The following is a 115,343-nucleotide window of genomic DNA, read 5'->3' on the forward strand; positions in this document are numbered from 1 at the left end:
GGGTATGGGAGGGGTCATATATCAATTTAGTAAAATAAGTTGAGAGCGAGGTTATTATTTATTCACATTATTCAAAGCCTATCCATAAATAACCATAACTATAATATGGTATTTATTTGATTTATAATCAAACTAAACCCATATATAATAAAAATTATTGCTTGTCATCTTCTTTTCGCTACTATAGAGTCATAATTTTGATAACTAATGGCTACTTTTACTGTATCTAGCCCATCTTTTATTGCTTTTTTATTACTTTAGCTGTATTTAGCGTCTGTTTTATAGTGACAAGCTATTTAATAAGTTCATAGTCCACCTTAGTCTAGGAAGACAAAATTTATAACATTATCAAGGAGCTGTATATGTCTTACCAAAATGTAACTGTCCCAACAAATGGTGAAAAAATAACCGTTAATGATGATTTATCTTTAAACGTCCCCAATCATCCCATCATTCCTTTTATCGAAGGTGATGGCATTGGCGTTGATATTACCCCTGTGATGATTAAAGTGATTGATGCAGCAGTCAATAAAGCCTATGACAATGAAAAATCCATTGTCTGGATGGAAGCCTACTGTGGCGAAAAAGCCTCAACTATTTATGATGGCGACTATCTGCCAGAAGAGACGCTAGAAATTTTAAAAGAATATGCCATTAGCATTAAAGGTCCATTAACCACGCCAGTGGGTGGCGGTATGCGTTCGCTGAATGTGGCACTGCGCCAACAGCTTGATTTGTATGTGTGTCAGCGTCCTGTACGTTGGTTTGAAGGCGTACCAAGCCCTGTCAAACAACCTGAACTCACCGACATGGTGATTTTCCGTGAAAACTCAGAAGACATCTATGCAGGCATTGAGTGGAAAGCAGGCTCAGAGGAAGCCAAAAAAGTCATCGACTTCTTGCAAAATGAGATGGGGGTGACCAAAATCCGCTTCTCTGATGACTGTGGTATTGGTATCAAGCCTGTGTCCAAAGAAGGCACCCAACGTCTGGTGCGCAAAGCCATTCAACATGCCATCGACAATGATTTGCCCAATGTGACCTTGGTTCACAAAGGCAATATCATGAAATTCACCGAAGGCGCATTTAAAGACTGGGGCTATGCGCTTGCTGCCGAGCATTTTGGTGCTAAGCTGCTAGATGGTGGCCCTTGGATGACACTAAAAAATCCAAAAACAGGCAATGAGATTGTAATTAAAGATGTGATTGCCGATGCATTTTTGCAACAAATATTAATGCGCCCTGCCGAATATTCAGTGATTGCTACCTTAAACCTTAATGGTGATTATATCTCTGATGCTTTAGCTGCCGAAGTGGGAGGTATTGGCATTGCACCCGGGGCAAACAAAGGCGATAAAGTAGCAGTATATGAGGCAACGCATGGTACTGCACCAAAATATGCAGGACAAGATAAAGTTAACCCCGGCTCATTGATTTTATCGGCTGAGATGATGCTGCGTGATATGGGCTGGAGTGAGGCAGCAGACCTTGTAATTAAAGGTATTCAAGGGGCAATTAAAAATAAAACCGTCACTTATGACTTTGAACGCTTGATGCCCGAGGCGACTTTATTAAGCTGTTCTGAATTTGGTGATGCGATTATTCAGCATATGAATGACTGATATCAACGCCAAACAAATAAGCTAAGCAATAAAAAACACCCCAAACCTATTAAGATTTGGGGTGTTTTATTGTCATACTTTAAATAAATACGTTGTAATATCTCACCTTCAACTTGAGTTACTAAGTTGGTGTGACCCCACCCAAACCCTCCCCTTGAAATAAGGGGAGGACTTAAAAGCCAGTTCCTCCCCCTTTTCTAAGGAGGAGGCTAGGAGGGGGAATAGTTCCCTCCATCTTTGGGGGAGGGTTAGGGAGGGGGCAGCATACTTTGTAAGATACTACCTTATAACGATGCCAACGCTTCGTTAAACAGTTTGCTTGGACGCATTACTTGTTCAGCAATGGACTCATCAGCAAGGTAGTAGCCTTTTAAGTCAACCGCTTTGCCTTGAGCTTCGTTGAGCTCTTTGACAATCGCCGCTTCGTTGTCTTTTAGCTGCTGTGCCAATGGTGCAAATTTGGCTTTTAACTCGCTGTCTTCATCTTGAGCGGCTAGCTCTTGTGCCCAGTACAACGCCAAGTAGAAATGACTACCACGGTTGTCTAGCTCACCCGTTTTGCGTGAGGGTGACTTGTCGTTGAGCAGTAGTTTTTCAGTAGCTCTATCCAGCGTGTCAGCAAGTACTTTTGCTTTAGGATTGTTGTCGTGCTCTGCTAAATGCTCTAACGACACAGTCAAGGCTAAAAACTCACCCAATGAATCCCAACGTAGATGGTTTTCTTCCACAAGCTGTTGCACGTGCTTAGGAGCAGAACCGCCTGCGCCTGTTTCAAACAAACCGCCCCCTTTCATCAATGGTACAACTGACAGCATTTTGGCACTGGTACCAAGCTCTAAGATTGGGAATAAGTCAGTGAGATAATCACGTAAGATATTACCTGTTGCCGAGATGGTATCCAAACCACGCGCCACACGCTCTAAGGTATAACGCATCGCACGTACTTGTGACATAATTTCAATGTGCAGACCTGTGGTATCATGGTCTTTTAGATATGTTTTGACCTTTTTAATCAGCTCATTTTCATGTGGGCGGTATGGGTCTAGCCAGAAGATAACAGGTGTATTAGACTCACGTGCACGACGTACGGCAAGTTTCACCCAGTCTTGGATTGGCTCATCTTTGACCTGACACATGCGCCAGATATCCCCTTTTTCAACACGCTGCTCAAGCAATACTTCACCCGTATCCACATCGACAATACGTGCCATACCATCATCACTAGATTCGAATGTTTTGTCGTGTGAGCCATACTCTTCAGCTTTTTGTGCCATCAAACCAACGTTCGGTACAGTTCCCATCGTGGTTGGGTCAAAGTTACCATGCCATTTACAGAAGTTAATCATTTCTTGGTAAATACGCGCAAACGTAGACTCAGGCATCACCGCTTTACAATCATAAAGCTTACCATCAGCACCCCACATTTTACCGCCATTGCGAATCATTGCAGGCATTGACGCATCAACAATAATGTCACTGGGTGAATGGAAGTTGGTAATACCTTTAGATGAATCCACCATCGCTAAGCGAGGACGATGCTCTTGACAGGCATGTAAGTCTTGCTCAATCTCTTCACGTTTTGAGGCAGGCAGCTCTGCAATTTTGTTATATAAATCCGCCATACCATTATTAACATTAATGCCTAACTCATCAAAGAACTCACCATGTTTTTCAAACGCATCTTTGTAGTAGATTCTGACCGCATGACCAAACACGATGGGGTGTGACACTTTCATCATCGTGGCTTTTACGTGCAATGAAAATAAGATGCCCGCTTCACGGCAATCTTCCATTTCTTGCTCATAAAACTCCAGCAAGGCTTTTTTGCTCATAAACATCAAATCAATGATTTCTTTATCAAGCAGCTTGATTTCTGGCTTTAATACGTGTGTTTTGCCATCATCAGTCAATAGTTCCATACGCACAGTACGGGCTTTGTCTAAAGTAAGTGATTGCTCACCACTATAAAAATCGCCTTCGTGCATGTGTGACACATGGGTGCTTGACCACTGTTTCCACTCACCCATAGAATGTGGGTGTTTGCGGGCATAGTTTTTTACCGCTTTGGGTGCACGGCGGTCTGAGTTACCTTCACGGATAACAGGGTTGACAGCACTACCTAGGCTTTTGCCATAGCGTTTGCGGATTTCTTTTTCTTCGTCGGTTTTTGGGTCTTCAGGAAAATCTGGAATGGCATAGCCTTTGCTTTGCAATTCTTTAATGGCAGCTTTAAGCTGTTGCACAGAAGCACTGATATTGGGTAGCTTAATAATATTGGCATTGGGGTCTTGGGTCAGCTTGCCAAGTTCTGCCAAATTATCAGGGACTTTCTGCTCTTCGGTTAAATAATCTGGAAATTCAGCGAGTATGCGTGCTGCAACAGAGATATCACTGGTTTCTACCTCAACGCCTGCGGTTTGAGTAAATGCTTTGACAATGGGCAACAATGATAAAGTTGCCAGCGCAGGGGCTTCGTCTGTTTTAGTATAAATAATTTTTGACATTATCGTATTATCTTCCTTTTGGTTGTGGTGAATTGATTGTTGTAAAGTGATTGTCGTGAGCAATAGTATTGCTCAAATATAATCATATAGTTTGATAATATGAGCCAACTTGATGATAATGAATCAACACTGTGCCATAGAATTAGATATAGAATTAGATTAAATACCTCACCTATCTTCCTTGAAACTATCTAAACTCTCTTTTGCTAAATATGCTCTTAGAGTAACAAATATCTTTGGCTAATGTGGCTTGGGGCATATTATAGCGAAAAATGAGACCACTATAAATCTGCCATAATGTCAATCAAATATCATGCACTCATTGACCTTTTGTTGTTCATGTCCTATATAATTAAATTATATTAAGCTAACAACAGCGTTATTCTACCAGTCATTGGCTGCAATATCATCTTTTGCTTATTTATCTTCTGTTTAGCACTTACGCAGTTTTCTAGATTATTAGCATCTGGTAATCATTATTTTTTATCAAGTGGGCTGGCTGTATGTCGCTCCAAAGTCCAAAGGCTCAATATAATTCCCAGCCGCTTTTTAAGTCACACATCATACTTTTGCATCAGTCCTACTTTTTTTTATTATCAATTCAGCAAAGAGTCTTCTGGCAAACAACTTAAGCTTGCGGTTTCTCTTTGCAAATTGTAACCATGATTTGTGCCATATTTGTTACCCTTATACGACATTTTATTGACTGTCATCATTGAGCCTTATGCCGACTTCAACTTTAACCTACTCGCTTACCCAAGATACGCACTGGCAGACACAAACCAACTGGCAGACACCTGATACGCCATTTATGCGCTTTGAATTTTGGCAAGCCTTACAGGATACAGGGGCGATTGGCGAACAAGCAGGTTGGCTGACTGTTTATATTGTTATCCATAAACAAAGCAGCTCTGAGCAAAATATGCCTGAGTCACCATTGGCAGTAATGCCGCTATTTATTAAAGACCATCATCAAGGTGAATTTGTGTTTGACCAAACATGGGCGGAAGCCTATGCCCGCTATGGGGTCGATTATTATCCAAGATTGGTCACCAGTGTGCCTTATACCCCTGTCACAGGGCAACGACTGTGGCTGGCTAATAATGTGACACTCAGCAGTGACATATTAGCGGCGGCATTGGCAGGAGTTGATGCGGTGGCAAAGCAGGTGAATGCCTCAAGTTGGCATGGGCTGTTTATGACGCAAGATATGGTCGATACCGCTGAACAAACATTGTCCATATCACAACCATCACAATCTTCTTCACCATCAGCATTATTACAAAGACAAGGTTGTCAGTTTATTTGGCACAATGGTGGCTGCAATCAGCCACAACCCATGTTTGCGGATTTTGAAGAATTTTTAGCCACTTTGACTGCCAAAAAACGCAAAAATATGCGCCAAGAGCGCAAAAAAATTGCCAAACAAGGCATTAGGTGTCGCCTAAAAACGGGCACAGAGATTAATCAGACAGATTGGGATATATTTTATCAATGCTACGCCATGACCTATGCGGTTCGAGGACGTGCGCCATATTTGACCCCTGAATTTTTTGTCCAGATTGCTCAAACCATGCCACAGCATTTAATGCTGGCACAAGCTATTACAGAATCAGATGAGGTAGTCGCCAGTAGTTTGTTTTTTTATGATGATCCAAACAGCCCAAATGCGACTTTATATGGGCGTTATTGGGGCGCATTGGCTGAATACGACAGCTTGCATTTTGAGCTGTGCTATTATCAAGGCATTGAATTTGCCATTGCTCAAGGTTTGCGTTATTTTGACCCCGGTACTCAAGGCGAGCACAAGCTGATACGGGGCTTTGTACCCAGCAAAACCTACTCTTTGCACCGCATTTATAATGATGGTTTTGCCGCTGCCATCAGCAACTTTTGTCAGCAAGAGCGTGATTATATGGCAGCCTATCGCCAGCAAGCACATGATGCACTGCCGTTTAATATTGATAATATGCCAGCGTTTCAGGGTTAAGTATTTACCATGACACAATCTTTATTACCACAATCCTTATTGCCACATTACCCCCTCATTGCAGCTCCATCGCACACGCCCCCCAGCCATTTGTATTTTTGGTTAACTGTTGATGGCTCATTAACAGCCCTCTTAGAAGCCAAAGCAGGACAGCCGCTACAAGTTGTACGCAGCTTTGAAGGCTATCGCCCATTGACGTTATCGCAAAAAAAACAACTGGGATATACTGGCAACAAACTAAATCGCCCGATGATGGCGTGGGTACGTGAGGTTAAGCTGTACGGCAATAGTGATAAACCTTGGGTACGGGCACAAAGCATCTTTCCTGTGCCAAGCCTACAAGGCAATGCCAAACGTCTGCAACAACTCAAAGGCACGCCCATCGGCTATGTATTATTTAAACGTCAAACGACACTACCCAACCGTCGTCGTATTTTTGCCACTAATATAGGTTGGCAACGCCAAACCCTCTATGACTGGCATGGCAGACGCTTTATAATTAGTGAGACGTTTTTACCAGAGTTTGAAAAAACGCTGATTTAAACAATCTATTTAGACAACTTATTTAGACAACTTATTTAGACAACCTATTTAAATAATCTAGTTGACAGCCATTGGACAATTAACACACTTTAAGATGAGCAACGCTTTGCTAAAAAATCTCCCTGATATCATGATAAAGACTCACTTTATCTTGAGTCTTTTTTAGCCAATTTCCGCCAATTTGGCACTGGTTTCATGCTATAGTATTTTTTATTATTATTTACCACTTCCCTAACCTATCATATAGGAATTTTTATGTTTAAAAATATCACCATTAAAGAATTTGACCCTGATTTATATGAAGCGATGACCAATGAGAGTCAACGTCAAGAAAACCACATTGAGCTTATCGCCTCTGAAAACTACTGCTCACAAGCCGTAATGGAAGCGCAAGGCTCAGACTTGACCAACAAATACGCAGAAGGTTACCCCGGTAAGCGTTATTATGGTGGCTGTGAATATGTTGATGTAGTTGAGCAACTTGCCATTGACCGTGCTAAAGAGTTATTTGGCGCAGAATATGCCAACGTGCAACCACACGCAGGTAGCCAAGCCAACTCAGCGGTATTTTTAGCATTGCTTGAGCCAAACGACACCATCTTAGGTATGAGCCTAGATGCAGGTGGACATTTGACGCATGGCGCAAGCGTGAGCTTCTCTGGCAAAAACTATAACTCAGTACAATACGGTTTAAACCCTGAGACAGGCGAAATTGACTACGAAGAAGTCGAACGCCTAGCCCGTGAGCATAAACCAAAAATGATTATTGCAGGTTTTTCAGCCTACTCTCAAGTGGTTGATTGGGCACGTTTCCGTGAAATTGCCGATAGCGTCGATGCTTACTTCTTTGTCGATATGGCGCACATTGCAGGCTTGGTTGCCGCAGGCGTTTATCCAAGCCCAGTACCCCATGCCGACGTGGTCACCACCACCACCCACAAAACCTTGCGTGGCCCTCGCTCAGGTCTAATCATCGCCCGTGATGAAAAACTGGCGAAAAAACTCAACTCAGCGGTATTCCCTGGCAACCAAGGTGGCCCACTGATGCACGCCATCGCTGCCAAAGCGGTGTGCTTTAAAGAAGCGTTGCAAGATGACTTTAAAACTTACCAACAGCAAGTGGTTAAAAATGCCAAAGCAATGGCAGAAGTTATTGGGGAGCGTGGCTATGACGTGGTATCAGGCGGTACAGAAAACCATCTAATGCTAATCAGCCTCATCAAACAAGAGCTAACTGGTAAAGAGGCGGATAAATGGTTAGGTGACGCTCATATCACCGTTAACAAAAACGCCGTACCTAATGACCCTAAATCACCTTTTGTCACCTCTGGTATCCGTCTTGGTACGCCTGCGATTACTACGCGTGGCTTTAAAGAGGAACAAGCTCGTGAATTGGCAGGCTGGATTTGTGATGTGCTAGATAGTCGTGGTGATGAAAAAGTCATCGACGAAGTACGTCAAAAAGTTGAAGCTATCTGTAAAGAATTTCCTGTCTATGAAAAAAATCAATAAAACTTGATTTTATTAAAACAGTTTGATTTTAGATAGTTAGAAAAACCGCCTAGCAAATGTTAGGCGGTTTTTTTGTGTTAAGCTCATAAGACTTATGAAACAAGAAATTGAGTATTAAAAATTGAGGGTGAAAAGTTGAGTATAAAAATGCCATATAAACCCAATATCAATGAGTTATTAGAAAAATTACAACAAAGCCCTAATGATGATAAATTATTAACTCAAATTGCTTTTTATTATATGCAACACCCTGATGGCAATAAAGACTTAGAGTATTTTAACAAAGCATACCAAGTCTCTCCTAGTATCGAGAACACCCATAATTTAGCGAGTTGGTCATACCATGAATATGGCGATAAAACGGCTTTAGAGTTACAACAGCAAGTCTTACAAAAACAACCAAAGTCGTATTATCCCTACGTTGCCTATGCGCAAATGCTAGCGACTGAATTAGAACACTTTTATAGTGATTGCCATTTTAATAAAACAATAAACGCATCAGACTCTATCAGCTACTATCAACAAATAATCCAAAATTACCAGTTAGCCATACAGAAGTTTTCTATTGCCCCTCTTGCCCATCAACAAAGACATTGCCACCTACCCAGTTTATTATACCACAACAGAGCATGGGCAATGGCAATGTTGAGCGACTATCATCAAGCCTTAAATCAACTTAATAAAAGCGAGCAATTATTAAATACTGCCGTACAACAACACTTTATAGATATGCCTAATCAGGATATGTTAGCCGATACTATGTATAAAATATTATTAAATAAAATACGGCTATATATTTTACTCAGTAGGGAAAAAGTTGATAGGAAAAAAGAGGCATTACAATTAATTGAGCAGACTAAAAAACACCCTAATTGTGATGATATAGATATTGCAGATTTATACGCCCAACTTGGTGAATACGAGCTATCTTATCAGACCATCATTGATAAGGTCGACAATATAGATGAGTCATGGCAGTGGATATGGTATGCCATTTATCAGTGTAATAAAGAGCAATGGCAACAGCTACTAAGAAAAAACATTGATAATCATCTAGCGTATATAGAGGATTTAGAGCAACAAAACGAACAACTACAAGCAGAAAATGATTTGGTTATGTTGGCAGATAATTTATCATCTATAAAAAGTGAACAACAACAACTAGAGCAAAAGAGATACCAATTAGAATATATGAGCCAGCCTAAACCCAGTGATAAGATAAAACACTCATTACAGCATTTACATCTGGGCTGTTTATTGTTTGGTTGTCCGTTGCATGGTAACAATATCAATGATGACAACCAATATATTTTTAACAGAAATTAGCCACCAAGTTGATTTAGCCCCAACGCCAACACCAAACCAATACCTGTACTAATACCTGCCCAGTGGTTGCCTTCTTTGTATGCTTGTGGGAATACTTCCGTCGCTAGTGAGGCAATCACTGCCCCTGCGGCAAAACAATCTATCAGGCTCAACGTCGATTTGGGTACACCGCTTAATAGCGTATTACCTGCAATCGCTGCCAATGATAACAATATAGCAGCGCCTACCCACAACATAAGGATTTTTTTGTGACTGCTACTGCCCTCTTTCATCTGCTTTGCGCCACCTGCCGCTTCAGGCAAGTTTGATAACAAAATAGAGCCTGCCAATGCTGCCACTTGCATGACGTTACCACCAATCAGTGCCACGCCCAACGCTAAGTTTTCTGGCACACCATCTAGGGTAATTGCCGCCAATAGCCCAACGCCACCTTCATTATCGAGCTTTTCATCAATGAGATAATCCACCCCTGCAAATACCACCGCACCAAACAAAGTAAACACCACCGTCAGCCATAAACCGCTATGACTCAGTGCAGGTTGTATCATCTCTAGCACCACTGAGAGCATCAATGCACCACCAGCAATGGCAAGTAAATTCCCTTTGAGCCAATTGGGCAGCTTGCCATAAACACCCCATAATGCGCCAACAATCAGCGCACCTGAGACTACTAAAATTACTAAAAAAATCATCATACTCAGGCTCACTGTGCGGGGTTATTTATTAGCCAATTATATTAATTTTTCAATATCATCACCCATTAAATTTTGTATATTGGCAATGGTTTTACCCCCTTAAAGGGTTGCCTCAAAATAATGACCAATCTTTAAAAAATTGAACGCAAGTATAATACCAGATACACCGCCCATCGCAATTGCAATTATAATTTGCCGTTGAGTAAGTTTATTGGTTTTTTTAAGTAAAAACAAAATCGTTAATGTCAGCGGTAGATTGATAAGTACGGCACTGACAACACCAGAAGCATATTTTTTAAATATTATTGTGGCTAATAAATGAGGAAAAAAGACATTTAATAATAAAATCCCACAAAAAGCTGCGATAACAAAGTAATAGGTTTTTTCATCTTTATAATAACGCTTTAAAAACACCACCAATAACCCTAATACCGAAAATAGAAAAACAGCTATCGAAAACTGTTTGGTGGTCACCATATGATAATTTGATAGAAAACTATTAGACTGCAACCATGCTTCCATCGTCATCGCTTCTTCTGTATTATGAATAATAAAAGCAAAGGGTAGGCAAAAAATTAATTTATTTAATATGAGATTATTATTGTTGAGTACCTTATCGTTTATTATATTCATAATTATAATTCTTAAAGTTTATAATATCTTTTTATTAAAATATACTAAAATTCAATTATTTAAGTATTTTCATTACCATCATCGTCATATTCATAGTATAGTCGCCAGTTAAGTTGCTTGGCAATATTTTTAAAGGTTTGAATATAGATACTTTCTGGTGCAATTTTTGAACCAATGATTGATATAAGATTAATATAGTTCAGTTCATTTTCTGCTGATAAACCAAAGTTATGATTAATGGCTTTAACCAAAGTAATATTTACCCACGCAAAGTTTTCGCTATTGCTAAAGCTTTGATGGTCTATTTGTTTAAATAAACCAGTTGCTAATAAGCAGTCAGTTATGGTAAGTATATCTAATGTTTGGCTATGATTGTCATCAGATTGAATAAAATAATAGTAATATTGCTCACTGTACATTATGTTCAAGCCTTAACATTGTTTAATAATGGCAAAATAAATAAGTATTTATGCATCTCAGGGTCAGAAATATTGATATCCTTGTGCTTTTTAATTTATTCTTGAATAAAAGTTATTAACTATAAGATAGCCAATACTATTTTAAATAATAATTTTTATCTAAAACCTATTATCTAAAACTTGTTATATAAGGTCACATATAAAGTACCAATAAACAATAGCAGATAAACTAATTTACCAGTCCATTTTTTATTATCGACACCATTAGGATTGATGATTAAAAAAATAAAAATAGGAACGATAATAATCGAAAAGACTATAAACAGTGCTTTCATATTATCGTTCCTAGTTTTTAAGTGAGCATGTGCCTAATTTAGATTTAAAATTAGGCATAGGATTAAGATTATTTCAGCATACAGAAACTTATCCTAACCCCGTACTTCGCCATGTCCATAGACAATCCATTTTTGTGAGGTTAAGCCCTCTAAGCCAACAGGACCTCGTGCATGGATTTTGTCAGTAGAAATGCCAATTTCTGCCCCCAATCCATACTCAAAACCATCAGCAAAACGGCTAGAAGCATTAATCATCACGCTTGAAGAGTCCACTTCTCGCAAAAAGCGTTGCGATTTTGTGTAGTTATTAGTGATGATAACGTCGGTATGGTGACTGCCATGAGTGTTGATATGCGCTATCGCCTCATCAAGTCCTGATACCACTTTGACTGCCAAAATTGGCGCAAGAAATTCGGTGTCCCAGTCCTCATCGGTGGCGTCACTTAGATGGTCAGTTAAAGCAGATTCATTTGCCAAGATGGATTTGGCTTGGGTATCAACACGTAGTTGCATGGCGTTGTCTGCTTCGACAATGGCAGTAGCGATTTTGGGTAAAAGGCTGTCAGCAATAGCGGTATCGACCAGTAAGGTTTCCATGGTGTTACAAGTGCCATAGCGTTGGGTTTTGGCATTGACGCTGACCTTGATAGCAATCTCAGGGTCAGCATCAGCATCAATATAAGTATGGCAGTTGCCGTCCAAATGCTTAATGACTGGCACACGCGCGTCACGGCTAATGCGTTCGATAAGCCCTTTACCGCCTCGTGGCACAATAACGTCCACATAGTCGGTCATGGTGATAAGCTCACCCACCGCCGCACGGTCAGTGGTGGATAATACTTGGACGCCATGCTCAGATAAGCCAGCTTTTTTCAATCCTTGCAAGATACAACAGGCGATGGCTTGGTTAGACTCGAACGCCTCTGAACCACCCCGTAAAATGATGGCATTGCCTGATTTTAATGCCAATGATGCCGCCTCTAAGGTGACATTAGGACGAGATTCATAAATCATACCGACCACGCCCAAAGGCACACGCATTTTGCCCAGTTGGATACCCGATGGGCGGAAAGTCATGTCAGTCACTTCACCGATGGGGTCAGGCAAGTTTGCTACATCTTTTAGCCCTTGTAACATACCGTCAAATCGGCTGTCAGTCAGCTCTAGGCGGTCTAATAGGGCAGATTCTAGGTTATTTTTACGCCCGTTTTCCATATCAATTTGGTTTGCCGCTAAGATATCGTCTTTGGCAGACAGCAGTTCATCATAAATGGCAAGCAAGGCGTTATTTTTATCACCGGTATTGGCAGCAGCCAGTTGGCGTGAGGCAGCTTTGGCTTGTTTACCAACTTGTTGCATATAGGCCTGAATGTTGTTAGGGATATTTTGATTTGTCATTGATTGCTTCCTTATATTAAGATAGATAGAAACCTTGAAGTTTGTTGCATTTTTTGAGAATGATGGTTTATTGTATCGCATAAAATGCTAATCTTAGTCATGCTAACAAAACCATGGTGTATTTACCAAAACTTATCTCCCATTTATTAGGAATATAATGATGACCTTACTTAACCTGAACAAAAACATCCTACTTATTACTACCTTAACATCAGCATTACTGCTTGGTGCTTGTGATAAACAGCCCACTGAGTCAGAGACACAAGCAGAACCCAATGCAACTACTGAACATGATGCAATGAATCATGAGCATGAAGAAAATACTACAATACAACAAGCAGAAGATGCAGCGGCTGCTAAAGATGTTGCTTTTGCTCAAGCAGAAGAAATTCCAACTGATAATGAATTAGATACGGATAATGCGCCTGTTATTGGCAACGAGCAAAACTAATAAAACAGGTCTTAAAAATAGATCAATTTACAATCATTTAATATTACTTACCAAAATTATATATTTTTTTAACATATCCTATATATTTAGTTTGTAAAAGTTACGTCTTTATCATATAAATTATTAAAAATGTACCCTATGATGAGATAAATTCTACAAGCGTCACTTAAGAATATTTTTTATATATAGAGTTATATAAAAAAGAGAAAGATAAGACATGAAAGTCATCTAAAAATTATTTTTTATTCATCAAACGATTAAGAGGAAAAGGAAAGTAAATTATGAATACTCTAAAAATACTACAAAGTAAAACAACTGTTGCAATTGCTACCGCTAGCGCGTGTTTAATGCTAGGTGCTTGCTCTAATACCAAGCCTCTGCCTCAGCCAACTCAAGGTAATATTGCTGTGGCTCATGCCAACGACCAAGCAATGGTGGGGGCAATCCAAGCTCAAGAAGCACAAAGAAGTAGAGCGGCAGTAGCTCACGCCAATGACCAAGCGATGATTGGGGCAATTAAAGCGCGTGAAGAACAAAAATTGCGCCAACAGCAACAACCTACCCAAGGCAATATTAACTACGCCAAAGAAAATGACCAAACCATGATTGGGGCAATTGAAGACCAAGAGATTAACGATGAGTAAGCTATAACAGCTATAACACTGCCGTAGAATTATAGTTATCGGGTGTTTTTTATACACGGTTAGATAATCAGTAACTCAAAGGTGCATAAAATACACCCCGTCGGCTGTAAGAAATAGATAAAACCATTACTGACAAACAGACAATACCTTTGCATAAGGCAATAAGCGTTCATTAATACGTCTTAATTGGGTACATAAAATCAGTTGTGTTTGGTATTGATTTTGCTCTGTTGATTTTTGCTCTATTGATAAGACTAAAGCTAATTTTTCAGCTTGCTGTTGTAGCTCAGTAATGGCATACCCAACATCATAAATGGCTTGCTCAAGCTGTACCAATGATAATTGTGGCATTTGTTGCATCAATGCCACCATATCATTACCAATAACAAAAAATTGCGCTAAAAATGATCCATGATGCGTCTGTTTATGTGGATTATTTGAACCATTGGTCTTATCAGCCATGTTTAAATTTTGTGGCTCTATATTAGTTTCGACCTGCTCACGCAATGCACCCAATGCCGAAATACTGCTGATAAGTGCATAATTAAGCTGTAATAAGCGAAAGCCATCAGGCAGTTTATCGGCATATTTTTTTGGCTCTATCGACATATCTGAAACACTGTTGCTTAAAGTAACGGCACGTTCATGTGCGCTGCGGCGGGCTACCCGATAAGCTAAATGCTCTGTATATCCTTGATGAAACTGCTGTAATACTTGCTGTAAATAACTGGCATCTGCTTGTATGGCTTCTCGTCCCGTTTTGGTCAAGGTCAAATAATGCCAATCTGCCCAAATATAAGTCACTGCAAACCACGCCATACTGCTGCCAATAACCGTATCTAATATGCGTGAATACATCGCCACATGGGTATCAATACCAATCAATGAAAACCCTAATAACACTTGAATGGTGATAAAAAAGGTAGAAAAGCTATAGCGAGCAGTACGAAACACAAAAAATAAGGTGGTGGAAATCACAATCAGCAACAACTGGCTGACAAACGATAACTGCAAATAACCCAGTGATGAGCCAACCACTACGCCCAAAACCGTCCCCAAAATACGTTGCTGTAATCGACTGGTGGTTGCTGAATAATTCGGCTGGCACACCAGTACAGCGGTGAGTAATATCCAATAACCAAAATGCAAATTCAGTGCTTCTACCAGCAGACAGCTTGTTGCTGTAATCAAAGCCATACGTATGGCATGACGAAATACTGAAGATTCTAAAGTGAGATTGCGGCGAATAATCTGCACCACCTCAGAAAAACTTTCCACATCTTGTCCAGCAAGACTGCGATTGGCTGTGTCTTGCAAATCACTAAATTTAATATTTTCAATACGTTGTAGTTGCTCATTAATTGCCAATATATTTGCCACCAACTGCTGCAAACTATGTTGGTGCAACACCTCAGCATTGTGAGTTACTGGCAAATTAGACATATCACCCGTTGGTGATGCTTTATTTGCTATCGATGGCGATGCTGCCGATATATTGGATACCCTGCCATGAGATACCGCCTCTTCTGGATTTTTTAGATAGCGATTCAGTGCCAATTGCAAGCCTTTACCTGCGCGCTGCAAACTTTTATCTAACACAAAATTCTGCTGTGTATACAGTGCATCTGCCATTTGATTACACGCATTTGCCTGTAACATCACCATGCGCCCAATGCGATATATCAAATCACTGTGTTGTAGTCTTTGAGCAAACTCTTGATAATCCACATGGCTGGAGCTGATGCGCTCATGGATATTTTGTGCAATCAGATAATACTGCATCATACGCACCGTGGTGGGGTGGCGGTGCTGATTACGCAGTCGATAAAACAAAGTGCTACGGCACTGATTAAAGGCATTTACCACCTTGGTATTTTGCATTGCCAACTGCACATTTTTATCGTCTAAAAAATCGACCTCATCAGGGTCAAAAAACTGTGCTTTGACCATCATATAGCTTGCCAAACTACGATAGGCTTGTATCATGCTTATCTGCACAGGACGATGCGGCAGCACAATATGAAACACTAACGTACACACACTATATAGCAGCGCACCACAGACAATCATCACAGGATTGATATACCATGCAAGCTGTGGTAGATGAGTCAATAAGGTATATATCATCACCAAAAGCGTACCAAAAGCAATGGTACGATAGCGGGAATCTAACGCCCCTGCCATGGTGACAATAAATGCCGTAGAAGTCAGTAATATACCCAATAAAAAGGCATGGTTGATAAAAATTTGGACAGACAACGAAGCAATAGAAAATAATAGTAAAGTTGCAAAAGTATTACGCAGCCTACCAGTAAAGCGATTATCCAAATCTACCAAACCACCTGCAATAATACCCAAAAACAACGCCATACTTTCATGAATGGCATGAAAGTACCATACCACTAATGCAGCCACCACCATACTAATGAATAAGGGGAGATTGGTTAAATAGCGTGCATTTAATGTATTAAAAGTCGATAGGACAGATGCGGAAAATGAATGTGCCATTGGGCAACCTTTATCTGATTTGGCTAAGTTTTGACTACAAGCTGGCTTTTTAGCTTATGATTATCGATTAAGACTCATTCACTTTGTTAACCATTTATAATTGATTATTTTAATGCAAATCCACTGCTATCAGTATAAAAAGCATGACACTATTATTACAAATAAATCTTATTATTATTAATAACCATAAATAGACATAAAAGTGCTTGGTAGAACAAAAACACCACAATAATCAATGTTATAGCAGGAGTAAAATGGCGGCCTGTGGCATCAATAATGCACTGTTAAAAAAAGGTGATGTGATGCTACAAATGTGTCGTCTACAAAACTTGATACCGTCATCATAGAATCCATTATAGAATCCATTATAGAATCTATTCATCATAAAATCATGACAACACACCACCCACAACACACTCATATTTATATTGTATTGATAATAGGAAAATTTATCATGACCGCAATGATTCACAGCAAAAAAACCGCTTTATTCGCTGTTATCACCACAGCTACTTTATTGTTAGGCGCTTGTTCTGACAAAGATGCTGCCCAAGTAGAACCAGCAGCAACTGAAACAACAACTGAGACCACTATTGTAGAACCAGTAGCAACTGAAACAACAACTGATGCTCAAACTCCCGTTGAGCAAGAAGCCACTGGCGTTGCTACTGCTACAGATACTACGGTAGATACCACAACAACTAATGATGATGTGGCAGTGGCTAGTACCAATGATGATGCTGTTGCTGCGCCTGCTACCAATGATGATGTGGCTGTTGGTACTACCAATGACACTACCGTTATCGATGGTACTGAAACACAAGAAAATATCTCTACCAACTAATACGCCACTCTCAACTTTCTTTGATTTTCTAAAGTCACACCCCTCCTAAGTCCTCCCCTTAAAGTAAGGGGAGGACTTAAAAACCAGTTCTTCTTCTGCTGAGTTAGAGGGAGGACTGAGGCTGTGGTAATTTATTAAAAGTGCGTTATTAAAAGAGATTTACTAAAAATAGTCACCACATACTTTTTGACACACTATCCACTACCAAAATCCTTGTTTTATTCTTGCAAATCCTAACTACTTCCATACCAAAGCCTATACATAAAACTGCCTTTCAAAGATTAAAAACTTTGCTACACTAAATCAATCGTAGCTGCCTTAACTTTTGCGGTTTAATATATTAATGATACTTTGATATGAAAGGATAAAAAATGGATACAACAATAACCACTCGTCTGAGCAAATCGACCTTATCTGTTAGCATTGCCTCACTATTACTACTGACTGCCTGTAGCCAAAAAGTAGAAAACATGCCACAAACTCCACCTAGTAATGAAATGGTTGCACCAGCATCTGCACCTGAACCTGTTGTTGTTGCAGATACTAGCGCAAAAGAAGTCGCTGCAACGGCATCTCCAGTTATTGTAGTAGAAAATGAAGCGAATATTAGCCCAGCTTATCTCACTCGAGCAGCGACGGTTGCACCTATAAGTCCACCAGACTCTGTTTCCTACCAACAAAACACTGAAAACTATCAAAAAATAACTGCCAATGCGGTGCACAAAACCAGTGAAGATGCCATTGCCACCTTAAGTATTGATACCGATACTGGCAGCTATGCCAATGTGCGCCGCTTTATCAATCAAGGTCGCCTACCTCCTAGCGATGCGGTGCGTGTCGAAGAGCTGATTAACTACTTTCATTATGACTTTGGTCACGCTACTAAAAAATCAGGCGTTCCGTTTTTGGTAGACACCCAAGTGGTACAATCACCATGGCAATCAACAAATCGCATTGTGAAAATTGGTATTCAAGCTAATGATACTGCCACCGAGCAAGCCATCAAAGGACAAGCCCTACCCCCTGCCAATCTGGTATTTTTGGTTGATGTGTCAGGCTCAATGTCATCACCTAACAAGCTAGAGCTAGCAAAGTCTAGCCTAAAAATGCTCACTAAGCAGTTACGCAAACAAGACACCATCACTCTCATTACCTATGCAGGCAATACTGAAGTGGTGCTGCCTGCTACCAGTGGTGATAAAACCCAAACCATCTTAAATGCCATCGATAAACTTGATGCAGGTGGCTCAACCAATGGTGAAGCTGCCATCAAACTTGCCTACGAGCAAGCACAAGCCAGCCTTAAACCAAACGGCATTAACCGTATCTTGATGCTGACCGATGGCGACTTTAATGTCGGTGTCTCAAGCGTGGACGAAATGCTTGATATTATCCGCAAAAACCGTGATAACGGCATTTCACTCTCAACGCTTGGCTTTGGTCAGGGCAACTATAATGACTATATGATGGAGCAAGTTGCTGATAACGGTAATGGTAACTACAGCTATATCGACTCATTATCTGAGGCCAAAAAAGTATTGATTGATGAGATGTCAGCAACCTTTAACACCGTTGCCAAAGACGTCAAAGTACAAGTGGAGTTCAACCCTGCGGTGGTATCCGAATGGCGACTTATCGGCTATGAAAACCGAGTATTAGCTACCGAAGATTTTAATAATGACAAAGTTGATGCCGCAGAATTGGGTGCAGGAAAATCGGTGGTTGCCTTATTTGAAGTTACCCCAGTTGGTGCACAAGGGCTACTTGATGACAGTCGCTACCAAAAAACACCCTCTGCCACTACTAAAACAAACAATGATAAAACCAATGAGCTGGCTTTTTTAAAGATTCGCTATAAAGCACCCAATGGCGATACCTCAAAACTGGTCACTTATCCGATTGCTAATCAGTTAAGCACAGCCAATAGCGATACCAAATTTGCTATGGCGGTGGCAGGCTATGGTCAGCTACTCAGCGACAGCAAATATATCAATAACTGGACGTATGCCGATAGCAAACGCTTAGCGCAACAAGGCATTGGCACGGACAGCACAGGTAGTCGTGGTGAGTTTATTCAGTTGGTTGAATTAGCCGATGCGTTGCAGTAGTTGATAAAACAGTCAAGGTAGCAAGACAGGTTATTGTACTATTTAAAATAACCACTCAATAAAAACTCAATCATAACAAACGAACAAAACAAACGAGGGTTTATTTAGCCCTCGTTTTTATCACATTTCGCTTAACTTATATCACTTAAGCCATACCGCTCAAAAATCCTGCCTTACTTTTTTGCATCTCTTGCTTAAGCCAATCTTTAAACACTATCTTTCTTTTATCCTGATAAAATGGTTTAGCAGACAATAAATGATAAGCCGAACCGTCTGCGACAGACGAATGTACACATTGTAAAAAGTGATTATCTAACTCTTTTTCCACCATATAAATCGACACCACTGCTGTACCCAAACCTGCCAAACAGCCCTCAATACACAAATAAAAATGCTCTAATACTAACTGCTCATACTCTTGTAGCTGTTGTTGCAATAACGGGAATTTTGTTAACTGCCGCCATAAATTGGGGCGTGATGAGGACAACAATACGGTTTTATTCTCTGCTATATGTGGATTACGCACCGCCACGATGTATTCATCGGCTATCTTTTCATGGTAAATATCTGCACCCCATTCAAAGTCATTTCTGCGTAGGGCAATATCTATCGCCTGCCCATCAAAGTCCACTGCCCCGCCTGCGGTGAGTAGCACTATCTCAAAGCCATAATTCAACTGATTAAACTGTGCCAATCTTGGTATCAGCCACTTCATCGAGATGGTCGGCTCACACGATAGCACCAACTGCTTTTGTTGGTTTTGCTGACTTTTCAGCTCATTCAGACAGTCATCAAGTCGGCTAAATACCTGCTGACAACAGGCAAATAACACCGCACCATCAGGCGTTAATACGAGGTTTTTACCAACTCTAGCAAACAACGCCATGTCCAGCGACTCTTCCAGATTTTTTATCTGCTTACTGACTGCACTTTGGGTAACAAACAACTTGGTGGCGGCTTGGGTAACACTGCCATGCGTCGCTACATAATAAAAAAACTTTAAGCCATTTAACGATATCTTTTCTATCATTCCAAAACCTCATGGATATTCATGCGGATAAATCCATTTTAGTTTAACGATGACTGTGTAAAGATACAACCAAGTTGATGCAGCTAGATTGTTACGACCCGATTGATAAAAATAAACTATGACGATAAGTCATCAATCAAGCCGTAGAAATAGAAATAAAAACAGAAACAGACCAAAAAGAGAAAAAGAGATGACTGAATTTTATGCCGTCATTGCCATCACTATTTTGGCGGTGATTAGCCCGGGTGCAGACTTTGCCATCGTCACCAAAAACAGCTATTTGTATGGTCGCTCAGTTGGGGTGCTAACCTCCATTGGCATTGCCTTAGGCGTGTTGGTACATGTGACTTATACGCTGGTGGCGATAGCAGTGGTAATGAAGATTGCTCCCAACTTTTTGGCATGGATAAAGTATTTGGGGGCATTTTATCTGATTTATATCGGCTATAAAACCTTTGTGCAAACCCCTGTATTAGAAAGTACAAGCTCTACGGCAATTGGTGCTTGGCAAGCCCTGCGTAATGGCTTTTTTACCAATGCGTTAAACCCTAAAACCACGCTGTTTGTGATTAGCACCTATACCCAAATCGTCAGTGCCACCACACCAAAATTTGTATTAATCGGCTATGGTCTATTTATGTCATTGGCACATTTGCTTTGGTTTGCATTGGTGGCGGTATTGTTTTCACAACAAACTTTGCGCGCCAAAATGCTTAGTCGTCAGGTGATGATTAATCGGGTGATTGGGGTGATTTTGGCGGGATTGGGTATGGTTTTGTTATTTGCTAATGTTGGTTAAAGGTACGTTAGTTAAAGAAATATTAGCTAAGTGAGTGTTAGTTAAGAAGGTGTGAGTTAAGGAAATATGAGTTAAAAGTATGTTAACTAAGGACATTTTAATATAGGGAAAAGCTACTATGAGCAAAATTGCATTTATTGATATGGAAGGGGTATTAATTCCTGAGATATGGACATTTTTAGCAAAGCAACTTGCGATTTCTGAGTTAAATCTAACGACGAGAGAAGTTGCAGATTATCAAAGTCTTATGCTGTATCGCATTAATATTTTAAAGAAACATAAAGTGACACTGGCACAAATCCAAGAGATTATTAAACAGCTTGAGCCAATGGCAGGTGCTTTTGACTTTTTAACAGCGTTAAGAGGCAAAGGCTATAACATTCAAATTATATCAGATTGCTTTGAAGAATTTTTGCAAAGCTTTGTTAGTAAGTTGCTTATTCCTATAAATGCTGTCTATTGCCATCAGTTACAGTTAGATGCTGAGGGGTATATCACAAGTGTGAATTATAGCCGAACACAAGGTAAGCAAGAAGCGGTCAAAAACTATCCCTTTTCACTTAGACATAGTATCGCCGTTGGTGATGCTTTTAATGATTTTTCGATGCTTAGTGCAGTCACAAAGGGCTTTTTATTTGCACCATCTGAGACCGTTTTGAATCAAGCCCCTGCTGAATTTAGTATTGTGTATAGTTATGAAGAAATCTTAAATAGCAATTTCTAAACCACCTATGCGGTGTTCATATTATTCAAAATCACTCGGAAATGTACCTTCTGGAAATCCTATTTAAAGGATTTCCCTTGCACAGCTAAAATTGACATGGCTTTCTTGTAAATCAGTTTTAACGCTGCTCATAAACCACCTATGCGGTGGACAACTCAACTCATATCCCACCGATGATGGGCTTATATTTCTAAACCACCTATGCGGTGGACAACAAAATAACAGGCATGTCACTGCGTTATTTTGTTTTCTAAACCACCTATGCGGTGGACAACCGGGGTCGTACCAGTCGATAAAAACTGGCTTATTTCTAAACCACCTATGCGGTGGACAACTTTTCGGGGAAAACTACGGTCAAATCTGTATCTTTCTAAACCACCTATGCGGTGGACAACATTTTTTAGCAGTTGACCAAAATAATGCGGCTTTTCTAAACCACCTATGCGGTGGACAACACGAGGTTTACAACGATAAGAGCGAGAGCAAATTTCTAAACCACCTATGCGGTGGACAACTCAAGTGTTTCATTGACGCTGGCTTTGGTGATGTTTCTAAACCACCTATGCGGTGGACAACTAGAATTATAGCGTTAAAAAGTCAGTAATAACAAGGCGTGCGGGGTAAAAAACCTTAATTTACCTTCTATTTTTTCTTTATTTTTAAGTTATTGATTTTAATTATTATTTTTATAGGCGTAAAAAAAAGGGTATTTTTCTAGGGTTGCTCACATGGATAAGGTAGGTTTGGTTAGCAGCGAAAACCATAAACAAAATACAGACGACGATAAATGGCTACTTAACAATAAAAAAACCAACGGATTATGAGTCCGTTGATTTTATGATTTCTATAAAAAACAGGTCAGCAAATACTAACTTTTAACTTTATGTACCACAAAGCCAAGCTCGCTCATGGTGCTTTCTTTATCATAAGGTGCAAGCACCGCTTTGCTATGTGGTTTATCTAGCAAATAAGTGGTCGCCACACGCTGTAAGTCAGCTAAGGTTACGGCTAAGATATTGGCACGCATTTGTTGTTGCCACGCTTCATCTCGTCCGTGTAGCTCGCTAAAGCAGGCTTTGACTGCCTCCCCTGCTGGTGAGCCGGGTTTGTCCATTGCAGAGATGATGCCAAGTATCGCTTCTTCTAGTTGGGCTTCATTTTGCGGTTCGTTAAGTAACCACTGTACGCTTTGCTCAAAATGGGCAAAGGTTTCACTGCAATGTGGGTCACGATAGCTAAAGAATTTAAAGGCACAGGCATTGGCATCATAGCCTGCTCCGCCACCATAAGCACCGCCTTTTTCACGGATAGCACCGTGTAGATAGCCATTGCGTAAGTAAGGTGCCAGTACCATCAGCGCAGCAGTATCAGGGTGGTCAGATGAGGTTGCAGGATAAACGGCGGCGTTATGATAGACATTGGTAGATACCAGCCATGCCATGTCTTCATCTGCATCTTTTTCTATCGCCATCGGTGCATCGGCAACACTGGATAATGCCAGTTCACAAAACTCTTCGGGGATTTGGTTGGTGGCATCACTGCTATTGCGATTATCAATATTGTTCGCATCTTGCCAGCTTTGCACGATAAGGTCGCTAAGACGCTCGGTTTGCTCAGCTTCACAAATAATCAAAGCGTGTTTCGGCAAGGCGATGATATGTTGATGCAATGCCATAAGGCTATTTGCCAAATCGTCCCATTTACTCTCATTTTCTTTGGCATCTGCCAAAAATGCCGTAAGCGCATTAAGTGCAGGTAAGCCACTACGCACATATTCTAGCTGGGCTTGACGGCTCATATTGCGACTGGCGGTTTGTAGCGCATAGGCATGTCCTGCATTGGCAAGGCGAGACTGCCAGCCTGCTTGTTTTTGTCGTAATAGCTCTTTGATGCGCTCATGCTCTGTAAATACAGTGTGCATCAATACTTCTTTAAGCACGTCTATCGCCTCTACTTTGCGGTTTAGCGCGCGGGTGGCAACGACAAAATAACTGGCAATCTCATTGCGGTCATGAATACTGGTACGCTGACTAATACGTGCAGTAACGCCCGATGAGTGTGCCGCTTGCAAGGCCTGCATTTCGCGTGCGCTCATCGAATCCGTACCCAAATCTGAAAGCAGACCAAGATACAGCGGCAACAATGGGTGATTAATCACTTCATCAGCCATCGTTTGCTCGGCGGCATCTACATTGCCCAATTTGTCAGATTCTAAAGGGATAATCACCTGATAATAATACAATCCATTGGTGCCAACTTCGTATTGAAATAACGTGCTGTCTTTGCCTTGTAATTTGACTGGTAGGCTTGTGCCTTGGCTCAGTTTCACCGCTTCTGGCACGTCTTCGATGCCAACTTTTGGTAATAGGCTCAAGTCATCTTCGGCATTTTGACGGGCGGCTAAGTCTAAGGCTTGCTGACGCAATTGTGCTTTATCATCTTCTGTCATTTCAGCAGCAAGGGTGTCTAGACGAGTTTGCTCAGCGGCGATGATTTTGGCAGATTTTTGTGCATCGGGGACAAGGGTAACCCGAACTCGGTGCGGATTATCAATTAAGTAGGTCTCAATTAAACTGGGTAACCAATTGGGGTCTTTGACTTGCTCACGTAGCCACGCCAGATGCTCATCAACTTCCCACACGTCTATGGGGTTGCCATCATGAATGGCGGTGCTAAAGCCTTCTAGCATCAGATTTAAGCCATAAGGCATACTATCACCACCAATATGACGTTGGTCAATTTCAATCTGGTGCAAAATAGTTTCGATGCTGTCATCATCAATGGGATTGGCGGCAATCTGACGCAATAAATCTAAAATGCCCTGCTCAACCGCCTCGGCATGCTCAGGCTCAGAGCCACGCAGACCTGTATAAAATACCATCTCATAATGACTGTCATCGAGCCCCAATAAGGGGCTTGGTGCGCTACCAAGCGTATGACTATCCAAATAGGCACGCAAAGGCGAGCCTGCATGTTCAATCAACACCCCTTCAAGCAAACGCAAAGCCAATCTGCGTTTGGGGTCGGTAATGGTGGGTAATAGCCATGCAATCACATGATGCGTTTTGCCCTCGCCTTCTTCTTCGGCAGTATAAGTCTCTGTGACGGCAATCGGCTTGGTAAAACGCTGCTCAGGGTGTGAGACGTGTTTTTTACCAGATTCAAACTGTGCCAGCGCATCTTCATGTAGGCGAGTTTGCGTCTCTAGTACGGGGATATTACCAAAGCTCATAATCACACTATTGGCAGGGTGATAATGGCTTTGATGAAAATCTACCAATTCATTATGGGTCAAATCAGGGATATCGGCAGGGTCACCGCCTGAGTTATAGTGATAGGTGGTGGTGGGGAAAAGATGGTGTGCTACGGTATGATAAAGCTGGTCAACCTCCCCACTCATCGCGCCTTTCATCTCGTTAAATACAATGCCCTTAAATTGTGGCTTGTCATTATCATCAAGCTCAACACGAATGCCTTCTTGCGCAAAGTCCAATGGGTGAATATTAGGAAAAAAGGTGGCATCTAAATAAACAGACAATAAATTAAAATAGTCGTTTTTGTTTTGGGTGGCAAACGGAAATGCCGTCCAATCAGCCGCAGTCATGGCATTCATAAAGGTGTTAAGTGAGCGTTTAATCATCGAAAAAAACGGGTCACGCACAGGGTATTTTTGTGAGCCACACAACGCCACATGCTCTAAAATATGCGCCTCTCCCTTTGAATCCATCGGCTGGGTACGAAAGCCCACCAAAAACGCATTTTCTGCGCTTGGGTGCGCAAGATGATAGTGCATCGCCCCAGTTTGGGCATGCTGACTAATCAGCACGTCAATAGACAAGGCATCAATATGACGATGCTCAATCAGCTTAAAAGCGGGGTGCAGGGTGAGTTGTGGCGAAAAAGCAGTATCAATCATACCTATCCTTATTAATGCCTTGTTATTAATTCAAAATTGATTCAAAAAGGTGACTTTACCGATGCCATTATCATCGGTATGTTCTATTCATCAGCTTATGTGGCTATCAGTCGTTAATAGTCATCATCTGTTACTGTTGCTATTACTATTGCTATGACTGGCTATCAACAGTCACAAATTACCGTAGTTGCAAAAGAGTATCATTGCACTAAAATTGGGCTCTACAATAAAAAAGACCCCTACTCTAGCGCACCAATAGACCATTGCCTAATTGAGTCACTAAATGTTGGGGTTTGGGTAATCTTAATGACGACAGTCTACTACTGATAAAATGAAGCACCTGATTTGTGTTCATTTCATGGTGTCGGTAAAGGTTTGCCTAGTATGTATTTTATGATGAATAATAATGGGGTTGTTTTGGCAATATACAATGTTCAATTTAACGCTAAATTGAGCCAAATAATGCCAAATTGAGCCTCTGCCATCATCACAGCCCAATATAATAACAAAAGCTTCGCCTGCATGAAACCTAAAAATACATTATATAAATGTGGTTTTCTACAAAATACCACCAAATATCGCCATTTATACGCATAAAAATATAAACCAAGCAGCAGGCAAACCCTTCCAAAATAATTAATAGCACAAATCTTTATCCATCAATTTAATATCCCTATTGGGTTAAAAAATGACTAAATAGTACACGATAGTACCCAACTTTTATCCAATCATAAACGCTGCTATGATGCGGTAACAAAGATTTAAAAAGTCTTAAAAAGTTTTAACAAGGATAATGACCATGTCTCAAGATAACATAAAACCAACCACCCAAAACAACATAAACAACACCAAAAACGACTTAAAAAACAACACCAAAAACAACGCTACTAGCCCTAAGCCTACACCACAACAAGTACAAACTGACCAAACCGCAAGCGTCGCTAAGTTTATGGATACAGCCACCTATCAGCAAATGCTCACCGACATGCCCACCACTTATGAGCTACTCAAAAAAGGACATGATATTAACCCCGATGCACCTGCTTTAAGCTACTTTTTGCAAGCCACTGATGATAATTATCAAACCCATGAAACACTCAGCTATGCCGAATTTTTGGCACAAGTGCATCAAGTGGGTAATTTTATTGACTCGCTCAACCTTGAAGACGATGCTGTCATTGCCATGCTACTGCCCAACCTACCCGAAGGCTTTATTGCCATCTTTGGGATACAGACCCGTCATATCGTCATGCCCATTAATCCTTTACTTGAGCCTGAGATTATCAGCGAGCTGCTGAGCAATGCCAAAGCACGAGCGTTAATTACCTTTGCGCCCTTTCCTAAAGTTGATATCTGGCAAAAGGCACAATATGCAGCCGAGCATGTACCAAGCTTAGCGCATGTGATAACCATTAATATGGCAACGCATGTACAAGGCAAAAAAGCCCTGCCCGCTAAGCTATTACAATTTAAACAAAATATACAAGAAAATGGCTGGCAAGCATTGCTATTTGCTGCCGCTGCTGGCTTGCCTGCGCATATTACCCATCATAACTGGACAGAGGCACTAAAACCTCAGCGCAAAGAGCAGCTTAACTTTGTCAATGATGCAAATAAGCGTCGCCAAAGTACCGATTTATCTTCCTTTTTTTGCACAGGTGGTACCACAGGTCGCCCCAAAATCGCCATGCGTCAACATAAAAATGAAGTCAGTAACGTGCTGCAAGCTCGGGCAGTACTCGGTGATGAAGTTGTCGGCAGTGGTAAAACGGTGCTGTGTGGTTTGCCTTTATTTCACGTCAATGCGTTGATGGTGACAGGTGCATTGCCACTATCTATCGGTGGGCATATCTTACTTGCCACCCCACAAGGCTATCGTGGTGAAGGCATGATGACCAACTTTTGGAAAATTATTGCGTACTATCGAGTAAATTTCTTTAGTGGTGTACCCACCCTATTTAGTGCCTTATTGGACATACCCATAGCCAACCAAAATGTCAGCAGCCTAGAGTATTGTCTTTGCGGTGCAGCACCAATGCCCGTTGAAGTGTTTAAGCAGTTTGAAGCACAGACAGGCATTAGTATTTTGGAAGCTTATGGCATGACTGAGGGCAATTGTGGCAGCTCAGCCAATCCCAAAGATGGTGAGCGTAAGATTGGCTCGGTTGGTTTGCCGTTTGCATTTCAGCCAATGAGTGTGGTCATTGTTGATGACACACACTCTGATAAGACAGAGAGCTCAAGTCAATTTGTGCGTCATGCCAATGTCGATGAAGTTGGGGTGATTGCCATTCGTGGTGACAATGTGTTTGTTGGCTATCATAATCCCAGTCAAAACTCAGATATTTGGATTGAGGATAATGAGGGTAAGCGATGGCTAAATACAGGAGATTTGGGTTATCAAGACAGTGATGGTTACTTCTTTTTGACAGGTCGCAAAAAAGAGCTGATTATCCGTGGTGGACATAATATCGACCCGAAACTTATCGAAGAGCCCGTGTATCAACATGAAAGCGTTGCGCTGTGTGCTGCCATTGGTAAACCTGACGTCTATGCAGGCGAGTTGCCAATATTATATGTGCAACCAAAACCAAATATCAAAATAAACAACACAGAGTTAATTAAGCAATTACAAGACTATTGTCAGACGCACATTGCCGAGCGAGCCGCCATTCCCAAAGCAATTCATATTATTGATGAGATGCCGCTTACGCCAGTGGGTAAAGTATTTAAACCTGCCCTTAAACGCTTAGCCAATGTACAGAGTGTCAAAGAGTTGCTGACTGAGCAAAATATCACCGCAACTATCAGCACCCCCGAACACCCCAAGTATGGCTTTATCACCAAGGTCGAAGTAAACGATACTAAGCAGCTTAAAGAGGCACAACGGCTGGTTGGGCAACTGAGTATCGCCAGTGAAGTGACTGCGTTATAAGCAACTGTATTATGACTATTAGAATATCCGTAATAGCTGTCTATAATAACCATCTGTAATAGCTGACTATAGCTAGGGTGTATAACCCTGCATTTTTAGCGGCAAAGTCAATGCGCTTGCCTCTAACAACTCTAAGTCAGCAAATGTCTGTTGTGGGGTGGCGCAAGACATCACCACCCCTTCTTTGAGTACCACGACTTTATCGCAAATATCGAGCACCAAATCCAAATCATGCGTGGCAATTAGTTGACTATGAGTAAAACCCTCTAACTGGCTAATCAAGTTTTGTCTTGCCTTAGGGTCTAAGCCGTCACTCGGCTCATCTAACACCAAAACCGATGGCTCCATTGCCAATATCCCTGCCAGTGCCACTGCCCGCTTTTGCCCACCTGACAAACGATACGGTGGTCTGTCTGCCAAATGTTCAATACCAACACGGCGCAGTGCTTTGGTTACTTGCTGCTGCAAATCCTCACCTTGCACACCAATATTTACCAATCCAAACGCCACATCATCAAACACCGTCGGCATAAATAACTGGTCATCTGAGTTTTGAAACGTAAAGCCAATAGTTCTACGCACGCTTTCTATGGTTGATGGGGTAACTTTGGTATCACCCAATGCAATATAGCCTGAAGTCGGCTGATAAAACCCTGAGAGCAAATTAATCAGCGTCGATTTACCCGCACCATTTGCCCCAACCAACGCCACTTTTTCACCGTGATGAATCTGAAAACTAACCCCATTTAATACTTGTGTGCCATCAGGATAACAAAAGCATAAATCAGAAAATGTAATTAAATGATGGCTCACCCACCCTCCTTACAGTTATATAGTCTGCCTACTATAAATCCACTACGGTGTTAACCTCGCTAGATGTACTACGTGTACTATCTGCACTCGGTTGCCTTGTAGTGAAATTATATTAGATTGACTATTAAAGTGGTTTAAATATGATTTAAATTTAGGCAAAAAGCGACCATTGTGGGTTGTGAATACAGGTTCTTATATAAATTGCAGCACATCATAGCGGTAGCAAAAATAACAGCCTAGCAGATAAAGCAATGACAACCCCAACCAAGCCAGCGACGCATAGCCATCATATTGCCGACGCTGATACAGCAATCCATCAAAACCACGGCACAGCATGGCTTGATGAATACGCCCACTACGCAGCCATACACGCATAAAAAACGCCTTTAATATCTCTTGATAGTCTTGCCAAGCGATGCGCTGCTTTTTGCTGACTTTACGTAGTAAATACGCCTTTTGTACTTGCGCCATCTCTTGTAGTAATAGCGAAAAATAACCATAGATAAAATACAGCGTCAAACAAAATACTTTCGGGAATTTAAGCTGCCGCAAACCACGGCTAATACCCACAATACCACAACTAGCAAGCAAGGTAATACCAAGTGACACGCACAACAGCGCACGCAAGCTAATAGATAGCAAGGTCAGCCAACCCACCGATAGCGAATAGCCAAAGAGCATAAATTGCTGCCCACGCTCAAGCCACGGGCTAAATATACCAATAAATAATACAAACGGTAAGATAATCGCTAGACGTGCTGCCAGCCATTTTAGTGATATACCAACAAGTTTGGCTTGCAAAATCACATAAGGAAAAAACAATAACAACTGCTGTGGTTGGTGTGGCGAAGACATCACAATGACAATGACAAATAAAAACGTCAATAGGGTCAATACTCTCGGGTCAACCTCAGAGAGTAGATGCGGACGCAACGCATAATCATCGACTTTTTGCCAAGCAATATATGCTTTTTGCAAATCCAGCATTGCCTACTACTCCCAAGCACCACTTATACCCTAAAACAAGGGTTTTATACCCTAAGACAAGCGTTGGCGACGACGACGCAGATAAATACCGCCACTAATCACACTTAATACCGCCACCATAATCACTGAGCCAATCACAGCAATCGACATATAGTGTATATGCTCCTCTGTCTCTGATGCGGCCTCACCACCAAACGTATAATCAGGCAAAATTGTGGTGCTTTGCTGCAAACTTTGAGTAAACTCATGTACAGGCGTGGCAGGCTGCTCCTCTAATAGCTGTGCCGAGCTGCCCTCTAATGACCACTCTAGACCATCAGGCTGTGAGGAAGCAAACCACGTCAAGGCAATAACTGGCAGCATCAATCCCACAAGGGCACTTATCATAGTCGATTTACTGATGCGACGCTGCGTTAATTGTGTCAGTTGTGCATTGTGAATCATATTCTGCTCTAACGCAAACCACACTACTGCTGAGGTAATCAAACCTTCACCAAGTCCAATCAACACATGAATCGGAATCATCAACATCACAAAATTGACAAATGGTATCTGCGCAATACCACTAACATAAGTCTCGACCACCACACCCAATGCACCCAAGGTCATGGCGAGCATACCAGAGACGCAGCTAGCAATCAGCACCTTTTTCTTGCTCAGATTGCCAGCAACGATAGGTTTCCATACAAATGGATAAATAAAGAAACAAGGCACAATCCCCATATTGATGATATTTGTTCCCAGTGCCAATATGCCACCATCACCAAATAACAATGCTTGAATCACCAATATAGAGCTGATAATAATAATCGCTGCCGAAGGCCCAAGAATAACGGCAAGCAGTAGACCACCTGCAATATGCCCACTTGACCCCGTTCCAGGAATGGCAAAATTAATCATCTGTGCCACAAACACAAATGCTCCCATCACTCCCATTAGTGGTAATTTTTGCAGCATGTCTTCTTGCTTATCAAGTTTGAATCCATGATAAGCCACTACCGCAGCAGCAATTGCTATCCCTGTTATGCCAACTTCGGGAGAAATCAGGGCATCACTCATGTGCATAATACAATCCTCATTATAAAACCATCACAAGATACTGATAAAAATGCAGCTCAAAACTACAGCGCATTCATTACTTTGCCGCTATCGTAAATAATTTTTATTCTCAAAGATAGCCTTTCTATGCAAACATGACTATTTTTTTCCGTTTTTTTATATTTTATTTATCCCATTGCGCATCATATTATGGGCTATTGACGCAGCTTTTTACGTAAGATTTTACCCACCGCAGACTTTGGCAACTCAGCAATAAACTCATAATATTGTGGACGCTTATAAGCTGCCAAACGTGTGCTAGCAAACTCACGCAACACCGCTTCGCTCAAATTGTCATCTTTTTTTACCACAAAAGCTTTGGGTACTTCACCGCTATGCTCATCACTCACACCCACCACAGCCACCTCGACTACCTGTGGGTGTTCGGTCAATGCCGCTTCCACTTCATTAGGATAAACATTAAAGCCTGATACCAAAATCATATCTTTTTTGCGGTCTACCAAAGTCAAAAAGCCATTAGCATCTAAAAAACCAATATCCCCAGTTTTAAAATAGCCATCTTTGGTAAATACAGGCGCATTATCCCGCTGCCAATATCCACGCATGATTTGTGGGCCTTTGGTACACACCTCGCCACGCTCACCTGTGGCGCACCGATTGCCCTCTTCATCTAATATAATCACTTCCGTCAGTGGCATTGGCAGTCCGACTGTGCCATTAAATTTTGTAATCGACATCGGATTAAACGATACCACTGGTCCTGTCTCAGACATACCATAACCTTCGGTAATATTTTTACCCGTTATCGCCTTCCAACGCTCTGCCACCGCAGGAATAATCGACGTGCCACCGCCAATGGCTAATTTAAAATGGCTAAAATCAAGCGTGGCAAATTTTGGATGCTGCAACATGCCATTAAATAACGTATTCACAGAAGGAATGATATGCGGTTTGTGCCTTTCTATTAAAGCCATTACCGTATCCATATCACGCGGATTGGTGACTAAAATATTCTCCCAACCAGCATACATACCCAGCAACGCACACACAGAAAATGAGAAAATATGATACAGCGGTAACGGATTTAATAGCTTCACCTGACCGTTGTTTTTGGGGTCTACTTCGGCATCTGCTATGCGTCCAAATACCGCATAACACTGAATGACATTCACTAAGATATTATAATGAGTCAGCATTGCGCCTTTGGGTTTGCCAGTTGTACCGCCCGTATATTGCAGCAATGCCAAATCTTCTTTATACAGCTTTGGTGTAACAAATGCTTGTGCCTGATAATCGGCTAAAATCTGTGCCAATGTAACCTGCTTGGGTGATTGTGATGATTGTGACTGCTCACTATTAGCGACATGATTAGCACTATTAGCGACATTAGTAACGTCCGCATCACTTGTCATCTGTGTTAAGGCAATAATGTCATTGCTACTGGCATCATCGCCTTGTAGCGAGCAGCTAACCACCCAGTTAAGCTGCGTTTTTACCTCAGTATCCATCTGCTGATAAGCAGTATCCATACCATTTAATATCACTAATGCACAAGCCTGAGAGTCACGTAACTGATAGCTTAGCTCATGATGGGTGTATGATGGATTGATATTGACCAATATCACGCCTGCCCGCAAACAACCAACCATCACCACAGGAAACTGTAAGATATTGGGTAATTGAATGGCGATGCGGTCTCCTTTTTGTACATTTTGCGCTTGCAAAAACGCGGCAAAACGCCGACTGGCAATATCAAGTTGGGCAAATGTGAGTGTTGCTGCGCCCATACTAAATGCAATAGCATCACCATATTGATTAAAAGATGGCTGCAATAAATCCATCACATTGTGCAGATGCTGAGGAATTTCAATATGATAATCTAAACCATAATCTTGATAGGCATCTGATGGGGTATATTGTGATTGGGTCATCTTCTCGCTTCCTTGCGCTGATATTATTATTTATTTCTTAATTCACTTCTTATCTCAATTCTCCATAAATAAGAAGGCTGCCAACAAAAAAGTATCATAAACTTCCCTGTTGACTTACTACTGCTTTACCAATTTAACAAATCCGATAACACATGAAAAGCGTAGCAGCATAACGATGCGTCATAAAAAATTTTATACCATTTTTAGAGCGTTTAAAAAATAATACTCTAAACCATGCTGTATATCGTAATTTTTTGACTATATAAACAACTCTTAATCACTTGGTAATATAGTGCTTGATAAGCTAGTGTAGCAGACAAAGAAAAAGCCGATAATCCCTTATCGAATTATCAGCTTTTTTTTATTATTTACTGCAAGCAAAATTTCTCAAATTAACTTCTCAAATTAACTTCTCACATTAATAATGCTGTTATATCTGTATAGCATCACTTTACTGTGCCATCTGTGCAAATACGGCATCAGCCGCTTTGATGGTCGCATCAAGGTCAGCTTGACTGTGCTTAGAGGACATAAACGCCGCTTCATAAGCAGAAGGGGCAAGATAAATACCACGCTCAAGCATACCATGAAAGAAAGTATTAAATGCGTCTATGTCACAATCACTGACTTCATCAAAGTTTTGTGGGGTAGCAGTATCACCGTCTTTGACAAAAAAGAAGCCCATCATACCACCAAGTTTATTGCTGCGTAGATGGATACCATGTTTATCAGCCGCCGCTTGGATACCATCAATGAGATAATCAACTTTGCTTGCCAATTCATCATAAAAGCCATCGACGGTCAAATCTTCAAACATGGCAATGCCTGCGCGCATCGCCAGTGGATTGCCTGAGAGAGTTCCTGCTTGATACACGCCACCTGTGGGCGCAATACATTGCATGATTTCACGTTTACCACCAAATGCACCAACAGGCAAACCTGCACCGATGATTTTACCAAAGCAGGTCAAATCAGGCTCAATACCAAAATGCGCTTGTGCCCCGCCAAGCCCGACTCGAAACCCTGTCATCACTTCATCAAAAATCAACACTGCGCCATGCTCGCTGCATTGCTGACGCAAAGTATCGTGAAACTCTTGCGTAGGAATAACCATATTCATATTACCAGCAATCGGCTCTACGATAACACACGCAATCTCATTACCCCATTTAGCAAAACATTCTTTAATGGCATCAGGATTGTTATATGGCAAAGTGATGGTATGTTTGGCAAAGTCAGCAGGCACGCCTTTTGAAGTTGGCTCACCAATATCAAGCATACCTGAGCCAGCTTTGACTAAAAGACTGTCAGAATGTCCATGATAACAACCTTCAAATTTGACGATTTTGTCACGCCCTGTATAGCCACGTGCCAGACGAATGGCACTCATGGTCGCCTCTGTACCAGAGTTGGTCATACGCACCAGCTCGACACTGGGGACAATCTCACAAATTTTATCAGCGATGGTAGTTTCAAAAGGCGTTGGTGCACCAAAACTTAGCCCATCGTCTGCCGCTTGTTTCACTGCCTCAATCACTTTGGGGTGCGCATGTCCTAAAATCATTGGCCCCCATGAGCCAACATAATCGATATAGGCATTGTCTTCGGTATCATAAATCTTGCTGCCACTGGCTTTGTGGATAAACACAGGCGTGCCACCAACCCCTGCAAAAGCACGTACAGGTGAGTTGACCCCACCGGGGATATGTTTTTTAGCTTGTAAAAAGAGTTGTTCGTTTTTGGTACTCATGGGTTTTACCTTATTATTCATGGATTTATTGTTATTATAACGATAATACAATTAGAATTGCACCGCTAGCCCAACCTTATCTGCCACAGTAAATTGAATAACCTTTAATGCCACCGCAACATCAAAACTGGCTGCCCCACCCAATTTAAATAAGGTAATCCCCTTATCTTTTGGCTATACGACTTACGACTGGGTGACTAAAACGAACTTCTAAGGTGACATTGTTAATTTAAAATCAGGCACGATAGCCACCAACTTACCCTGATTATCTACCATCTGTGGTGGTTTATCCTCAAGAAATATCAAAAAATGCCCCACATAATTACCGCCATCTATCGGCATGATATAGCCGTCTTGCAAGGGTATCACTTCCTTACCCTGTTCATTTAGCAGAGCAAATCTTTGCTTACCTTCTACAAAGTTCGGATGATAAGCAATAACCAAATTTCCATTAAATTCGCCCAGCTCATAATAATCTGCCGATATTTTTTGTCCTTGACGATTGATAAGATAAGATTTATCGTCTTTTTGTACCCCAATGGCTTGATGGGTAAAATAATCTCCATAAATAGAATCATATTCTATTGGCAACACTACCTCACCTTGTCGGTTGATAAATCCGTATTTAATATGACCCGAGTCATCATCGATACCTACCTTTGCCCACCCATCTGCAAAACCACTTGCACTATCATAAATAAAATCAATCTCAACTTTGCCTTGCTTATTATAGTACCCCCATTTGCCCTCTCTATTACTATCATATTGTTTAACATTAATAAGCCCTTCTGAAAAAAACCAAAGCTTATCAAACTGTAATGGAATAATTATTTGTCCACGCTGATTTGCCACACCATGTTTATCTTGTTTTATCAGCTCAAAATACACTTGACCATCTTGCTGATCAGAAAAAATAGATATACTGTCATACTCAAAGGGGGTAATAACTTTATTTTGCTGGTTAATCACACCATATTTATCCTCTTTTTTGACAGTAACAAATCCCTTGTTAAAATGCCAACCAGCCTCATAATCAAAGGGGATAACTACCTTATTTTGTTGATCAATATAACCCACCTTTCCCTGTTGCGTAACACGAGCGAAACCATCTGAAAAACTATCTGCATAATCATAAATAGTAGGGATAACCAACTTGCCTTGCTTATTAACAAAACCATACTTACCTGCCAACTGTACTCTTGCTAAGTCGTTTTGGTAAAAGGAATACGCCTGATCATAAATAATAGGCACGACAATCTCACCTTGATGGTTGACAAAACCATATTTGCCTGCCTTTGTTACAGTCAATAACGCCTCATTATTATTACAAGAGTAATCAAGTGTCACACCATCGGGTAATGAATAACCTTTATCTAACTGACAGCCACTGATTAAATCGTGCATGGTTATCACAGGAATAGTATCAAGCGTTACACTATTAAATGTTGCTCTATTAGAGATTGCACTATTAGTCACTGTATCAGGGGCAGGGGCAGAAGCATCAACATAGCTAGCCGATAAAGTTATCAGCATTGCCATAAATATTTGTTTTATTTTAAACATATGGGATTTAACAATGAAATGCTGATAGATTATTGTCATGATAATTTCCCTTTATAAAATAATGAAAATAGCACTGACAGTTTAAACCAGTCCATAAACAAAAACAGCCACCTTTTGGTGACTGTTTTGATAATACTGATGAATAAATCTAGCTATAAAATAGAAAAATTACTTAATCTTTTTCCACTCTTGACGCACTGCATTTTTGGTAGATTCTGGTAGTGGCACGAAATCTAAGCGAGTGGCAGCAGCATTACCATTTTTAAATGACCATTCAAAAAACTTAATCGCTTCTTGGCTAGCTTCTGCATTGGTTGGATTCTTTGGCATCAAAATAAAAGTGGCTGCTGAGATTGGCCATGCTTGTGCACCTGGCTGATTGGTAATCATCAATGAAAAGCCAGGTACCTTACTCCAGTTTACTTTAGCAGCTGCTGCAAACGTATCATCAGAAGGCTGTACATAATTACCAGCACGGTTTTTTAGCTGAGTATATGCCAATTTATTTTGCTTAGCATAAGCGTATTCAACATAACCAATTGAGTTATTGACACGGCTAACCAAGCTGCTAACCCCTTCATTACCTTTACCACCCACACCAGTAGCAGAAGTTGGCCATTTGACCGTTTTATCCACACCTACTTTATTTTTCCAAGTAGATGAGACTTGGCTTAGGTAGTTGGTAAATACATAAGTTGTACCAGAACCATCTGAACGAAAGGCGGTGGTAATGGTGCTATCAGGTAGCTTTAGTGATGGGTTGATGCTTTGAATCGCAGGGTCATTCCATTTGGTAATTTCACCCAAATAAATTTTTGCTAACACATCACCTGTCAAGCGCATTTTGCCAGCAGCAACGCCATTAACATTAACGATGGGTACAACACCACCAACAACGGTCGGAAACTGTATTAGACCATTTTTATTAAGCTCAGCAGCACTCATCGGTGCATCAGACGCACCAAAATCAACCGTTTTTGCCAAAATTTGTTTGATACCACCTGATGAACCAATGGATTGATAGTTAATCTGATTGCCAGTGGCTTTATTATAATCACTTGCCCACTGTGAATAGATTGGCTGTGGAAAAGAGGCACCTGCACCTGTGACTGTGGCGGCGGTTGCTGAAGCACTACATAAAACGCCAACAGCCAAAGTTACCAACATACGCTTCATTGCTGTATCCTTATTAATAAAAAATATAACGTCATAAATAATCTGGCGAGATGATCTCACAAGAGGTGGATTGTTATGGCGTATTACACAGCAATAAAGCGTCAAATTCATGTCAAATTGATGTTATTTTAATGACAAAAAACACCCACCTAAAAATACTTAAGTGGGTGTTTTTGGGGTGCTTTTTTATATACTAATATGAAAATATAGTGAATGAGTTACTCAACTGCTAAATCTTCTTTTTCACCCAATTCATACAAGGCACCTGCACGTCCAACAATCAACGGATCAACACTACCGACTTGATCTTTGTCTTTATTTTCATACGGTAGTTTATTAAGCACATAGCGCATGGCATTCAAACGAGCCCGTTTTTTACAATCTGATTTGATCACAATCCAAGGGGATTCGGCAGTATCGGTGTTATAAAACATGGCCTCTTTTGCCAAGGTATAATCATCCCATTTATCTAGTGATGCTTTATCAATGGGTGATAATTTCCACTGCTTCAGAGGGTGTGCCTCACGCTGTGCAAAACGGCGACGCTGCTCATCACGGCTCACCGAAAACCAAAACTTAATCAGATGAATACCCGAGTCAATCAGGTGTTTTTCAAACTCAGGGACTTGCTTCATAAAGGTTTCATACTCTTCATTACTGCAAAAACCCATCACCCGCTCAACACCTGCTCGGTTATACCATGAGCGATCAAATAAGACGATATCACCTTTGGTCGGTAGATGCTGTACATAACGCTGAAAATACCATTGTCCTTGCTCTTGCTCGGTTGGCTTCTCAAGTGCGATCACTTTTGCACCACGAGGATTTAAATGCTCCATAAAGCGTTTAATCGTTCCCCCTTTACCTGCTGCATCACGCCCCTCAAAGACAATCACAACCTTTTGTCCTGTATCACGAATCCAACGCTGTAGTTTCAGCAGCTCAACTTGCAAATGATACTTTTGCTTCTCATAAGTCTTACGAGACAAACGGTTTTTGTAGGGATAGCCTCCTTCACGCCAATTATCAGATAACTCATCATCTTTTTTGCTACCTGTCTTCACCTGATTGGCAAGTGCATGTTTGGCAAATAAATCTTTAAGTTTGATTAAATCATCTGGCGAGGCATCATGAATCAGGGCTTGCAAATGCTCAGAGATACCATCAATATTGCCATCTTTTAAATCTTGCAATACCACATCATCAATGACTTCTTTGGTTTTTACCCTTGAGCCTGTTTTTTTCTTACCAGTCTCATACTTCTCAATCTCTTTACCATCAGTTTCATAATCATCAGTCACATGCTCAGTTTTCTTTCCCATCGATTCCTCCTGTTGTTGTTAATGTTACTGGTTTCATGTTGCTAGGTTACAATTTATCAAAATTATAAACCATTTTATTAAATTTAATTACAATGATAAAAAAATTATTCTTAAAGCCATTAATATTGTAAGGTTTTTATCATAAGTTCACTATAGCCAAACCTTTGACCACCTGCAAGAGGCAGTTGCTAACTGTATATCTAACCATTGTACTTGCAACTCAGGGCAAAAAGGTGTCTAATAAAATTACTATAGATAATCATTTTATCTTCATAATATCAAGCCCTTGTAAAACACTTGTTTACTCAACTTTTTTTAACCCAAAATTTAATATTTCTCATAGAAGTATGTCCACAATTACTATACAATAAATTATATTGGATACATTAAATAAAAAAATTTTACTAAATAGTCTTTTAAATCATACATAAAATCATATAACATATCGAAGAGCAATATTTATGCGACGCAAAATTATTAGTACCTCCACTTCTAGTCTTTATGACCTTCATATTAATCACAACATTGAGTTGATCCGCTTACGTTTATATATTAATAATGTTGAATTTACAGATGGTATCAATATTAATGCCAAGCGATTACGCAACTTAATGAGTAATTTAGACTCTTCAGCCGTACATACTGCACCTGCACCTAGACAAGAAGTCATTGATTTATTTAATAAATTATACAATCAAGGCTATGAAGAGGTATTTATCACTACCTTATCATCAAAGATGAGTCAAAGTCATGACATCATAAAAAATGCCGCAGCAGAATTCCAAGATAAAATGGATATCTACGTTTATGATTGTAAAGAATTAAATGTATGTGAATCCATTCTGGCCCTAGAAGCGGCACAACTGAGTACTCATGAATACAGTATGCCTAAGATTGCAAGGCGTTTAGATGAACTTAGACAGCAACATAAAATGCTATTTACTGTCAATGATTTGTCCTACCTTATCAAAAATAAAAAACTGTCAAGTACGGCAGGTTTTTTTGCCAATATATTTAATATAAAACCAATATTAGAAGTAACAGACGATGGCCAAATCGTTACCGTCCAAAAAATCAGAACTCTGGATAAATCTTTGGATTATATCATTAAAGGTTTTGCAAACTGCTTACAAAATAACTGCTTTCTATATGCCCTATCAGCTGGCCAAACTGAGCTAGATAACTACTTTATTTCACGTCTAAAAAAACAGACAAAACTTAATAATATTCCTATCCTACCTGTCTCTGCCATTTCTCTAGCAAACCATGGCCCTTCTGGAGTTGGATTATGTGCCTTCACAAAAGAAATTCCACACGCAGCTCAGTACTATAGATAATTAAAACAAATGTATTTAAGATAATATGAATGTTGCCCAAACCTTTTGGTTCACTATTATATAGCTCCCTTGTCGTTATTATTACTAGCTGTTGCTACAGCTTTTGTATACAATCAATAAGACGTTTTAACAATTAGATAGATAAATAGATAATAAGTAGACACAATCTACTTTTCTATATATATAAACAATCACACTCGCAACCCCCTCCTAACCTCCCCTCTTAAAAAAGGGGGAGGAACCGGCTTTTAAGTCCTCCCCCTACTTCACGGAGAGAGTTTGGGAGGGGTCATATATCAATTTAGTAAAATAAGTTGAGGGTGAGGTATATAAAAAATATAAAACGTCATTACTTAAAGGGATTTGAAACATGCGACGTAAAATTATCGACACCTCCACTTCAGGGCTAGACAATCATAATATAGTCCATGATATTGAGCTAATACGAGCACACATATTTATCAACAATGTTCAATTTATTGATGGTAAAAATATCACTACCAAGCGTTTACGTTATCTGATGACAACCATGAACTCTTCAGCAGTCCGTACAGATCCCTCTACTGCTGAAGAGCTAGCAGAGATGTTTCATCAACTCTATCAGCAAGGCTACCAAGAGTTATTTATCATTTCACTAACCTCTAAGCACAGCGAAAGCATTAAAATCATCCAGCAAGTGGCTGATGACTTCAAAGAACACATGGATATTTATGTATATGACAGCAAAGACATTGATGTTTGCGAAGCAATGATGGCATTAGAAGCTGAACATATGACCAAAAAAGGTCACAGTATGCCAGAAATAGCGAGCCGTCTAGACAAACTAAAATCCAGTCATACCATGCTTTTTGCTGTCAATGATTTATCTTATTTAATGAAAAATAAAAAAGTATCTTCAGTCAGTGGTATTTTAGCCAGTATATTTAATATCAAGCCCATACTAACCATCACTGCTGAAGGTAAATTAATTATTGCCAAAAAAGTGCGAAGTATTGATAAATCTCTTGAGTATATGGTCAAAAGTCTAGCCAAACGTATTCAAGGTAGGGATTGCTTTGTTTATATACTCTCTACAGGAGAGACGCAATTAGATAATAAGCTAATTAATAAAATTAAACAGCAAACGACCATCAATTATGTCACTGTCCTACCTCTGTCTACTGTCTCAGTTGCCAATCAAGGGCCAACAGGTGTAGGACTTTGTAGCTTTATAGATGAAATACCTTATGCAGCTAAATTTTACTTACAGCCCACAAGTGGTTGATACTTATGATTTAAGTACTGACTTACGACAGCTTAGTCAGTTTAATTAGCTCAAACTTTGCCATCGCATCTTCACTAACCGCCAAGAAATCTTTGACATGTTGGCTATCTAAATGTTGTTGCATTACCGCTTCATCTTGCCAAGTTTCATAAAATACAAAATGTGCAGGATTTTCATTATTTTGGTGCATATCATAGCTAATACACCCCTGCTCAGCTCGAGTTGGCGCAATGAGTTTGCTCAGCTCTGTTTTTACCAATTCTATTTTATCTTCTTTGGCGATGATATTAGCAACAATGGTTAACGGTGTATTTGACATAACAATTCCTTTTTTACAGTCATCTTATAGTGGTTATAAAAGCTACTTAATCATTAAGTAGCTTCTTTTATTGTAATTAATTATATAAATACATGCCATCATTTTTCACTGTCACAGTTATTAAGAAAATTAGCTAAATTGAGTAAAAAATAACACTGCGTTATATCAAATATACCCTCTTAAACATGCAATATCATCTTAAATAAATATACCCCAATCGCGGTTGCCAATAACGTCAAACACAAATGCAACGTAATTAGCCCCAATCCTGCCAATATCCGCCCACCATCTATCAAGGTAAACACCTCAGCACTAAAGCTACTAAAGGTGGTTAAGCCTCCCAAAAATCCCGTTATTACAAACATTTTTAAATGCCCATGATACGCATGCTCCACAGGAATTTTTTCAAATACCACCAACGCCATACCAATCAGCAAACCACCCAACATATTTGCCATCAACGTGCCCGCAGGCAACCAAGACCACTGACTCAAATGCGACAAACTGTTGTTAAAACGAGCCAACCATGCCCGCAAACACGCCCCAAATGCCGCTCCAATGCCTACCAACAAAAACGCTTGCCATTGCATAGCTTATTCCTTAACTGCGGGCAATTCATCAATATGCCAACGTGGCACACAACTAACCGCCAAATCATCACACTGCCCTGCCTGCAAACGCTGATAGCCTGCAAATGCAATCATTGCCCCATTATCAGTACACAGCTCAAGCGGTGCATAGTGTACTGTGGCATTTATTTTTGCCAGTTCTTGCTCAAGCATCGAGCGCAAATGAATATTGGCACTCACCCCACCTGCTATCACTAACTGATTCATCTGTACTTGTTTTAGCGCTTTGACACATTTTTTTACCAATGTATCCACCACCGCATGCTGAAAACTGGCAGCAATATCGGCGCGTATTTTGGGGTCATCGTCACTGCCTTTGGTGTCTTTAATCAGATTATGCACTGCTGTTTTCATGCCACTAAATGAAAAATCCAAGCCTTTATGCAGCATCGGACGTGGCAAATCATACGCATTAGGGTTACCATCTAAAGCAAGTTTTGCCACATTTGGACCACCAGGGTAAGGCAAATTGAGCATCTTAGCGGCTTTATCAAAACATTCTCCTGCCGCATCATCAATACTCTCACCCAGTATCTCATACTGCCCAACCCCACGAGCCGCTACCAATAGCGTATGACCACCTGATACCAATAAGGAGACAAAGGGAAATTTAGGCGGATTATCACCAATCAATGGTGACAATAGATGCCCTTCCATATGATGAATGCCAATGGCTGGCACATCTAAAGCATACGCCAGTGTGCGACCAAATAATGCCCCCGTCATCAACGCTCCAATCAGCCCCGGTCCCTTGGTATAGGCGATGGCATCAATTTGTTGCTTACTAATATGACACTGCTCTAGTAGCTCATTGATTAACGGCACAAGTTTGCGAATATGGTCACGACTGGCAAGCTCAGGCACAACACCACCATAGGTGGCATGTAGCTCAATTTGCGAATACAACACCTGCCCAAGCAAACCATGACTGTCATCTGCCATACGCTCACTATCAAAGATTGCCAATCCTGTTTCATCACAGGAAGTCTCTAACCCTAATACTTTCACAATGCCCCTTATTTTTGCATTTATTCTAATAGAAAAGAAAAACCGCCATAACCTCATGGCTATGACGGTAGTTTAACAAATTTTATCATGGTTATTGATACATTGACCTGTAATAAACCATCATCATTCGTTTAAATAATTAGCTTGAATGTTCAACCATATAATCTACCGCAGCATGCACTTGGGCAACAGACACATCACCTGTTGCTTGCGCTGGCATTTTCTTAAAGCCTTTGGCAGAATGGATATATAAAGTATCTTTACCTTGCTCAATACGAGGTGCCCATGCCGCTTTATCACCAAATTTAGGTGCACCAAGTAGACCACCTTCATGACACTGTTTACAGTGGCTTTCATATAACTCTTTACCTGCACCTGCTGCTAACTCAGGCTCAGGGGCAGTAGCTGCATCTTGGGGTGTATCTGCTGTATCACTACTAGCCGCACTGTCGCCTTCAGTGGTATCAGCCGCTGTTGCTTTAGCGTCGCTAGCATCTGCTTGCTCTGTTGCCACTTCAGGTGTTGGTGTTGGTGCTTCTACCACTTCTGTACTGGCAGGCGCAGGCTCATTACTACTGGCAGGCGCAGTTTGGGTTGCAGCATCTTTATCACCACAGGCAGATAAACCAAGACTTGCTACAAAAAACAACACCATACCTGTGTATTTCGCCAGTTGTAGCGTCGGGTTGAGCAATGCCATTGTAGGTGTTGCCTGCTGTAGTACATGAGCACTAGCAGCAGAAGATAAAGAGTGACGAGATAAACTATGTTTCATGACATTGGCTTCCTATGCAGGTTAAAATACAACGCTGGTGGCTCTTGTCTTTATATTATTACTTAACTATTACTTAATTAGCACTTTCTGTGGTGTTATCAGTAGCAGTAGCAGAACTTGGTGCAGGCTCACCAAGCGCAGCAGCCTCTTCGATGGCATCTGCTTTTTCTAGCTCTGTCTCTGAGCTATCAGCATCTTGGGTAGCAGCCTCGTCGGTTGTGGCATCAGTCGCAGTGGCTTCACCCGCATCTTCTGTCACTTCAGCAGTTGGCAACTCAACGATTTCAGCTTCTGGTGCATTTGCTAATGCCAGCTCTTGTGCCTCTTGCACTTTATCCACTGCGGGTACTTCATGATGCTCTTCTTTGCTACAGGCACTTAACACCATGCTGCTACCCATAATAAATGCTGCAACAACGGCTATTTTTTTGACATTTGTGCTAGATTTGGTAAATACACTCATAATAATATCCCTAAAAAAATTGTTGGATTCGATACTTTTATTTTATCATAACTTTTTGCTACTAAGTCGAGTATTTCTATTAGTAGCATATTACTCAGCACCGCATACCATTTATTAGTTTTGACTTCTGTTTTTATCTGCTGTATAATATCCGCCCTTAATCTATAATTTTCACTATTACAACTTAATTATCAAGTTCTTATCAAGATAAAGTTTAGTGGTGCAATTTAGCTGCTAGTCAATTTTCTTTAAGCTAGTAGTAGATAGATAATAGTTATGATTATATTTTTCCTAGTTTGAGCTGATGCTTTAAATCATGAGACCTTAAAGCTAATACTAACGATACAGCCAAACTAATGTTACCCATGTCTCATTCAACAAAAGGAGTCTTCATGCCTTCAGTTAAGGTTAAAGAAAACGAACCAGTTGACATCGCAATCCGCCGTTTTAAGCGTGCTTGTGAAAAAGCTGGTGTATTGTCTGACGTTCGTAAACGTGAGTTTTATGAAAAACCAACTCAAGAGCGTAAGCGCAAAAAAGCGGCTGCCGTTAAGCGTTATAAGAAAAAACTACAACGTGAGTCTATCCGTACGACTCGCAAATATTAATATTTGCTTAGTCACACACATAGTAACGGACATTGATCGTTCTCTTTAAAACTGTCCTTTTTATATATTAAAGTATTTACTATATTATTTAGTATACAAATTAGTCTATAAAACGGCACAGTGAAGACCACGAATCAACATAAAAATGCCACTTTTATCTTTGGATTCAAGTGGCATTTTTTATGCTACAATTTTTATTGATTATTATGAGTATCATAATCGATACTCAGGTTTGCCATTGTTTGATTATTTAACAATGATGATTAATAAGATTAAATAATTTATTGATAACCATCAATCAAAGCAAGCACACCAAAAAATACACAACCTCAAGGATATAAATTATGAGTGCCATTAAAGAGAATATCACCGAAACAGTCAAAACTGCCATGAAAGCTCGTGAGCTAGAAAAAGTCAAAGTCTTACGTAATGTACAATCCGTTATTAAACAAATCGAAATTGACCGTCAAACTCAGCTCGATGATGCAGGCGTATTAGACATACTACAAAAGCAAATCAAACAACGTCAAGAGTCACTCAAAGTATTTACTGACAATGGACGCGATGATTTGGCACAAAAAGAGCAGTTTGAGCTTGATATTATTAATGAGTTTATGCCACAGCAAATGAGTGATGAAGAACTTGCTACATTGGTAAATACTGAAGTTGCCGAGCAAGGTGCAAGCTCAATGAAGGATATGGGCAGTGTTATGGCTGCTTTAAAAGAAAAAACGGCTGGTCGTGCTGACCCTGCTGTGATATCTCAGCTTGTTAAAAAAGCTTTAATGGGCTAGTGGGCGAATCATCATCAAAACTTACTCCCATAATATCGCTTATAACTTAGTCCCATTTAGTCCCATAAAGTTTTTTATTCATACTTGATGGATTATGGCTTATAGTCTTTGGCAGCTTTTAACGCTGCCATTTCACTATTAATAGTAGCAAGCAAAGGTTGAACATTGCTTGTATTGGTCTTAGTCTGCCCCACTTTTTCTACGGCATTTTGCTGTTCTATCAGGGCTTCAGCCAAATGCTTTGCTTGCTGCAAAGACACTTGTGCTGCCTCAAAATTAGCTCGCCAACGCTCAGACTGACTGCGATAACGCAGCGCATTAATGGTTGCTATCTGTGCCAATTGATTATGAGCTGATTTATCCGCTTGCTTTGCCAATTGCTCATTTGCCATCTGCATACGTGCTAAGGCAGACAAATCATGCGGCTGACGTATAAGCAAAGGTTTCACTATTGCTTGCACTTGCTGTGCTTTACCATTATGTAACCACACATCTGCCAAATACAAACGTAAATCTCGCCGCTCAGGATATAACGCCTGCTGTACTTGCAATAACCGCTCGGCTTGTTGCCATTGCCCCTGATAACCCGCTACCTGAGCCTGTGTAATTGCAAACAGTGGTTGTATTGCTTGCCGCTCGCTAGCAGGTAACTGTGCTATCTGCTCAAACAAAGCTTGTGCTTCAGCATAGCGTCCATGCTGCCCATACCAATCCGCCAATGCCATCTTTGCACCCACACTTTGTTTGGCTGCACTGGTTAATGCAACCTCACTGGTTTGCTGTGCTGCTAATCGCATACGCCACTGTAACAAGTCAAAACGATGTTGATGACGCTGAGCTTGGCTCAATGGCATGGGTGGATAGCTATTAGCCCTCGTCTGTGCTTCACTTAAACGCTCTGAGCTAAGTGGGTGACTCATCACAAAGCTGGGTAAATAGCTTTTTTTGGTGGAGTTAAGCTGATTTTGCTGATTGAGTGTAGCAAAAAATCGTGGCATCGCTCTAGGATCATAGCCTGTTTGTGCCAATATCTGCATGCCTACCCGATCTGCCTCACGCTCATTGTCCCGACTAAATGCCATACGACTGTCCATTGCTGCCGTCTGGCTGCCCATCATGATTGCTGCCGCTGCATCACCATCGGCTGTAGAAGCTGCGATAGCAGCCAGCAAACCACCAACTTGTATCCACAATGCTTTTTTATTGGCTTCTTGGCTATGCTCATAATGACGCTGACTTAAGTGAGCAACCTCATGTGCCAACACACTGGCAACCTCATCTAAACTATTAGCTGCCAATACGGTTCCAACATTGAGACCAATCACACCACCAGGAATCGCAAATGCATTAATTGAGGGATCATTAATAATCACAAATGCCAAAGGTGCTTGGCTGCGGGCTTGTGCATTGATATCCCACACCACATTGCTCAGCTCTTCTTGTACCCATGCGTCATCAAGTAACGGAAGATGAGCATTGAGCTGTTGTAGCGACCATTGTCCTAAAGCAAGATGCTGGTATTGATCAACAAAACGGTCACCATCACTAAGCTCAGGTAGGTTTAGTGTAGCAGCAGATGCGCTATTTTGATGACTGCCTACATTTGAATAACTTGGTATGCTTAGAACAATAGAATCAGAGTAATTAGAATCCAATGGAGCAAAAATGCTGCCATCAGCACGATTCACCACATATCTATTACCATGTGAAAACCGCGATGTGTTGGAAGTATAACCCATCTGCCCAAAGCTATTATTAGCAACACTGACACCCGTAGCATCTATATCATCTAAGTTAGAGTGCCTGTCCTCACTCTTAGCATTTGGGTTAAGCTTTGTGGCATTGGCATCTTTAACTTGATATTGATCTGTTAATTTACGGTTATTTTCTGTTTGTCTAATTTTAATAGACTTATCAACACCATAAGAGCTATAAGATAGATTACTTGTGGCAGATAACGACTCTGCATAAGCTATAGAAGAACAAACAGCTAAAGATATGACACCCATTCTTGCAAAATAGCCAACTGTTTTTACAAAATGGCTTTGTTCACCTGTTTGTATGGTTGATATTGTATCATTGTCAATATATGACTGTGCTAACGTGGTTAAATAATTAGGTTTCAATCTATTTCCTTGCTATCTCCTTGCCTCATAGCCTATATTTATAGAGTGCTTAGAGTAATTTAGAGTAATGATGCCATCATTGATTCAAGATAATTTTGTCTATATTTTTATCGCGGTTGATAACCCTGATAACTGTTATAATAACGCCTATGCTTTGTTAAATCTTATCTGTGGTGTTAACTTTTATGACTCAAATCAATTTCTCCTATCCTGAAGCTGCCAAACCATGGTTAGACGTACTACCCACTGAAGTCATCACCAGTCTACCTACTACTAGCAATATCGCTCAGTTTATTGATGGACAGAATTTATCTTGTCCCATGCCATTACTTAAAACCAAAGTTGCGCTGCGTACTTTGGCTGATGGTGACATGCTTTATGTCATCGCCACTGATCCCAACTCACAAGCAGACATTACCGCTTTTTGTCATCAATCACAACTAAGCTTACAGCAAGCAAGTACAGACAGTCATGGACTCAATGTATATCATTTTTTCATTACCAAAGCTTAATGACAGATATTTTTAGTGTGGATTTAAAGGAGTACTGAAATGCTGCTTTTTCCCAAGGCTCATTTATCGGTTTTATGCTACCTCATACCCCAAAAATACCTATTAATCCATACCGTACTTTGATTTAGCTTTTATAATGGTATTTATTGATAAAATCTGTTTGTTAAAATATATTTAAATTCAGTATATTACATAAACTGATAACAACCGTTACTAAAACCGTTAGCAACTCACATAAGCTATCCTTTACAATAGATAATAACAACTGTTTTGTAAGATGCTCACATAACATCTTTCATCTACTGTCAATTATTGGATTCATCACCAATATGACAATAACTATAAACTATCCACATTTTAATTTAGCAACTATTAACTGATAACGCATTCATAAATTGGCAATCAATGCTGATTTCATAACATTGACTCCTCAGCATTCATTTTAATAAAGGTTAACAAAATGGCAACTTCTACCCCCTCTGCTTCGCGCTCAAAAGCTGCCTCATCAAGCAAAAAGTCGAAGTCAAAAACAACAAAAAAACAAGCAACTACAAAACAAGACACTCAAGCTCAAAAAAAAGGGAATCTCATAGATGATGCAGCTGATGTCACTGATGCCCAAATTGAAGACATAGTTGATGAAAATCTAGATGATGAAGATCTAGATAATGAAGATCTAGATGTCTTAGATAATGAAGACCTAGACTTAGATGATATAGAATTTTCTGAGCAACAAACTTTGGCACAACAACAGCAAGATGAGCCAACAGAATATGTCAGCCCAATGCCAAATACCAGTACCCGTGACTTAGTGCCAGCGATGCCGGTCAATTTGACTGCACCGGGTGTCAACTTAGGTGCTTATATCAATAGTGTGCATCAAATACCTATCTTGACCACAGAGCAAGAACAAGAACTTGCGCATCGCTATTATGATGATGGTGATATTGAAGCAGCTCGGCTATTGGTGATGTCACATTTGCGCTTTGTTATTCACATTGCCCGTAGCTATTCTGGCTATGGTCTACCCCAAGCGGATCTCATTCAAGAAGGCAATCTTGGTCTGATGAAAGCAGTCAAACGCTTTGATCCCAATAAAGGCGTACGTTTGGTATCCTTTGCTGTACACTGGATTAAAGCAGAAATTCATGAATTTGTGATTCGTAACTGGCGTATTGTCAAAGTGGCAACCACCAAAGCACATCGTAAATTATTTTTTAATTTACGTAGCCTCAAAAAAACCAACAATCAGCTTACCCTAGAAGAAGCAGATGCCATTGCCAAAGACTTAAACGTCTCTCGTAAACAAGTACTAGAAATGGAATCTCGTCTCACCTCATACGATGCGTCCTTTGAAGCGCAAACAAGTGATGATGACGAAGGACGTTATGCACCACAGTTATTTTTGGAAGATGACGTTGATCCTGCCGAGATGGTCGAAGAAGCAGACTGGGAAGAAAACAACTCTCAAGCACTGATGATAGCGATGGACACCTTAGATGAACGCTCAAGAGACATTGTCGAACAACGCTGGTTATCTGAGCAAAAATCTACCTTACATGAGTTGGCAGCCGTCTATAATATCTCTGCTGAGCGAGTACGACAAATCGAAAAAAATGCCATGGATAAAATTCGTGAAGCCATGACCATTGATAGCGTCATCATGCCAGATTAAAGCGACTTTATTTTAACCCGCTTATCTTTTGTATAGTATGATGAGAGGGTGTTAAAGAGGATTTTTTATGAATTGGTTAGCTGTTGCGGCTGTCAATATGGCAGCCGCTGTCGGACTTGGTGCGTTTGGTGCACATGCCATTAAGGCTCGGGCAAGCATTGAACAACTTGGCTGGTGGCAAACTGGCACTCAATATTTCTTTTATCATGCACTTGGCTTACTATTTATCGCTATCTTAATCCGCCTTGGCTATAGCACCCAAACTCCTGCATGGCTCATTCAAGCAGGTATCATCATATTTTGTGGCAGCTTATATTTAATGGCACTAGGCGCACCACGCTGGTTTGGAGCGATTACACCCATTGGTGGTACGCTGATGATCATTGGCTGGCTATGGCTGGCTTATATTGCTATTCGTCAGAGTAGTTAACTCACCAACCATTTATTTACTTAACCTAAAAATACATAAAATAATATAGGACACACAACATGGCACAAGTCACCATTAATGGTAAAACCATGCAAACGACCCATCAAACGGTACAACTGTTGCTCAATGAACTCGGCTTAAGTCAAGGACGTTATGCTGTAGAAGTGAATAAAGAGCTGGTGCCTAAGTCTAATCTAGGACAGCTACGTATTAAAGATGGCATGATCATCGAAGTTGTCAATGCCGTTGGTGGTGGCTAAAAACAAAAACCCTGATTGATTACAATCAGGGTTTTTTTTAGTGTCAGTTTTAATGTTAGCGTCATTTATTATAAATATTACCAAACTTTAAGCGACTTCATCTTCACTATCATTATCACTGACCATAGAGTTAATGATATCTCGCTTAGAAGCACGATTCATCTTATCTTGGCGAGTTTTATATTTACGCACTTGTCGATCCAGTTTTTCTGCCATCTCGTTAATGGCTCGATACATATCATCATCACAAGCTTGTACAAACATCTCTTGTCCCGCCACACGTAACAAAGCTTCAGCTTTGTGACTTTTTTGTCCTGCATGTTTACTCGGGTTATGGTGATTATCTAAAGATAAAAGCACTTTAATACTTTGTATCTGGTCAAGATGACGTTCTACTTTTGCAAGTTTATCCATCACAGTTTGCTGCATCGCGTCAGTAATGCTGATATGGTGACCACTAATAGAAATGTTCATACACTGTTTTCCTTATTCTTCTGTGACATTCAAAATGTCAAGATCGACAGTTAACTAAGAGAAACGCTTGTTTGTTATGATACCGCTAATATATCTGTTCTCTTAGAGCATCTCATTCATACTTAGCAATCATTACTTATTTATTTTTTCCTTTATGAATATAAGAGGATTTATGAATATAAGAGGATTGATTGAGAAGTCTCAATAAAATATGAATGAGCCTTTAATTTGTCATGAAACTGCAAAAGAATCAAGTATTAATTATGTAACAAAACCTTTTTTTTACATATTAATTTTATATAATCGTCAAATTTTATTTTTAAATCCCTGATATTTATTGTCTTTTCAATTATCTTGTAAACTAGCACCCTTAGATTAATCCAATGCCCTAATGCTAAAATTTCTGTTTGCGCTGAGTGGAAGAACCAATATTCATGGCTTCACGATATTTGGCAACGGTACGTCGAGCAATATCAATTCCATCTTGTTGTAACTGTTTTTGAATGGCGCTATCGGATAAAGGCTTTTTAGGATTTTCAGCGGCAATCATCTGTTTGATCATCTCACTAATTGCGGTAGAGGACACTTCTCCATCATCACTACCAACATGTGAAGAAAAAAAGTACTTTAGTGAAAATAAACCTTGAGGGGTTAAGATATTTTTACTGGTGGTTAAGCGAGACACGGTAGACTCATGTAAGTCCACTTCTTCTGCCACGTCTTTTAAGATTAAAGGCTGCATTGCCATTGCCCCATGTTGCAAAAACGCCTGCTGACGTTTCACAATACAAGTGGCAACTTTAAGTAGGTTTTGATTACGCTCTTCAATACTACGGATAAATAAACGTGCGTCGGTGAGGTTGTCACGCAAATAGACATTATCAGGGCTATCATCTCCACGTTTGATAAGATTGGCATAAGTTTGATTGACTCGTAGCTTAGGCAAAGTATCAGGATTCAACCTTACTTGCCAGCTACTTAGCTGCCCTGTCATCTCATCCATAATCGCATTAACCAGCACATCAGGTACATCATAGCTTTCGGGTTCATTACCATAGGTAGGTTGCGCACTGGTAAAAGCCAGACCAGGTGCAGGATTTAACGTGCGAATCAATGCTAAAATATCGCCAACTTCATCTATTTTAACCCCCGTTTGTTGTACCAATGCTTTGATATTATTACTGACTAAGTATTCATGTACTCTTAATAACTCAATAGCAACATCACGATAAGGGGTACTGTCTGGCAGTTTACGTAGCTGTATTTGTAGACATTCTGCAAGGTCTCGAGCCCCCACCCCCAAAGGTTCACAAGACTGGATAATATGCAGCACCATCTCGATCTGATCGAGGTCAACTTTATCTTCCCATTGATAAAAACTTGCCATAGTATTGAGTGTCTGCTCAAGCTCCGTTAATTCCAGTCGTATAAATCCTGACTCGTCCATGGACTCAACCAAATAATCGGCAATCAACATGTCAATTTCAGATAAATGTTTAAAATTTAATTGCCAACGCACATGGTCTTGTAAATTGACACTGGTTGCACCGTGATAATCATCCATATCTTGTACATCAGGGCTTGCCAGTGCCGTTGGACCGTGTGTATAGACATCGTCCCAATCACTGTCAACTTCTAGTTCACCAATACTGTCTTGAGTTATCTTATCCACACTGTCGGCAACATGCTCACCAATCGCTGCGTCATCATGATTACCATCACCTGAAAAATCAGTGACTGCCTCCGACTCTGCCAAATCGTCTAGATGCTCAGCATCATCAAGCACATCTTCTTCAATACGCTCTAATAATGGGTTATTATCTAGTTTGATTTGCACCTCTTGCGCCAGCTCAAGGCTAGATAGTTGCAACAGTTTAATGGCTTGCTGCATTTGTGGTGTTAGCTTTTGAGAGGTGCTTAAATTGGTCGATAAACCGAAAGAGATACTCATAGTTAAGAGAACACTTGTAAAATAAGATTAGAGTAACAAACTTTTTGCATATTTTAAATATCCTCTAAATAGCAGCATAAAAGCTGCAAGTAAATAAATAATATTGTTTATTTTATTATTCAACTAATGTATACATTCTTACTTATATTTTTAGCAAACACAAACCATCAGAGAGTCCGTTTATGCATCCAACTCATTTACCTATTATTGCCTGTGTACAGTTAAACAGTCAATCAAATATAGATACTAATTTGCACCACATACAACAAGCCATCGCAACTGCCAAACAACAAGGGGCTGATGTGGTGGTACTGCCCGAAAATGCATTATGTATGGGCAATCAGTTTGCCTTAGCAGAACAATTTGAGCATCGAGCACAGCAATTAGCAAACTTAGCCAGCCAATATCAGCTACACCTACTCGCTGGTACACTGCCTTGTCCGTATCGCCCTGATGGCAGCAGCATTGCTGATGGTCGTCTGCGTCAGTCTAGTTTATTATTTGCACCCGATGGTAAACAGATTGCCCGCTATGACAAGATTCACCTATTTTGTGCCACTGTTGATGACACACATGGCAGCTATAATGAGGCAAAAACCTTTGAGGCGGGTGAGACAACTGTGGTTGCTCGCTGTGAGATAAAGCAGCAAGTCGTTAATATTGGCTTGATGGTCTGCTTTGATTTACGCTTTGCTGCCCTTGCGCAACAGCTTAGACATGCAGGAGCACAGATACTCACTGCCCCTGCGGCTTTCACTTACAAAACGGGTGAAGCTCATTGGCGCACGCTGCTACAAGCTCGTGCATTAGATGCACAATGTATGGTCATTGGTGCAGCTCAAGGGGGCAGGCATATCTATCCAAACAAGAATGGCTTGGAGGACTCAAAGAATAAATATCGTGATACTTGGGGACATGCCAGCATTGCCAATGCCAATGGTGAGATAATCGCTTGTTATGATGACAGTCAGCTCAATGGCAATGAACAAGATAGCTATGCGTTGATATATGCAAGCTTTGACAACGATATACAGCAGCAATGGCGAAAGAATATGCCTTTGTTTAATAGTCACCGTTTAGCATAACCATCTACCTAATCATCACTAAATGCTAAACTTATGTGTTCGTCTGTTGTTCATCTGTGTCCGTCACTGTTTGTACTGCCCTTGGGTGTGCCTTATCATAAACTTGCGTTAATTTGGCAAAATCCACATGGGTATATATCTGTGTGGTACTGATATCACTGTGTCCAAGCAACTCTTGCACTGCCCGCAAATCACCGCTACCAGAGAGCATGTGCGAGGCAAAACAGTGACGTAATAAATGCGGATATAAATTTTGGGCAATACCTGCCCGAGCCGCCGCTATTTTCAGTCGCTGCTGTACAGCTCGAGTAGATAGACGTGTGCCCAACTTTTCACTAATAAATAATGCTTTATCAGCTTGTTCTTCCCATAGATCACGATGTGGCAAATAAGCTAATATTGCAGTAACCGCTTTGCGACCCACAGGCACAATGCGTGTTTTATTGCCTTTACCAGTCACACGCACTTGCGCTTGACTTTGATCTGCTGATAGTTGTAAATCTGTCACATTCAAAGCCGTCAATTCACCAACTCGTAACCCACTGCTATACAGTAGCTCAAACATCGCTTTATCACGTACCCATAGACGTGCTTGCTCAGGGGTGTCTGGCATTGGCTGATCTAATAATTGCGATAATAAATCAACATCAGCAATGGTAGGTAGCGGGCGTGGATCTCTTTTTAGCTGAAATCCTGTGGTCGGATTACTGCGTGCCAAGTCCTCTTCTACCAACCATGTATAAAAATGACGAATCGCTGATAACTCTAACTGCACACTGGCTGTTGCTAATGCATCTGTCTCAAGACGCTTAGCAATATACTGCCCTAGTTTGCGCCTATCACAACGCGTCCATGTCAGCTTTTGTACCAACAAAAAATCTGTCAAGTTATCAACAGCTGCAAAATATGCCTGCAACGTATGCCGTGATAAACGTCGGGCAGACAATACAGTGAGCCATTGATGCACGGGTAACATCAATTGTTGATAGGATTGATGCTGCGACTGTGGCAAATCAACAAGCTTTGCTGTCAACAACGCTTCTACAGATAAGGCTGTTGCTGTGTTTGTTTGGGTCGCAACATTGATACTGTCTTTTGTTGTATGCTTGTTGCTATCTTTGCTATTGCTGCTGATTGGTTTAAACGTCATCACTGCCACTTGCTGGCGCAATACCTGCTTGTGCCATCAGCCCATCGGGACTAAACACACCCTCATAAACAAACGCTGTTGGGCCTGTCATCATCAATGAATAACCAGGCTGCCAACGTACCAAAAGACTGCCACCATACAACTGCACTCGTATGTCTTCACCTTCATCAAGCCAGCCTTCACGAATACCCACTGCAACAGCAGCACATGCTCCTGTACCACAGGCTTGAGTTTCACCCACACCACGCTCATAAACACGCAAACGAACATGACGCTGATTCATCACTTGCATAAAGCCGACATTGACTCGATCAGGAAAAGCTTGATGCGACTCAATGGCAGATCCCAGTTTTTCTACCTCAGCTTCCAATATATCGTCCACTTGAATCACCGCATGTGGATTACCCATATTCGCCACATATAGTTGCACTGGTGTGCCTTCTACATTGAGATGGTAGGCATTTTGAATTTTGGTAATGGCTTTGGGGGTAAATGGAATGTCATCAGGCTCAAAGCTAGGCTTGCCCATATCCACTTGCACCCAACCATAACGATCCGTTGATAGTGTTAAAATACCACCAGCAGTCTCTACCCGTAAACGCTGCTTAAAGGATAGCTTGCGAGCTTGTACAAAACGCGCAAAACAGCGTGCACCATTGCCACATTGCTCCACCTCTGTGCCATCGGTATTAAAAATACGATAACGAAAATCGACATCAGGACGCATCGGTGGCTCGACCACCAACAATTGATCAAAACCAATGCCTAAATGACGATCACCGAGTAATTGCACCAAGTCTGGAGTCAAATCTAAACGCTGGGTAACTAAATCAATGACCATAAAATCATTACCCAATCCGTGCATTTTTGTAAATTCTATTAACATAATGAGGTATCCTACGCTGCTATTTTATGAATAATGAATACTGCTATATTATACTATTGATACTATATAACTTATCTTAACACGCTCATTGTGACAATGATAATATATCCCTGATATCCATAAAATTGTAGCCTAAAACTCAGCCTGACACCAAATACTGAACAATAATCTATTCATAAATTTTGTATCACTGCGCCTAACTCAATAGAAAACTAAATACTGCAAATAACAAAAAGCTCATACACAATAAGTATATGAGCTTTTTTTATCTAACATAAACAATATAAATACGCATTAAAATCAAATAGTTAAAATACTACTCAGTTTAATTTGTAGCTGATATTTAATGCAAGCTAAGTAGTGACTTCTCATTATCAAGCAGTTGCTCTACCGTCTCACGCACTCGTATTAGTTTATGAGTATCCTCACTGACCATCACCTCAGCGGCTCTTGGACGTGTATTATAATTACTACTCATCACAAATCCATACGCGCCTGCCCCTGTAATTGCCAATATATCGCCTTCTATCAGTGACAAGTGCCGCTGTTTTGCCAAAAAGTCGCCCGTTTCACACACAGCACCCACAATATCCCAATATTTTGCTTTTGCATTGTCCGGCAATACTGTGGGCAATACCGCCATTTGCGCTTGATACAAGGCAGGGCGAATCAAATCATTCATTGCTGCATCAACGACAGCAAAGTTTTTATGCTCGGAGGGCTTGAGTACATCAACTTTGGTCAATAAAACTCCCGCATTTGCCACAATACTACGACCTGGCTCTAAAAACACCTTGAGTTTCAGTGCTTGTAGCTTAGGCAATAAAGCGGCTGCAAAGTCAGCAATTTTTACTGGTGTCTCATCAATATAACGCACACCCAAACCACCACCCAAATCAATGTGCTGTAAAGAAATTCCTATCTGTTGTAGCGCATCAATCAGTTCAATCACTTTATCCAATGCGGCTATAAATGGCTCAACCTTAGTCAACTGTGAACCAATATGACAATCAATACCAACTATCTGAATGTGAGTATATTCGGCTGCTTGTTGATAAACCGCCACTGCATCTTCGTGTGCTATGCCAAATTTATTATTGCGTAGACCGGTTGATATATATGGGTGCGTACCTGCATCAACATTAGGATTGACTCGCACTGATATATGTGCCACCTTATCAAGCTGCTTTGCTACTTGCTGAATACGTTCAATCTCAGTCACCGACTCTACATTAAAACAGCCAATACCTGCTTCTAGAGCTGCTTTAATATCTGCTTGGGTTTTACCAACACCAGAGTATACCACTTTACTGGCATCACCACCTGCCGCCAACACTCGCTGCAATTCACCCACAGAGACAATATCAAAACTTGCACCCGCTTGTACTAAAATCTGTAACACCGATAAGTTAGAATTTGCTTTCACTGAATAGCAAATTTGGTGGTCAATGGCAGCAAAGCTATCATCATAATCCTGATAAGCACCTAAAATGGCTTGTTTGGAGTAAACATACAATGGCGTGCCATAGGTTTGCACTAAACTATCCACATCGACATCTTCGATGCACAAAATATCTTGTTGATAACTCAGTGTTGATAAATTGGCAACAAAGGCTTGTGGCTGAATTTGTATTCCTTCATCGCTACTAATAACAGAAGTTGAGTTCGTTGAGTTCATAGTTGTATTCCATCTCTAGCAAAATTAGCCAGAATTCATTGTGATTGATGTTAGATTCGTCTTCAGTTTATAGAATCCTATAAAATTTTATAAACTTGCGTCATTATTATTTAATAGTCCTGAGCATCGTCTACTAAATTGTCATTATTTACTTCAATAGGATTTGTCTCAGTGGACATTTGGGGTAATGCCTGTGCTGTATTTTGATTATCATTAGTATCAGGTAGATACAAATCACCTTTCTGCCCACATCCTGTCAATGCTGTCACAGCTAACACAATAATACTAAGTGATGTTATTGATATAAAAGTGGTTTTTATAAAATTAGCTTTGCTAAAAAATGTTTTAGTAAAATGAATAAAAGACATGGATATTTGAGATACTGACACTTGCATATCTAAGGTTTGAGTTACTAAAGATTGTGGCTGATGATATTTTCTCATGATAATATAACCTTGATATATTTGGTGAATATGAATATTCACCACACACAATGACTAACAATTTGCAGGATATACTATGCCCGTTACCATTAGCAACCCCACATTGGTCTTAAATTGTGGTTCTTCTTCTATTAAATACGCTTTAATCAGTGCAGATAATCAAGTTCGTATCACTGGACTGGCAGAAAACTTAGGTCTAGATACTGCTCATATCAAACATAAAGGACTAGATGGCAATAAACAAGAGATTAACATCGCTGGTGGTAGCCACAAATTAGCGCTACAAAAAATCCTCGCCTTACTAGAGCAATATCAGCCCATTGCAGTCGGGCATCGAGTGGTACATGGTGGACGAGAATTTTCAGAAGCAGTCAAAGTAACCCCACACGTTTTAGAAGAAGTCAAACGCCTAAAGATAATAGCACCGCTACACAACCCTGCCAATGCTTTGGGTATCGAGGCTGTCAATGCCATTTATCCTGACTTACCACAAGTGGTGGTCTTTGATACAGCATTTCACCAAACCATGCCCGCAAAAGCTTACCGCTACGCGATACCAAAAGCCTTATATGATGAAGAAAGAATCCGTCGTTATGGCTTTCATGGCACCTCACATGCTTATATCTCTAGCCGAGCAGACACACTAAGCACGGCTGAAGGCAAGCATGGCTGGCTAACAGCACATCTGGGCAATGGCTGCTCTGCTGCGGCGATTTATGATGGCAAGAGTTTAGACACCAGTATGGGCATCACACCACTTGAAGGGCTGATGATGGGCACCCGTAGTGGTGACGTTGACCCAGGTCTACATATCCATCTTAAACGCACTTTGGGTATGAGCTTAGAAGAAATTGATACCATGCTCAATAAACAAAGTGGACTATTAGGGGTATCAGGACTGTCCAATGACATGCGTACTGTTGAGCAAGCTGCCAATGAAGGCAATGAAGATGCTAAGTTAGCATTAGAGATGTTCTGCTATCGTGCGGGTAAATATCTAGCTTCTTTAAGCTGTGCCCTGCCAAAGCTTACGGGTATTATCTTCTCAGGTGGCATCGGTGAAAACTCTGCTGTCATTCGTGACAACATTTTACAAGTGATGCGTCATTTTGATATTCGTGTTGATACAGCAAAAAATAATGAGCTATATGCTGGCAATGAGGGCAGTTTCCACCACCCTGACAGTAAGCTTGAACTGTGGGTAATTCCTACCGATGAAGAATATCGCATCGCTCAAGAAACCCGAGAAGCTCTGGGGTTATAAACATGGTATTTGGGCAAATTAACCATGTAACTAATCATAAGTAATTAACCATAAGTAACTCACAACCATAAACTCACAATGATGAACTCATAACGACCTTAATAACTAAAAACTGATAACTAAATATTAGGAAACGTCATGCAAACCATATTACTTGTTCCAACCAATCGTGGTATTGGCTTAACCTCTGCGGCACTTGGGCTAATTCGGGCACTGGACTACACAGGTATCAAAGCAGGCTTTATCAAGCCATTTTCACAAGACGACAGTCTGGATAAACAACACAGTTTAGACAGCTCAAATGACTTAGCACGACATGCCTTTGGGCTCAATCCACCACCATCTATTGCTCGTCACCGAGTAGAGCGTATGATTGGTGAGGGTAATTTAGATGACTTAATGGAAGAGGTGGTGTCAAACTTAAACACCATTGACGATGACTGTGATGTGGTCATCTGTGAAGGACTTGTCCCCACCACCGAAGCAAGCTATGCCACTCATGTTAACCATGCCTTAGCCAATGCGTTAGATGCCAAAGTTATTTTGGTCAGTAATGCTGATATTGATAATCCTGAACAACTTGCTGACAAACTCGATATGTACTCTCGTGAATATGGCGGACTTGCCAGCCCCCGTACACTAGGTTGTATATTAATGCGGGTACACAATATCCCCAATACCTTCGATACTCAGCCTGTCGCTCCAGGTGAAGCAAAATTCACTATGGACGCTGACTTTTTACAAGCCATGAAAACACATTCTCCTGCCTTTGGTACAGAAAATTTTCACCTCATTGGGGTCGTACCTTTTAGTAACACCTTATCCGTACCACGGACATGGGATATCGCACAAGAGCTCAATGCAAAATGGCTCAGTGAAGGCGATGCCAAAAAACGCCGTGTCCTTAAAACCAGCCTCACTGCACGTACTGTCTCTCGTGTTGGCAGTATATTTAGCCGTGGTACATTAATCATTACTCCAGGTGACCGTGATGACTTGCTGCTAGCCACTGCCCTTGCAGCCATGAATGGCATTCCAATGGCGGGTATCGTCTTAACAGGTGGCATCATACCCAATGACACTGTCATCGACCTGTGCCGCCCTGCCCTAAAAACTGGCATGCCCGTAATGAGTGTCAAAACAGACAGCTTTGAGACCGTACAAAATCTTGCCAACATCAGCAACGAAATTCCCAGTGATGATACTGAACGTGCTGCCGATGTTACTCGCTTTGTGGCGGCGCATCTGGACTTAGATTGGCTCAAAAACTATTTTGAACGCCGTTATCAACCACGTCTGTCACCTTCTGCTTTCCGTCATCAAGTGGTGAAAAAAGCGCAGCAAAGCAATATGCGTATTGTCCTACCCGAAGGTTCAGAGCCCCGCACCGTAGAAGCGGCTGCCATCTGTCAAAGCCGTGGCATTGCTCAGTGTGTGTTACTTGCCAAACCAGAAGACGTACAACAAGTGGCAAAAAATCGCGATATTATCTTACCTGATGACATAGAAATCATTGACCCAGATAACATCAATCAAGAAAAATATATCCATGCCATGATTGAACGTCGTAAAGGCAAGCTCACCGAGCCAATGGCAGCAGAACAGCTCAAAGACACTGTGGTACTTGGTACAATCATGCTGCATTTGGGCGAAGTTGATGGATTGGTATCGGGTGCGGTTCATACCACTGCCAATACCGTACGCCCTGCATTCCAATTTATCAAAACTGCCCCTGACTACTCACTGGTCTCATCAATATTCTTTATGCTACTGCCTGAGCAAGTGGTCGTCTATGGTGACTGTGCCATCAATCCTGACCCCAATGCCGAAGAGCTTGCTGAAATTGCTATCCAGTCTGCCGCTTCTGCCAAAGCCTTTGGCATCGACCCCAAAGTGGCAATGATTAGCTACTCGACAGGTACTTCAGGCTCAGGTGCAGATGTCGAAAAAGTCAAACAAGCCACCCAAATCGTACGTGAGCGTGCACCTCACTTAGTGGTTGATGGACCTTTACAATATGATGCCGCCTTTGTCAGCAGTGTGGGCAAACAAAAAGCACCCGACTCGCCTGTTGCAGGGCAAGCCAATGTGTTTATCTTCCCTGACCTCAATACAGGGAATACCACTTATAAAGCAGTACAACGTAGTGCCAATGTGGTCAGTGTCGGTCCGATGCTGCAAGGATTGAACAAACCTGTCAATGATTTGTCTCGGGGTGCATTGGTTGATGATATTATCTATACCATTGCCTTGACTGCTATCCAAGCCAGTAGCCCTGATGTTTAGGATTATTTAAACGAATCGTGATATTAGTCTACGATAAACGAAAATCAGCAGTTTAACAGTGTTTTGTTAAACTACTGATTGCTAACTGTGTTGATAGTAAGAACCTGTATTCATAATCCAAAATCAGGGGAATTTTAAACTAAAATTGCGTAATACAAGGCAAATTTTGGGGCGAATAGTCACTCTATTTAACCCAAAATTTAACGCTGTAGTATGTCTATATTTAGGCAAAAAGCCACCATTATGGGTTGTGAATACAGGTTCTAATACTCTATTATATTAACCTATCTGCCATCACAAGCCATATCCTCATTATAGTGAATAAATCCAAATCGCAAACTGACAATCAAAGTAAGCAAATCAACGCCGTTCGTCTTTTTTTAGGCGGCTCTTTTGACCCTGTACACCATGGTCATATAACGCTGCTATATCATGTCGCTACCCAACTTAGGACGACATATCCACTTGACATACCTGTATATGCCTCCTTTTTACCTGCGGCACGTTCACCATTAAAAGACACCAGCTTAGCACCTAAGCATCGCCTTAATATGCTCAAGCTTGCCATCGCAGCGCATCAAAATACGCTGAGAAATACTGAGGATACTAACAGCCTAACAACCTTATCTTCCATACCTATTACGCCTAGTATTTGCGAATTAGAACTGTGGCAAACACCGCCTACTTATACCATTGATACCTTACAAACACTCAGGGCGCACTACCCCAACGACAGTATTATATTTATTATGGGTGCAGATAATGTTGCCAGTCTACCCAAGTGGCGGTGTGGATTATTACTAACCACACAGGCACATCTATGGATATGTCCACGCAATGATTGGCAAGATATCGCTGCCATCTCTGCTGTTTTACCCACCCCACTACACACACAAATCACCACTAATACCCATGACTTGAAAACTACACCAAGCGGACGCATTTATATAGATAGCACTGCCATGATGGCGGTCTCTAGTAGCCAAATACGACAGCAACTACAGCAGCATCAAAATAGTGATGACCCATTAGCTACCATCGAAATTGCCCGCGATGTCTATGACTATATACGCCAACATCACCTTTATGTCTAAGCCCCTATAAAATGTGAATGATGTTGTATAGGTACAAATACTGTTATAATTTGCGTAATTTTAGATTAATAGCATCTTTTTTTACTATTTAACGTTTTTGACATTTACGACTTATAGCAAACTATCCCAACATACTATCTAACTAACTGTTTTAACCTGACAAAATTTATTCACATTTTATTAAAGCGAGTACTTATTTTATGACCCAAAAAGCAACCGAAGCAACACAACCAATGACCATCGAACGATTAAATGACTGCTTAGCATTGGTACAAGAAGCCTTAGAAGATGTCAAAGCCAAAAACATCACGGTGATGGACGTGGCTGAACTCACAGACATCATGGACTATATTGTTATTGCTGATGCCACCTCAAAACGCCATGTCAGCGCGCTTGCCGACCATGTTGGTGCAGTAGCAAAAAAAGAAGGCTTTATGCCGCTTGGACGTGAAGGTGAAAAAGACAGCGACTGGACATTAATTGATTTAGGCGGTGTTGTGGTACATGTAATGACCCCTCAAGCACGTGAGTTTTATGACTTAGAAGGTCTTTGGTCATCACCAGAAGCCCTGGCAGCCCTATCTGCCGAATCTCGTGGCACAAACTAATCAGCCAATCTATTTTTGACAGTAGACTATTTTTAACAGTGTTGATTAACTCATTACCAAGCACAAAAGACGCTTTTTTAGCGTCTTTTTTTCAGCAGCTATTTTCTAATCTCTAATTCTTTTGCTAAAGTAATCGCATTTTGATGTGAACCCAAGAATGAATCCATCAATAAAAACACCTGCAAGTATGATAATAAATAGGCTAAATGAGTGTTGATAAAGATAGATGATGGTCTTCTAAAAAGTATGCTACCCCCTCCCGTTGGGAGGGGGCTAGGGGGAGGGCTAAAGCTATGGTAATTTATTAAAAATATCCGCAGCATACTTTTTGAAACATCACCAGATAGGTTATTTAGGACTTACGCAGTTTCATAGATTATTAGCGTCTGGTAATCATTTACTCGCTGGCTGTACGTAGTTGCAGAGGCTTCGTAAATAATTCCCAGCCGCTTGATTAAGACAAATATCGTACGTTTGCGTAAGTCCTATTATTTCAAAAAATTGGTATCAATCAAAGAAATTAAGGGTAAGGAGCAGCAAATATGGCAAATCTTTGGCTCGATTTAGGCAATACTCGCCTAAAATATTGGCTCACCGATGATATTGCCCAAGTCATCGCTCATGATGCCAAACAACACCTACATGCACCTGCTGAGCTGCTGATGGGACTGACCGACCGCTTTGCTCAGCTTGACCCAAGTTTTATCGGTATCTCTTCTGTACTCGGTGAGCAAATTAATACCCAAGTAGCAGAATCACTCAGTAGTTTGTCTATCCCATTTGAATTTGTCCACGTTAATGCGACTCACCCACTGATGACAAGTGATTATGAACCCAGTCAATTAGGCGTTGACCGCTGGTTACAGCTACTCGGTGCAGTCGATGCCAACAAACGCCAATGTGTGATTGGTTGTGGCACAGCCGTAACCATTGATTTGGTTGACCATGCTCATCATTTAGGCGGATATATCTTTCCCAGTATTTATCTGCAACGTGAAGCATTGTTTTCGGGTACAAAACAAATCAGTATCTCTAATGGTACCTTTGATAGTATTGCCCAAGGCATCAGTACCGCGGATGCTGTCCATCGTGGTATCCTGCTTTCTATTGTTGGCGCAGTCAATGAAGTACATCAACGTCACCCAAACTATGAAATTATCATGACAGGCGGTGATGCAGCCTTACTGGCACAGCATATTGCACAGCCAATACATATTCGAGACAATTTACTATTAAATGGTTTAATACGTTTTTTTAATGAGAGCCTATAAACCTATAAAATAACTGCCAATTAATTTAAGTTATCTTTTATCATAGCAATTAAAAAACATAGATGTTAAAACATATAACAAGGAATGAATATGAGCCATATACTATCTAACACTCAGCTTAGTGAGCACCTTTATCGTGCCTATGTTGAGCGCATACCCCTTGCACAATCAGTGATGATAGCAGACCTCTCTAGCAAACAAGCCTATGATATCCAACATGCGGTGACTGACAAAAAAATAGCGAATGGGGCAAAACTGGCAGGCTATAAAATCAGCATGACCAGCAAGCGCACCATGGCATTATTTAACTCTGCCGAGCCGATGTATGGACAGCTTATTGATAAGCAGGTTTGGGATAATTCGCAGCCCCTATCTTTATCGACTGATGTAAATAGTGCCTTGGTGGAGCTTGAGCTGGCATTTATTGCCCAAGAAAAACTCCTAGCAAGTGATACGCCTGAGCAAATTTGTAAAAAATGCCTCATTGCCCCTTGCCTTGAAATACCTGACTCTAGATATCAAGACTGGTTTCCCAAAATGAGCAAAGAACATCTGTGCGTCGATAGTGCTGTCGCAGGTTATGTGTGTATCGGGCAGCCAGTCACTGCCAGCTATGATGAGCTAAGCCATGAAGTTGGACGCTTATACATCAATGATGAGCTGGTACTCACTGAACCTGCATCGGTTGTACTAGAGCATCCTGCCTTAGCCGTACAGTGGCTGGTGCAAAAGCTACAGCAACACAACCTGAGTATTGAAGCAGGCATGTTCGTCTCTTCTGGCTCATTTGGTATGCCGGTCACATTAGAGATGGGGACTTATAAAGGTGAATTTCAAAGCGTAGGAGAAGTATCACTCACAGTACAAACATAAATTAACATTACTGTGAGTACGATCTTTATAAACGACTTGATACTTATTGTTAGATAATTAATTAGATTATCATTTATATATTTGCCTAGCTTTCACTAAATACAATCGTCTTATTACCTGTGACAATTACTCGATTTTGCACATGCCAATTCACAGCTCTGGCTAATACATTGCGCTCCACATCACGACCAATAGCACGCAAATCTGCTACATTTTGCCGATGGGTAACACGATGCACATCTTGCTCAATGATTGGACCTTGATCAAGATCAGCAGTGACATAATGAGCGGTTGCACCAATGAGCTTCACACCCTTCTCAAACGCTTGTCGATACGGATCAGCACCAACAAAGGCAGGCAAAAATGAGTGATGAATATTGATAATACGCATTGACCACTTAGCAACAAAATCTGCTGATAAAATTTGCATATAACGAGCCAGTACCAATAAATCATTATGTACTACTAATTCATGAATCTGTGCTTCTGCCTGAGCTTTGTTATCTTTGGTCACTGACACATGGTGAAACTCAATACCAAAGTTCTCCACCGCTTGGCGTAAGTCCTCATGGTTACTCACCACACAGGTAATATCACAATCTAGTAGCCCACGTTGGTGCCGCCATAACAAATCTAATAACGCATGATCAAACTTTGATACCAAAATTCCAACTTTATACTTCACCGTATTATCATGCAACTGCCAATCCATCTTATATTGACTGGCAACTTTTTGTGCAAAGTCAGTCTTAAACTGCTCAATTACTTCAGATAGCTGTGCCAAAGCAAACTCAACCCGCATAAAATACTGACCACCTTCATGCGCTGTTGAATATTGATCCAAGGTAATGATATTTGCACCCTGCTCAAAAATAAATCCAGAAACTGCTTGTACAATACCTGCTTGGTCTTGGCATTGTACCAGCAAAGTCCCCGTTCTTTTGGTGGATGTTGACACACTTGGTAAACTGGCAAAATTAGTAGAAGTTGTTTTCATAAATCTCTATTCTATTGTTTATAAAAAAGGCAATATTTTAAAGCCGTATGGTGTATAAAGACAATGAATTTTATCTTTTGTCCCTATTTATTTACTTACCACCTTCAATCCAAATAAATAAAAAACCCCCAAGTATGCTTGAGGGTTTTTTATTTACAAGTTGATAGCTATTTGAAGTTATTTCTTAGTTTTAATCACTTGACTAATAGAACTACTACCCACTTGAACAGTAACCAAAGTACCTTTATCGAAGGCATTATTGAAGTTAAAGACAAAGCCTGGCTGAGCTGCCGTTATATTAGTATTACGCACTGGTGAATTATCTTTATATAGAATAACAGGTAAAGTACTACCAGAATCTAGACCTTGCGCTGAACCTGTAATTACGGTTCGTTCTAAACCTGTGCGTGCATCTACTGAAATAGCCAACTGATTAATACAAACTTGGCTACCCACACCAAAGGCACTTTCATTATTGGTATATGGGGTAATGATTGTATCGCCTGATAGCGAGAAGTCGCTAATCGCTGCGGGCAATTCTATATCAAAAGATTGCAAGTTTTCACTACCATTTAGCAAAGTTGTGGCATCAAAACGTACCTGTGTCCAGTTTGAGTAGGCTTTGGGATAACGGATCTTAAAGTCTACCTTACCTTCATTATCAGTCACAAAGGTATATTTATCATCAGCCAACGTGGTACCTAAAATAGTCACAGGATTAATGGCTTCAAGTTTTTTGCTATTATTTTTATCCTCATTATTATCTAGGATATAGTTCCAGTTTCCATCCTCAGTATCTTGCCAGCCAGAAGCAAATTTCTCCGCTTTTATTGATGAAAATTCTTGCACCTCTGGTATGGTAATCGTGCCATCTTTTGGATTGATTTCCTCTTTAGGCTGATAAGCAATACTACGTTCAACTGCACAATATAAACCTTGGCGATAAGCAGTGGCATAAGATTTTAATGATACCTCTGTATTTTTAACTGGTCGACCCGTACCATCCATCACCGCAATAGAGCCAGAAACAAGATAGTAGATATTATCATCACTTTTCTCAATCTTATCACTAAATGCCAATGTCGTATAAACTGCATCTTTTGAGACAGTAATATAGGTTGTTTTTGTACCAATGCCATATTTATCGTCAAGTAATTGCGCCTGAATCTCCACTCCATTAATAGGTGAGACAGCATTGGCAGTGTATACAACTTTCGCTTCACCTTTCTCATTGGTAATGGCTGTTGCTGCAGACAGACGACCTGTTGATGATTCTTTTGTGCGACTAAAGACAACGACCACACCTTTAACTGGTACATCGTTTTTATCTTTTACTAAAGCCACTATCTCTGTGCTACCACCAGGGACAATCACTGATTTTACAGGTTGTAACAGCATTTTGGCAGGTGTGGTGGCTCTAAAGTAAGTATCCACTGTGGTGGTTTGTTTATTGCCAGCAGTATTGGTTACAAAAGCTGTTAATACAGCGGTACCAGCCAGCCCTGAAGACAATTTCACAGGAACATTAATAATGCTCTTATCTGTTGCATCAATCATGGCTTGAGTGATGGTCACTTTTTCAATGACCTTACTGCCTGTTGGTATACCATTTGCAAATGAGCCCAATGTGGTTTCGACAGTGACTTCTTTACCTTTATAAGCAAGCGCATCGGCGGCATCTTTGGCACGAATCTGAATATTAATCGTATTGGTTTTATGTACTTCATATTCAGCTTGTATATCATTAAAGCTAATGCCAGCCTGTGACACTTGAACCAAAGCAATACTGTTACTTACTGTGTCATTGCCTTTTACTCTAGCAGCAACTTTCAAGTTACCATTACTATCAAATGGTAATGCAGCTTCATCAATTTCTTTACTGGTTACCTTGCCATCTCTATCTGTCTGTGCAGTCGCTATTACGCTGATAACAGATGGATGCTTAGGATCAGACATATCAACCCATTCAACTTCTGCACCTGCAACAGGGTTACCAGCCCCATCAACAATACTCGTCGTAAAGGAGACTTTCTCATTAGGTTTTAGGTTGGTTTTTGAGGCTGTTAATGTCGTTGTTGTGCCTGAAGCATATAAATTTACCTCTTTTTCTACCTGTGCAACCATTTCAACGCTGGTTGTGCCATCCGGTTGAACCTTATACTCTGGCTTGAGCACTTGTCCAACCACAGTAATGCCATGGTTAAGGCGAGCATAAACAGATCCTGCACCAAGCACTAAACCTGCTTTAACCAAACCTTGTTCATCAGTAATCAGTTGACTCTTAGTCGTTAATGCCGCACCACTGGTTTCAGCATCTTTAATCTTAAGCTGCACTGGCACACCAGCGAGCGCACCACCATTTTTGTCAACCACACGGAAGGTGACATTGGTCTGATCACCACCAGTATTAAGTTCTGTTTTATCAGCAAATCCCATGATAACATAGCTATCAATGGTGCTTTGATCCACTGCAATATTATATTCTTTCTTGGCAACCACACCATTGGCTGAAACAGTTGATGCTTCAACTTTAATGCCTTTACCCAAGACTGTTGGATCGACATTACTGCCAGTCACTAACTGTAAATCAAACTCTGCAACCCCTTGACTATTGGTAGCAACTTTATTACTACCCGTAAAGCGAACCCCTGTTTTGATAGGATCTTTAATATTTAAAGTAACCTGTTGACCAACAACACCTTGTTGACTATTTACATCTTCCACACGCACAAATACTTTAAATGTATCTCCCTTACTATCCACCACTTTATTAGCCACGATGGTAGAGATGACTTCTGTAGCGGTACTCGGTTCTTCTGTGACAACTTTTGCCAATGTGCTGCTGCTATTGTTATTAGCATCCCTTGCGGCAATACCCAGATCAAATGAACTGCCAATCATTTTTTTCTGACTAGAGGTTAAATTATTTGGTGCTGCAATAGTAAAGGTTGCGACACCAGAATTATTGGTTGTCTGATTTGGACTAGAGACTACCATCAAACCTGCTTGTGCAAGACGAGATGGCAAGGCCAAAGCAACAGATTGACCTGAGACCACATCACCTTTTTTATCATGGGCGACTACTCTAATTTGGGTCTCACCACCATTAAGATTCAGTTTACCTAACGCTTGTGCTTTAAGCTCAATCTCAGACTTAACAGATTTCACAGTAACAGCGACTTTTTGAGTTTGTCCTGTCAATGTTTCAGTTAACGTTGCCGTTAACTTTGTATTATTTAACTTTTTACGTTGCTCTAGAGTTAAGTTACTTGGTACTAACACATTAAAACTAACGATACCATCATTGTTGGTATTAGCAGACACAACCGATGATCCACGTGCTCCATTGACTGTTAATAACTTAGCAATGCCTGGATTATTAAATGCAAAGTTAACGGCTTGATTGCGCGCAGGTATCTTATTACCTTGTTTATCTTCATTAAACAGTTGGAATTCAATAGATTGGCTACCACCTGTATTATTTATCTCATACTGTGCAGCGGCATCTAGATTTTTAAAGTTCACCGTTACAGGTGTTACCACGACCTCACCATCTTGTGGCTCTGCCATGATGCCATCGTTGTCATAACTGATCTGGTATTTGATACCGTTGGTTTTTAATTCTTCTCGTACTGCTTTTGATAAGCCACTTGGCACACTAACAACAAAAATAGCTTGACCATCTTTATCTGTCGTTGCTGTATTTGCTACTAAGCTGACACCAGCTTGACGAGCTGCATTGGTTAGCTCGATACGTACTTCTTTACCCACAGCAACTTTGGCAGGAGACCCTTCTAAAGCCTTAACAATAATATTTGCACTACCACCCAATTCATTGATTTGTGATGCTGACTTAATAATAATAGTTGCTTTCTTCTCAGCCACTTTAACCGTTTGTGTGTTTAGTTTATATTGTGTGCCATCACTTGCCGTTAATACCGCTGTATAGTTAATACCTGATTTAATTAAATCGGCACGCTCTTTTTTATTTAAGCCACTATCAACTCTTAGTGTAAATGTTGCAATACCTTGGTCATTTGTTTGTTGTGTATTACCACCAGTAATACGTACACCTGCTGCACTACTTAATTGTAGTTTAACCAAATCACCAATAACAGCTGCCCCACCTTGCTGCACAGCACTCACGGCTATGGTAAATGTATCACCTTGAGCATTTGCAGCACTCACACTTGCTTTTGATGTCAGTTGAATGGCACTGTCTGCATCTGATGAATTGATATTAATTGACTGACTCACTGATGGCGTTGGTACACCCGTTGGCTCAGTAATTGAAACCTCTAACTTAAGTTTTTCTTTTTTTCCTAAACTCTCTAAATTGGCACGCTGATTTTTAGTCAAGCCTGTTGGTATACGTACTGTATAAGTCACAATACCTTGGCTATCCGTTGTCTGTTCCGCGGCATTATCTAAAGTAACCAATCCTGTTGCTTTAAATTTATCTGATAGGCTGGCAACCACCTTTTGCCCAACCACTGGCGCACCATTATTTTTGTTATTCACCCTAAAGCTAATTTGTGTACTACCACCAGCACTTGATATTGCTTTTTTGTCAATGCTATCAACACTGACTTGATACTGTGCTTCTGGTATATAAACTTTGCTTTTTACTGTTACACTTGTATCTGCATGATTGGGCTCAATCAAAGTCAATGTATAGCTAATACCGTTATTTTTTAAATATTCAGCATCTGTTTTACTCAGTCCCTTAGGAATCACTAAATCTAATGTCGCTTGTCCTTGTTCGTTCAATACCAACAAATCACGACTCAAACTCACACCTTTAGGTAAATTACCGGTATTATTTAGGGCAACTTTGACTGTAGATCCTTGTATTGGCAGCACTTTATCTGACTTTGGTATGGCACTAATGTGAATGGTTTGTTGATCCCCATAAGCACTCATCAAATCTGTATTACCAGAGACATTGATATTAAAGCTCGATGCAGGATTGCGTACTGTCCATATACCAGATTCTTGTTTTTCTGCACCATCTTGTTCAGTCAACTTAATATTATAAGTAATACCCTTTTGAATGAGATTATTACGTTCAGCATCTGATAAATTAGGATCTACAACTAATGTGAACTGTGCTTCGCCACTACTATTGGTTTGTTTTTTACCGCCATCAATAATTGAAATGCCTTTATAGCTACCAATTCCTAGCGTAATATCAACACCTTCAGCAGCCACACCATTGGTTTGTTTAGCTTGTACACTAACTGTGACTGTATCACCTCTGGCGTTGATTTCACCACTTGATAATAATGTGGTGGACGCTACTGAGGAGGTTAAATTCAGCTTACTTTGTACAACAGAACCTGTACTACCTTCTTTACTCACACCAATTTTTGCAACTTGTTCAACAACACTGCCATCTTGTGCCTTTGCAGTGGCAGTTAGGTTAATACCTTTTAATAATAATGTTTCATCTGTTACTGCTTTGGGATTAAACACCAACTTATAAGTTGCATTACCATCTGCACCTGTTGTTTGGGTACTATTACCTGCAATAGAAATACCCAGCTTTTCAGAATCTATCACAGCCAGCGTCACTTCTTTACCAACCATAGCACCTGCAGTTTTTTTCTGTAAGGCCTTGACAACAACCGTAATTTCCTGAGTTTCTTGTTTATCTGTCAGCTTAATATTTTCTAAACTAGGTGTCAGTTTTTGTATATAAAATGCAGGCTCTTTGGTAGGTTGCGTTGTTCCACCATTGCCCCCTGTACTGCCACTACCTGTACCGCCATTACTACCCGTAATCCCCAGATCAGGCTTAGGAGCAATGGCATCAACAGTACCATCACCACCGCCACAACCCGCCAAAGCCAGCGCGCAGGATAGTGAGGTTAATTGAAAAAGTTTTGCAGTTGCATTCTTCTTATGGCTTGGGTTAATTGCATGCAAAAAATTTGTATCAGACATAATATTGACTCCGCATAGAACACTAAAATAGTGTCTTGTGCTATATAAAGATTAAAAATAGGATAAGAGTAGTATAAATATGAGTGGATTGGAATGGATACTATGCCTTCAAATCACGTTCACATTTATGTTTTATAAAAAAAAAGAATAAATAGTTTTTGTAAGTTTCCTGATATTAACTTTACTGTTTTTGAATGTAACTTACAACCCAAAATTCACTATCTCGCATACTTTTAGTATCTACTTGATAAACAAGCCGTAAAAATACACTTCATCACCGTAATATATCGTCAATTTAAAAGCTTTTAGTTGTATTATTAGCCTTATTGTGATATAAATATGCGCTTTAAATTTTCTTGTGGGTCTGCTACTTTTCGTTGTGGCGTAAAGATAGGCGGCCGCCAAATTATCGTTAACAGTATTTGTTAAATACATAGTCAATATACTGTGTCCATTCCACAGTATATTCTATCTGTATTTAACTTCAGTAAGATGAGAGGGTATTTGCCCCATCTTACTCATATATGAGGAGTTCGCCATGTCTCGAGTTTGCCAAGTGACTGGAAAGCGTCCAATGGTGGGTAATAATGTTTCGCACGCGAACAACAAAACCCGTCGCCGCTTCCAACCAAACCTGCACAACCATCGTTTTTGGGTAGAATCAGAAAACCGTTTTGTGCGTTTACGTGTGTCTTCTAAAGGGATGCGCATCATTGATAAGCATGGTATTGACAAAGTATTGGCTGATATGCGCGCTGCGGGTCAAAAAGTTTAATTGACTGCACCGCCATTAGCTATACTATATTATTCATACTATCTTATTCGCCATCTATCTAAGGAAGTCTATCATGAGAGATAAAATCAAGTTGGTTTCAACTGCTGGAACTGGTTATTTTTATACTACCACCAAAAACAAACGTACCATGCCTGGCAAAATGGAAATCAAAAAATTTGATCCAAAAATTCGCCAACATGTCATCTTCAAAGAAGCCAAAATCAAGTAAGATATTTGGAATGATTGAAGTACAAATATTTTCTAAATAAAAAAGGGTTATCTAAATGGATAACCCTTTTTTTATCACAAACTAGCATCATAGATAGTATTAACTATAATGCGTTGGCTCTTCATCATAAACATGCGCATGCCACTGACTCATTTGCTTATGCATAATCACCTGCACTGCTGCATGAATCATGTGTTGTCCAATAAACTGTGCATCTTTCCCTAATATCTCATAGATTTTGTCAGCAAAATCGATGGTAACTAGCGGCTCTTGTTTTGCATTTACATCGCGTAATACCAGTTTACCACCTTCAAGTTCTACCAACTCTAACATGGTCTCTTTACCAAACCCAGTATATTTATCTTGAGCTTCTTTATCTTCTAATTTCTCTTGTATCTCACTATCATGTTCATACGTCATATTATTACCTCTATACCATCTTGTTGGTATGATTAACGACCAAAAAGGGGAGCTGTTATTTTACAATGATGGCAAATTAGCAAACTTCAAGCCCTAATCACTATATCTGTATACTTTTAGCAATTGATATTGATATATCAACTTACCGCCAATAACGCAGTTTGGCTAAAGTAAATAAAAATGCCACAAACATGCCTAAATAATAAGTCAGTTTTAATTCAAACTTTGGGTCACGATATTTTAAAGGTAGCGCAACCACAACCGTTGCTGTTGGGATAATCAGTAGCATTAATAGCCAATTTTCAAATACATTAAGCCAACCTTGCCAGTCATGTCCATGACGTAAAGAAGACAGACCTAATAATAAACATGCCACAATCAGAGTAATAATCAGCCCTTTTGGCAAATCTTTTGGAAAAATATAATACTGAGAGTCTGGTGAAAATAGGGACACAATGTTTTCCATTTTATAAAATAGACAAAATATTAAAGCCTTGGCTATAGCCAAATATGAGAGTAAGTCAACAAACTGAACTATTATTTATATTTAACTGTATGTACCCATTAACCACAAGATGGTGACACTGGCAATCAGCCAACCAAGTGATAATGCATTGCGCCGTTGAATATTCATTCCTGTGACTTTATTCATGATAGTCGCACCCAGCCAAAATAACAACGGTACACCAATCACAAAAACAGGTACTAAAATAACCGCCTGCTGTAATACAGACTGCCACTGTTCTCCAAAAGCCAAACGAAAACCATAGCCTGATGCGATCAATACAAAGGTAAAGATTGCCAATCCAATGGTAATACCTTTTGGTACTAGACTTGGTTCAATATTATCCACACCATCATTATTTGATTTTTTGTCTAATAGTTTAGATGAGTTTGGAGATACTGTCATATAAGACTCTCTATTAACATTAACCTTAATTGATGTTTAACATGTAACTAACATTTATATTTGCTGGCTACCCACCAACGCTAGCTCTTCACGCATGGCAGTAATAGCAGCTTGATAATCAGACTGGTTAAAAATTGCCGAGCCTGCCACAAACATATCCGCTCCCGCCTCTGCCACAGCACGAATATTATTTGCTTTAATTCCACCATCAACTTCCAGACGAATGTTGCGCCCACTGGCATCAATGCGGTGACGTACCTCACGTACTTTATCCAATGTCGAAGCGATAAATGATTGTCCACCAAAACCAGGATTGACACTCATTAATAAAATTTGGTCAACTTTATCTATCACATAATCTAAGTAGTGCAAAGGCGTGGCAGGATTAAAGACCAAACCACATTCTGCACCCCCATCTTTAATCAACTGCAATGAGCGATCAATGTGATGGGTAGCCTCAGGATGAAAGGTAATGATACTTGCCCCAGCTTGCAAAAACTGCTCAATCATACCGTCGACAGGGGATACCATCAGATGCACATCAATAGGAGCAGTAATACCATAATCACGCAATGCCTGACAGATCATACTACCAAAGGTCAAATTGGGGACATAATGATTGTCCATGACATCAAAATGTACCACATCCGCCCCTGCTTTTAACACATTTTCGACTTCTTCACCCAAACGGGCAAAATCAGCAGATAAAATAGAGGGCGCAATCAGATAATTAGCAGTTTGACTACTATGGCTTTCTTGAGTGTCGTTCATCATTAGATTTACCTTATTCTGTTTAAACTTTGATGCTTAGCTTTTAATATTTAGTACCTTGAGTCTACTCAAAAGTGATTCTAGTGTTTATCTATCATCTACCAATAGATTAGCAGCGTGTAGGTGGTGAGTAATATGATCTGCCATCACCGTTTGAATAAAGTAATAACCATGATCATAACCTGCATGATAACGTATAGTGAGCGGTTGTTTTACCTCACAACACACTTGTTGCAGCTTCTGTGTTTGCAGTTGTCCTGCTTGATAAAACTCATCTTCTTGCCCTTGATCAACCAAAATAGACACATACTGCTGTCCTGCTTGCCAAATGGCATAAATGGCATCGTGTTGCTGCCATACCGCTTTGTCTTCACCAAAGTAAGCTTGGTATGCTGCTTGCCCCTTTTGAGACTGACTGGCTACACACGCAGGTGCAATCGCTGAAACACTAGCAAACTTATCAGCAAACTTAAAACCTAACATTAATGCACCATGCCCACCCATAGAATGTCCCATCAGTCCCAAACTACTGATGGGAAATTGTGCATGTATTAAGTCATAAAGCTCTTCGACAATATAGGACTGCATTTGATAATGCTCAGCCCACGGCTCACAGGTTGCATCAACATAATAGCTGGCAGCTTGCCCAATAAAAAACTGTTCATCATCTGCAACATTCTCTCCACGAGGAGAGGTATCAGGGGCAATAAAAATAACTCCAAGCTCTGAGCATAGCTGCTGAAAATGTGCTTTGTGAGTCACATTATCTGTATTACAGGTAAGTCCAGATAAATACAAGATGGCAGGACAATCGTGCCCTACTATCGCAGCATCTGGCAAGTAAACACTAAAGGTCATGACACTCTTGGTCACGGCTGATTGGTGCTGATAGTAACGCTGCTCACCATAAAAACAACGATTATTACTTTGTAGTGTTAAACCATTTTGTAATGATGAATTATTCATATATTCCCCTTATTCACTAAAGTTAGTCATTCAATAATTTCGCACTACTGATACGCCTTATCTGTATCCGATGATGTATCCATAGTATCAGTAATATGAATCTGCACACCACTATTAGAATTTAAACCTGTCACATCTGGTTGACTATTTGAGATATTAAGACTAGGACTACTCGGCTTGGTATCATACTGACGGAATAAATCTTGCTCAAATGCTGGCAATGCTGTCTTCATTAAACTGCCCATCACCATTTGTGGCTCAGATGGTTCAAAACCCATGGCAGATTCACGCTCGGCAAGACTTTTTTTCGCCTCTAAAAATGCTGCTTCAAAGCTATTATTATTACGCAAACTTTCGGCAAAAAAGGCACGCCCAAAATAAGTGAGATCTGCCTCATTACTACAACCAAATGATGGCTTGTCAGCAGCAGAAGCAGTAATGACCACTGTGGTAGGTGACAGCAACTCATCAATAAATGAGCCTGAATAACACGCAGATATGACAATGACGCGCCAACGTATACCAGAGTCATCTAGTGTTTGACGTAGCCACTGTGGATCAATATCTTCCAGTGCTAAAGGTGGATTATCCAGTTGTAAGATGTCATTATTACCATGAGAAGACAACAGCATAAACAGCACATCTTCATCAGCATTCATTTGTTGCCCAATACGCTTGAGTCCCTGCTCAATACTGGTTTTGGTTGCTACAGGCTGCTCATTCCAGCTATAGCGATTATTAATTAGGCTCAGCGAATGATCTTGAGTATTAAAACGTACATCAAACAGTTGCCGAGCTTCATTAATCTCTGAGCGAAACACATCCTGTCCTGCAAATCCCGCCACCCCCATAAAATACCAATCGGTCTGCCCAATATTATTTGGTTTGACTGCATTGAGTGCGGCAGAAAGCAGTAAAGGTTGATCATAAAATGCAGATTCTGCTAATGTTGGCTCACTGGGTATCAACTTAAAAATAGGCTGAACTGCCACATTTTTTTGCCATACTGTCAGTAATGCCACTGCACCTATCAATACCAATATCCGCTCCCACCAAGGGGTACGCAGCTTACGAGCAAATATCCATAATAAAGCAATAGTCTGCCACAAAAATAACAATAAAAATAAGGTAGGCAGTAATGAATAACTCCACTCTGGCAACCAACCGTGTGTACCCAAAAATTGAATGAGACTTTGTAATAATGCCGACATGGTATCGGCAGTCAGCCACAATACTGCTGGCACAAAAAGCAAAGAATAGTTACCAGAACGACGAGCAAGGATAATACCCGCCAACACCACGATAATTGGCCAAATCAAATAGCTGACCAAGCCTTGCTCATTAAATACGCTACCAATATCCGCAGCAAGCCAAGAAAATAAGGTATTGCTCGCCAGTGCTAATAGGGCAAACATTAAAAACTGCAAATAAGTGGGCTTGACCCAAGCAAATGCCCGAGTCGAGCCTGCCAGCATCCACAGTGCTGCAATGATATTAGCAGCAAAGTTGAGCGGGAAACGCTGTAAGGTAGGGACTTTTAGATTTTCAAGGGACAAGGAATATAACCTCTATTGGGTTATGAGCAAATAAATAGAGACATGGCAGAAGAATAGCCATACCGATTACATTGTAACAGATTATGTCAAATGTCCGTAATAAGAATTTGTAACGAATGCCAGTTCCCTCTCTATAATATATAGTCGAAGAATACTAAAACAGATACAAGGCGACCGAGTGCAGATAGTACATACAGTAAACGATGGCAACACCGTAACAGTTATCAAGTTCGTTGACTATATATGTTCTCAAGCACCCCTAGTATCTTTATTAAGAACCTGTATTCATAATCCAAAATCAGGGGAGTTTTAAACTAAAATTGCGTAATACAAGGCAAATTTTGGGGCGAATAGTCACTCTATTTAACCCAAAATTTAACGCCGTAGTACGTCTATTTTAGGCAAAAAGCCACCATTATGGGTTGTGAATACAGGCTCTAATACCATATTTTTATCTATCTTCCACTAAAAAATATGACATAAAAAAAGAGGCTTATCACAAGCCCCTTTTTTAAATAGTCATCTTAAATAAATAACAGCAACAAATAAATGGTTAAATTACTTCATTAGTAATTCATTAACCCGCTTTAGATATGCCGATGGATCTTCAAGCTGTCCACCATCTGCCAATAACGCCTGATCAAAAATCACTTGTGCCAAATCATCAAACTGTTCACTATTCTCTAGTTTTTGAATCAGTGGATGACTTGGGTTAATCTCAAGTGTTGGCTTCACATCTGGTACAGGTTGTCCCATTTGCTTGAGCATTTGAACCATTTGTGGAGACAATTCACCATCACCGACCACCAAGCAAGCAGGGCTGTCAACCAAACGAGTCGATACTTGTACATCTTTGGCACGCTCACCAAGTGCAGTTTTTAGCTTATCAACCACAGGTTTTAGCGTTTCTTGTGCTTTTTGGGCTTCGGCTTTTTCTTCTTCGTCTTGTAGGTCACCTAAATCCACCGCCCCTTTGGCGATATTTTGTAGAGGTGTGCCATCAAATTCAGTTAAGAAGTTCATCGCCCATTCGTCAACACGGCTGGTCATCAAGATAACTTCGATGCCTTTTTTCTTAAACAGCTCCAGTTGTGGGCTATTTTTAGCGGCAGCTAAACTATCTGCGGTGAGATAATAAATGGCTTTTTGACCTTCTTTCATGCGCTCTTTATAGTCAGCAAAGCTGGTCTCTAGCCCTTCATGCGTGCTAGTGGTATAACGCAATAACTTGGCGATACGCTCTTGGTTACCCATATCTTCGCCAAGACCTTCTTTGATGACATCACCAAATTCAGCATAAAACTGCTTAAATTTCTCTTGTTTTTCGCTGTCTTCACTATTTGCTAAACTTGCCAACAATGTCAAGATTCGGCGGGCATTACCATCACGGATAGATTTGACATCACGGCTTTCTTGTAGCAGTTCACGGCTGACGTTAAGCGGTAAGTCAGCAGAGTCAATCACTCCTTTCACAAAGCGTAAATACATGGGTAGTAGCTGCTCAGCATCATCCATGATAAACACACGCTTCACATACAGCTTTAAGCCATGCTGATGCTCTCGCGAGTACATATCAAATGGTGCTTTTTTGGGAATATATAATAGCTGAGTATACTGTACCCGTCCTTCAACACGGTTGTGCGTCCATGCCAGTGGGTCTTCGAAGTCATAAGTGACATTTTTATAAAAGTCAATGTATTCTTCATCATCAATTTCAGAAGCACTGCGTGTCCATAAGGCACTGGCTTTGTTGATGGTTTCCCACTCATCAGTCAGCACCATTTCACCATTTGCTGGTGTATCGCTCTCTTCGCCTTCTTCAACGACTTCTTCTTGCCATACTTCTTTACGCATTTGAATGGGCAAGCTGATATGATCAGAATAGCGGTTAACCAACGCTTTGATTTTATTGCGCTCTAGATAATCACTCTCACCTTCACAATACTCTTCTTTTAGATGCAACGTGATGCTGGTGCCACGCTCTTGTTTGTTGATGCTCTCAGTGGTAAATGCGCCTGTACCATCAGATACCCAACGCACACCTTGCTCGGCAGGCTCACCTGCTTTGCGTGATTCAACAGTAATTTTATCAGCAACAATAAAACCTGAATAAAAGCCCACACCAAACTGCCCAATTAAATTACCATCTTGTTTTTGTGCATCGGATAGTTTTTCTAAAAAAGCCTTTGTACCAGATTTGGCAATTGTGCCTAAGTTTTCGATGGCATCTTCGGTGTTCATACCAATACCATTATCAATAAAGGTAATGGTTTTCGCTTCTTTGTCCACATCAATGCGAATACGCAATTGGGCATCGCCTTCATAAAGGCTATCATCAGTGGTGCCTTCAAAACGCAATTTATCACACGCATCGGAAGCATTAGACACCAATTCGCGTACAAAAATATCTGAATTAGAATACAGTGAATGGGTAACCAGATGTAGCAATTGTGCTACTTCAGCTTCAAAAACGTGCTTTTGTGGTTGATTGTTATCGCTCATAAATGTCTTAATCCTTTATTTATCATTGAATGGTTTATTTACTATGATTGCTAACAAAAGCAATCTACTAAGTGAACAAATAGGGGTACTGATGATAATTTTCAAGTCCATTTTTTGATATTCTTTAACCCGCAGCAAAAAGCCTGCTGTATTAGCAGGCTTTTTGCAGTCAGGATGAGAGATTAAATACAGTTAATATTTAGCTACAGGCAAGGAAAACCTAAGTGTTTAGGACTTACGCAGTTGCATAGATTAATAGTTTGATGCGTTTGTTATACCAATCTAAATTAAACAATATTGCTTGGTTGATTAATTAGTTTAATTACTTGGTTGGAGCTTCTCCAAACCATTTGGTATAAATTTTATCATAAGTACCATCTGCTTTGATTTTCTTCAAGCCACTATTAATTTTTTGCACCAAACCATCATCACGACCTTTTTTGACTGCATAACCAAAGTACTCTACTTCTGAATCTGGATTTATCAAGCCATATAGCTGGTAATCCCCCATCTGATTACTGTAATACTGTAGGACACGTGAAATGTCATACGCCATATCTGCTTCACCACGTATCACTTGTTCAAGTTCCATAAACTGACTGTCTACCTCAATCACCTCAGCATCAGTACGCCCTTTTATCAATGCCTCTAAAGCAGGGACACCTGCTGACTCTGCCTGTGTGGTAAACTTGGTGCTATGTTGTACTGCTGTAGCAAAGTTATCGTATTTTGGTTTACCTTCACTGGGGGCTTCTCTTAAAATACCCATCCACTGTGTGTCTAAATAAGGATCTGAAAAGTCATATTTTTTCTGACGCTCAGGGTTAATAACGACACCTGTTGCAATGATGTCTCGTTCATGAGAGTTGAGCATATCCAACAATCCTTGCCAAGGTGAAGTAATCACTTCGACTGCAAAACCTTCTTTTTCACCAATTGCTCGGATAATATCAATATCAAATCCTTTTGGTTTTCCATACTCATCACTCAATACGAATGGCGGAAATGAAGCAATTGTACCAACAATATACACAGGAGCATCTGCAGGCAAGGTGCTAACAGCCGCTTCTTCAGGTGTGGTTATCTCTGTACTATTGACAGCAGTTGTATCTGCTGTCGAATCTGGTGCTGTTGGCTGTGGAGACTGGTTACAACCTGCCAATCCTAATAACGCTGATATTACTAATACTTTCCATTTGTGTTTCATATCCAATCCCTATTTTTGATTAATGGTATTTAACTTTAATAATTAATAATTCATTTATTATTGACATGTCTCATCCATGTCACAACACAGAAATTAAACACTTAGTACTAATAGTGCAATATTAGTTTACTAAACAAACTTGCAACTGTCAGATATTTTTTTAAATTATTTAAATATAACTATCTCAATGACATAGTTAACTAAAAAATAAATGAATTAAAAATTCAACAGCTACTTATAAAAGGGATTTAAAAAAGCTATCACAAAAAAACCACTTTCTTAGCAATTAAGAAAGTGGCTAATTAGTCATTAATATATATTAAAAGTAGATATCAGATCTTAAGATAAATCGAACTGAATCGCATAACGTTAAACTGCTAATGGCTCAATTAAATATAATAAGACTTACGTAAAAGCGTGACAATCGCCTTATAAAGCGACTGAAAATTATATTGAGCCTCTGGAACGACATACAGCAACTACGTACAGCCAGCCTCCTTGATAAAAAACAATGATTACCAGTCGCTGATTAATCTATAAAACTGCGTAAGTCCGATATATCAATAATAAGACTATACCTCACTCTCAACTTATTTTACTAAATTGATATATGACCCCTCCCAAACCCTCCCCTTGAAGTAAGAGGAGGACTTAAAAACCAGTTCCCCCTCCTTTTTTAAAGGGAAGGCTAGGAGGAGGTAGAAGTTGAGAGTGAGGTAACACCATAATAAATTAAGACATCTGCTCGACTGGAATACGCAATGCCTTAGGCAAGCTAAAGGTAACATTCTCCTCAATACCTGCCAACTCATCGGGTACTTTGCCACCCCAATCTTGTAACTGATTCAACACATCTTGAATCAAAACCTCAGGGGCAGATGCACCAGCCGTTACACCAACACGCTCTACCTTATCAAACCACAACTTGTCCATCTCGCCTGCATTATCTATCAAATATGCCTTACAACCCATACGCTCGGCAAGCTCACGCAAGCGATTGGAGTTTGACGAGTTAGGTGAGCCAACCACCAATACAACTTCACAACGCTCTGCTAAATCTTTGACCGCATCTTGGCGATTTTGGGTGGCATAACAAATATCATCTTTGCGAGGACCTTGAATGGCAGGAAACTTATCTCGTAGCGCATCAATAACCACAGCTGTATCATCCATAGATAGTGTGGTTTGGGTGACAAATGCTAACTTTTCGGGATCATGCACATTTAGGCTTGCCACATCTGTTTCATTTTCAACCAGATGAATTTGTCCACCATGGCTGCGATTAAACCGCCCCATCGTCCCTTCAACCTCAGGATGTCCTGCATGTCCAATCAGCACTGCATCCATGCCCTCTCGGGCAAATTTTGCTACTTCAATATGTACTTTTGTCACCAATGGGCAAGTGGCATCAAATACGGTTAAATCTCGACGTTCTGCTTCTTCTTCAACGGCTTTGGAGACGCCATGTGCTGAGAAAATTACAATTGAGCCATCAGGTACTTCATGCAGCTCTTCTACAAACACAGCCCCTCGCCTTGCAAGGTCAGAGACGACAAACTTGTTATGTACCACTTCATGACGAACATAAATCGGTGGTGGAAATCGGGCTAACGCCTCGTTAACGATGGCAATGGCACGATCCACGCCTGCACAAAACCCACGAGGATTGGCAAGATATATTTGCATAAAGATGCCTATCAATAGATAATTTGACTAAAATAACATGAATAATATGCAAAATGGCATACGCGCCTACTTTAGCATATTTTTAAGGTCGCTTACTTTCTTTAAACTTTATACATCGGTTATAGTGACTGACTAGTGACATAGTATAATAAAGCAAAGTCTATTATATTGGTTGAAAAAAAATTAATTGAGAAAAAATCATGAAAAAATACATACTGGCATCATGTTTTTTGCTACCCACACTAAGTTTTGCAAGTAATATCCCAAAAGCGTTTGATACCCGCCCTGTCTTACCCAGCGTTAATAAAATGCGTCATGAGGATTGGACATGGAAAAATTTTGCCATGTTACCAAATATGGAAAAACTACACACAGACCCTCAAAACAAAAATCGTTATATGATGACCCAAACCATCAGTGATGAGAATCCACAAACCACCATTACTTTTTATGGGACAAAACAACGTCCTGAAGTTGCCGTCATCGAAGCTCGTACTTGGGGTGCAGGAAATACCCAAGACTCACTTTTTATTCGACTAGATATGCTAAAAGGCAATATTCCTTTAAAAAGTAACTGTAACTTTAGACAAGTTTCTATTAGCGAAAGTGATAAAGACAGTGATGGTTTTAGCTATGAAACTGGTGCAACATTAGACTTTCAACAAGCCTATATCTTGCCAAAAAATATTAGCTCACTGCCTGCCGCTAAACATGATTTATATGTTGCCAGCTCACAGGTAGAAACCTATGTCATCACAGGTTCATTTCAAACCCAAGCTTATACGCTATCTGTCATTACCCCTCAAAAAAATAAGCTTGGTCAACTGATAAATACCTATGGCTGGAATACAAACAATCAAGGCAAAAAGGTAAACTGCACTGTCAATTAACCCTTGTTTATTCACTATGGCTCATTCACTATGAATGATGCTCATGGTTATTTTATAAATTCTTGCCTCTTTTTATAACCTATAAGGAATTTTTGATGACAGGTTCACTTTTTATTATCACCGCTGCTTCTGGCACAGGCAAAACTTCATTGGTCAAGCAGCTTATCGCTACCACCAATGATGTCGCTGTCAGTATTTCTCATACCACCCGTGAGCCTCGCCCAGGTGAAATCAATGGTCAACATTATCATTTTACTGACACCACCACCTTTGTCGATGGCATACAGTCTGGACTATTTTTAGAACATGCAGAGGTTTTTGGTAATTATTATGGTACATCACAAAATAGCGTTACTGAACAACTCAATGCTGGATTAGATGTGATTTTGGAGATTGACTGGCAAGGAGCTTTGCAAGTCAAAAAGTTATTTGATGATGTCACCATGATTTTTATTCTACCGCCAAGCCTATCAACACTGCGTCAACGCTTATCAGGTCGAGCGCAAGACAGTGAGGCAGTGATAGAAAAACGTCTTGCGGGGGCAGTTCATGAGATGTGTCAATATATACACTTTGATTATGTGGTGATTAATGATAATTTCGATGTGGCACTGACTGAGCTAAAATCTATCATCATCGCCAAACGTCAGACTTTGGCTCGCCAGCAACAACGCCATGCTACTACCATCTCGTCCTTACTTAGTGAGTCTGACTGACACCCATCATAAATTATTGCAGTTTTTCTGCTTTAATTTTGCTATAATGAGCAGTTATTCTTATTTTCTTTCCTAGTATGGGTGTTTTACCATTCATTAGGATAAGTTTTGGCTTTTTTGTAGAGGTAAATATGGCACGTGTCACCATTGAAGATTGCTTAGATAATGTTGAAAACCGCTTTGAGTTGATATTAGTCGCCAGTAAGCGCGCTCATCAACTTGCCAAGGGCATTGCAGAACCAACTGTTGAGGTTGATAACGACAAGCCCACCGTGTTGGCACTACGTGAGATTGCCGCAGGTCACATCACCCGTGATATTTTAAATCAACCAGAACACCATTTTGCCACCAACTCACTAGATTTGGCTTTAAGCAGCGGACATGGCTTCTAACCTACATTTAAGATAAATGCGATAAAAATGCCACAATAACTATTTTATTGTGGCATTTTTTATACATTAAGTTTTATGCTCTGTAATGTCTATATATACCTAATATACCTATAGCTACAAGAAAATAATTCAAACTAATAACAAAAAGCTGAGTAAAAATAAATAAACACCCCACTATCTTTGCCAATTAAGGGCAAATCACTTCAGTTTATCTTATTTTTTGTATTTTGTTACATGGTGATAAAAATATGAGTTGACAGCGTCTTCAATATAGGATTAATTAGAGAGTAATACCAAGCATTATTTCGATGATTTTTTATGGCAAATATTTTTTATAACAAATATAACAACATCTAATAGGACTTAATGAGTCTTATTTATAATTGATGAATATAGTTGTGTAATGGCATATATTGAAGAATTTAATTATTCACCCGTAAATTAAATTCTTATCATCTATGATGATGCTCTATTGATTATACTAATTTTCAAATTGATTTTAGTGAATCACTTTAGTCGCTTAAGTTTGTTACCATTGGTTACTCACCTAAGCGACTTTTTTGCCCCTATCAGTTTGGTATTACAGGGTATTTAGTCAGTCTAAGATAATTTCACCACAAGACAAGCAAACGCAGCTAACTAATACCGTGGTGGATTTATAGGCGGCAGACTATATTATAAATTAAACACATTTTATTTCTACTTAAGGATTGTTTAGCCATGTTATTGTCATCAGCCGACTCGCCTATTCCTCCTACTCGTTCTGCTAACAATATAACAGAGGGACAAGACAATTCTGTTACTGAAGGTCATACCCTAAGCGCTATCTCCCCCAGTCATTTATCAGAGGCTCCGACAATAAAACCACTAAATCATTCTAGTGATAAAAACCATCTGTCTCTAAATCCACCCAAATACAAAAAAAAATCAAATCAGGATAATAAGAGCATGACAGTTGCGAATAATAACACACAAGACAATAATCACTTACCTCCCCTACCCAAACTGAGTCATCACTTAGTTGATGAAGCACGTTATAATTTACTACGTGCCATTGCTTATATGACTAAAGAAGAACAGCTTGAAATCATTGATGCGTGTACATTTGGTGACATTGCCCACATCAAAGATAAACGTAAATCAGGTGAGCCATACATCACCCACCCCATTGCGGTGGCTGAAATTTTGGCAGGGTTTCATCTTGACCGTGACACCATCATAGCCGCCATTTTACATGATACTGTTGAAGATACAGAAGTGACGCATGAGGATTTGGTAGCGCGTTATGGCAAGGTGGTGGCTCAACTCGTTGATGGAGTCACCAAACTTAAATCATCAAAACGTAATAAACAACAAAACAAAGCCGCTACTTTCCATAAAATTCTTACTGCCACCTTAAATGACCCTCGGGTACTGATTGTCAAGCTTGCCGACCGCTTACATAATATGTCTACCCTTGATGCAGTGCGACCAGAAAAACAAAAAGCCACTGCCCAAGAGACATTGGAATTTTATGTACCCTTTGCGCGTATTATGGGGCTCAATGACATTGCCGACTATATGGAGATATTGTGCTATCGCAACCTAGACCCTGTCATGTATACCAAAATGTCAGACAAACTGTTACAACAAGGGTTGGGGCGTAATTTCCAAAAAGATGCTATCCATCGCTATCTCACCAAAGTGCTCGATGCGCTTGAGTTATCTGCACATGTACGTGTATTAGATAACCGTGTCCTTTTGTATCGACAATTTTTCCGTAATCGTGGTGAGATAAATAGCCTGTTACGTCATTATGCTTTTGAGGTGGTAATGGGTAGCATTGATGACTGTGATACGTTGGCAAACTACCTGATTAGCCAATACAATATTCCTGAAGACTGTATTGAAGATAATATTCGCCACCCTTTACCAGGCGGTAAACAGTCTTTGACCATGCGCTATGAGCATGATAATGATACCATTACGGTGACTATATTAACTCGGCGTATGCAAGCAGCGGCTAGATTGGGAGTGATTGGTGTTGAACATGCCTCTGAGGTCAGTCAATCGGTGATTCAAGCATCACTGCGTAATATGAAAGACATCATCAGTCGTCACTCCCAAGATGCAGGTAGTGACGATGATTCTGCAACAGTTGATATTATTGATAATTTATTAAGCTATTTAAATGAGCGTAAAATCCTATGCTATAGCCCACAAGGTCGTGCCTATGAGCTACCACGAGGAGCAACTGCGTTAGATTTTGCCTATGCTGTTGGCCCTATGGTGGGTAACATTGCAGTGGGCGCAAATATTGATAATAAACCTGCCAAATTAGGTACGGTGGTTAAAAATGGTCAAACAGTAGAAATTGAAGTTGATAAATCAGCAAAACCCAAAGCTGAATGGTTAGGCTTTGTGGTAACCAATAAAGCCCGTCGTCAACTGCGACTTTGGCTCAAAGATTTATCCACTGATGAGCAACGCCAACATGGTATGCAGGCGTTAGATAGGGCTTTAAAAACTTATGATAAATCACTCACTGACCTCACCGATGAGGACTGGCAAAGTCTGCTTACTTGGCGCAATATTGAGGATAAAAACGCCTTATTTGAACAAATCAGTGCGGGGTCACTATTACCACAGTTGGTAGTCTCACGCCTATTTAGTGAAGAGATTGCGCTAAAACAAGCCCATGCGCAAGCACAAGGTATGCAGCTACCTCAGCATTTATTGGCAGACATGGCAGGTCTTGAGATTGACTTTGCCAAATGTTGTAACCCCATTTATGGTGATCCAATTACAGGACATTTATCCCGTGATGGCTTGGTATTACATCGCCATAAATGCTACTCACTTGATAACATTCGTGAATTTTCCCCTTATCAATTATTTCAACTGCAATGGCTTGATGAAGATACCATCAATCAGCGTATCAAGCACCCAAGTGACAGGGTTCATTTTACCGTTTATTTAAAGCTAAATTTGGCACTGACAGAAGAACAAGTCAGCCAAGCCATTTATGAGCTACGTCAAGTCAATATTGGGGTAAAAAAGGTCAATGTGCGTAGCAGCCATACCATCATTCAAGTGGTGGTACGCAGTCGCAATCATTTATCAGAAGGTATCCGAGCATTGCGTCCCCATCTTGGCTTTCCAAATATCGCCCGCTTATATCAATACGTTGACCCCGATAGAAACATTGATAAAAATAGCGATAAAAACGATAAAAATAGCGATAAAAATAAAGGTGGTAAAGGTGATAGCAAAACCAATACCAAAACTGACACTAACAATCAACCAGACTCTTCACTTAATAAGTGATTTAATAAATTGCTTTATAATCTTAACAAACCAACAAGGAAAATTTTATGTCTCGTGAAGTTATTAATACCGATAAAGCCCCTGCTGCTGTTGGCACATATTCACAAGCAGTAAAAGTCAGCAACAGTGGTCATACCGTTTATTTATCAGGACAAATTGGCTTAGACCCTGCCACCATGCAACTACAAGAGGGTTTTGTAGCACAAGCAAAACAAGTCTTTGATAATATTGAGGCTGTTTGTGAAGCAGCGGGTGGTTCAATCAAAGATGTGGTGAAATTTAATGTGTATCTAGCTGACCTCAATGACTTTGCTGCGTTAAATGAAATCTTTGTAGAACGTCTGCAAGCCCCCTACCCTGCCCGTGCAGCATTTCAAGTGGCAGCGCTACCTATCAGCGCATTGGTAGAGATTGAGTCAATTATGGTATTGCAAGGCTAAGGTATAAGGTTAAAATAGTCTAATTTTTATATAGTCGAAGAATACTAAAACAGATATACGGCGACTAAATGCTGATAAATAGTGCAGATAGTACAGTTAGTACAGCAAATGAGGTCAACACCGTCGCTGTTTAGTGGTTCTTTGATTATTATAATAAGGAAACACAATAAGGAAATCCGATAATGCTTATCAGTGTTGCTCTGCCTGTACCACTTTATCGGGTTTTTGATTATCTTGCTCCCTCTAATGCTGTACTACCATCAATAGGCAGTCGGGTACAAGTGTCCTTTGGACGCCAAACACTTATCGGTATTGTCGTCGCTTATGTCAACGCCAATGACTGCCCCATTGACCCTGCCAAACTCAAACCAATTAAACAAGTTCTTGATGATGAGCCATTAGTTGATAAGCCAATGCTTAATCTTGCCCGATGGCTGGCTCGTTATTACCATTATCCGCTTGGTGATGTGCTGGCAGTGATGCTACCGACCCTGATTCGTCAAGGCAAACCATTGGATTTACTGATACGCCACTGGCGAATATTGCCTCACGTCACCGAAGATGACTTTCATAGCAATGCCAAAAAACAAAAACAGCAGTTTGCCATGCTCAAGCTACATGGCAAACATGGGGCAAGTGAAGATACTTTACTAATGGAAGGTATGCAGCGTCCTTTTCTAAAACGCCTTGAAGATAACGGCTTAATTGAGCATTACTTTGAACACAAACCTGCCCCCCCACCTATCAGCCTAGCAAAATTGCCATTAGATTTAAACGATGAGCAAGAGACTGCCGTTCAGCAAATTTATCACGCCTGTGAGCAAAATCAGTATCAAGGCTTTTTGCTCAATGGTGTCACTGGCAGCGGCAAAACTGAAGTGTACCTGCAAGCCATGCAACCTGTACTGGAAGCAGGTAAACAAGTGTTGGTATTGGTGCCAGAAATTGGACTGACGCCACAAACCAAAGCCCGCTTTGCCAATCGCTTTGCCGCCAGTATTTTATTGCTACATTCAGGACTCAATAACAGCCAACGTATGCAAGGCTGGCAAGACTGTCGTCAAGGTCATGCTCAAATCATCATCGGCACTCGCTCAACCCTATTATATCCCTTTGCTAATTTGGGCTTGATTATAGTTGATGAGGCACATGACCTATCCTACAAACAGCAAGATACCCTACGCTATCATGCTGCGGATGTGGCATTATATCGGGGGTATCAACTGGGCATTGTGGTAATATTGGGAACAGCAACACCTTCATTAGAGCAATTTAAACTGGTCGATGATGGTAAACTGACCGAGCTTAGATTAAGCAAACGCGCAGGACACGCCATTGCTGCAAGCTTACAGTTGGTCGATGCTCGACTTGCCAGCACTCAACATAGCAGCCTACCCAGTCCCTCTGATTCTACCAATACTAGCAACTCACATAACAGCCAAAATAATAGCCAAAATAACAGCCAGACAAAAACTGGACAACAGCTATCCATGAATTTGCCTGATACGACCAAAAGTATACATGGCAAAAATAAAAATTCAGCAAGCAATGCGAACGCTGTCGGTATCAGCAAACAATCACAAGATACAGGGCTAACTGATGGGGTGATTACCGCCATACGCCGTACTTTAGAAGCAGGCAATCAAGTATTGGTATTTTTAAATCGCCGTGGTTATGCGCCAATTTTGCTGTGTTCTGCCTGTGGCTGGCAAGCAGACTGTCCACGCTGTGAGGCACATCTAACTGTTCATCATAGTCAGCTTGAGCAGCAAAAACCCTCTTACCTCAAATGCCACCACTGTGATTGGCAAACCAATATTGCAAAGGTATGTCCTGATTGTAGTAGTCCCAATCTTGACCCTGTTGGCATTGGCACCACCCGACTCAGCGAAAGCCTACATGCTATTTTTTCCAATCCACAAACCAGTAAAACTATCTACCCGATTATTCAAATCGACCGAGACACTACCCGCCGCAAAGACAGTTGGGAAAATATTTATCAACGTATCAACCAAGGTAAACCTGCTATTTTGGTGGGTACACAAATGGTCGCCAAGGGTCATCACTTCCCCAATGTCACCTTAGTGGTACTACCCAATGCTGACCGTGGCTTTTTATCAGCAGATTTTCGTTCACCTGAGCATACTGCCCAACTCATTATCCAAGTAGCTGGGCGCGCAGGACGAGGTGATAAAGCGGGTAAGGTACTTATCCAAACGCTGCAACCTGACAACCCATTACTGCTCAAATTGGTCAAAGATGGCTATATAGAATTTTCTCTTGCTTTGCTTGAAGAACGTCGCCTTATGGGGCTGCCTCCTTATACTCATGCTGCCTTGATACGTTGTGAAGGCAAAAGTATCGAACGTACCACTCAGCTCTTAACAGATGCCATCGCTATCCTACCCAAACCCAATCAACTGGCCATTTTAGGACCAATTGACGCACCGATGCGCAAAAAGAACAGTCGCTATCAGTCACAGTTATTATTGCTCAGTCAAAGTCGCCCCCATCTACATCAAATATTGCAACAATGGTGGACACACGTATTACAACTACCTGCTGCAAAATATCTAAAACTGACCTTAGATATTGACCCTGTGGGTTGGTGATTTTTTTGCTAAACTGAGGATAGCAATAAATAAAATCATATTAATAATAAAATAAGGCTTATCATTATGAGCATCTTGCAAACTTCTGGCTCTCATCATGATAATGATAATCATCATCATAGCAGTCATCATCATGGCAACAATAACAATTCTAATAGTCACAATCAGGACAGTCACCATAACCACAAGCATATACAGCATCAGGATAACAACCAACAACGTATCTTATTAATTAGCTTTGCCATCATTACAGGATTTATGCTTGTAGAAGCAGTCGGTGGTTGGCTCACAGGTAGTCTGGCATTATTATCCGATGCAGGGCACATGCTCAGTGATGCAGTTGCTTTGGGCGCAACCTTACTGGCATTTAAAATTGGCGAAAAAACAGCAACCAAACAAAAAACCTTTGGTTATCGTCGTTTTGAGATTCTTGTTGCAGGAGTCAATGGGGCAACGCTGGTGATTATCTCATTGATGATTATCTATGAAGCGTTTCTACGCTTTTGGCACCCTGAGCCTATTGCCAGTCAAGAGATGCTTATCATTGCAACTATTGGTATGTTGGTTAATATATTGGTAGCATGGCTATTACATCGCAGTGGTGCTGAGCACAGTCACATCGGTCACAGCCATGCAAATCATAGCCATTCACATATTGACGACCACACCAACAATCACTCACAGCAGCATGTAGATAAACATGCCCACTCCTCTGCCGATTCTCATAAAAACTTCAATACACCTGACCCCACTTCCACTACTGAAAAAAACCTTAACATGCAAAGTGCCTATTTGCACGTTTTAGGAGATTTACTCGGCTCTGTTGCAGCGATTATTGCAGCAGTGGCTATGATTTATTTTGGCTGGTGGTGGGCAGACCCTGTTGCCTCGCTCATAGTATCTGCATTAATTTTATTTAGCGGCTATCGAGTGGTGCGTGACTCGGTGCATATCTTAATGGAAGGCACACCTAATAATATGTCACTGGCAACCATAGAAATGCAACTACGTCAACATCCACAAGTACAAGCGGTGCATGACCTACACGTTTGGAGTATTACCAGTGGCTTGCATGCGCTATCTTGTCATGTGATGGTCAATGGAGCGATTAGTATTGATGAATCTAGCCAACTGATTCAGGAGCTTGAAACTTCCCTGCAAACATTAGGCATTAATCACAGCACCATACAAATTGAAAGCCAAAGCCACCCACAATCGCTGGCGCATAGTAGCTCACTAGTCTGTGACATCACCCATAAATAAGCCCTCTTAATAGCTTAAAACTGTTCTTTAAACATAGTAAATACCCATTTCAACATAGGAAAGACCAACCAAATTACAGCCGCAATCATGGTTAAAAACCCAAGCCCCAAAACACTTAAGCGTATTAACATATCCAAATCACCTGCCCACACCTCTGGGGCAATGGTTGGTCCTACTGTAGACATAAATGCCAAACAAAACCCAAAAGCGGCAATTAGCACACTAATAACTATCCGTCCAATGACTTTCACTATGATGGGCAACTTAACTGATTGACTCAAGCTAGAGGTGCCATTTGAGTTTATATCCATCATTGCCACTTCCTATATATTCTATTCTGTATCTTAAAAAGATATATATATTAAAAAATACGACACCTAATGTCGCAAAGTATATCGTAAACCATTTATTTTATTCATTTATTATAGTACGCTAATAAATAGTACGCTAATAAAATAAAAACAGCCAACCACCACAAAAATTAACAAAATCATCTCAAAATATAATTATTTTTCATACCCCTGTTTCAATGTTAAAAAATGCAACTGACTATTAGGATCTGTTGAACTTTCACCCTATCAGGCTAATATCCATAAGGGATACAGCTATTTTTTACTTTCAGGTAAAAATTGGCTAAATTTGCATGATGAAGCGTTAATGAACTGGTTAATATCCCGCTGTTATTAACAAAAGCTACCTGCGTTCATTGCCTTGACTAAGTCACTGTTTATTAAAATCAGTATCTCAATTTTTCCTATGAAGATGAATGTTCAACAGACCCTAAAAATATAGCTGAAGTTAAACAATTAATCATAAAAAAAGGACAAACTTATGATGTTACCCATTGAAAATAACCAGACTTTTTTATTATTTTTTCACGGTTTAGATTCCAGTAATGAGACCAGTAAATACACTTGTATTAATCGTCAACCTAAATATTGCCAAACAGTTGACTATCGTAATCACTTTAAAGAAATATTTACTATTTATGATGAGTTAATTCAGCAAAAAATAGCAGAGTATCCACAAGTTGTATTGGCAGGACACTCATTAGGGGGCTGGTTTGCCAATCACTTTGCCCATAAATATAATCTACGTGCCTTGCTTATAGCCCCTTGTATCAACCCTAGCGAAGCACTGGCTGACCGTATCCCCGAAGTTGCCAATATGGACTTGTCCTTTGACACCACAAACCCACAAAAAACGTATGTCATGATAGAGAGTGATGATGAGCGATTAGATGTGGCAGTGGCTCGGCAAACTTTAGTAAATCTGCCCGAAAATTGGGAAATAGAATATTATAAAGGTGGTCATCACCGCATCGCTCGAGCGGACGAGATTTGGTATTATCTCAATGATTTATGTGATGATCCGATTGTTTGGATTGATGATGCAGAGATTTATGGTGAGGATTAAACTAATAATAAAATGCCAGTAAAATAACTCAACTATGACCGTTTTACTGGCATCTTTTTACATCTAATTTAATATCTAGGATAGCTATAAAAGATTGATTATAACCACTGCGTTAGCGACGCTGCTCCACAATTAAACTATCAATTCCATTATTTTGTAATTTCTGCTGTGCACTGACCACCGACTGACGATTGGTCATTTTATTAGAAATCACTTGATAAATGGTCTGCCCATTTGCTGTTTCATTTTTGATAACCTTAGCATCTACTCCTGCCATCAGCACTTGTGCACGACGACGATCGGCTTCATCGGCATTAGTGTAGCTATTGATTTGCAAAATATAGGTTCTTTGTGGTGTGGTACTTCTGGTAGTTGTTGCTGCATTGCTATTAGTATGGTTATTAGCACTGTTATTGGTATTACTTCCGCTCGTATTAGATGATGCATCTGTACCATCATAAGTTTCTTGCTCTTCTACAACCACAATCTCATTACGAGGCACACGAGTACGTGTTGGCTCTTGCTCAGGCAGTGGATTTAAGATGGTCTCCTCAGAAATACCAAAGTTTTGATTGTTTCTATTGTCATTAGATTGGCTGTTATCAGTATTAGAATCCGCTTCTGCTTGCTCATTTTGTGGTATGGGCACAAGTACGACCACATCAGGCTCTAATGAGTCTACTTGCTCTTCTTGTGGTGGGCGATCAACAATAATCGCTTCATCAGGAATGTTGGTAATTTGCTGCTCAGGCAATAGGTCATAAAACTCATACTCATTGTCTTGATCTGTATTTACCTTAGGTTGTACAACTCTTGGCTCAGCTTGAGTATCTGTTTGTCCCATATCAAAAGGATTCCATAGGTACAAAAACAAACCAATCATTAGCGTCAAAATAGCGCCCACAAACATCCAGATCAGTCCAGCTATACCACTACCACTATTTTGTTTTTGTGTTGCACCTTTTGGCTTTTTTGCTAACATTCTCAAGATTCTCCCAAATCATCGTCACCCATTTATAATCTATTTGTAACTTTTATACAAATACATTGCTGACAGATATCTTCGCTAAGCATTGATTGCACCAGCTATGACTGCTTTTTATACAAATTTTTATACAAAATACTCACTCACTGATTTTTAAGCATGTTTTTTTAAGCATGGTTATTATTACAGATAAAGTTGATAGAAACCATGGCTACCCAGTTTTTCATCAAAAATCCATGTATAGTCTGCCTACTATAAATCCACCACGGTGTCTCGCTAGATGTACTACGTGTACTATCTACACTCGGTTGCCTTGTGGTGAAATTATATTAGATTGACTATAGCACTTGACCATTGATACATTTACATACTGGTCGGAGCAGATAAGCCGAGTAAACTTAAGCCATTGGCAACCACTTGGCGCACTGCTTTTGATAGACGCAAACGAGCTTGCATCAATAACAGCTCTTCTTCATTTGGCTTATCACCTGAGATAAGGCTCACTGGCAAAATACGATTGTCGTTATACCAACCATGAAACAATGCTGCTAAATCTTTTAAATAATTGGTCAAGATATGAGGGTCATAGCCCGTTGCTGCTCGTTTTAATATCGCAGGATAAGCTGCCAATAGTTTAATCAACTCTCCTTCAACCTCAGCAGTTAATAATACTTGATGAGCCTTACCTTGAACATCATCACTACCATAACCCAGTGATTCAAGTTTTTCTAAAATGCTGCATACCCGAGCATGTGCATATTGAATGTAATAAACCACATTATCACGACTTTGCGATTTTGCTAATTCTAAGTCAAAGTCAATATGCACTTCGGGTTTACGAGCCACATAATAAAAACGTGCCGCATCATTACCCACCTCTTCACGCAGCTCTCGTAAGGTAACAAACTGACCTGAGCGTGAAGACATTTGCACTTTTTGCTCCCCTCGCCACAAGGCAACAAACTGTACCAAAATCACGTCCAGTTTATCGGCATCAATACCCAATGCAGTTAATGCTGCTTTGACACGTGGTACATAACCATGATGGTCAGCACCCCAGACGTTAATCACTTTATCAAAGCCACGGTCAAATTTGTTTTTGTGATAAGCAATGTCAGAGGCAAAATAGGTGGTTTGACCATTGGCACGGCGTACCACACGGTCTTTTTCATCGCCAAAGTCAGTCGATTTAAACCAGATATTACCGTCTTTTTCGTACAAATAGCCTTTTTCATCAAGTAGTTGCAATACGGGCTCAATCTCAGGCTCAATGGATTTTTCACTAAACCAGCGCTCAAACCGTACTCCAAAGTCATTGAGGTCATCTTTGATGTCTTCTAAAATACTGGTGAGTGCCGCATTTAAAAAGATGGCATAGCCTTCTTCGCCCAAGGCAGCTTTGGCATTGTGAATAAGCCCATCAATATGCTTTTCTTTATCACCAGAGATTAAGACTTGCTCACCTGCCTCATTATTTTGATACACTACATCTTCTGGTACATTAGCAAAAATATCACTGGCAGCATGCACATAGGCATCACCGTGTTGTGTCTTAATGGTTTGGGCAATGTCTTTGACATACTCGCCTTTATAGCCATTAACTGGAAATACAATAGACTCCCCACACAGCTGTAAATAACGCAAATAGGTACTGGTGGCTAAAATATCCATTTGCCGACCCGCATCATTAACATAATATTCACGAGTGACTTCATAGCCAACTGCTTCAAGTAAGTTTGCAACACTCATACCAAATGCTGCCCCACGCCCATGCCCCACATGCAGGCTAGAGGTCGGATTGGCAGAGACAAATTCTACTTGTACTTTGTTATCAGCAAATTCATCTGATAATCCAAAGTGTGCTTTTTTACTCAAAATCTCATCTAAAACCGCAAAACGAGCATCTGCATTTAAAAATACATTGATAAACCCAGGCCCTGCAATTTGTGCTTCTCGCAAACTGTCATTATCAGGTAGCGCAGCGACGATTTTTTCTGCCAATTGTCGCGGATTGGTTTTTGCTGCTTTTGCTGCTACCAAAGCAACATTACTGGCAAAATCACCATGCTCAGGATTTTTGGTACGGCTAATCTGGCTATTATTTTGCCAGTCTTCGGGTAGTATACCTTCTGCTTTAAGGGTTTGTACTGCTTGCTCAAATAGAGCAGCAATTTCATCAATGTGTGCTTGCGACATAACTAAAACTCGGATAATTGTTGATGATAAGGTGTTGATTACTCATTTGAATGTATTGGTAATGAGGAGTAAATAAAAGCTAAAATAACGGATAATATCGACCCATCTTTATATTCTACTGAATATTTTTAATACTACTTATTAATAAAAAGTTACTTGTTAATAAAAAGCTACTTGTTAATAAAAATAGAGAACTATAATTTTATCACAGAAAGCAAGCTTTACATTTGCTATCATTATGTTACCAGCAAGTTTAACACATAGCACCACAGACTCCGACTTATTATAATAGACCTGATTAAGTTGTTATCATCGCTGTATGGCTGCTTATTTTGCTGTATATTTATTTAATATTTATTGTCATTAGGATTGCTAAATGTTTGCCATCGCTGCTGAAACCGTCACTGCATGGGGTATGTATGTACTATTACCCATCTTTATAGGCATGCTATTTTTTATCATGTGGGATATATCCAAAAAATCAAACGCTGGTAAAGCAGGTACATTTTGGATTTTTGTGGCACTCGGAGCAGGCTTTGTAGGATTTTTGCTCAAATTGGTATTAGAAGTGGTGTTTGAAAAGTGGATTTTGTAGATTCTGTACGTTATTCACTCCATAAATAGTTAACTCAATAAAAATCATGTGGTATAAAGTGAGGGTAGCGAGTAATGATTACTCCCGTCACAATTACCACATGATTTTTTATTCATATCCATTCAATAACTACTTTGTCGCCACCAATACTGCCCGTTTGGGTGCAGGATAGCCTTCGATAGTCTTACTACTATCATTGGGGTCTAAAAAGTCACTTAACGATTGATAGGTCATCCAATCAGTTGCCCGTTGTTCCTCTATTGACGTTATATCAACATCCACACAACGCACCTCACTAAAGCCAACTTTTTCTAGCCAGCCAATCAATGCTGGTACAGAGGGCAAAAAGTACACATTATTCATCTTCGCATAACGCTCATGTGGCACTAAAACGGTGGTTTTATCGCCTTCTACTACTAAGGTTTCTAACACCAATTCACCGCCTATCCGCAGTTGGTTTTTAAGCTGTTGCAAATGCTCAAATGGTGAGGGACGATGATATAACACCCCCATACAAAATACGGTATCAAACAGTTGACCATGTTGTTCAGTGGTGGCGGGCAATGCCTCTAAACCCACAGGAATAAAATGGGTCGTATAATCATCAAAGCCACCAATAAAGTGGCGTATCGCCATAAATTGATGATAAAACAAGCAAGAAGGGTCAATGATAACCACCATTTTTGCCCCTGCCCCAGTCATTCGCCAGCCATGATAACCAGAGCCACCGCCCACATCTAGCACTCGCCTGCCCTCGAGTGAGCTGATATGTGGAGCGATACGTTGCCACTTCCAATCACTGTGCCATTCGGTATTAATAAACACCTTATGCTCATTGCTCCCAATCTGAAAAGGTCCTTTTCGCCACGGCATTAATTGCTTTAATAATGCGGTGATTTGCTTATGTTGTGATTCGGTTAAGTCAGCATGAATGGTGATGGCGTCAGCATTGAAATCGACGCTTGTCACCGCTCCTTGCCCTATCAAATCTGGCAGTTTTTCTACCGCACCAAGATAAGCAGGTGCATGAGCGTAACGGCGTTTGTCTTTGATGGTGGTTAGCCATTCTGGTAGGTTAGCTAACCATTCATGGGCAATGGGGTGATAACGGGATAACTGTAATAAGGCTAAATATAGCTCTTGTTCGGCGGTAAAAATACTGTCTTTACTGGCTATTTTATTAGGGGTTAAACTGGTCAAGGTTTTGCTCACTCCAAACAACAATTTGCTGAAAAATTGGCAGGATACTATGCCCTTTTTCGGTCAACGAATATTCTACTTTTGGGGGAATTTGGGGATAAGTGGTACGGCTAATAAGTTGTGCTGTTTCCAGCTCTTTTAGCTGGGTTGCCAATACCTTTTCGCTAATGCCTGCAATGGCATGATGCAACTGGCTAAACCGCATGACAGAATGTTTCACTAATAAACAAATAATAATCGGTTTCCATTTACCACCGACTAATAACATAAACTGGGTAATGGGACACTCATCAGCTAGTAAATAAAGTTTGTCATTACCCTCATGACTGCCCTCATCATTACCAATTTGACTATTCATTTGGTTATCAACTTGGTTAGGCTGACTGGCTTGGGTTTCGATTGCATTTTTAATGATATGTTTAGTTACAATTTTTGACATAAGCGATAGCCCCTACCCACTTTGATAGCAAACCTTTGGGTTAGTTACCTACTTTGTTGTGCGTTCTTGTTAAGTTTTTACAAACTATTTATGCTCAATTTTCCTTTAATCAAATCTCTAACATTTAATAGGAAAACATGATGAAAAATATTTTAATTACTGGTGGCACATCTGGGATTGGTCTGGCAACCGCAAAACTTTTAGCCAATAGCGACCCAAATACTCACGTTATCATTACAGGCAGTCATGATAAAAAAATGCAACAGGCTTTGGCAGAATTACCCAAAAATTGCACTGGTTATATTGCTGATAACATTAACTTAGATTCGATTAATAACTTAGCACAAAGTATCAAATCCAATCATCAAACCCTACAAGGCGTTTTTATTAATGCAGGTATTTGTGAATTTGCCCCTTTTGCTGAAACCACAGATACGCAGTTTCATAAAATGATGATGGTGAATTTTAAAAGTGCTTATTTCACTTTGCAAAAATTATTACCTTATATTAGTGATAACAGTAGCATTGTGTTTACCAGCTCTATTGTAACACAAAAGGCATTTGCCAATACCAGCGTCTATACCGCCTCAAAATCAGCATTAGAAGGCTTAGCCAGTGTGTTAAATGTGGAATTACAACCACGCAAAATACGAGTAAATATGGTTGCCCCAGGGGTAACGCTAACTTCTGTGTTTGAACGGGCAGGTATGAGTGATGAGCAAATCAATGCCATTTGTGATGAGCAAAAAAGTAATTTGTTAGGGCGGATTATCATGCCAGAGGATATTGCTGGTACGGTGTGCTTTTTATTATCACCCCAATCTGAGGCAATGCGAAATGCTCGCTTGGTGGTCGATGGCGGACTAACCGTTTAGGGTTGAGCGATTACAAATGGATTAATAAACTTAACCCCTGTTGCTTGAATGTCTTTTACATTTCGAGTGACAAGGGTTAAATCATGCACCATTGCAGTAGCTACTAACTGTTTATCGATGGGATTATGTGGATTAATTGCCATTAATTTCCCCCAGACTTTGGCACAGTCCTCTGTAAACGGTAAAATATTATTAATCACTGTTAATAATTTATCATCATACCAATTTTGTAGTTTTTGAGCTTGAGGAAAATCATTTCTACGTTTTAATTTTTCTATTCCTTGAATGATTTCACCTAAGCTAACCACACTAATATAAGTTGTTATTTTTGCTTTATTTACTGAGTGGATAAAACTCAACAGATTAGAATCTTGCTTCACTTTAATAAGCTCACTGACGATATTGGTATCATATAAATACATTATTCTGACCAATCAATATCACGCATGACACTGTCTTCTCTGGCAAAAATATCCTCATCGTCATAACCTTCTAATTTTGGAATGGCTAATAGTGCCTCGTTTAGATTTCTAGGTCTTGATTTTGTTGCTGATGCTAACTGACCACCATTGCGATTGATTGTATCCAACACCATTTTTTGTTGAAAAGCCTCCAGACTCACCCCTTGTTCATCTGCCAATGCCTTAAAACAAGCGACCACATCCTCATCAAGATTATCTATTACTAATGTTGCCATATCCCCTCCTACTAACACTCACAGCTATTTTGTCTCAATCTTAGCATATAGTCTGCCTACTATAAATCCACCACGGTGTTAGCTACGCTTGCTGTACTACTTGTACTATCTGCGCTTGCTTGCCTTGTGGTGAAATTATATTAGATTGACTATACTATAAAACTATAAAACAAAAACGAGCAATCAAAAAAACTGTCATAATAATAGATAGCTACTTCTTGTATAGTCAATTCAAGATAATGCTGTTACAAGGAAAACGAGCGAAGGTGTACAGATAGTACTGCGAGCGAGTTTGACTTTGTGCTAGTTTTGTATTGAGCCGACTATAAATCTTAATCTTATTTTCTATCCCTGCTTCATTGCCATCATAGAGGCAAAATTTAAAAACTGAAACCACGTCAAACTTCGCTCAAAACCTACCTCTTTTAACCGCTGATGATGCTCATCTAAGGTATCAGTAATTAACACATTTTCTAGGGCATTGCGTTTACCGCTAATCTCCATCTCACTATAGCCATTTGCGCGTTTAAAATCATAGTACCGCTCAACCAACCATGCCTCATCTTGCTCATCATTAACATGGATTTTTTCGGTTAATAGTAAAATCCCACCTACCGTTAATGCCTGATAAATTTTTTGCAATACCGCCACACGGTCAGCCACTGGCAAAAACTGCAAGGTTAAATTTAGTACCACCATATCGCATGGCTCAAATTCTACCTCTCGAATATCAGCGGTAATCACCTCAATATCATAATCAGGGTAATTTTCTGCCAATACTTCACTGGCTTTTTGGGTCATCGCAGGCGAGATATCCACCGCCTTAATCTGCACCTCTGAGGCATCAAACCCGCCTGCCTGCTTATTGAGCAGTGCCATACTTGCTCCGCCGAGCGAACAGCCTAAATCATAAATTCGGCTAATACGTTCTCCCTTATCATTGCTTTGGCGAAATTGGCAATGACGGCGAGCAAAAATTGGCAACATCGCCAATACCTGCCCATAGCCTGGAACACTACGGCGTATCATATCAGGAAAGCACGCCACCACTTGTTCATCAAAAGAAAAGCGGGCTACTTTATCTAAAGGTGTGGTGAAAGGCTGGTCAAAAAGCGTATCGTGAGAGGGTTTTGAGGTATCTTTAGTCATGTTTTGTCTTATGGTGGTCAGAAAATATAAAGCTTTATGCAATCAAATGAACAGGATATTTTTTAAACATAGTATCTAACAAAATATCTTTAGACATGAGTTGACCACTCATCGTCACTTAACGGCTCAGTCGGGTCATAATTTAAAGTCACTTGTGACAAAATTGGGTGCGTATCACTACGTTGCCCAGTCGCAGATGCTTGGGTCATCTGTTGATGAATGGCATTAATTAATAAGTCACTCACAGCTTGAGTTTGTTTGTCTGCTGGCACAGTTTGCAAAAACTCATTTGCCAACTCATCAGGCAATTCAATGGTAATTTGCATGGCAATTATCCTTATATTTTTATAAAGTCATTCAAAGGCTATGCCAAATTATAACAAATTACACATCCTCACTTGCACCATTTACCACCTTTGCTAAGCTAAAACCACATACTCACAAATTAAGGAAAAATCATGCAAACCATTATCTTAGGCGGTGGCTGTTTTTGGTGTACCGAATCGGTATTTTTAGCGGTTAAAGGGGTGCAATCAGTCACTTCTGGTTATGCCGGCGGTTCAGCTGATACCGCCACTTATAAAGCAGTGTGTACAGGGCAGACCGACCATGCTGAAGTAATTAAGGTCGAATTTGATGAGTCTGTCATTACTCTTGATACCATATTAAATATATTCTTTACCATTCATGACCCCACCACGCCAAACCGTCAGGGTAATGATGTTGGCAGACAGTATCGCTCCGTTATTTTCTATACTGATGAAAATCAAAAGCCCATCATTGAAAAAACCATCAATAATTTGCGTGACATGGGTATTAATGTGGTCACAGAAGTTGCCCCTGCCCCTAAGTTTTTTATGGCTGAAGATTACCATCAAGACTATTTTAATAAAAATCCGACACAAGGCTATTGTCAGTTTGCTATTCCTCCGAAGTTGGCAAAGTTAAGACAAAATTTTGCTGACTATTTAAACTGACTCTTAAAATGGGGTTTCAACTATGAAACTAGCACCAATATTTGCTGTTTTTGTATTGATACTTGCTAGCAGTTATCCTGCCATGGCATGTATGCCTCATTCACCTGATGATGTGTTTATTGGGCGACTACAATCGGTTACGCCGATAAAAAATCCAACGAATGAACTTATTTTTAAGTTAACCTTTAGTAGCCATAAATTTGTTTTTCACTCATGGAAAAGTTGGTTTCAATATTCAAAACCCACACAGTGGCAAAGTCATTTTAAATCAAACACTATCAAAGATAACGATTTGGTCATTGGCTTGGCTTATAACCCTGACGGTAGTAAGCCTTCTGAATATCAAATAAGCACCTTTACTACGCTTAGTTGCGACAATAACCGCATAAAAGTGGGTAAACCCTTATCGCCATTTGTGGCTTGGAATAGAAAGACAGACAGTTGCAATCATGGTGAGTCACTGGGCTTATTAGATGGTTTTTTTGAGCATGAGCAAAATTATTATATTCAGCAACTGCAAAAGAAATACCCAACTTGTGATAAGCTCAATCACGCATTTTAATTGCTAACTATTCACCCTAATGACCATAAAGATAGCATCATAAGGATAAAATCATGAATCCAGAATTTTGGCAAAATCGTTGGGACAATAATCAAATTGGCTGGCATCAACCCAAAGTCAATCCCAAGCTCATGCAGTTTTTTGATACCTTGCAGTTGAATACTGGGTTAAATACTGGGCAAAGCAGCGGCCATAGCTGCTCTCGTATTTTAGTACCGCTATGTGGCAAAACGCTGGATATTGGTTGGTTAGCCAAACAAGGTTTGGATGTGGTTGGTATTGAGTTGGCACAGCCTGCTGTTGAGCAGTTATTTGAAGAGCTAGAAGTTACCCCTGACATTAGCAAACATGGCAAAGTCACTCATTATCATGCTCAATATGCCAAGCAGCATATTGATATTTGGCAAGGGGATATTTTTGATATGTCTGCTGAGCCGATTGGACAGGTGGACGCCATTTATGACCGAGCAGGATTAGTAGCTTTGCCCGATGATGCGCCAGATTATCTGCGCACCCGTTATGCTCAGCAGTTAATCAGGTTAAGTGGCTCTGCCAAACAGTTATTATTAACCTTTGATTTAAACCCTGAGACTCATGTTTCACCACCACCTTTTATAGTAACACCTGAAATGCTTCAGTGTTATTATGGTCAGCATTATCAAATTGAGCTACTAGATAAGGTGTATGCCGATAAAATCACATCACAGGGAACATCAGGCTATTTTGTCACTTGGTTATTAGCACCGCTATAAATGTCATTAACATCGCTGTAAATAAGTAATAATGTTAAAATTATGCTTATCAACATATAAATGTTTAAATTTAATAGGAAAAAGGCAATAACATGGCAGATTGGACAGAAGGCTATATCAGTGATATCAATTATACTTATGGCTACTACCCTTACTTAAATCCCAATAGCGTTATCATTCCATTTTTGACCGCAGGACTTGAAGTACCAAAGTTTGATACTGCTTGTGAGCTTGGCTTTGGTCAAGGTATCTCCATTAATGCCCACGCCGCTGCCTCAGATATGACATGGTATGGCACTGACTTTAATCCTGCTCACGCCAGCTTTGCTCAAGAGCTTGCGGACGTTTCTGGCAGCAATATTCATGTTTATGATCAGTCATTTGCTGAGTTTTGCAGTCGTAGCGATTTGCCCGATTTTGATTTTATTGGGCTACATGGTATTTGGTCTTGGATATCAGATGATAATCGCCACATTATTACTGACTTTTTACGCCGTAAACTTAGAGTTGGTGGCGTGTTATATATCAGCTATAACACTCTACCAGGCTGGTCTGCTGCTGCTCCCATTCGCCATATGCTCAATCAACACGACCACATACTTGGTAGTCGCGGTCAAAATATGCATAAACGGGTACAAGCCTCAATGGACTTTACCCAAAACTTGCTTAATATTTGTCAACCATTGGTTCAGCAATCACCATTTATTCCTCAAAAAATTGAGCAAATGCAAACCCTAAATCCCAATTATTTGGCTCATGAATACTTTAATTCAGAGTGGCAACCGATGTATTTTTCTGAGCTTAATGACTGGCTATCACCTACTAAAGCCACCTTTGCTTGCTCACCTAATGTCTTAGAGGACTTTGCTCTAAGCAACTTTACCGAAGAACAACAAGCACTTCTTGCCAATATAGACGACCCCATGTTTGCCCAAACTGTCAAAGACTACATGCACAATACCCAGTTTCGACAAGACTTTTGGGTCAAAGGTGCACGTAATATCTCGACCGCAAAGCTTGAAAAAACGTGGCAAAACTTACGTTTTTTAATGATATCCAATCGTGAAAACATCACTTTAGAAGCCTCTGGCAGACTGGGTAATATTACCTTACGACAAGATATTTATGAGCCAATTTTGGATATTTTATCAGATTACCAAATACACCGTGTGGCTGATATTTGGCAATCCCTAGCCGATAATTTCGAACAACCCTTGCTATTTGAAGCCTTAGCATTTTTGCAAGCCAAAGGGAATATCGTATTAGTACAAGAGCAAGCCATCGTTGATAAAGTACGTGTACATTGCCAAAAGTTTAACGACTATATTTTGCAGCAAAGTCTAGTTGAGCAAAATATCAAGTCATTAGCCAGTCCTTTGACAGGTGGTGCATTTAGTTTTAGTCAATTTGATTTGATTTTTTTATACGCCTATCAGCAAGGCAAAAAATCTACCAAACAACTGGTAAATATGGCATGGCAAACATTAACACAACAAGGCAAACATCTTGTTAAAGAGGGAAAAGACTTACAAACTGAAGAAGAAAATTTGGCTGAATTAAAGCAAATGGCAACAGAATTTACTAAAAATATCCTGCCCATTGCTAAGCGTTTACAAATCATCACAGATTAAAGCAAGGTTTAAAGCCTGTGTTTATAACCCGCAAAACCCACTCATTTTGAATTATAAAGACAGGCTATTAGAGTGGCGCATAAATAACAATATTAACTTCTGTTAAATCAGCTAATGCTTGTTCAATTTTTGGTTTAACTATTTGCCAATCGAGTCCGCCATTGCCTGCTCCTAATGCAGGAATGGCGATTGACTTGACCTGATTGTCGATAATAAATTGACGCAAATCTTGTAATCCTTGTTCAATCCAAACCATTTGTGACTTTGACCGCCAATGCTGTTTGGTGGGAAAATTAATAATCCATTTTACCCCTGTCGCTAGTTTGACTTCCTCTTTGGTATGGGTGACAAACATTTTACCCGTTTGCACTTCCCCTGCTTTACAGGCTTTAGCGTAGGCTTGCATATTATCAGGAAACTGCTTTTTAAACGCTAAAGCAATGCCTTTGCCCATCACCCCAACGGTGTTAACGGCATTGACCAATGCTTCTACTTTGGCATCAAGTAAATTTCCTGTGGTGTAAGTAATCATGGAAATCCTTTTAGTTAATCAAACAATAATCCAATAAAAATTATACGCTTACAAATTCAATGGCGGGCGTATCATAGCTATCAACGGCATTACTGCCTACTTTTTGCAAATACTGATTTACCAATGCAAACCCCAAATCATAGCCCACCCATTTTGGAATGCCTTTTTTATCATTACCAAAAAACCAATCTGCATGGCTATAATCTGTGCTATGCCATAGTTGACGAGATTTTTCTAACCAACTTTGTCTATCTTTATTATCAAGATGGTCAACATATATTGGTGTTTTATTCACAACCATACTTTCAAAATGGCATGCCAATCCTTCAGTAATTAGTGCCTCTAGTAATGTTTTACCATAACCCACCGAACCATGACGAAAACAGTGATGCAATTCATGAGCCAGTGTGGCGGTAAAAAGTTGCTGAAAGTTTGCCATTAAATAATCATTATCCTCTGGTAGCCACAATTGAATTTCATGTTCTGTCGGTGTATAGCCACCCATACCCATTTCAGGTGGAACATATTCATTATATTTAGCAATAACATCTACAGATAACGATTCTAAAATCATTACTTCATTAATTTGCTCAACTGCCACCGCAAATGACTGTTGAATATAATCTATCATCTTGCTTAATTTGCCATTAGCATTGAGTATGTGTAATTTTATAGCCATATATTCCACCTATTTTATTAGTTAATTCAACATCATATTAATACAAGACATTGATACGAAAAACTAAGCAAAGGTGGCAAAATGCTAAAATGATAATGTAACAGCTCAGTATTAAACAGATGATGCTAAAACTTTAATTTAATTAAATAATGCATATTATAAATTGCTCATAACTGGTCTTTATTTATTTTTTGTATTATATTAATAAGAATTATTATCAAATAAAAAGACACAGCCATGACCACCCCAACCCCTTCATTAACCGATGTTCCCGAAACCATGCTTTGGACACTGCACAATCGTGCCAGTGAAGCCATGCGTAGTGATGGCTGTATTGATGATCCTAAATGTTTAAGTATCTATCAAGCCATTGACTATGATTATCAGCGTTCATTTGGTAAGCCTGATGGTTCTCATGGCGTCCGCTCACAGCTTTTTGATGAGCATGTACGCAAATTTATCCATAAAAACCCAAATGCTGTGATTGTCAATCTTGGTGAGGGTTTGGAAACTCAACGCTTTCGTATCAAATCCCCTGATAGCGTATTGTGGCTATCGATTGACCTACCTGATGCCATTGCTATGCGTGAGCAGTTTATTACCCCTGATGAGCAACACCGCCATATCAGCAAAAGCATATTAGATACCAGCTGGTTTGATGATGTGCCTGAGGGTCGTCCTGTATTTATCACTGCACAAGGGCTATTTATGTATTTTACTCCAGAGCAGTTGCGTCCTTTATTTCATGCGATGGGACAACGCTTTATAGGGGCGAAACTGATGTTTGATTATTTGAATGTTTATTTTTCGCAAAAAAGCATCAGTGAAAAAGGCTGGATGAAAACGCCCCATTACCGCACACCACCCATGCCTTGGGGTATTTATCGTAACGAGCTTGAGCCAACCTTATCCAATTGGATTGGCTATCCTATCACTATCAATAATGTTACCTTTTTATATCCACGTAGATTGCGGGCATTACGCTGGTTTGTACAGACTGCCGAAAAACACCTCCCCTTTATTAGTAATCGGTTTCCTGGTATTTGCTGGTTACAGTTTAAAAAGACAAAAAAAACCTGATACATGCCAACACTTTTATTTTTTATGGAATTTGGTTACTCTTACAAAGTCTTTCTTTGTTAACAACAGGACTCTTGTTCCATGAATTATTGCATCAAACACTCCCAATTCAAATTAACCTTTGCCGTTATTAGCACATTGCTTTTTACTGGCACTGCCTATGCTGCCAAACCGCCTGCCCCCGAGCTATCTAATGCCCAATTTCAGCAATGTTTAAATGGCTTAAAAAACTCAAGTACCTTTCGTGGTGTGTCCAGTCAAACCTTTGAGCGTTATCGTCCTAGCCAACCTGACCCCAGCGTTATTCAATCTCTCAATTATCAGCCTGAATTTCAAAAAGACGTTTGGGATTATTTATCTGCTTTAGTCGATAAAGAACGGGTCGATGATGGTATTCAAGCTAAACACCAATGGTCAGATACACTGCGCCGTATTGAAGCTCGATATGGAGTGAAGCCAGAACATGTCCTCGGAGTTTGGGGTGTGGAATCTAACTTTGGGCAAACTTTGGGTAAAAAACCCTTATTTGACTCCTTAGCCACCCTATCATGCTTTGATCGTCGCCAATCTTACTTTCAAGGCGAATATGCCAATGCACTAAAAATTGTACAAAATGGTGACATTGCTGCCAGCGACATGACAGGTTCATGGGCAGGCGCATTTGGACAGACACAATTTATGCCCAGCACATTTTTAGAATTGGCAGTAGATTTTGATGGTGATGGTCGCCGAGATTTGGTTAATAGTGTACCCGATGCCCTAGCCTCTACTGCCAACTTCTTATCCAAGCGCGGTTATCGTAGTGGCGAGCCTTGGGGATATGAAGTAAGCAAACCTGCCAACTTTTGGGCAACCAGTAATCGCAGAGACAAAAAACCCATGAGCTATTGGCGCAATCAAGGATTCACCCTTGCCAATGGTCGCCCTCTACCCTATGATCTCGATCGCGCCGCTCTTATCATGCCTGCTGGCAATGATGGTCCTGCCTTTTTAGTGGGTAAAAATTTCGATACTTTCTACTCTTATAACGCCTCAGAAAACTATGCATTGGCTATTGCACATCTATCAGATTTGATTACCCGTGAGGACAGCAATCGTACTGATTTTATTACATCATGGCCAACCGATGACCCTGGTATTAGTCGTCAACAAGCCAAAGAGATTCAACAAGCCTTACTCAATGCTGGTTACGACATTGGTGAAGTTGATGGCATCATTGGTGACAATACTCGCAAAGCCATCATGCAATATCAAAGCAGTCGCGGCGTTTTTCCTGCCGATGGACGTGCTGGACAAAAGTTCTATCGTCTCATTACTAATACTAATGCACCAATAAATAACACCCAACCAGTACCATATCAACAATCACCTTATCAGCCCCATACACAGCCAACACCAACTGCCAATGACAGTATGGCGCAACTGATTAACAATAGAGCAAGCTATCGCCGTATTACAAATGCAGATGGCAGCATTCAACTGATACGTGTGGATGATGGCTCTTAATATAACCGCTGCCCAAGATAATAAAAATCATAAAAAAGACCCATAACAGCATTATGGGTCTTTTGGATATAACAAATTGCTATATAAATAAATTCACTGACTGACTAAACAAAAGGGGGCGGATTGGGTTTACCATTCTCACCATCCCAATTATCACGTGCTTTTTCATCAAGATCAGCAGAAGTTTTTGGTTCCCACTTGCCATTTTCTTTCCAAGTGTTATCACCCCAATCTTCCTCTTCTTCTTTTTGATCATCCCACTGTTTATAAGAACTTTTAGGATCAATGCCACGTCGTTTCATATCCGTAACTTGTTCTTCTAGGGTGTGAAACTGTTCAGTCTCATGCATAGCTTTTTCAAGGTCATCAAGTTCATGTTTTAACGCATCACTTTCTGGAGTACTCATTCTCATATTCCTTATTCTATTTTTGGTATATTACATCTGATATAACAAATTTATATATTAAATTAATAATACTATAAGTAGTTATATCAACTTCCACTTTTGATACTATCTTATGTTTATTAAAAATGGAAGTGTTAAAATTCTACTATAACGACACCATCAACACATATTAGATAACCATCAATACTAGAAATTATCGCTGAGTATTACTAAGCAGATGTATTAGAAATCACTTGTAATGCTTGTGAAGTTAATTGCCACAACTCACGAGAGGTGGATTGATTACTCACACTTTGTCTTAGCCATTGGTTGTCACATAACTGTTGCAACACATAGCGTAATACTGACTTCTTAATTTGACAACGTGATACTGCATGCGCCTTAGGCATAACACTTGTAATATGCTCTACCGCCATCTTAGATAAATGTGTATTCAAACAACGCGCCAATGTATCCGTGGTAAAAGGCTGGTTTAGCTTTGATAACATCACTAAAATTTGTCGCCAAGTTAACACCTCTGTTAGGCTCACCTCTCTTAAATTACCATCTTGATAAGCATGCGCTAAATAATCTACTGATAGCATATCATCTATTGAAACCATTTCTGTATTTTGTAGCGGCGCACCAAGCTCTGCCAAAAGTTGTCTTTCTATATCATCTTGCGACTTTGTTGCTTGCGTTGCTTGGGTTTTATATGATGAAGGCGTTTGTACAAATTCGTTTGAATTTGTTTGCAAAGAAGCAACCTGTTGTGACGATGTTAACGATGCGCCTTGCATTGCAGCCGCATTATGGCTCGACCAAGTAGGGTCGGTTAAATACACCATAAAATTTTTAAACACATTATTTAAATACTGCGCAAATACTTGTTCATACTGATAATAAGTAATATGTTGCTGATTTTGTGCTTCTACTAAACTGACAAAATCTTGACGCTGACGCTCCCATGTGCCCGTATTATTGGTATTAATAAAAATAAGCATCGGTTTACGTTTTGCCTTTGCGGTCAAATAGCTTAAATGCATCTGACTCACCCCTGACATATTTGTTTCCCCATAACTCTCGCCAATGATCATAATGACAAAATCACAGCTTTCAATACAACGCCGACTATAATTCATCGTCTCTGTTGAAATCACTGGCAAATCTTGAGTCAAAAATGCTTGTCGCTCAAAAAATAAAGCCAACTGTGAACTGACCAAAGGTTGTTCATTGGTGACTTTTATTATATGGGCATGGTAACGCATCATTTATTTATCCACTTATAGCAATACATCAACTTAGCTGAATAAAAATCCATCAGCTTATCTAAATGTTCTATCTTAAAAGATTAAAATAGAGACTGTTTTTCAAAATGTTTTAATTTGACTTGCTAGATTATACATACTTAAGTTGCTAGTTTAATGATTAAATTTAGTAGTTTTGCATCTCGTTTTGTCGCATAGAAAGCCAACTGAGTCATATTCGTCCTTATCTGCCATATATCTAAGGCAAGATTAATTGTGTCTTGCTGTTGATTTGGCAACTGTAGCTTGTCTGCCTTTTGTAATAAATCATACACACGCAATGCAATGGCTCGACCTGAGTCTACTACCCTTATGCTATAATTTTTTTCTTGTATGTGTGTCAATAAAAAATCACGAAAAAAAGGATAATGAGTACAACCCAATACAATATGATCCACATTTTGTTGAGCAAACTCTGCCAACATTGTCCGTAAATTATTGGCAGTGGGACTCTCTTCTGGCATGCCTGCTTCTACCCATGGTACTAAGGCAGGATCATACCACTTTGTCACCTGCACATTATTAGCTATAGCAACCTCTTGAATCACCCGATTTAACAAATCACCTGCAAGTGTTGCTTGTGTTGCAAGGACTGCCACATGCTTACTTTGACTTGCTAATACTGCGGGTTTCAGTGCAGGTACAAGCCCTACAATAGGCAGATTAGGGTAATATTGTCTTGCCAACTCTAAAGCATAAGCGGACGCACTATTACAAGCAATCACCACAATCTTACACCCAGCATTTACCAACCAAGACACCGCTGTTAAAGTTAATTGTTGTATTTCTTCTTTACAACGACTGCCATAAGGTACATTTTTAGTATCTGCATAATATAAATACTTTTCATTAGGCATCAATTTTGCCAAATGTAAAAAAACGGATAAACCGCCAACACCAGAATCAAATAATCCAATGGGAGCATCTGTCTTTAAATACAAATGATAAGGGTTTTTTACTTGAGTTAATTTTGAATGACTTACATAACCCTCCACACTGGTATCTATATTATCCTTTATATAGGGTGACGGGCAATTAAGTGATTTTGATGACATGGTAATAATTCTTCATTCTGCGAGATGACTCTTATTTACAAACCAATCTCTATAAAATAACAGCACATTTATACGAAATTTGTCTAATCCCGCATATCATAACGTAAGCTGATGTCTCTTCATAAGCAAAATTCATTTTTCTCTCCAAGAATATCCCTATTTATAGATAACTATCTATTTGATATTCTTAATAAATATTTAAAGCAGTAGCCAAGCACAACACAACCAAACACAAAAAAACATCACATAAAAAAATGCTTATCGACACTGTCGCCAATAAGCATTTTATATTTATATCCTTATCATAGCTATTAGTGATCTACTGCACCACCTGCGCCTTTAGGATAACGAACACTTTCAACCAATGCTTGTATTTCTGCTGGTGGTGCTTTGGTTGCATAAGAGACTGCAAAAGCAACGATAAAGTTAATCAATGCACCCACCGCACCAAATGATAATGGTGAAATACCTAAGAACCAGTGTTCTGCTGTATCAGGTAGATTTGCTGTACCAGAGATAAAGAACCAACCCTTATACATAAAGATATAAACCAAGGTGATGATCAATCCAGACAACATACCTGCAACCGCACCATAGTTATTGATACGTTTGGAGAAAATACCCATCATCAATGCAGGGAACAAAGAAGCACCCGCAATACCAAAGGCTAATGCCACAACCTGTGCCGCAAACCCGGGTGGATTCAAACCTAACCAGGTTGCCACCACAATCGCAACACCCATCGAAATACGTGCTGCACGAAGCTCACCTTTATCACTGATATTAGGATTGATATATCCTTTAATCAAATCATGACTGACAGCAGATGAAATGGCTAATAACAAACCAGCAGCGGTTGATAATGCAGCTGCCAGACCACCAGCAGCAATCAAACCAATGACCCATGGTGGCAAGTTTGCAATCTCTGGATTGGCAAGTA

General features: G+C 40.1%; 99 protein-coding genes and 1 CRISPR repeat array (1 of these 100 running past the window's edge). Of the genes, 45 read left to right on the forward strand and 54 right to left on the reverse strand.

Going from position 1 to position 115,343, the window contains the following annotated elements; translation table 11 throughout:
• Nucleotides 1-362 precede the first annotated feature (362 nt).
• Nucleotides 363-1,622 (forward strand): NADP-dependent isocitrate dehydrogenase, encoded by a 1,260-nt coding sequence (gene icd, locus FHK89_RS04240; RefSeq protein WP_230657118.1) that lies wholly within the window; start codon nt 363-365, stop codon nt 1,620-1,622.
• Nucleotides 1,623-1,906: 284 nt separating this feature from the next.
• On the opposite strand, the gene FHK89_RS04245 is transcribed toward icd, so the two are convergent.
• Nucleotides 1,907-4,126: an NADP-dependent isocitrate dehydrogenase gene (locus tag FHK89_RS04245; protein ID WP_230657119.1), complete on the reverse strand. Its 2,220-nt coding sequence runs from the start codon at nt 4,124-4,126 to the stop codon at nt 1,907-1,909.
• Between the two features lie 724 nt (nt 4,127-4,850).
• Between FHK89_RS04245 and FHK89_RS04250 the strand changes: the two genes are divergently transcribed.
• From FHK89_RS04250 to FHK89_RS04265, 4 genes are all read left to right on the forward strand, one after another.
• Nucleotides 4,851-6,116: a GNAT family N-acetyltransferase gene (locus tag FHK89_RS04250; protein WP_230657120.1), complete on the forward strand. Its 1,266-nt coding sequence runs from the start codon at nt 4,851-4,853 to the stop codon at nt 6,114-6,116.
• A gap of 9 nt (nt 6,117-6,125) precedes the next feature.
• Nucleotides 6,126-6,659, forward strand: a complete 534-nt coding sequence (locus FHK89_RS04255; RefSeq protein ID WP_230657121.1) for a chorismate--pyruvate lyase family protein — start codon at nt 6,126-6,128, stop codon at nt 6,657-6,659.
• Nucleotides 6,660-6,914: 255 nt separating this feature from the next.
• Entirely contained in the window at nt 6,915-8,171 is a 1,257-nt protein-coding gene (gene glyA / locus FHK89_RS04260) for a serine hydroxymethyltransferase (RefSeq protein WP_230657122.1), read from the forward strand.
• A 147-nt stretch (nt 8,172-8,318) separates the two neighbouring features.
• Nucleotides 8,319-9,497: a hypothetical protein gene (locus tag FHK89_RS04265; RefSeq protein WP_230657124.1), complete on the forward strand. Its 1,179-nt coding sequence runs from the start codon at nt 8,319-8,321 to the stop codon at nt 9,495-9,497.
• Here the strand turns inward: FHK89_RS04265 and FHK89_RS04270 are convergent.
• The 4 genes from FHK89_RS04270 to FHK89_RS04285 form a co-directional block, all read right to left on the reverse strand.
• Nucleotides 9,494-10,192 carry a ZIP family metal transporter gene (locus FHK89_RS04270; RefSeq protein WP_230657126.1) on the reverse strand — a complete coding sequence of 233 codons (699 nt, stop codon included), beginning with the start codon at nt 10,190-10,192 and terminating at the stop codon, nt 9,494-9,496. The two genes, FHK89_RS04265 and FHK89_RS04270, sit on opposite strands and share 4 nt — an antisense overlap.
• 99 nt (nt 10,193-10,291) lie before the next feature.
• The gene (locus FHK89_RS04275; RefSeq protein WP_230657128.1) at nt 10,292-10,825 is read right to left on the reverse strand and encodes an HXXEE domain-containing protein; all 534 of its coding nucleotides are present in this window, start codon (nt 10,823-10,825) and stop codon (nt 10,292-10,294) included.
• Between the two features lie 59 nt (nt 10,826-10,884).
• Nucleotides 10,885-11,244 carry a hypothetical protein gene (locus tag FHK89_RS04280; protein ID WP_230657130.1) on the reverse strand — a complete coding sequence of 120 codons (360 nt, stop codon included), beginning with the start codon at nt 11,242-11,244 and terminating at the stop codon, nt 10,885-10,887.
• 428 nt (nt 11,245-11,672) lie between these two features.
• On the reverse strand, nt 11,673-12,977 hold the full coding sequence (locus FHK89_RS04285) for a glutamate-5-semialdehyde dehydrogenase (protein ID WP_230657131.1): 1,305 nt from the start codon (nt 12,975-12,977) through the stop codon (nt 11,673-11,675).
• Between the two features lie 160 nt (nt 12,978-13,137).
• Between FHK89_RS04285 and FHK89_RS04290 the strand changes: the two genes are divergently transcribed.
• A complete protein-coding gene (locus tag FHK89_RS04290; RefSeq protein ID WP_230657133.1) occupies nt 13,138-13,428 on the forward strand; it encodes a hypothetical protein in 291 nt (96 codons plus the stop codon).
• A 281-nt stretch (nt 13,429-13,709) separates the two neighbouring features.
• A complete protein-coding gene (locus FHK89_RS04295; RefSeq protein WP_230657135.1) occupies nt 13,710-14,072 on the forward strand; it encodes a hypothetical protein in 363 nt (120 codons plus the stop codon).
• A gap of 126 nt (nt 14,073-14,198) precedes the next feature.
• Here the strand turns inward: FHK89_RS04295 and FHK89_RS04300 are convergent, their stop codons facing one another.
• Nucleotides 14,199-16,580 (reverse strand): FUSC family membrane protein, encoded by a 2,382-nt coding sequence (locus tag FHK89_RS04300; protein ID WP_230657137.1) that lies wholly within the window; start codon nt 16,578-16,580, stop codon nt 14,199-14,201.
• 454 nt (nt 16,581-17,034) lie between these two features.
• On the opposite strand from FHK89_RS04300, the gene FHK89_RS04305 reads away from it, so the two are divergent.
• Complete coding sequence (locus FHK89_RS04305; RefSeq protein WP_230657139.1) at nt 17,035-17,424, forward strand: hypothetical protein; 390 nt, start codon at nt 17,035-17,037, stop codon at nt 17,422-17,424.
• Between the two features lie 371 nt (nt 17,425-17,795).
• Complete coding sequence (locus FHK89_RS04310) at nt 17,796-19,532, forward strand: vWA domain-containing protein (RefSeq protein ID WP_230657141.1); 1,737 nt, start codon at nt 17,796-17,798, stop codon at nt 19,530-19,532.
• Nucleotides 19,533-19,677: 145 nt separating this feature from the next.
• Here the strand turns inward: FHK89_RS04310 and FHK89_RS04315 are convergent, their stop codons facing one another.
• Nucleotides 19,678-20,562: a LysR family transcriptional regulator gene (locus FHK89_RS04315; protein ID WP_230657142.1), complete on the reverse strand. Its 885-nt coding sequence runs from the start codon at nt 20,560-20,562 to the stop codon at nt 19,678-19,680.
• A 190-nt stretch (nt 20,563-20,752) separates the two neighbouring features.
• On the opposite strand from FHK89_RS04315, the gene FHK89_RS04320 reads away from it, so the two are divergent.
• Both FHK89_RS04320 and thrH read left to right on the forward strand, forming a co-directional pair.
• Nucleotides 20,753-21,361 (forward strand): LysE family transporter, encoded by a 609-nt coding sequence (locus FHK89_RS04320; protein WP_230657144.1) that lies wholly within the window; start codon nt 20,753-20,755, stop codon nt 21,359-21,361.
• Nucleotides 21,362-21,479: 118 nt separating this feature from the next.
• Nucleotides 21,480-22,085: a bifunctional phosphoserine phosphatase/homoserine phosphotransferase ThrH gene (thrH, locus tag FHK89_RS04325; protein ID WP_230657146.1), complete on the forward strand. Its 606-nt coding sequence runs from the start codon at nt 21,480-21,482 to the stop codon at nt 22,083-22,085.
• A gap of 127 nt (nt 22,086-22,212) precedes the next feature.
• Nucleotides 22,213-22,661: a CRISPR direct-repeat array (repeat unit 28 nt; unit sequence TTTCTAAACCACCTATGCGGTGGACAAC).
• A gap of 292 nt (nt 22,662-22,953) precedes the next feature.
• Here thrH and FHK89_RS04330 read toward each other — a convergent pair.
• On the reverse strand, nt 22,954-26,001 hold the full coding sequence (locus FHK89_RS04330) for an insulinase family protein (RefSeq protein ID WP_230657147.1): 3,048 nt from the start codon (nt 25,999-26,001) through the stop codon (nt 22,954-22,956).
• A 799-nt stretch (nt 26,002-26,800) separates the two neighbouring features.
• Here FHK89_RS04330 and FHK89_RS04335 point away from each other — a divergent pair.
• Nucleotides 26,801-28,936: an acyl-CoA synthetase gene (locus FHK89_RS04335; RefSeq protein WP_230657148.1), complete on the forward strand. Its 2,136-nt coding sequence runs from the start codon at nt 26,801-26,803 to the stop codon at nt 28,934-28,936.
• Nucleotides 28,937-29,008: 72 nt separating this feature from the next.
• On the opposite strand, the gene FHK89_RS04340 is transcribed toward FHK89_RS04335, so the two are convergent.
• The 8 genes from FHK89_RS04340 to ppk2 all read right to left on the reverse strand — a co-directional run bounded on the left by FHK89_RS04340 (nt 29,009) and on the right by ppk2 (nt 39,537).
• Nucleotides 29,009-29,749, reverse strand: coding sequence for an energy-coupling factor ABC transporter ATP-binding protein (locus FHK89_RS04340; protein ID WP_230657150.1), 741 nt, complete (start codon nt 29,747-29,749; stop codon nt 29,009-29,011).
• A gap of 192 nt (nt 29,750-29,941) precedes the next feature.
• Nucleotides 29,942-30,736, reverse strand: coding sequence for an energy-coupling factor transporter transmembrane component T family protein (locus FHK89_RS04345; protein ID WP_230657151.1), 795 nt, complete (start codon nt 30,734-30,736; stop codon nt 29,942-29,944).
• Between the two features lie 51 nt (nt 30,737-30,787).
• On the reverse strand, nt 30,788-31,795 hold the full coding sequence (locus tag FHK89_RS04350) for an energy-coupling factor ABC transporter permease (protein ID WP_230657152.1): 1,008 nt from the start codon (nt 31,793-31,795) through the stop codon (nt 30,788-30,790).
• A 194-nt stretch (nt 31,796-31,989) separates the two neighbouring features.
• Nucleotides 31,990-33,726: an AMP-binding protein gene (locus FHK89_RS04355; RefSeq protein WP_230657153.1), complete on the reverse strand. Its 1,737-nt coding sequence runs from the start codon at nt 33,724-33,726 to the stop codon at nt 31,990-31,992.
• Between the two features lie 451 nt (nt 33,727-34,177).
• A complete protein-coding gene (gene hemL, locus FHK89_RS04360) occupies nt 34,178-35,476 on the reverse strand; it encodes a glutamate-1-semialdehyde 2,1-aminomutase (protein WP_230657154.1) in 1,299 nt (432 codons plus the stop codon).
• Nucleotides 35,477-35,686: 210 nt separating this feature from the next.
• Complete coding sequence (locus FHK89_RS04365) at nt 35,687-37,078, reverse strand: WG repeat-containing protein (RefSeq protein ID WP_230657156.1); 1,392 nt, start codon at nt 37,076-37,078, stop codon at nt 35,687-35,689.
• A gap of 129 nt (nt 37,079-37,207) precedes the next feature.
• Nucleotides 37,208-38,215 (reverse strand): phosphate ABC transporter substrate-binding protein PstS, encoded by a 1,008-nt coding sequence (gene pstS / locus FHK89_RS04370; RefSeq protein WP_442966557.1) that lies wholly within the window; start codon nt 38,213-38,215, stop codon nt 37,208-37,210.
• A 218-nt stretch (nt 38,216-38,433) separates the two neighbouring features.
• Nucleotides 38,434-39,537 carry a polyphosphate kinase 2 gene (gene ppk2 / locus FHK89_RS04375; protein ID WP_230657158.1) on the reverse strand — a complete coding sequence of 368 codons (1,104 nt, stop codon included), beginning with the start codon at nt 39,535-39,537 and terminating at the stop codon, nt 38,434-38,436.
• Between the two features lie 461 nt (nt 39,538-39,998).
• Between ppk2 and FHK89_RS04380 the strand changes: the two genes are divergently transcribed.
• Nucleotides 39,999-40,874 carry a DegV family protein gene (locus FHK89_RS04380; RefSeq protein WP_230657160.1) on the forward strand — a complete coding sequence of 292 codons (876 nt, stop codon included), beginning with the start codon at nt 39,999-40,001 and terminating at the stop codon, nt 40,872-40,874.
• 370 nt (nt 40,875-41,244) lie between these two features.
• Nucleotides 41,245-42,138, forward strand: coding sequence for a DegV family protein (locus FHK89_RS04385; RefSeq protein ID WP_230657162.1), 894 nt, complete (start codon nt 41,245-41,247; stop codon nt 42,136-42,138).
• 22 nt (nt 42,139-42,160) lie between these two features.
• Here FHK89_RS04385 and FHK89_RS04390 read toward each other — a convergent pair whose 3' ends face one another.
• The 5 genes from FHK89_RS04390 to FHK89_RS04410 form a co-directional block, all read right to left on the reverse strand.
• Nucleotides 42,161-42,457: a putative quinol monooxygenase gene (locus tag FHK89_RS04390; RefSeq protein ID WP_230657164.1), complete on the reverse strand. Its 297-nt coding sequence runs from the start codon at nt 42,455-42,457 to the stop codon at nt 42,161-42,163.
• A gap of 179 nt (nt 42,458-42,636) precedes the next feature.
• A complete protein-coding gene (locus FHK89_RS04395) occupies nt 42,637-43,047 on the reverse strand; it encodes a fluoride efflux transporter FluC (protein WP_230657166.1) in 411 nt (136 codons plus the stop codon).
• A 3-nt stretch (nt 43,048-43,050) separates the two neighbouring features.
• A complete protein-coding gene (gene tsaD, locus FHK89_RS04400) occupies nt 43,051-44,094 on the reverse strand; it encodes a tRNA (adenosine(37)-N6)-threonylcarbamoyltransferase complex transferase subunit TsaD (RefSeq protein ID WP_230657168.1) in 1,044 nt (347 codons plus the stop codon).
• Nucleotides 44,095-44,233: 139 nt separating this feature from the next.
• Nucleotides 44,234-44,869 (reverse strand): c-type cytochrome, encoded by a 636-nt coding sequence (locus FHK89_RS04405; RefSeq protein WP_230657170.1) that lies wholly within the window; start codon nt 44,867-44,869, stop codon nt 44,234-44,236.
• 73 nt (nt 44,870-44,942) lie between these two features.
• On the reverse strand, nt 44,943-45,332 hold the full coding sequence (locus FHK89_RS04410; RefSeq protein ID WP_230657172.1) for a hypothetical protein: 390 nt from the start codon (nt 45,330-45,332) through the stop codon (nt 44,943-44,945).
• A gap of 392 nt (nt 45,333-45,724) precedes the next feature.
• Between FHK89_RS04410 and rpsU the strand changes: the two genes are divergently transcribed.
• The gene (gene rpsU, locus FHK89_RS04415) at nt 45,725-45,940 is read left to right on the forward strand and encodes a 30S ribosomal protein S21 (protein WP_227429275.1); all 216 of its coding nucleotides are present in this window, start codon (nt 45,725-45,727) and stop codon (nt 45,938-45,940) included.
• 344 nt (nt 45,941-46,284) lie between these two features.
• On the forward strand, nt 46,285-46,734 hold the full coding sequence (locus FHK89_RS04420) for a GatB/YqeY domain-containing protein (protein WP_230657174.1): 450 nt from the start codon (nt 46,285-46,287) through the stop codon (nt 46,732-46,734).
• A gap of 92 nt (nt 46,735-46,826) precedes the next feature.
• On the opposite strand, the gene FHK89_RS04425 is transcribed toward FHK89_RS04420, so the two are convergent.
• Nucleotides 46,827-48,860 (reverse strand): M48 family metalloprotease, encoded by a 2,034-nt coding sequence (locus FHK89_RS04425; protein ID WP_230657177.1) that lies wholly within the window; start codon nt 48,858-48,860, stop codon nt 46,827-46,829.
• A gap of 185 nt (nt 48,861-49,045) precedes the next feature.
• Here FHK89_RS04425 and FHK89_RS04430 point away from each other — a divergent pair, with 185 nt between their 5' ends.
• The 4 genes from FHK89_RS04430 to thiS all read left to right on the forward strand — a co-directional run bounded on the left by FHK89_RS04430 (nt 49,046) and on the right by thiS (nt 51,737).
• Nucleotides 49,046-49,372 carry a sulfurtransferase TusA family protein gene (locus tag FHK89_RS04430; protein ID WP_230657179.1) on the forward strand — a complete coding sequence of 109 codons (327 nt, stop codon included), beginning with the start codon at nt 49,046-49,048 and terminating at the stop codon, nt 49,370-49,372.
• 460 nt (nt 49,373-49,832) lie between these two features.
• Complete coding sequence (gene rpoH, locus FHK89_RS04435; protein WP_230657181.1) at nt 49,833-51,047, forward strand: RNA polymerase sigma factor RpoH; 1,215 nt, start codon at nt 49,833-49,835, stop codon at nt 51,045-51,047.
• A gap of 67 nt (nt 51,048-51,114) precedes the next feature.
• Nucleotides 51,115-51,477 (forward strand): DUF423 domain-containing protein, encoded by a 363-nt coding sequence (locus FHK89_RS04440; protein ID WP_230657182.1) that lies wholly within the window; start codon nt 51,115-51,117, stop codon nt 51,475-51,477.
• Nucleotides 51,478-51,536: 59 nt separating this feature from the next.
• Nucleotides 51,537-51,737, forward strand: a complete 201-nt coding sequence (gene thiS / locus FHK89_RS04445; RefSeq protein WP_230657184.1) for a sulfur carrier protein ThiS — start codon at nt 51,537-51,539, stop codon at nt 51,735-51,737.
• Nucleotides 51,738-51,824: 87 nt separating this feature from the next.
• Here thiS and hpf read toward each other — a convergent pair whose 3' ends face one another.
• A complete protein-coding gene (hpf, locus tag FHK89_RS04450) occupies nt 51,825-52,211 on the reverse strand; it encodes a ribosome hibernation-promoting factor, HPF/YfiA family (RefSeq protein ID WP_230657187.1) in 387 nt (128 codons plus the stop codon).
• 394 nt (nt 52,212-52,605) lie between these two features.
• Entirely contained in the window at nt 52,606-54,162 is a 1,557-nt protein-coding gene (locus FHK89_RS04455; RefSeq protein ID WP_230657189.1) for an RNA polymerase factor sigma-54, read from the reverse strand.
• Between the two features lie 182 nt (nt 54,163-54,344).
• On the opposite strand from FHK89_RS04455, the gene FHK89_RS04460 reads away from it, so the two are divergent.
• Nucleotides 54,345-55,247, forward strand: coding sequence for a nitrilase-related carbon-nitrogen hydrolase (locus tag FHK89_RS04460; RefSeq protein ID WP_230657190.1), 903 nt, complete (start codon nt 54,345-54,347; stop codon nt 55,245-55,247).
• A 31-nt stretch (nt 55,248-55,278) separates the two neighbouring features.
• Here the strand turns inward: FHK89_RS04460 and FHK89_RS04465 are convergent, their stop codons facing one another.
• From FHK89_RS04465 to lptM, 4 genes are all read right to left on the reverse strand, one after another.
• Nucleotides 55,279-56,223 (reverse strand): tyrosine recombinase XerC, encoded by a 945-nt coding sequence (locus tag FHK89_RS04465; RefSeq protein ID WP_230657320.1) that lies wholly within the window; start codon nt 56,221-56,223, stop codon nt 55,279-55,281.
• A 163-nt stretch (nt 56,224-56,386) separates the two neighbouring features.
• Nucleotides 56,387-57,283 carry a diaminopimelate epimerase gene (gene dapF / locus FHK89_RS04470; RefSeq protein ID WP_230657191.1) on the reverse strand — a complete coding sequence of 299 codons (897 nt, stop codon included), beginning with the start codon at nt 57,281-57,283 and terminating at the stop codon, nt 56,387-56,389.
• 343 nt (nt 57,284-57,626) lie between these two features.
• A complete protein-coding gene (lysA, locus tag FHK89_RS04475; RefSeq protein ID WP_230657193.1) occupies nt 57,627-58,961 on the reverse strand; it encodes a diaminopimelate decarboxylase in 1,335 nt (444 codons plus the stop codon).
• Between the two features lie 110 nt (nt 58,962-59,071).
• A complete protein-coding gene (gene lptM / locus FHK89_RS04480; RefSeq protein WP_230657195.1) occupies nt 59,072-59,404 on the reverse strand; it encodes an LPS translocon maturation chaperone LptM in 333 nt (110 codons plus the stop codon).
• Nucleotides 59,405-59,480: 76 nt separating this feature from the next.
• Here lptM and FHK89_RS04485 point away from each other — a divergent pair, with 76 nt between their 5' ends.
• The 6 genes from FHK89_RS04485 to FHK89_RS04510 all read left to right on the forward strand — a co-directional run bounded on the left by FHK89_RS04485 (nt 59,481) and on the right by FHK89_RS04510 (nt 66,800).
• Entirely contained in the window at nt 59,481-60,668 is a 1,188-nt protein-coding gene (locus tag FHK89_RS04485) for an acetate/propionate family kinase (protein WP_230657197.1), read from the forward strand.
• Between the two features lie 138 nt (nt 60,669-60,806).
• On the forward strand, nt 60,807-62,954 hold the full coding sequence (gene pta, locus FHK89_RS04490) for a phosphate acetyltransferase (RefSeq protein ID WP_230657199.1): 2,148 nt from the start codon (nt 60,807-60,809) through the stop codon (nt 62,952-62,954).
• A gap of 317 nt (nt 62,955-63,271) precedes the next feature.
• Nucleotides 63,272-64,048: a nicotinate-nicotinamide nucleotide adenylyltransferase gene (locus tag FHK89_RS04495; protein ID WP_230657201.1), complete on the forward strand. Its 777-nt coding sequence runs from the start codon at nt 63,272-63,274 to the stop codon at nt 64,046-64,048.
• A gap of 233 nt (nt 64,049-64,281) precedes the next feature.
• On the forward strand, nt 64,282-64,656 hold the full coding sequence (gene rsfS, locus FHK89_RS04500; RefSeq protein WP_230657324.1) for a ribosome silencing factor: 375 nt from the start codon (nt 64,282-64,284) through the stop codon (nt 64,654-64,656).
• A 542-nt stretch (nt 64,657-65,198) separates the two neighbouring features.
• Entirely contained in the window at nt 65,199-65,927 is a 729-nt protein-coding gene (locus FHK89_RS04505) for a pantothenate kinase (RefSeq protein ID WP_230657203.1), read from the forward strand.
• Between the two features lie 90 nt (nt 65,928-66,017).
• Nucleotides 66,018-66,800, forward strand: coding sequence for a 2-keto-4-pentenoate hydratase (locus FHK89_RS04510; protein WP_230657206.1), 783 nt, complete (start codon nt 66,018-66,020; stop codon nt 66,798-66,800).
• An 85-nt stretch (nt 66,801-66,885) separates the two neighbouring features.
• Here FHK89_RS04510 and purU read toward each other — a convergent pair whose 3' ends face one another.
• On the reverse strand, nt 66,886-67,758 hold the full coding sequence (gene purU, locus FHK89_RS04515; RefSeq protein WP_230657327.1) for a formyltetrahydrofolate deformylase: 873 nt from the start codon (nt 67,756-67,758) through the stop codon (nt 66,886-66,888).
• A gap of 216 nt (nt 67,759-67,974) precedes the next feature.
• A complete protein-coding gene (locus FHK89_RS04520; RefSeq protein WP_230657208.1) occupies nt 67,975-73,743 on the reverse strand; it encodes a hypothetical protein in 5,769 nt (1,922 codons plus the stop codon).
• A 538-nt stretch (nt 73,744-74,281) separates the two neighbouring features.
• On the opposite strand from FHK89_RS04520, the gene rpmB reads away from it, so the two are divergent.
• Nucleotides 74,282-74,518: a 50S ribosomal protein L28 gene (rpmB, locus tag FHK89_RS04525; protein WP_230657210.1), complete on the forward strand. Its 237-nt coding sequence runs from the start codon at nt 74,282-74,284 to the stop codon at nt 74,516-74,518.
• Nucleotides 74,519-74,591: 73 nt separating this feature from the next.
• The gene (gene rpmG, locus FHK89_RS04530; RefSeq protein ID WP_049236287.1) at nt 74,592-74,747 is read left to right on the forward strand and encodes a 50S ribosomal protein L33; all 156 of its coding nucleotides are present in this window, start codon (nt 74,592-74,594) and stop codon (nt 74,745-74,747) included.
• A gap of 99 nt (nt 74,748-74,846) precedes the next feature.
• Here rpmG and FHK89_RS04535 read toward each other — a convergent pair whose 3' ends face one another.
• The 9 genes from FHK89_RS04535 to ispH all read right to left on the reverse strand — a co-directional run bounded on the left by FHK89_RS04535 (nt 74,847) and on the right by ispH (nt 84,765).
• Entirely contained in the window at nt 74,847-75,167 is a 321-nt protein-coding gene (locus FHK89_RS04535) for a hypothetical protein (RefSeq protein WP_230657212.1), read from the reverse strand.
• Nucleotides 75,168-75,309: 142 nt separating this feature from the next.
• On the reverse strand, nt 75,310-75,621 hold the full coding sequence (locus tag FHK89_RS04540) for a hypothetical protein (RefSeq protein ID WP_230657216.1): 312 nt from the start codon (nt 75,619-75,621) through the stop codon (nt 75,310-75,312).
• A gap of 93 nt (nt 75,622-75,714) precedes the next feature.
• Nucleotides 75,715-76,077, reverse strand: coding sequence for a hypothetical protein (locus FHK89_RS04545; protein WP_230657223.1), 363 nt, complete (start codon nt 76,075-76,077; stop codon nt 75,715-75,717).
• Nucleotides 76,078-76,131: 54 nt separating this feature from the next.
• Nucleotides 76,132-76,848, reverse strand: coding sequence for a ribulose-phosphate 3-epimerase (rpe, locus tag FHK89_RS04550; RefSeq protein ID WP_230657329.1), 717 nt, complete (start codon nt 76,846-76,848; stop codon nt 76,132-76,134).
• A gap of 87 nt (nt 76,849-76,935) precedes the next feature.
• On the reverse strand, nt 76,936-77,814 hold the full coding sequence (fghA, locus tag FHK89_RS04555; protein ID WP_230657226.1) for an S-formylglutathione hydrolase: 879 nt from the start codon (nt 77,812-77,814) through the stop codon (nt 76,936-76,938).
• A gap of 44 nt (nt 77,815-77,858) precedes the next feature.
• Entirely contained in the window at nt 77,859-79,370 is a 1,512-nt protein-coding gene (locus tag FHK89_RS04560; protein WP_230657228.1) for a C13 family peptidase, read from the reverse strand.
• Nucleotides 79,371-79,928: 558 nt separating this feature from the next.
• The gene (htpG, locus tag FHK89_RS04565; RefSeq protein ID WP_230657230.1) at nt 79,929-81,872 is read right to left on the reverse strand and encodes a molecular chaperone HtpG; all 1,944 of its coding nucleotides are present in this window, start codon (nt 81,870-81,872) and stop codon (nt 79,929-79,931) included.
• A 322-nt stretch (nt 81,873-82,194) separates the two neighbouring features.
• Nucleotides 82,195-83,079 (reverse strand): transporter substrate-binding domain-containing protein, encoded by an 885-nt coding sequence (locus FHK89_RS04570; RefSeq protein ID WP_230657232.1) that lies wholly within the window; start codon nt 83,077-83,079, stop codon nt 82,195-82,197.
• 732 nt (nt 83,080-83,811) lie between these two features.
• Nucleotides 83,812-84,765 carry a 4-hydroxy-3-methylbut-2-enyl diphosphate reductase gene (gene ispH / locus FHK89_RS04575; RefSeq protein WP_230657234.1) on the reverse strand — a complete coding sequence of 318 codons (954 nt, stop codon included), beginning with the start codon at nt 84,763-84,765 and terminating at the stop codon, nt 83,812-83,814.
• Between the two features lie 200 nt (nt 84,766-84,965).
• On the opposite strand from ispH, the gene FHK89_RS04580 reads away from it, so the two are divergent.
• From FHK89_RS04580 to FHK89_RS04610, 7 genes are all read left to right on the forward strand, one after another.
• Nucleotides 84,966-85,655 carry a hypothetical protein gene (locus FHK89_RS04580; RefSeq protein ID WP_230657236.1) on the forward strand — a complete coding sequence of 230 codons (690 nt, stop codon included), beginning with the start codon at nt 84,966-84,968 and terminating at the stop codon, nt 85,653-85,655.
• Nucleotides 85,656-85,750: 95 nt separating this feature from the next.
• Nucleotides 85,751-86,371, forward strand: coding sequence for a guanylate kinase (gmk, locus tag FHK89_RS04585; protein WP_230657238.1), 621 nt, complete (start codon nt 85,751-85,753; stop codon nt 86,369-86,371).
• A gap of 131 nt (nt 86,372-86,502) precedes the next feature.
• Nucleotides 86,503-86,763, forward strand: coding sequence for a DNA-directed RNA polymerase subunit omega (gene rpoZ / locus FHK89_RS04590; RefSeq protein WP_230657240.1), 261 nt, complete (start codon nt 86,503-86,505; stop codon nt 86,761-86,763).
• A gap of 948 nt (nt 86,764-87,711) precedes the next feature.
• On the forward strand, nt 87,712-90,069 hold the full coding sequence (locus FHK89_RS04595; protein WP_230657331.1) for a RelA/SpoT family protein: 2,358 nt from the start codon (nt 87,712-87,714) through the stop codon (nt 90,067-90,069).
• Nucleotides 90,070-90,116: 47 nt separating this feature from the next.
• On the forward strand, nt 90,117-90,509 hold the full coding sequence (locus FHK89_RS04600; protein ID WP_230657255.1) for a Rid family detoxifying hydrolase: 393 nt from the start codon (nt 90,117-90,119) through the stop codon (nt 90,507-90,509).
• Nucleotides 90,510-90,691: 182 nt separating this feature from the next.
• Entirely contained in the window at nt 90,692-93,121 is a 2,430-nt protein-coding gene (gene priA, locus FHK89_RS04605; protein ID WP_230657257.1) for a replication restart helicase PriA, read from the forward strand.
• Between the two features lie 66 nt (nt 93,122-93,187).
• Nucleotides 93,188-94,384, forward strand: a complete 1,197-nt coding sequence (locus FHK89_RS04610; RefSeq protein ID WP_230657259.1) for a cation diffusion facilitator family transporter — start codon at nt 93,188-93,190, stop codon at nt 94,382-94,384.
• A 14-nt stretch (nt 94,385-94,398) separates the two neighbouring features.
• Here the strand turns inward: FHK89_RS04610 and FHK89_RS04615 are convergent, their stop codons facing one another.
• Nucleotides 94,399-94,698, reverse strand: coding sequence for a hypothetical protein (locus FHK89_RS04615; RefSeq protein ID WP_230657261.1), 300 nt, complete (start codon nt 94,696-94,698; stop codon nt 94,399-94,401).
• 517 nt (nt 94,699-95,215) lie between these two features.
• Between FHK89_RS04615 and FHK89_RS04620 the strand changes: the two genes are divergently transcribed.
• A complete protein-coding gene (locus tag FHK89_RS04620; protein WP_230657263.1) occupies nt 95,216-95,800 on the forward strand; it encodes a YqiA/YcfP family alpha/beta fold hydrolase in 585 nt (194 codons plus the stop codon).
• A 112-nt stretch (nt 95,801-95,912) separates the two neighbouring features.
• Here FHK89_RS04620 and FHK89_RS04625 read toward each other — a convergent pair whose 3' ends face one another.
• Nucleotides 95,913-96,782: an SPOR domain-containing protein gene (locus FHK89_RS04625; protein WP_230657265.1), complete on the reverse strand. Its 870-nt coding sequence runs from the start codon at nt 96,780-96,782 to the stop codon at nt 95,913-95,915.
• A gap of 366 nt (nt 96,783-97,148) precedes the next feature.
• Entirely contained in the window at nt 97,149-98,981 is a 1,833-nt protein-coding gene (gene argS, locus FHK89_RS04630; protein ID WP_230657267.1) for an arginine--tRNA ligase, read from the reverse strand.
• A 376-nt stretch (nt 98,982-99,357) separates the two neighbouring features.
• Between argS and FHK89_RS04635 the strand changes: the two genes are divergently transcribed.
• Nucleotides 99,358-99,576 carry a DUF2788 domain-containing protein gene (locus FHK89_RS04635; protein ID WP_230657269.1) on the forward strand — a complete coding sequence of 73 codons (219 nt, stop codon included), beginning with the start codon at nt 99,358-99,360 and terminating at the stop codon, nt 99,574-99,576.
• Nucleotides 99,577-99,705: 129 nt separating this feature from the next.
• Here the strand turns inward: FHK89_RS04635 and cmoB are convergent, their stop codons facing one another.
• Together cmoB and FHK89_RS04645 are read right to left on the reverse strand one after the other, a co-directional pair.
• The gene (gene cmoB, locus FHK89_RS04640) at nt 99,706-100,776 is read right to left on the reverse strand and encodes a tRNA 5-methoxyuridine(34)/uridine 5-oxyacetic acid(34) synthase CmoB (RefSeq protein ID WP_230657272.1); all 1,071 of its coding nucleotides are present in this window, start codon (nt 100,774-100,776) and stop codon (nt 99,706-99,708) included.
• Nucleotides 100,757-101,215: a winged helix-turn-helix transcriptional regulator gene (locus FHK89_RS04645; protein WP_230657274.1), complete on the reverse strand. Its 459-nt coding sequence runs from the start codon at nt 101,213-101,215 to the stop codon at nt 100,757-100,759. Before FHK89_RS04645 ends, cmoB begins: the two co-directional genes overlap by 20 nt.
• A 140-nt stretch (nt 101,216-101,355) precedes the next feature.
• Here FHK89_RS04645 and FHK89_RS04650 point away from each other — a divergent pair, with 140 nt between their 5' ends.
• Entirely contained in the window at nt 101,356-102,090 is a 735-nt protein-coding gene (locus FHK89_RS04650; RefSeq protein WP_230657276.1) for an SDR family NAD(P)-dependent oxidoreductase, read from the forward strand.
• On the opposite strand, the gene FHK89_RS04655 is transcribed toward FHK89_RS04650, so the two are convergent.
• From FHK89_RS04655 to FHK89_RS04670, 4 genes are all read right to left on the reverse strand, one after another.
• Nucleotides 102,087-102,512 (reverse strand): type II toxin-antitoxin system VapC family toxin, encoded by a 426-nt coding sequence (locus tag FHK89_RS04655; RefSeq protein WP_230657278.1) that lies wholly within the window; start codon nt 102,510-102,512, stop codon nt 102,087-102,089. The genes FHK89_RS04650 and FHK89_RS04655 overlap by 4 nt on opposite strands.
• Nucleotides 102,512-102,787: a hypothetical protein gene (locus tag FHK89_RS04660; RefSeq protein WP_230657281.1), complete on the reverse strand. Its 276-nt coding sequence runs from the start codon at nt 102,785-102,787 to the stop codon at nt 102,512-102,514. The genes FHK89_RS04655 and FHK89_RS04660 overlap by 1 nt, the downstream gene beginning before the upstream one ends.
• Nucleotides 102,788-103,132: 345 nt before the next feature.
• Complete coding sequence (cmoA, locus tag FHK89_RS04665) at nt 103,133-103,936, reverse strand: carboxy-S-adenosyl-L-methionine synthase CmoA (protein ID WP_230657283.1); 804 nt, start codon at nt 103,934-103,936, stop codon at nt 103,133-103,135.
• An 89-nt stretch (nt 103,937-104,025) separates the two neighbouring features.
• Nucleotides 104,026-104,262, reverse strand: a complete 237-nt coding sequence (locus tag FHK89_RS04670) for a hypothetical protein (protein WP_230657285.1) — start codon at nt 104,260-104,262, stop codon at nt 104,026-104,028.
• 132 nt (nt 104,263-104,394) lie between these two features.
• Here FHK89_RS04670 and msrA point away from each other — a divergent pair, with 132 nt between their 5' ends.
• From msrA to FHK89_RS04690, 4 genes are all read left to right on the forward strand, one after another.
• Entirely contained in the window at nt 104,395-104,913 is a 519-nt protein-coding gene (gene msrA / locus FHK89_RS04675; RefSeq protein WP_230657287.1) for a peptide-methionine (S)-S-oxide reductase MsrA, read from the forward strand.
• A gap of 22 nt (nt 104,914-104,935) precedes the next feature.
• On the forward strand, nt 104,936-105,475 hold the full coding sequence (locus tag FHK89_RS04680; protein ID WP_230657290.1) for a hypothetical protein: 540 nt from the start codon (nt 104,936-104,938) through the stop codon (nt 105,473-105,475).
• A gap of 53 nt (nt 105,476-105,528) precedes the next feature.
• Nucleotides 105,529-106,227, forward strand: a complete 699-nt coding sequence (locus FHK89_RS04685; protein WP_230657292.1) for a thiopurine S-methyltransferase — start codon at nt 105,529-105,531, stop codon at nt 106,225-106,227.
• Nucleotides 106,228-106,319: 92 nt separating this feature from the next.
• Nucleotides 106,320-107,858, forward strand: a complete 1,539-nt coding sequence (locus tag FHK89_RS04690; protein ID WP_230657294.1) for a class I SAM-dependent methyltransferase — start codon at nt 106,320-106,322, stop codon at nt 107,856-107,858.
• Between the two features lie 67 nt (nt 107,859-107,925).
• Here FHK89_RS04690 and darG read toward each other — a convergent pair whose 3' ends face one another.
• Nucleotides 107,926-108,390, reverse strand: a complete 465-nt coding sequence (gene darG, locus FHK89_RS04695; RefSeq protein ID WP_230657297.1) for a type II toxin-antitoxin system antitoxin DNA ADP-ribosyl glycohydrolase DarG — start codon at nt 108,388-108,390, stop codon at nt 107,926-107,928.
• A gap of 40 nt (nt 108,391-108,430) precedes the next feature.
• On the reverse strand, nt 108,431-109,069 hold the full coding sequence (locus tag FHK89_RS04700; protein ID WP_230657299.1) for a DUF2268 domain-containing putative Zn-dependent protease: 639 nt from the start codon (nt 109,067-109,069) through the stop codon (nt 108,431-108,433).
• Nucleotides 109,070-109,306: 237 nt separating this feature from the next.
• On the opposite strand from FHK89_RS04700, the gene FHK89_RS04705 reads away from it, so the two are divergent.
• Nucleotides 109,307-110,149, forward strand: a complete 843-nt coding sequence (locus FHK89_RS04705; RefSeq protein WP_230657303.1) for a class I SAM-dependent methyltransferase — start codon at nt 109,307-109,309, stop codon at nt 110,147-110,149.
• A gap of 81 nt (nt 110,150-110,230) precedes the next feature.
• Nucleotides 110,231-111,655, forward strand: a complete 1,425-nt coding sequence (locus tag FHK89_RS04710) for a lytic murein transglycosylase (RefSeq protein ID WP_230657306.1) — start codon at nt 110,231-110,233, stop codon at nt 111,653-111,655.
• Between the two features lie 104 nt (nt 111,656-111,759).
• Here the strand turns inward: FHK89_RS04710 and FHK89_RS04715 are convergent, their stop codons facing one another.
• The 4 genes from FHK89_RS04715 to FHK89_RS04730 form a co-directional block, all read right to left on the reverse strand.
• Nucleotides 111,760-112,062 (reverse strand): hypothetical protein, encoded by a 303-nt coding sequence (locus tag FHK89_RS04715; RefSeq protein WP_230657308.1) that lies wholly within the window; start codon nt 112,060-112,062, stop codon nt 111,760-111,762.
• A 209-nt stretch (nt 112,063-112,271) separates the two neighbouring features.
• On the reverse strand, nt 112,272-113,312 hold the full coding sequence (locus FHK89_RS04720; protein WP_230657310.1) for a DUF4062 domain-containing protein: 1,041 nt from the start codon (nt 113,310-113,312) through the stop codon (nt 112,272-112,274).
• A 137-nt stretch (nt 113,313-113,449) separates the two neighbouring features.
• Nucleotides 113,450-114,403, reverse strand: a complete 954-nt coding sequence (murI, locus tag FHK89_RS04725; RefSeq protein ID WP_230657312.1) for a glutamate racemase — start codon at nt 114,401-114,403, stop codon at nt 113,450-113,452.
• A 311-nt stretch (nt 114,404-114,714) separates the two neighbouring features.
• Nucleotides 114,715-115,343, reverse strand: partial view of a sodium:solute symporter family protein gene (locus FHK89_RS04730; protein ID WP_230657314.1) — the 3' portion only. 1,231 nt of this gene lie beyond the right edge of the window; only the last 629 of its 1,860 coding nucleotides appear in the window; the start codon falls outside the window, past its right edge; the stop codon is at nt 114,715-114,717.

The sequence above is a fragment of the Psychrobacter sp. I-STPA10 genome (assembly GCF_021012795.1).
Taxonomy (GTDB): domain Bacteria; phylum Pseudomonadota; class Gammaproteobacteria; order Pseudomonadales; family Moraxellaceae; genus Psychrobacter.

What these genes read in the sequence shown, in the direction of transcription:
- icd (WP_230657118.1), top strand. Translation starts at nt 363, where the DNA reads ATGTCTTACCAAAATGTAACTGTCCCAACAAATGGTGAAAAAATAACC.
- FHK89_RS04245 (WP_230657119.1), bottom strand. Translation starts at nt 4,126, where the DNA reads ATGTCAAAAATTATTTATACTAAAACAGACGAAGCCCCTGCGCTGGCA.
- FHK89_RS04250 (WP_230657120.1), top strand. Translation starts at nt 4,851, where the DNA reads ATGCCGACTTCAACTTTAACCTACTCGCTTACCCAAGATACGCACTGG.
- FHK89_RS04255 (WP_230657121.1), top strand. Translation starts at nt 6,126, where the DNA reads ATGACACAATCTTTATTACCACAATCCTTATTGCCACATTACCCCCTC.
- glyA (WP_230657122.1), top strand. Translation starts at nt 6,915, where the DNA reads ATGTTTAAAAATATCACCATTAAAGAATTTGACCCTGATTTATATGAA.
- FHK89_RS04265 (WP_230657124.1), top strand. Translation starts at nt 8,319, where the DNA reads ATGCCATATAAACCCAATATCAATGAGTTATTAGAAAAATTACAACAA.
- FHK89_RS04270 (WP_230657126.1), bottom strand. Translation starts at nt 10,192, where the DNA reads ATGATGATTTTTTTAGTAATTTTAGTAGTCTCAGGTGCGCTGATTGTT.
- FHK89_RS04275 (WP_230657128.1), bottom strand. Translation starts at nt 10,825, where the DNA reads ATGAATATAATAAACGATAAGGTACTCAACAATAATAATCTCATATTA.
- FHK89_RS04280 (WP_230657130.1), bottom strand. Translation starts at nt 11,244, where the DNA reads ATGTACAGTGAGCAATATTACTATTATTTTATTCAATCTGATGACAAT.
- FHK89_RS04285 (WP_230657131.1), bottom strand. Translation starts at nt 12,977, where the DNA reads ATGACAAATCAAAATATCCCTAACAACATTCAGGCCTATATGCAACAA.
- FHK89_RS04290 (WP_230657133.1), top strand. Translation starts at nt 13,138, where the DNA reads ATGACCTTACTTAACCTGAACAAAAACATCCTACTTATTACTACCTTA.
- FHK89_RS04295 (WP_230657135.1), top strand. Translation starts at nt 13,710, where the DNA reads ATGAATACTCTAAAAATACTACAAAGTAAAACAACTGTTGCAATTGCT.
- FHK89_RS04300 (WP_230657137.1), bottom strand. Translation starts at nt 16,580, where the DNA reads ATGGCACATTCATTTTCCGCATCTGTCCTATCGACTTTTAATACATTA.
- FHK89_RS04305 (WP_230657139.1), top strand. Translation starts at nt 17,035, where the DNA reads ATGACCGCAATGATTCACAGCAAAAAAACCGCTTTATTCGCTGTTATC.
- FHK89_RS04310 (WP_230657141.1), top strand. Translation starts at nt 17,796, where the DNA reads ATGGATACAACAATAACCACTCGTCTGAGCAAATCGACCTTATCTGTT.
- FHK89_RS04315 (WP_230657142.1), bottom strand. Translation starts at nt 20,562, where the DNA reads ATGATAGAAAAGATATCGTTAAATGGCTTAAAGTTTTTTTATTATGTA.
- FHK89_RS04320 (WP_230657144.1), top strand. Translation starts at nt 20,753, where the DNA reads ATGACTGAATTTTATGCCGTCATTGCCATCACTATTTTGGCGGTGATT.
- thrH (WP_230657146.1), top strand. Translation starts at nt 21,480, where the DNA reads ATGAGCAAAATTGCATTTATTGATATGGAAGGGGTATTAATTCCTGAG.
- FHK89_RS04330 (WP_230657147.1), bottom strand. Translation starts at nt 26,001, where the DNA reads ATGATTGATACTGCTTTTTCGCCACAACTCACCCTGCACCCCGCTTTT.
- FHK89_RS04335 (WP_230657148.1), top strand. Translation starts at nt 26,801, where the DNA reads ATGTCTCAAGATAACATAAAACCAACCACCCAAAACAACATAAACAAC.
- FHK89_RS04345 (WP_230657151.1), bottom strand. Translation starts at nt 30,736, where the DNA reads ATGCTGGATTTGCAAAAAGCATATATTGCTTGGCAAAAAGTCGATGAT.
- FHK89_RS04350 (WP_230657152.1), bottom strand. Translation starts at nt 31,795, where the DNA reads ATGAGTGATGCCCTGATTTCTCCCGAAGTTGGCATAACAGGGATAGCA.
- FHK89_RS04355 (WP_230657153.1), bottom strand. Translation starts at nt 33,726, where the DNA reads ATGACCCAATCACAATATACCCCATCAGATGCCTATCAAGATTATGGT.
- hemL (WP_230657154.1), bottom strand. Translation starts at nt 35,476, where the DNA reads ATGAGTACCAAAAACGAACAACTCTTTTTACAAGCTAAAAAACATATC.
- FHK89_RS04365 (WP_230657156.1), bottom strand. Translation starts at nt 37,078, where the DNA reads ATGACAATAATCTATCAGCATTTCATTGTTAAATCCCATATGTTTAAA.
- pstS (WP_442966557.1), bottom strand. Translation starts at nt 38,215, where the DNA reads ATGAAGCGTATGTTGGTAACTTTGGCTGTTGGCGTTTTATGTAGTGCT.
- ppk2 (WP_230657158.1), bottom strand. Translation starts at nt 39,537, where the DNA reads ATGGGAAAGAAAACTGAGCATGTGACTGATGATTATGAAACTGATGGT.
- FHK89_RS04380 (WP_230657160.1), top strand. Translation starts at nt 39,999, where the DNA reads ATGCGACGCAAAATTATTAGTACCTCCACTTCTAGTCTTTATGACCTT.
- FHK89_RS04385 (WP_230657162.1), top strand. Translation starts at nt 41,245, where the DNA reads ATGCGACGTAAAATTATCGACACCTCCACTTCAGGGCTAGACAATCAT.
- FHK89_RS04390 (WP_230657164.1), bottom strand. Translation starts at nt 42,457, where the DNA reads ATGTCAAATACACCGTTAACCATTGTTGCTAATATCATCGCCAAAGAA.
- FHK89_RS04395 (WP_230657166.1), bottom strand. Translation starts at nt 43,047, where the DNA reads ATGCAATGGCAAGCGTTTTTGTTGGTAGGCATTGGAGCGGCATTTGGG.
- FHK89_RS04405 (WP_230657170.1), bottom strand. Translation starts at nt 44,869, where the DNA reads ATGAAACATAGTTTATCTCGTCACTCTTTATCTTCTGCTGCTAGTGCT.
- FHK89_RS04410 (WP_230657172.1), bottom strand. Translation starts at nt 45,332, where the DNA reads ATGAGTGTATTTACCAAATCTAGCACAAATGTCAAAAAAATAGCCGTT.
- rpsU (WP_227429275.1), top strand. Translation starts at nt 45,725, where the DNA reads ATGCCTTCAGTTAAGGTTAAAGAAAACGAACCAGTTGACATCGCAATC.
- FHK89_RS04420 (WP_230657174.1), top strand. Translation starts at nt 46,285, where the DNA reads ATGAGTGCCATTAAAGAGAATATCACCGAAACAGTCAAAACTGCCATG.
- FHK89_RS04430 (WP_230657179.1), top strand. Translation starts at nt 49,046, where the DNA reads ATGACTCAAATCAATTTCTCCTATCCTGAAGCTGCCAAACCATGGTTA.
- rpoH (WP_230657181.1), top strand. Translation starts at nt 49,833, where the DNA reads ATGGCAACTTCTACCCCCTCTGCTTCGCGCTCAAAAGCTGCCTCATCA.
- FHK89_RS04440 (WP_230657182.1), top strand. Translation starts at nt 51,115, where the DNA reads ATGAATTGGTTAGCTGTTGCGGCTGTCAATATGGCAGCCGCTGTCGGA.
- thiS (WP_230657184.1), top strand. Translation starts at nt 51,537, where the DNA reads ATGGCACAAGTCACCATTAATGGTAAAACCATGCAAACGACCCATCAA.
- hpf (WP_230657187.1), bottom strand. Translation starts at nt 52,211, where the DNA reads ATGAACATTTCTATTAGTGGTCACCATATCAGCATTACTGACGCGATG.
- FHK89_RS04455 (WP_230657189.1), bottom strand. Translation starts at nt 54,162, where the DNA reads ATGAGTATCTCTTTCGGTTTATCGACCAATTTAAGCACCTCTCAAAAG.
- FHK89_RS04460 (WP_230657190.1), top strand. Translation starts at nt 54,345, where the DNA reads ATGCATCCAACTCATTTACCTATTATTGCCTGTGTACAGTTAAACAGT.
- FHK89_RS04465 (WP_230657320.1), bottom strand. Translation starts at nt 56,223, where the DNA reads ATGTTACCCGTGCATCAATGGCTCACTGTATTGTCTGCCCGACGTTTA.
- dapF (WP_230657191.1), bottom strand. Translation starts at nt 57,283, where the DNA reads ATGTTAATAGAATTTACAAAAATGCACGGATTGGGTAATGATTTTATG.
- lysA (WP_230657193.1), bottom strand. Translation starts at nt 58,961, where the DNA reads ATGAACTCAACGAACTCAACTTCTGTTATTAGTAGCGATGAAGGAATA.
- lptM (WP_230657195.1), bottom strand. Translation starts at nt 59,404, where the DNA reads ATGAGAAAATATCATCAGCCACAATCTTTAGTAACTCAAACCTTAGAT.
- FHK89_RS04485 (WP_230657197.1), top strand. Translation starts at nt 59,481, where the DNA reads ATGCCCGTTACCATTAGCAACCCCACATTGGTCTTAAATTGTGGTTCT.
- pta (WP_230657199.1), top strand. Translation starts at nt 60,807, where the DNA reads ATGCAAACCATATTACTTGTTCCAACCAATCGTGGTATTGGCTTAACC.
- rsfS (WP_230657324.1), top strand. Translation starts at nt 64,282, where the DNA reads ATGACCATCGAACGATTAAATGACTGCTTAGCATTGGTACAAGAAGCC.
- FHK89_RS04505 (WP_230657203.1), top strand. Translation starts at nt 65,199, where the DNA reads ATGGCAAATCTTTGGCTCGATTTAGGCAATACTCGCCTAAAATATTGG.
- FHK89_RS04510 (WP_230657206.1), top strand. Translation starts at nt 66,018, where the DNA reads ATGAGCCATATACTATCTAACACTCAGCTTAGTGAGCACCTTTATCGT.
- FHK89_RS04520 (WP_230657208.1), bottom strand. Translation starts at nt 73,743, where the DNA reads ATGTCTGATACAAATTTTTTGCATGCAATTAACCCAAGCCATAAGAAG.
- rpmB (WP_230657210.1), top strand. Translation starts at nt 74,282, where the DNA reads ATGTCTCGAGTTTGCCAAGTGACTGGAAAGCGTCCAATGGTGGGTAAT.
- rpmG (WP_049236287.1), top strand. Translation starts at nt 74,592, where the DNA reads ATGAGAGATAAAATCAAGTTGGTTTCAACTGCTGGAACTGGTTATTTT.
- FHK89_RS04535 (WP_230657212.1), bottom strand. Translation starts at nt 75,167, where the DNA reads ATGACGTATGAACATGATAGTGAGATACAAGAGAAATTAGAAGATAAA.
- FHK89_RS04545 (WP_230657223.1), bottom strand. Translation starts at nt 76,077, where the DNA reads ATGACAGTATCTCCAAACTCATCTAAACTATTAGACAAAAAATCAAAT.
- rpe (WP_230657329.1), bottom strand. Translation starts at nt 76,848, where the DNA reads ATGAACGACACTCAAGAAAGCCATAGTAGTCAAACTGCTAATTATCTG.
- fghA (WP_230657226.1), bottom strand. Translation starts at nt 77,814, where the DNA reads ATGAATAATTCATCATTACAAAATGGTTTAACACTACAAAGTAATAAT.
- htpG (WP_230657230.1), bottom strand. Translation starts at nt 81,872, where the DNA reads ATGAGCGATAACAATCAACCACAAAAGCACGTTTTTGAAGCTGAAGTA.
- FHK89_RS04570 (WP_230657232.1), bottom strand. Translation starts at nt 83,079, where the DNA reads ATGAAACACAAATGGAAAGTATTAGTAATATCAGCGTTATTAGGATTG.
- ispH (WP_230657234.1), bottom strand. Translation starts at nt 84,765, where the DNA reads ATGCAAATATATCTTGCCAATCCTCGTGGGTTTTGTGCAGGCGTGGAT.
- FHK89_RS04580 (WP_230657236.1), top strand. Translation starts at nt 84,966, where the DNA reads ATGAAAAAATACATACTGGCATCATGTTTTTTGCTACCCACACTAAGT.
- gmk (WP_230657238.1), top strand. Translation starts at nt 85,751, where the DNA reads ATGACAGGTTCACTTTTTATTATCACCGCTGCTTCTGGCACAGGCAAA.
- rpoZ (WP_230657240.1), top strand. Translation starts at nt 86,503, where the DNA reads ATGGCACGTGTCACCATTGAAGATTGCTTAGATAATGTTGAAAACCGC.
- FHK89_RS04595 (WP_230657331.1), top strand. Translation starts at nt 87,712, where the DNA reads ATGACAGTTGCGAATAATAACACACAAGACAATAATCACTTACCTCCC.
- FHK89_RS04600 (WP_230657255.1), top strand. Translation starts at nt 90,117, where the DNA reads ATGTCTCGTGAAGTTATTAATACCGATAAAGCCCCTGCTGCTGTTGGC.
- priA (WP_230657257.1), top strand. Translation starts at nt 90,692, where the DNA reads ATGCTTATCAGTGTTGCTCTGCCTGTACCACTTTATCGGGTTTTTGAT.
- FHK89_RS04610 (WP_230657259.1), top strand. Translation starts at nt 93,188, where the DNA reads ATGAGCATCTTGCAAACTTCTGGCTCTCATCATGATAATGATAATCAT.
- FHK89_RS04615 (WP_230657261.1), bottom strand. Translation starts at nt 94,698, where the DNA reads ATGATGGATATAAACTCAAATGGCACCTCTAGCTTGAGTCAATCAGTT.
- FHK89_RS04620 (WP_230657263.1), top strand. Translation starts at nt 95,216, where the DNA reads ATGATGTTACCCATTGAAAATAACCAGACTTTTTTATTATTTTTTCAC.
- FHK89_RS04625 (WP_230657265.1), bottom strand. Translation starts at nt 96,782, where the DNA reads ATGTTAGCAAAAAAGCCAAAAGGTGCAACACAAAAACAAAATAGTGGT.
- argS (WP_230657267.1), bottom strand. Translation starts at nt 98,981, where the DNA reads ATGTCGCAAGCACACATTGATGAAATTGCTGCTCTATTTGAGCAAGCA.
- FHK89_RS04635 (WP_230657269.1), top strand. Translation starts at nt 99,358, where the DNA reads ATGTTTGCCATCGCTGCTGAAACCGTCACTGCATGGGGTATGTATGTA.
- FHK89_RS04645 (WP_230657274.1), bottom strand. Translation starts at nt 101,215, where the DNA reads ATGTCAAAAATTGTAACTAAACATATCATTAAAAATGCAATCGAAACC.
- FHK89_RS04650 (WP_230657276.1), top strand. Translation starts at nt 101,356, where the DNA reads ATGAAAAATATTTTAATTACTGGTGGCACATCTGGGATTGGTCTGGCA.
- FHK89_RS04655 (WP_230657278.1), bottom strand. Translation starts at nt 102,512, where the DNA reads ATGTATTTATATGATACCAATATCGTCAGTGAGCTTATTAAAGTGAAG.
- FHK89_RS04660 (WP_230657281.1), bottom strand. Translation starts at nt 102,787, where the DNA reads ATGGCAACATTAGTAATAGATAATCTTGATGAGGATGTGGTCGCTTGT.
- cmoA (WP_230657283.1), bottom strand. Translation starts at nt 103,936, where the DNA reads ATGACTAAAGATACCTCAAAACCCTCTCACGATACGCTTTTTGACCAG.
- FHK89_RS04670 (WP_230657285.1), bottom strand. Translation starts at nt 104,262, where the DNA reads ATGCAAATTACCATTGAATTGCCTGATGAGTTGGCAAATGAGTTTTTG.
- msrA (WP_230657287.1), top strand. Translation starts at nt 104,395, where the DNA reads ATGCAAACCATTATCTTAGGCGGTGGCTGTTTTTGGTGTACCGAATCG.
- FHK89_RS04680 (WP_230657290.1), top strand. Translation starts at nt 104,936, where the DNA reads ATGAAACTAGCACCAATATTTGCTGTTTTTGTATTGATACTTGCTAGC.
- FHK89_RS04685 (WP_230657292.1), top strand. Translation starts at nt 105,529, where the DNA reads ATGAATCCAGAATTTTGGCAAAATCGTTGGGACAATAATCAAATTGGC.
- FHK89_RS04690 (WP_230657294.1), top strand. Translation starts at nt 106,320, where the DNA reads ATGGCAGATTGGACAGAAGGCTATATCAGTGATATCAATTATACTTAT.
- darG (WP_230657297.1), bottom strand. Translation starts at nt 108,390, where the DNA reads ATGATTACTTACACCACAGGAAATTTACTTGATGCCAAAGTAGAAGCA.
- FHK89_RS04700 (WP_230657299.1), bottom strand. Translation starts at nt 109,069, where the DNA reads ATGGCTATAAAATTACACATACTCAATGCTAATGGCAAATTAAGCAAG.
- FHK89_RS04705 (WP_230657303.1), top strand. Translation starts at nt 109,307, where the DNA reads ATGACCACCCCAACCCCTTCATTAACCGATGTTCCCGAAACCATGCTT.
- FHK89_RS04710 (WP_230657306.1), top strand. Translation starts at nt 110,231, where the DNA reads ATGAATTATTGCATCAAACACTCCCAATTCAAATTAACCTTTGCCGTT.
- FHK89_RS04715 (WP_230657308.1), bottom strand. Translation starts at nt 112,062, where the DNA reads ATGAGTACTCCAGAAAGTGATGCGTTAAAACATGAACTTGATGACCTT.
- FHK89_RS04720 (WP_230657310.1), bottom strand. Translation starts at nt 113,312, where the DNA reads ATGATGCGTTACCATGCCCATATAATAAAAGTCACCAATGAACAACCT.
- murI (WP_230657312.1), bottom strand. Translation starts at nt 114,403, where the DNA reads ATGTCATCAAAATCACTTAATTGCCCGTCACCCTATATAAAGGATAAT.